This is a genomic window from Bifidobacterium sp. AGR2158 (assembly GCF_000424225.1).
Taxonomy (GTDB): Bacteria; Actinomycetota; Actinomycetes; order Actinomycetales; family Bifidobacteriaceae; genus Bifidobacterium; species Bifidobacterium anseris.
The window spans coordinates 230,686-346,028 of the sequence record NZ_AUJM01000013.1 but is presented as its reverse complement, the minus strand read 5'-3'; the positions used below and the strand labels follow the sequence as shown (position 1 = coordinate 346,028).

Here is a 115,343-nt window from a genome sequence, read left to right as displayed (position 1 = left end):
CGTCGACGGCTTCCTCTATTCGGCGATGTCGAACCGCGTCGTCGACGTGCCGAAATCGCTGCGGCGATTCCCGCTCGTGCTCGTCGACGCGACTGACGCCGAAGGGCGCCTCGCGTCGATCGAGCCTGACGAGACGCGCATCGGCTACGACGCTACGACGCGGCTCATCGAGGCCGGCTGCCGGCGTATTGCCTACATCGGCTGCACCGAGCCGATGGTCGCGCAGGACGGACGGCTCGAAGGCTACCGACAGGCGCTCATCGACCACGGCATCGACGTCGACGAACGGCTGCGCCGCGACGTGCTCAACAACGGGCCCGCGTTGCGCGCCGTCGAGGAACTGTTCGACTCCGAACGGCCCGACGGCTTCTTCTGCTTCAACGACGCGCGCGCCTGGTACGTCTACGAGGCCGCCGCACGCCGTGGGCTGCGCATCGGCGACGATATTTCGGTCGTCGGCGTTGACAACCACCGCGTCTTCGCCGAGACACTTGAGCCGCAGCTGACGACAATCGAGCTGCCGCACTACGAGATGGGATACTGGGCCGCGAACCGCCTCGTCGCGGACATCGAGGGGCGCGCGATCAACGAGGCGGCGTGGCCGCGCACGACGGCCGTCATGCCGCTGCTTGACACGCCGTCGCCGGCGAAGGTGCACTGCACGCTCATCGAGAAGGCGTCGGTGCACGCGGCTCGATGACGGTCGCGGCACGGCGGGCGATGACGGTCGCGGCACGCTGAGCGGCGGCGGCTGCGACACGCCGGGGAGGGCGACGTCGGTGCAGTGTCGATGTCGTTAAAACACGTCAAACGATTGACCTTATGCGCTTCAGTAATTGTGGGTACTTCGTGAAGGATTCGTCAATCGTTTGACGTCAAACGATTGACGAACTATGCTGAAGGGCATCGGGACATCGCGAACGACGTAGTCGACGGGAGGGATGTTCCACACGCCCGCTCCGTACGGGGCGGGTCAGATCCGTCATGCATCCGGCTTTCCCAAGCCCTGACAACGAGGTTCATCATGGCAACATCAACAACCGCGAAGGTGTGGAGGAACCCCTCCTATCTGCAAAGCTCGACCGGCATCTTCCTGTTCTTCTGCTCGTGGGGCATCTGGTGGTCGTTCTTCCAGCGTTGGCTCAACTCGATGGGGCTCAACGGCGCCGAGGTCGGCACGATCTACTCGATCAACTCGCTTGCCACACTCGTGCTCATGTTCTGCTACGGGCTCATCCAGGACAATCTTGGCCTCAAGCGCAGGCTCGTCCTCGTCATCTCGGTCATCGCCGCGCTCGTCGGCCCCTTCGTGCAGTTCGTCTACGCGCCGCTGATGCAGACGAACATGATGGCGGCCGCTTTCGTCGGCTCGATCGTGCTTTCGGCCGGATTCATGGCCGGCTGCTCGCTCATCGAGGCCGTCACCGAACGCTACAGCCGCCGCTTCGGCTTCGAGTATGGCCAGTCGCGCGCCTGGGGCTCCTTCGGCTACGCGATCGTCGCGCTCGTCGCCGGCTTCGTGTTCAACATCAACCCGATGATCAACTTCTGGATCGGCTCCGCATTCGGCCTCGGCATGCTCATCGTGTACCTGACGTGGTACCCGGCCGAGCAGCGCGAGGCGCTCAAGGAGGCCGCCGATCCGGACGCCGCCCCGTCGAACCCGACGCTCAAGGAGATGGCGAAGGTCCTCAAAATGCCAGCACTGTGGGTGCTCATCGTCTTCATGCTGCTGACGAACACGTTCTACACGGTCTTCGACCAGCAGATGTTCCCCACCTACTACGCGTCGCTGTTCCCGAGCGAGGCGACAGGCAACGCCGTCTACGGCACGCTCAACTCGGTGCAGGTGTTCTGCGAGTCGGCGATGATGGGCGTCGTGCCGATCATCATGCGCAAGATCGGCGTGCGCAACGCGCTGCTGCTCGGCTCGACCGTCATGTTCCTGCGCATCGGCCTGTGCGGCATCTTCCACGATCCGGTCGCGATCTCGATCGTCAAGATGTTCCACGCGATCGAAGTGCCGCTGTTCTGCCTGCCGGCCTTCCGCTACTTCACGCTCCACTTCAACCCGAAGCTCTCGGCGACGCTGTACATGGTTGGCTTCCAGATCGCTTCGCAGATCGGCCAGGTCGTCTTCTCGACGCCGCTCGGCATGCTGCACGACCGCATAGGCGACCGCGCGACGTTCCTGACGATCTCCGGCATCGTCCTCGCCGCGACGATCTACGGTTTCTTCGTCATCAAGCGCGACGACGAGCAGGTCGACGGCGACCCGTTCATCCGCGACTCGAAGACCCCGTCGCTGGCCGCCGACGAGTCCGTGCTCAGCGCCGACAGCGAAGACATGTGACGACGCGCGCCTGCATCGCGTATGGCGATGCAGGCCCCTTTCCCCTGATATCAACAACTTGATTTTCGATACGCGGATATTTTCGATACGCAGATAAAGGACCCATCATGACCAACGCAACCTTCACCCCGTCTGCCGCGTCCCCCGCCACGACGCCCGCCGATCCGCTGCTGACGCCGATCGCCGACCACGCCGAGCAGCTCAGGCTCGCCGAAGCCGGCGTCGCCGCGCTCGCCGCGACGCGCAACGACCGCTGGTACCCGAAGTTCCACATCGCCTCGAACGGCGGCTGGATCAACGACCCGAACGGCCTGTGCCGCTACGATGGCCGCTGGCACGTGTTCTACCAGCTGCACCCCTACGGCACGCAGTGGGGTCCGATGCACTGGGGCCACGTCTCCTCGCCGGACATGCTGCACTGGCGGCGCGAGCCGATCGCCTTCGCGCCGAGCCTCGAACAGGAACGCCACGGCGTCTTCTCCGGCTCGGCCGTCATCGGCGACGACGGACGCCCGTGGATCTACTACACCGGCCACCGCTGGGCCAACGGCAAGGACAACACCGGCGGCGACTGGCAGGTGCAGATGCTCGCGCGCCCCGACGACGACGCGATGACGACGTTCACGAAGCAGGGCATGATCATCGACTGCCCGACCGACGAGGTCGACCACCACTTCCGCGACCCGAAGGTGTGGAAGACCGGGGACGTGTGGTACATGACCTTCGGCGTCTCGTCGAAGGAGGGCCGTGGCCAGATGTGGCTCTACACGTCGCCCGACATGGTGCATTGGAGCTTCGAACGCGTGCTGTTCGAGCATCCGGACCCGAATGTCTTCATGCTTGAATGCCCCGATTTCTTCCCGATCCGCGACGCTGACGGCAACGAGAAGTGGGTCATCGGTTTCTCGGCGATGGGCGCGAAGCCCGACGGCTTCATGAACCGCAACGTCAACAACGCCGGCTACATCATCGGCACGTGGCGTCCGGGGGAGGCCTTCCGTCCCGAAACCGAGTTCCGCCTGTGGGACGAGGGGCACAACTTCTACGCGCCGCAGTCCTTCCACGCCGACGGCAGGCAGATCATGCTCGGTTGGATGAGCCCCTTCGTCGCGCCGATCGCGATGGAGGAGGACGGCTGGTGCGGCAACCTCACGCTGCCGCGCGAGATCACGATGGACGCCGACGGCGACCTCGTCACCGCTCCGGTCGAGGAGATGCGCGGCCTGCGCGCCGGCAGCGTCGGCCTTGGCGCGCTCGATCTGGGCGTCAACGAATGCGCGACGGTGCTCGAGGACGACGGCGGCGCCGTCGAGATCGAGATGAGCATCGACCTTGCGCGCACCGACGCAGAACGCGCCGGGCTGCACGTGCACGCGACCGGCGACGGACACTACACGGCGATCGTCTTCGACGCGCAGATCGGCGGCGTCGTCATCGACCGCCAGAACGTCGCCAACGGTGACCGCGGCTACCGCGTCGCGAAATTGTCCGACGCCGAACTCGCCTCCGGCACACTCGACCTGCGCGTCTTCGTCGACCGCGGCTGCGTCGAGGTGTACGTCAACGGCGGCAAGCATGCGATGAGTTCGTACTCGATGCCGTCCGAAGGCGCGCGCGCCGCCGAACTCGTCAGCGAATCCGGCACGACGCATCTGCGCGACCTGACGATGCACACGCTCGCGTCGATCGGTCTTGACTGAATCGAAAATCGACTGTAGCGTCGCCGGATGCATGAATGCGCGGGGCCGGGAACGACACATCGTCGTTCCCGGCCCCGCGCATTGCGCTATGCCCGCGTTCGCTCCGTTCAGTCGTACTGACCGGTCGCGATGATCTCGTCGACGAGCGCCGGCTTCTGCGCCATCTGGCCGCTGAAGCCCGGGCGGATGTCGAGCTTGAGGCTCACGCCGGTGCGGTAGCCCTGCTCGGCGAGCTTCATCGTCGCGTCGCGCACGACGCGCAGCACATCGTCGAGGTCGCCCTCGATGTTCGTGAACATCGCGTTCGTCTCGTTCGGCAGTCCCGAATCACGGATGACGGCGACGGCCTGCGCGACGTATTCGCTCAGTTCGGCGCCGACGCCGCTCGGCGCGATCGCGACGGCGGCGACGGTGTTGATGATCGGCTTGCCGTTTTCGTCGGTCGGCACCTGCTGGCGCTCGGCGTTGCGGTCCGGCGTCGGCGAAGTGGAAGGCTGTGCCGTCTGTGCCATGGATGTCCCTCCTGTTGATTGCAAACTGTTGATTGTGAAGTCGATTCGATTTGATTGATTGCAAAGTCCTTGCAATCAAGATGGCCGGTGCTCAGTGGCGCGCCCAGCCATGGTCCATCGGGCCGGAGCCGGCGCCGAGATCGAGCTGTGCACGCAGCGCGCCGCCCAGGTACGCCTTCGCATGCGCGACGGCGTCGCCGAGCGTGTCGCCGAGCGCGAGCCTCGAGGCGATCGCCGACGACAACGTGCAGCCGGTGCCGTGCGTGTTCGTGTTCGCGATGCGCTCGCCCTCGAACCAGCGCACGTCGCCGCCGGGCCATGCGAGCACGTCGCTCGCGTCGTTCGTACCGTGGCCGCCCTTGACGAGCGCCGCGCAGCCGTAGCGTTCGGCGAGCGTGCGCGCAGCGCGCTCCATCGCGTCGCGGTCGTCGATCGAGTCGCCGATGAGTGTGGACGCCTCCGGGATGTTCGGCGTGATGATTTCGGCGAGCGGGAACAGCTCACGCGTCATCGTGACGACCGATTCGTCGTCGGAGAGCTCAGAGCCGCTCGTCGCGACCATGACCGGGTCGACGACGACGTGCTGTGCGCCGTGCGCGCGCAGTTTCGAGGCGACCGTCTCGATCGCCTCGCGGCCGACGACGACGCCGATCTTGACGGCCGCCGGACGGATGTCGTCGAAGACCGAATCGATCTGTTGGCCGATGAGCGCGGCGTCGACGGACGCGATCGCCTGCACGCCGGTCGTGTTCTGCGCGGTGATGCCGGCGATGACGCATTCGCCGTAGACGTCGTTGGCGAGCATCGTCTTGAGATCGGCGGCGATGCCGGCGCCGCCCGACGAATCGGTCGTCGCAATCGTGAGCACCGCTGGCAGCTCGGTCGGAGTGCCGACCGTCTCCTCGTAGTCGTGGCGCGCGTCGCCGCGTACAGCGGTCCACGCGTCGACGAGACGCTGCGTGGCGACCTCCGGATCGTCAGCCGCGGCGATCGCGGAGACGACAAACCATCCGTCGGCGTAAGTGTCGGCGAGCATCGGCACATCGTCGACGTGCACGCCGCCGCCGACGACGAGCGGGTAGAGGCTCGCGTCGCACAGCGCGTTGATCTGGTCGGCGTCGAGCGTCGCCGCCGACCCGTTGACGCCCGCCTCGGGCTTCGTGGCCGTCGCATGCAGCGGGCCTGCGCCGATGTAGTCGATCGTGCCGGCCGGCAGCGCGTTCGCGGCCTCGACCTGCTCTTTCGTGTTCGCCGACAGGCCGACGATCGCGTCGTTGCCGAGCAGGCGGCGCGCCTCCTCGGGGGAGAGGTCGTCCTGGCCGATGTGGACGCCGTCGACCTTGATGCCGCGGTGACGCGCCTCGATCGCCGCGTCGACACGGTCGTCGATGACGAAGGCGACGCGGTGCTCGAGATGGTGGCCGCGGATCTCCTCGGCGATGTCGGCGGCCATCGACACGATGTCGGCGACATCGGCGTGCTTCGCGCGCAGCTGGACGAAGCTCGCGCCGCCGTCGAGCGCCTTCGAGACGACGTCGAGGAGTGTGCGCCCCTTGCAGTCGTCGGGGCCTACGACGAAGTAGAACCGCAGGTCGAAGGACCTGCGCATGGACGGATACGGGAACACAGCGGTCATCGGTTCGCCTCCAGAATCGTGGACGTCGACACGGTGTCGGCGTCGATTGCCCATAGGGCGTCGAGGAACTCGGACTGGAACGAGCCCGGTCCGTGGGACTCGGTCGCCGCGCGTTCCCCGGCGCGGTCGAACAGCAGGGACGCGGCGAGCGCCGCGACGAGCGGCTCGGCGACGCACAGGTAGGTGGCGGCCACTCCGCCGAGCGCGCAGCCGGCGCCGGTGATCTTTGTCATCATCGCGTCGCCGCCGGGCAGACGGAAGACGCGCTCGCCGTCGGTGACGAGGTCGGTCTCGCCCGAGACGGCGACGGCGCCGAGGCCGTCCTTGTCGTGTGCGCGCAGATGCCTCGCGACGCGCTTGGCGGCGGCGAGCGCGGAGTCGACATCGTCGGTCGATTCGACGCCGGCGGGGCCGTCGGTCACGTCGGAGCCGTCGGACAGGCCCCACAGCGCGTCGAGCGCGATGACCTCGGACGCGTTCGCGCGCACGACCGACGGCGGCACGTCGCGCATCGCCTTGAGGATCGCCGTGCGCGTCGCGCCGAGGCCGGCGGCGACCGGGTCGAGCACCCAGCGGTGGCCGGCGTCGTGCAGCGCGGCCGTGATCTCGCCAAGCGCGTCCTTGTAGAACGGCAGCAGCGTGCCGACGTTGATGTAGGTGGCCCCGCACATCGCCGCGATGTCGATGACGTCGTCGGGCAGATAGCTCATCGCGGCGGTGCCCCCTGAGGCGAGCTGCGCGTTCGCGACGAGGTTGATCGTGACGAAGTTCGTGAAGGACTGCGCGAGCGGCGTGCGTGCGCGCACGTCGAGCACGGATCGGCGGATCGATGCGCGCAGCGCGTCGTCGGCTGCGAGATCGTGATGGTCGGCTGTCGTTGCCTTGCACATATGTTGACTCCCTACGATGGCGTTACCCAAACAGGTTCAAAGGGTCAGGCGTTGCGCCTCTCTCAACTTCCCCGATGGAAGTTCCCCTGCACCTTACGAACGTATCGGCGGCTTGGGACAGGCCGTCGGCGGCGACGGCGTGTCACGATATGACGGTAGGATGCGGACGTTGATGTAAGACCCCAAACCGTTCAAACCAGAAGGTGCATTGTGGCTAATTCCAAACTTGATGAAGTCGTTTCCCTCGCCAAGCGTCGCGGCTTCGTATTCCCGGCAGGCGAAATCTACGGCGGCACGCGTTCGGCGTGGGACTACGGCCCGCTCGGCGTGGCGCTCAAGGACAACATCAAGCGCGAATGGTGGCGCTCGATGGTTGTCACCCGTCCGGACGTCGTCGGCGTCGACACGTCGATCATCCTGCCGTCCGCCGTCTGGGTCGCCTCCGGCCACGTCTCGGTCTTCAACGACCCGCTCATCGAATGCCTCACCTGCCACAAGCGCCACCGCGCAGACAAGCTCGAGGAGTCCTACGCCGAGAAGCACAACGACCAGATGCCGCCGAACGGCCTCAAGGACATCGTGTGCCCCGACTGCGGCACCCGCGGCAATTGGACCGAGCCGCGCGACTTCAACATGATGCTGCGCACCCATCTGGGCCCGGTCGAGGACGACAATTCGCTGCACTATCTGCGTCCGGAGACCGCGCAGGGCATCTTCGTCGACTTCAAGAACGTCATGACGAGCTCGCGTTCGAAGCCGCCGTTCGGCATCGCGAACACCGGCAAGAGCTTCCGCAACGAGATCACGCCGGGCAACTTCATCTTCCGCACGCGCGAGTTCGAGCAGATGGAGATGGAGTTCTTCGTCGAGCCGGGCACCGACGAGGCTTGGCAGCAGTACTGGATCGACGCGCGCACGCAGTGGTACCTCGACCTGGGCGTCAAGCCGGAGAACCTGCGCCACTACGAGCATCCGAAGGAGAAGCTCGCGCACTATTCGAAGCGCACCGTCGACATCGAATACCGCTTCGGCTTCCAGGGTTCCGACTGGGGCGAGCTCGAGGGCATCGCGAACCGCACCGACTTCGATCTCGGCGCACACTCCGAGCACTCCGGCGAGGACCTGAGCTACTTCAACCAGGCGACCGGCGAGAAGTACATCCCGTACGTCATCGAGCCGGCGGCCGGCCTGTCGCGCTCGCTCATGGCCTTCCTCGTCGACGCCTACGACGTCGATGAGGCGCCGAACACGAAGGGCGGCGTCGACAAGCGCACCGTGCTGCGCCTCGACCCGCGCCTGGCCCCGATGAAGGCCGCCGTGCTGCCGCTGAGCAAGAAGCCCGAGCTGCAGAAGATTGCGCAGGACCTCGCATCCGATCTGCGTCTCAACGACTGGATGATCGACTACGACGAGTCTGGTGCGATCGGCCGCCGCTACCGCCGTCAGGACGAGATCGGCACGCCGCTGTGCATCACCGTCGACTTCGACACGCTCGACGATCAGGCCGTGACGATCCGTGAACGCGACACGATGCAGCAGGAGCGCGTCGCGCTCACGCAGGTCGCCGACTACGTGGCCGCGCGCATCAACGACAAGCGCACGCGCGTGCCGATGAAGCCGGTCGAGATGGGCGGCGAGGCATGGCCCGACAGCGTCCACATCGCCCAAGCCGGAGGCTTGTACTGAGTACTCAGCCCGGAGGCTTGTACTACAACGCGCACGGTCGCGGTTGCGGCCGTCCCTCCTCCCGATGCCTGTCGGACCCCGGTCCGGCAGGCATTTTGTCAGGAATCTTTCAGCGCGACGCCCTACAGTGTCCGCTGCCATTCGAGTTATCCACCCATTTATCCGCCGATGTCCGAACAGGGAACCATGACCGCTTCGCAGCAACCATCCATGACGGCCTTCGCGGCCGACGCGCCGACGCTCGACCCGAGCATCGATCCGACGCCCGAACGGCTCGACGATGCCCTCGAACCGTTGCAGTTGGGGTCGATCACGGTGCCGACGCCCGTCATGCTCTCGCCGATGGCCGGCGTGACGAACTGGCCGTTCCGCGTGCTGTGCGAGGAATACGGCCCCGACGGACTGTACGTCGCCGAGATGATCACGGCGCGCGCGCTCGTGGCGCGCAATCCGAAGGCACTGCGGCTGTGCCGCTTCGCGCCGCAGGAACGGCCGCGCTCGCTGCAGCTGTACGGCGTCAACCCATCGATCGTCGAGCAGGCGGCGCGCATCGTCGTCGACGAGCATATGGCCGACCATGTCGACCTCAACTTCGGCTGCCCGGTGCCGAAGGTCACGCGTCGCGGCGGCGGCTCCGCGCTGCCATGGAAGACCGATCTGTTCGCCGACATCGTCCGCCGCGTCGTGCGCGTGTGCGAGCCGGCCGGCATCCCTGTCACTGCGAAGTTCCGCGTCGGCATCGACGACGAGCACGTGACCTTCCATGAGGCGGGCCACATCGCGCAGGAGGAGGGCTGCGCGGCCGTTACGCTGCATGCGCGCACGACGGCCGAATACTACGGCGGCCACTCCGACTGGTCGAGGATCGGCGAACTCGTCGCCGAACTCGACATCCCGGTCTTCGGCAACGGCGACATCTGGGGTGCCGACGACGCCGTGCGCATGGTCAACGAGACCGGCTGCGCGGGCGTCGCGATCGGCCGCGGCTGCCAAGGACGGCCGTGGATCTTCGCCGACATCCGCCACGCCTTCGCCGGCAGCGACGAGCGCGCCGACCCGACGCTCGGCGAAGTCGGCGCGATCATCGTGCGACACGCCGAACTGCTCACCGAGTTCTACAACGGCGACGAGCGCATGGCCGTGCACGACCTGCGCAAGCACGTGGCCTGGTATCTCAAGGGATTCCCGGTCGGCGGCCAGATGCGCCGTGCGTTCATGGAATGCGAGGGGCTCGACGACGTCCGCCGTCTCGTCGCGACGCTCGACCCCGACGCGCGCATCCCGGCGCGCGTCGTCGACAAGCCACGCGGCCGTGTTCGCTTTGCGAAAAAGGTGCATCTTCCCTACGGATGGTTGGATTCCCGGCATACGACGCGCGAGGAGCGTGAGCGTCTGTTCGGCGACGACCCGATGGATGCCGGATATTAGTCGAGTGTCCGGTACGGGAAAACCGAAGGCGGCAATGTGAAAAGAATGCAAAGAAATCATCGTGGCGCAATCGTGCGACGTTCCATGAAGCGTTTCACATGGCGACTTGTGGGGCGTGGAATATCGTGCGGTCTGCGATACAGTAGAGACCAGCATCGTGAGTGACAGGAGAACATCGTGAGCGAGATTGCCCAGAATGACAATTTCAACGACAAAACCAACATCAAAGTCGTCGGCGTGGGCGGAGCCGGCGGCAACGCGGTCAACCGCATGATCGCCGAAGGGCTGCAGAACGTCGAGTTCGTCGCGATCAACACCGACGCAAAGGATCTGCTGCGTTCGGACGCCGACGTCAAGATCTCGCTGTCCGACGCCTCGAGCCGCGGTCTGGGCGCCGGCGCCGATCCTGAGAAGGGCGCGAAGGCGGCGCAGGACCACCAGTCCGACATCGAGGAGGCCGTCAAGGGCGCCGACATGGTCTTCGTCACCGCCGGCGAGGGCGGCGGCACCGGCACCGGCGCGAGCCCGCTCGTCGCGCGCGCCGCGCGCCAGCAGGGCGCACTGACGATCGCCGTCGTCACCCGTCCGTTCTCCTTCGAGGGACCGCAGCGCGCCGCCTCGGCCGCGCTCGGCATCGACAACCTGCGCAAGGAGGTCGACGCCCTCATCGTCATCCCGAACGACCGCCTGCTCGAACTCGCCGACCGTTCGATCGGCATCGTCGACGCGTTCAAGACCGCCGACACGGCGCTGCTCGCCGGCGTGCAGGGCATCACCGACCTCATCACGATGAACTCCTACATCCACGTCGACTTCTCCGACGTGACGTCGATCCTGCGCGATTCGGGCACCGCGATGTTCGGCATCGGCTCCGCGCGGGGCGACGACCGTGCGACGCAGGCCGCCGAGATCGCGATCAGCTCGCCGCTGCTCGAGGAGAGCATCGACGGCGCGAACGGCGTGCTCATCAACATCGCCGCGTCGACCGACCTCAAACTGCAGGAGGCCTACGCCGCGACCGAGCTCGTGCGCCGCTCCGCGCATCCGGAGGCGCAGATCATCTGGGGTCTGGCGCTCGACGATGCCTACGGCGACGAGATCCGCGTCACCGTCATTGCCGCCGGCTTCGATGCGAAGCATGAGACGACCGGTACCACCACGCGGGACTTCACCAACGCCCAGTCCGCCGTGCAGCCCGCGTCCCAGCCCACGCGCCATGTGGAGCCGGTCAAGCCGGCCGACAAGACGGGCACGCTGCCGCGGATGGTGACGTCGCCGGCGCCGAACGCGACGCCGATCTTCCAGACGACGGTCGAGCCGGAGCAGCCGGTCACGCCGGCCGTGCCGCCGACGCCGGTCACGCCGATCTTCGATCCGAGCATCGAGCCGGATCGCTATGCGCCGAATGATCCGGATGATGGCATCGTCATTCCGGATTTCCTGCGCTGATTGAGCCAGAAGAGCCAGAAAGGAAACACTGATGCCCGGGTTTCTCAAGCAGACGATGTCGTATCTCGGCATGACCGACGTCGCCGAGGACGACGACGCCGAATTCGATGAGGAGGAGGACGAGGCCGCATCGTCCTTCGACTCCGACCGCTCGGTGACGCCGATGCCGGCCGCGACCGCGCAGCCGGCATCGGCGCGCAAGCCGGCCGCCCCATTCCAGGGACGCGTCAGCCGCATCACGACGATCCATCCGCATTCGTACGAGGATGCGCAGCTCGTCGGCCGCGCGCTGCGCGATGGCGTGCCGGTCGTGCTCAATCTCACCGGCGTTTCCGAGGCGGTCGCCTACCGCATCGTCGACTTCTCGTCGGGCGTCGTCTTCGGCGTGTCCGGATCGATCGAGCGCGTCACGCCACGCGTGTTCCTGCTCAGCCCCGCGCGCGTCGACATCGTCGCCGAGGACGCCGAGCAGAACACGGCGCACGACCTCTTCGCGCAGTGACCGGCACGACGCATGGCGCGTGCATGGCGCAGGCGAGACGGGAAGGTAGGGGAACGGCATGCTCTCGATGCTGATTGCGACGCTGTTCAGGCTTGTCGACTGGCTCATCGACGCCTACATGCTCGTGCTGTTCGCGCGCATGATCCTCGACTGGATTTTTGTGCTCGCGCGCGGATGGCGGCCGCGGGGATTCGCGGCGACGCTTGTCTCGATCGTCTACGCGCTCACCGAGCCGCCGTTGCGGTGGCTGCGTCGGTACATTAAGCCGATTCCGATGGGACCAGTGTCCTTCGACACGAGCTTCCTCGTGCTGTATTTCGCGCTCATCGTGCTGCGGGTGCTCATCTGACGAGGATCCGCGAGACGGCCGCAGGGCGGGGAAATTAAGCAGAAACGTGATTGTTTGCACGCAACCCGTGCTAGCATCAACAAATAAGTCCAACTAAGCCGGGTGGTAACCCAAAGCGAGGTGCAAGATATATGGCTCTTTTGACGCCTAAGGATATTAGGGAGCACACCTTCCAGACGGTGCGCTTCAAAGAAGGGTACGACGTTGACGAGGTCGACGACTTCCTTGATCAGGTCACCGAGACCGTTGAAGCTTTGGGCAAGCAAGCCGTCGCCGGCAGCCAGTCGACCCAAGCGCTCGGCCCGGACGTTTCCGAACTCAACACGAAGATCTCCGATCTGACAAATCAGGTCCAGCAGCTGCAGAACGAGAACCAGTCGCTGCGCGCCGCGGCCGCCCAGGGCGCCGACGGGCAGGCGCAGGCACAGATCGCTCAGGCCAATCAGGCCGTGCAGGCGGCGCAGGGCAAACTCGCCGAGGCCGAGGACACGAACCGCACGCTCTCTTCGCAGAACGAGCAGCTCAAGGCGCAGGTCGAGCGTCTGAGCGCGCAGATCGACCAGCTCACCGCGCAGGCCGCGCAGAACTCCGAGCAGCCGGATCTGGCCGCGCAGCTCGCCGAGATCACCAAGCAGCGCGACCAGTTCCGCGCCGACAGCGAGAACCTGCGTCGCGAACTGTCCAACGCGCACCAGCAGACGGTCCGTGCGCAGCAGCAGGACGCCCAGATCGCCGAGCTGAGCAAGCAGCTCGAGGAGTCGAAGCAGCGCGAGGAGCAGCTGCGCGACCAGGTCGCCAAGGTCGAGCCGAACACCGAGACCGGCAGCCTGCAGAAGATCAAGAGCGCGGCGGCGGCCGCCAACAGTGAGCCGGAGCGCGCCACGGCGATGCTCACGCTCGCGATGCAGCTGCACGACCAGTACGTCGACAAGGGTAAGGCCACGGCGAAGGAGATCACCGAGCAGAGCCAGCGCAAGTACGAGGAGCTCATCGGCAAGGCCAACGACTACTCGAACCGCACGCGCACCGAGGCCGACGACTACAACAAGCGCGTCCACGAGGAAGCGGACGCTTACAGCAAGCGCACTCGCGACGACGCGGACGCCTACGGCAAGAGCGTGCACGAGCAGGCCGAGGCCTACTCGACGAAGACGCGTACTGAGGCCGACGAATACAGCGCGAAGACGCGTCAGGACGCCGACACCTACATGCAGAACAAGCATGCGGAGGCCGACCAGTACGTCGCCGACAAGACCGCGGAGGCGAACGACTACGCGGAGACGAAGACGAACGAGGCGAACACCTACGCCGACGCGAAGGCGCACGAGGCCGACGAATACGCCCAGAAGAAGCAGGACGAAGGGAACACCTACGCCCAGCAGAAGAAGAGCGAAGCCGACCAGTACGTCGTCGATCGCCATAGCGAGCTCGACGAGTACGAGAAGGAAGTGCAGCAGCGCGCCCAGGCCTACGACGAGAAGACCCGCACGGCGGCCGATGACTACGCGACGCAGGTGCGCACGAACCTCGAGACGCAGTCGAAGGTCATCGAAGGCAACATCCAGGGCCTCAAGCAGTTCGAGACCGAGTATCGCGCACGCCTGACCGAGTTCCTCACCCAGCTGCAGGCGCAGGTCTCCGACACGAACAACTACAACAGCATGGACAAGAACAACTGAGGGACGCAGTGACCCATCAGTTGAACAGCGAGCGAAGACGGCCGCGTATCCGCGTGGCCGTCTTCGCGTGTATCGCCATCATCGCCATCGTCATCGACCAGCTGACGAAGGCCATCGCACAGGAGCTGCTCGCCGACGGCGAATCCGTCGCCGTCATACCCGGACTGCTGCGCTTCACGCTCGTGCACAACCCCGGCGCCTCGCTCGGCATGGGATCGAACATGACGTGGCTCATCGCGCTGTTAGCGATCGTTGCCTGCGTCGTGCTGCTCGTGCTCGGGCTGCGCACGCGGTCGATGGCGTGGACCGTGTTCCTCGCGCTCGCCTTCGCTGGCGCTTTCGGCAATCTCATCGACCGCGTTGCGTACGCGGACGACTTTCTCAACGGCAAGGTCGTCGACTTCCTCGACTACGGATGGTCGGTCGGCAACGTCGCGGACGTCTTTCTGATGGTCGCCGGCGTTGGCATCGTCGTGCTCATCCTGTGCAACGTGCCGTTCGGTGGCCGTCGGATCACGGAGGACACGCACTCCCAGGGAAAGGACGACTCGCAGGGAAAGGACGAAGGGACATGCTGAAGGTCGTGCCGGCGCCGGACACGCTCATCGGACGGCGCTTCGACATCGCCGTCGCGAAGATGCTCGGCATCTCGCGCGCGAAGGCGGCCGATCTGATCGAGACCGATCAGGCGCGCATCGCCGGACGGCAGGGGGAGCACGGCAAGTCGGCGACGCTGCAGGACGGCGACCTCGTCGAGTTTGATCTCGTCGACGAGCAGCGCGCGCCGGAGCCGATCGCCGAGGACATGCCGATCGTCTACGAGGACGAGGACATCGTCGTCGTAGACAAGCCGGTCGGCGTCGCGGCGCACGCGTCGGTCGGCTGGACGGGGCCGACCGTGCTCGGCTCTCTGCTCAAGCGCGGCGTGCGCATCACGGCGCTCGGTGTGCCGGGACGTCAGGGCATCGTCTCGAGGCTCGACGTCGGCACGTCGGGGCTCATGCTCGTCTGCAAGTCCGATCTCGCGTACAAGGAGATGCGACGGCAGTTCTCCGAACACGAGGTCATCAAGACCTACCATGCGCTCGCCCAGGGCAACCTCAAAGAGGACAAGGCGACGATCGAGGCGCCGATCGGGCGCGCGAAAGTCTCCGACTTCCGCTTCTGCGTGACGCCGGGCGGCAAGGAGGCGGTCACCCATTGGGACGTCCTCGAACGCTTCGGCGAGGCGACGCTCGCGAAGATCAATCTTGAAACAGGCCGCACCCATCAGATCCGCGTGCACTTCTCGTCGATCGGCCATCCGCTCGTCGGCGACGCGATGTATGGGGCAAACCCGAAGCTGTCGGCCGAACTCGGCCTCGAACGCCAGTGGCTGCATGCGATGCAGCTCGAGTTCCGCCACCCGCGCACGCATCTGAACACCGTCGTCACCTCGCATTATCCGGCCGATCTCGAGCACGCGCTCGACGTGCTGCGTGCACGTCATGCCGAGCCGGCCGAAGCCTGATCGACGACAGCCCGATGGCCGACGCGCGTGTCGCGGCGCGGCGCACAGAACGCCGTGGAGTGTCGCGGCGAACGGACGGTGAATCCGCTCACAGACCCTTGAATCGCGTCACCGAAGTTCGCTAGATTGGTGGGCATGGCTCAATCCGCGAACTTCGTCCATCTGCACAACCACACGCATTACTCGCTGCTCGACGGCGCCTCGAAGATCCCCGGTCTCGTCGCGCGCGCCAAGGAACTCGGCATGCCGGCCGTCGGCATCACCGACCATGGCAACATGCACGGCGCCTATGAGATGTGGAGCACGGCGGTCAGCCAAGGCGTCAAGCCGATCATCGGCATCGAGGCGTATGTGACGCCGGAGACGGCGCGCGGCGACAAGAGCCGCGTGCATTGGGGCACTGAGGATCAGCGTCGCGACGACGTCTCCGGCGGCGGTTTGATCACCCATCTGACGTTGTGGGCCGAGAACGACGAGGGGCTCGTCAACCTGACGAAGGCGTCGTCGGTCGCCAACCTCGAAGGACGCGTCATGCGCTACCCGCGTATGGACAAGGATGTGCTGGCCACCTACAGCAAGGGCGTGATCTGCGGCTCCGGCTGCCCGTCGGGCATCATTCAGACGCGTCTGCGCCTCGGACAGTTCGACGAGGCGCTGCGCGCCGCCGGCGAGCTGCAGGACATCTACGGGCGCGACAACTTCTTCATCGAGCTGATGGACCACAACATCGAGATCGAACGCAAGGTCACCGAGGACCTGCTCGAGATCGCGCGCCGGCTCGACGCGCCGCTGCTCGCGACGAACGACTCGCATTACGTGCTCGAGCAGGACGCGGCCACGCAGGACGCGATGCTGTGCATCAACTCCGGTTCGAGGCTCGACGACCCGGACCGCTTCAAGTTCGACGGCGAAGGCTACTACCTGCGCACGGCCGAGCAGATGCGCGAACTGTTCCGCGACCTGCCGCAGGCCTGCGACAACACGCTCGAGGTGGCCGAACGCTGCAACGTCATGTTCGACGACCACGAGGACGGCGCGTTCATGCCGAAGTTCCCGTGCCCCGAAGGCTGGGACGAGACCTCGCTGTTCCTCAAGAAGGTCGAGGAGGGTCTCGAACGCCGCTACGACGGCGACGTGCCGGCGCATGTGCTCGCGCAGGCCGACTATGAGTGCGGCGTCATCTGCCAGATGCAGTTCCCGGGTTACTTCCTCGTCGTCGCCGACTACATCCAGTGGGCGAAGGACCATGACATCATGGTCGGCCCGGGTCGCGGCTCGGCCGCAGGCTCAATGGTCGCGTACGCGATGGGCATCACCGAACTCGACCCGCTCGAGCACGGCCTGATCTTCGAACGCTTCCTCAACCCCGAGCGCGTGAGCCTGCCGGATATCGACGTCGACTTCGATCCGGAAGGGCGCCTCAAGGTGATCGAATACTGCGGCGAGAAGTACGGACACGACAAGGTCGCGCAGTGCGTGATCTACGGCACGATCAAGACGAAGCAGGCGATCAAGGATTCGGCGCGCATCATGGGCTACGAGTTCGCGATGGGCGAGAAGGTCACGAAGGCGCTGCCGCCGGCCGCCACCGGCGGCAAGGACATCTCGGTGCACGACATCTTCGACCCGAAGTCGAAGCGCTACGCCGAGGCACGCGAGTACCGCGAGATGTACGAGAAGGACCCGGATGCGAAGGCGATCACCGACAAGGCGATGGGTCTCGAGGGACTGATCCGCCAGACCGGCGTGCACGCATGCGCGACGATCATGGGTTCTGCGCCGATCACCGACACGTCGCCGCTGCTCGAACGCACCGACGGCACGGTGACGACGACCTTCGAGTACCACACCTGCGAAACGCTCGGATTGGTGAAGATGGACTTCCTTGGCCTGTCCAACCTCACGGTGATCAGCGACACGCTCAAGAACATCGCGGCCAACGGCAAGGATGCAATCGACTACACGAAGATCCCGCTCGACGACAAGGAGACCTACGAGCTGCTGTCCCGCGGCGACACGCTCGGCGTGTTCCAGCTCGATTCGGACGGCATGCGCGCGCTGCTCAAGCAGCTCAAGCCGGACAACTTCAACGATATCTCGGCACTGATTGCGCTGTACCGCCCGGGCCCGATGGATATGAACTCGCACACGAACTACGCCAAGCGCAAGAACGGGCTGCAGAAGATCGAGCCGATCCATCCCGAGCTCGCCGAGCCGCTCAAGGAGGTGCTCGACGAGACCTACGGCCTGATCGTCTATCAGGAGCAGGTGCAGTCGGCGGCGCGTATCCTCGCCGGCTACTCACTCGGCAAGGCGGACGTGCTGCGCCGTGCGATGGGCAAGAAGAAGCCCGAGGTGCTCGCCAAGGAGAAGGTGCCGTTCTTCGAGGGCATGAAGGAACACGGATACTCGCAGGAGGCAGCGCAGGCCGTCTGGGACGTGCTCGTGCCGTTCTCCGGTTATGCGTTCAACAAGGCGCATTCGGCCGCCTACGGCCTGATCTCGTACTGGACCGCCTACCTCAAGACGCATTACCCGGTCGAGTTCATGGCCGCGCTGCTGCAGGGCGCCGTGAGCAACAAGGACAAGACGGCGCTGTATCTGGGCGAGGCGCGCCGCATGGGCATCAAGGTGCTGCTGCCGGACATCAACGAATCGGTGTTCGAGTACTCGGCCGTCGGTGACGTCGTGCGCTTCGGCCTCGGCGCGATCAGGAACGTCGGCGAGACGGCCGTCAAGGAGATCATCGCCGAACGCAACGGTCCGCGCGGCCGCTACGTCGACTTCATGGACTACATCCGGCGCGCCCCGCTCACCGCGCTCAACAAGCGCCTCGTCGAATCATTGATCAAGGGGGGCGCCTTCGATTCGGTCAACCCCAACCGCCGCGCGCTGTGCACGATCCACGAGGCCGCGATCGACTCGGTCGTCGACCTCAAGCGCCGTCAGGCCAACGGGCAGTTCGACCTGTTCGCCGACCTCGACGGCGGTGAGGACGACGATCCGGCGCTGCTGGGCGACGCGACCGTCACGATCCCCGACATCGAGGAGTGGGACAAGAAGACGAAGCTGCAGTACGAGCGCGACATGCTCGGCCTGTACGTCTCCGACCATCCGCTCTCGGGCATGCAGAGCATCCTCGCGGCGCTGCGCGAGATGTCGATTGCACATTTGATCGATCGCGCGCCGACGATGCCCGAACGCACGCAGGTCACCGTCGCCGGCCTGATCACGAACGTCGACCGACGCATGTCGAAGAAGGGCAACCCGTGGGCGATCGTGACGATCGAGGACATGGAAAGCTCGATTCAGTGCATGCTCTTCGGCAAGGTCTACGAATCGGCGGCCGCCGAACTCGCCGTCGACACCGTCGTGCAGATGCGCGGCATGGTCGAGGTGCGCGACGAGACCGTCACGCTGCGCGCCACCGAGATGCAGGTGCCCTCGCTCGAGGCGGAGGACGCGCGCCCGGTGCTCATCGCGCTGCCGGCAGGCGCGCTGCAGCGCGACCGCCTCGAACAGCTCGGGGCCGTGCTGTCGAACCATCCGGGCTACTGCGAGGTTAAGCTTGTCGTCTTCGACGAACGCGGCGACGCGCAGGTGCTGACGATGGGCGACCGGTTCCGCGTCACGCGCGACACGAGCCTGTTCGCCGACGTCAAGATCATCTTCGGCCCCGCGGCGCTGATGTCCGCGTGAGTGCGCGGGGCAGCGCGCGGCCGCTTCGGTCTGCGCGCGACCCCGTGGCCGTTGTGCTCTGCGCGCGGCAGCCACATCGTGAGATGTGACGGCGCGCGAATCATGCTCGTGACAGGCCGTTGTTACGATAGTGGCTTATGAGCGAAGAAAACTACATGCGCATCATTGATCTGCGCGGAAAAGAACTCAACCGTGCCCAGATGCTCGAGGCGATGCCGCGTGCCGAGATGGGCACCGACGAAGCCACCGAGCTCGTCCAGCCGATCCTCGACGACGTGAAGGCGCACGGAGCGAAGGCGCTGCGTGCATACGCCGAGAAGTTCGACCACGTCGTGCCGAAGTCGCTGCGCGTGCCGAACGACGTCATGGACGCCGCCGTCGCCGAGCTCGACCCCGAAGTGCGCGCCGCGATCGAGGAATCGATCCGCCGCGCCCGCGCCGTCGCGAAGAACCAGGTCCCCGAGGACTTCCACACCGATCTGGCCGAAGGTGCACGCGTGTCCGAACGCTGGATCCCGGTGCAGCGCGTCGGCCTGTACGTGCCCGGCGGCAAAGCCGTCTATCCGAGCTCGGTCATCATGAACGCCGTGCCGGCGCAGGCCGCCGGCGTCGAATCGCTCGCAATCGCCACGCCGCCGAACCGCAACGATCCGGACGGCTGGCCGAACAAGACGATCCTCGCGACCTGCGCGATGCTCGGCGTCGACGAGGTCTACGCGGTCGGCGGCGCACAGGCGATCGCGATGTTCGCGTACGGCGCGACCGACGTCGACAATCCGACGAGCCCGGTGCTGTGCGAGCCGGTCGACAAGATCACCGGCCCGGGCAACATCTTCGTCGCCACGGCGAAGCGCCTCGTCTCCGGCATCGTCGGCATCGACGCCGTCGCCGGCCCGACCGAGATCGCGATCATCGCCGACAAGGACGCGAACCCCGAATGGGTCGCCGCCGACCTCATCGGCCAGGCCGAGCACGACGAACTCGCCGGCTCCGTGCTCATCACCGACAGCCCCGAGCTCGCCGACGCCGTGCAGGCCTCGTTGCTCAAGCGCGTGCCGCGCACCGAGCACGCCGAACGCGTCACCACGTCGCTGTCGGGACGCCAGTCCGGCATCATCCTGACCGATTCGCTCGAGCAGTCGATCGACGCGGCGAACGCCTACGCCGCCGAACACCTCGAAGTGCAGACCGCCGACCCGGACGCCGTCATCGCGAAGATCCGCAACGCCGGCGCGATCTTCCGCGGCCCGTACTCGCCGGTGCCGCTCGGCGACTACATGTCCGGCTCGAACCACGTGCTGCCGACCTCCGGCACGGCGCGCTTCGCCGCCGGCCTCGGCGTGCACACGTTCATGAAGCCCGTCGAAGTCATCGAATACGACGAGCAGGGCCTCAAGGAGCTCGCCTCGCGCGTCAACGCCTTCGCCGTCTCCGAGGATCTGCCGGCGCACGGCGAAAGCGTGCTCAGCCGCTTCGTCGCCGACCCTTACGACAAGGCGACGCTCAAGGACCAGGAAGAGGAGGCGGGCCTTCGATGAGCGAGGGGACGATCCCAGCGAGCCTGCCGCTGCGCAACGACCTGATCGGCGAGGAGCCCTACGGCGCCCCGCAGCTCGACGTGCCGGTGTGCCTCAATGTCAACGAGAACCCGTATCCGCCGAGCCACGCCGTCGTGCGCAGCATCGAAAAGCGCGTGCGCGAGGCGGCCGCCGGCCTCAACCGCTATCCCGACCGTGAGCACATGGAGCTGCGCCAGGCCTTCGTCGACTATCTGGCGAAGGAATCGCAGGCCGATCTGACGACCGACGAAGTGTGGGGCGCGAACGGTTCGAACGAGATCATGCTGCAGCTGTTCCAGGCCTTCGGTGGCCCGGGACGCAACGCGATCGGCTGCGACCCGACCTATTCGATGTACCCGGAGTACGCGCGCGACACGTTCACGACGTGGAATACGGCGCCGCGCCGCGCCGACTTCACACTCGACGTCGACGCGACGATCGCCGCCATCGACGCGAACGAACCGTCGATGGTCGTGCTGACGAGCCCGAACAACCCGACCGGCACGCCGCTGCCGATGCCCGACCTCGAACGCATCCTCGACCACTGCCAGAACGCGCGCGTCGCGGGCGCCGCCGACGGTGTGCACCCGATCGTCGTCGTCGACGAGGCCTACATCGAGTTCCGCGACCCGGGTACGCCGTCGGCGACGACGCTCGTCGGCACCTACGCGAACCTCGCCGTGAGCCGCACGATGAGCAAGGCCTTCGCCTTCGCCGGCGCGCGTGTCGGTTACATCGCCGCGAGCAAGGGCATCATCGACTGCCTGCGCATCGTGCGCATGCCGTACCATCTGTCCGCCGTCACGCAGGCCGCCGCGCTCGCCGGCTTCGACCACACCGACGAGCAGCTCTCGCAGGTCGGTCATCTGCGTGAGACGCGCGAGGCGACGGCCGCTTGGCTGCGCGAGCAGACCTACGCCGGCAAGCCGCTCGAAGTCGCTCCATCGCAGTCGAACTTCCTGATGTTCGGCGGCCACTTCGACGACCGCGGCGCGATCTTCGACGAAATGCTCGAACGCGGCGTGCTCATCCGCGTCGTTGGCCCCGAAGGATGGCTGCGCGTGTGCATGGGCACCGACGAGGAGATGAAGGTCTTCCGCAAGACGCTCGTCGAATCGATGCGCGCCGTCGAAGCGCGCGCGGCGACACGCTGAACCCAACCAATCAAGCAGACAGCAAGTCAGGAGGAACGCGACGATGGCACGTACCGCGACGATCGTGCGTGAAACGAGCGAATCGAGGGTCGAGCTGAGCCTCAACCTCGACGGCACCGGCAAAACCGAGATCAACACGACGGTGCCGTTCTACAACCACATGATGACGGCGCTCGGCAAGCATTCGCTCATCGATCTGAAGATTGACGCGCATGGCGACACCGACATCGACGCGCATCACACGGTCGAGGACACGGCGATCGTCTTCGGCGAGGCGCTCAAGCAGGCGCTCGGCGACAAGCGCGGCATCCGCCGTTTCGCCGACGCGACGGTGCCGCTCGACGAGGCGCTCGCGAAAGCCGTCGTCGACGTCTCCGGACGCCCGTACTGCGTGTGCACCGGCGAACCCGAGGGCTTCCAGTACGCGATGATCGGCGGCCACTTCACCGGCTCGCTCGTACGTCACGTCATGGAATCGATCGCGTTCCACGCCGATATCTGCCTGCATCTGCAGCTCATCGCCGGCCGCGACCCGCATCACATCGCCGAAGCCGAGTTCAAGGCCTTCGCGCGCGCACTGCGTTTCGCAATCGAGCCAGACCCGCGCGTCGACGGCGTCCCGAGCACGAAGGGCGCGCTGTGATGGCCGCGGACGACGACAAGAAGAACGGCAACGACGATTTCGACGGCAACAACGACTTCGATGACGCCGATTTCGACGCCGCGCATTTCGACGACGCCGATCTCGAGGCCGCACTCGAAGGCTTCGAAAAGGAGTTCGCGAACGCCGACATGAACGCGAGCGCGGACGGCGCTGCGAATGGCGATACGAACGCCGGCGCCGCCGCAAACGGCGACGTTCTCGGCGCCGACTTCGAGGACGAGTTGCAGGGCATCCTCGGCAACAAGGCGAAGGGCGCCGTCCTATGCACACATCTGGCGAGCGCGGAGCTTCTCGCCGGAATCTGCCGCCTCGCCGACATCGACGCGCTGTGCGTCGGTGACCGCTACGGTGCCGTCGCCATTCTGCGCGATCTCGAAGGCAACGCCCCGGAGACGGCCGCCCACGATCTGACGACGGTCATCTCCGGCATGGACGCGCTGCTCGTCGTCAACCGTGCCGACAAGATCGAGGCGTCGATCTACACGGACGGCGAAGCCGTCGAGCAGATTCCGCCGCCCTTCGCGTTCCCGACGCTCGCACCCTTCGTCGAGGACTACATGATCGGCCTCGTCGACGTCGCCGGCATCGAGGCGCAGGCGGAAGAGACGGTGGACACGGCGTCCATCGCGACGAAACAGGACGCCGAAAGGCGCCTGCGCGCCTTTATGCGCACGCATCCGGCGCCGCCCGACGATCAGGCAACGCGCTGAGCGCGGCCGCACCCACAAACCAGAACATCCGAAAGGCGGAAGGCAAACATGAAGACGGTCGTCGTTTTCGATTACGGATTCGGCAACGTGCGCTCGATGGTGCGCGCGCTCGCCGATCAGGGGTTCGACGTGACGCTGACCTCGGACTACCGGCAGGCGCTTGAGGCGGACGGCCTCGTCGTGCCCGGCGTCGGCGCGTTCGGCGCATGCATGGAAGGTCTGCGCAAAGTCAGCGGCGACCGTGTCATCTACGACCGACTGCGCGCCGAACGTCCGGTGCTCGGCGTGTGCGTCGGCGAACAGATCATGTTCGACGAAGGCGACGAGCACAGAGAGGAAAGCGAGGGGCTCGGCCTGATCGGCGGCGCCGTCACGAAACTCGACGCCGACGTCGTGCCGCACATGGGCTGGGACACGCTCGAAGCTCCGGCCGACTCGATCCTGTTCGCCGGCATCGAGCATGAGCGTTTCTACTATGTGCACTCGTACGCGGCGCACGAGGTGCGTCCGGCCGACACGAGCGAATACATGATCGACTTCGGCGACGCCCCCGAACGCGTCGCCTGGTGCGACTACGGGCGCAGCCGCTTCGTCGCCGCCTACGAGCACGGCCCGCTGTTCGCGACGCAGTTCCACCCGGAGAAGTCGGCGCAGGCCGGCGCCAAGCTGCTGCGCAACTGGGCGTCCGTGCTGTGAGCGACGGCGGTTGATCCACCCAGCTCATCGATGCACTCATTCGATCGATCCCACCCATCCGACCAACTGATTTGAAGGAAACGAACCCATGTCATTGACCCTTCTTCCCGCCGTCGACGTGCGTGACGGCAAAGCCGTGCGCCTGCGCCAGGGCGAATCCGGATCCGAAACCGACTACGGTTCGCCGCTCGAGGCCGCCCGCACCTGGGTGGACGCCGGCGCGCAGTGGATCCACCTCGTCGATCTCGACGCCGCATTCGGCACCGGCGACAACCGCGCGCAGCTGCGCGAGATCGTCCACGAACTCGGCGATCGCGTCCACATCGAGATGTCCGGCGGCGTGCGCGACGACGATTCGCTGCGCGCCGCGCTCGACGCCGGCGCCGCGCGCGTCAACATCGGCACGGCCGCGCTCGAGAACCCCGACTGGACGGCACGCGTCATCGCCGAATACGGCGACCGCGTCGCCGTCGGCCTCGACGTGCGCGGCCATACGCTCGCTGCGCGCGGCTGGGTCAAGGAGGGCGGCGACCTCTTCGAGACGATGAAGTTCCTCGACGACGCCGGCTGCTCGCGCTACGTCGTCACCGACGTGACGCGCGACGGCATGATGAGCGGCCCGAACATCGATCTGCTGCGCGAAGTCGGCGAATGCACCGACGCGAAGGTGACCGCCTCGGGCGGCATCGCCAAACTCAACGATCTGCGCGCGATTGCCGCGCTCGCCGACTACGGCGTCGACTCGGCGATCCTCGGCAAGTCGCTCTACGCGGGCGCGTTCACGCTCGAGGAGGCACTCGCCGTCGCCAACGGCGAGTGACACGCAATCCCACGAGCGCGATCACACGCGCGCAATCATCAATGAAGGCGGCGGCCGATCGCGGAATCGATTCCGCAGCCGGCCGCCGCCTTCGTCGTAGTATCCAAGATCGGCGTCGCAGGGGAGCGGCGTCAGTCCTTGGAACAGGGGAGTTCGCCGTCCTTGATCATTCGTTTGAAGACGCGGTAGTCCTCCTCGTTCTGGTCGGCGTAGGCGTCGGCGAAGCTCGCCATCGCGACGTCGAAGGAGTCGGTGCCGCCCAGATAGTTCGCGATCGCGATGCTGTCGCCGCTGCGCGCGTGCGCGTGCGCGAGGCACCACGCGCACATGCGGCCGAGGTCGTTGAGGGAGACGGCGGTCAGATGGTTGATGTCGATCGATCCCTTGCCGTTCCACAGCTGCCGCACATAATAGTCGCGCGGATTGCCGTCGTTGGCGACGAACTTCGTCCAGCCGAGCATGATGTCGGCCGTCGTCTGGATCAGTTTCTGTCCCTGCACGACGCGTTCGCCGTGCGACGGGTACGGGCTGTGGCCGACGAAGCGTTCAAGCACGGAATCGGTGGCCTCCTTCATCTGCAGCATCAGCGGATCGTCGATGTCGCGGCCGGTGAGCACCGACACCCACGCGCGCGTGCCGACCGAACCGACGCCGACGACCTTGCGCGCCGTGTCCTGATAACGATACTGGCTGAGCACATGACGGCGGTCTTCGTACAGCGAATCATGGTAGGACGCGAACAGCTGGTCGAGACGCTGCCGCAGCGCGTGGATGTCGTCGTAGCCTTCGAGTTCGTGGATCGGCACAAGCTCGGGCGGCATCGAACGGAAACGCAGACGGTCGCCGTCGAGATAGGTGAGCTTCGCGGTCGCGCTCGCCGAATCCTTCGACTTCGCCTTCATGACGGCCGCGCGCAGCGTGCGGTTGCGCTTGCCGTGCGCCGATGATTCGAACTGGTCGAGCGTGTTCTCGACGTCGAGATGGTCGTACCACATGTCCAGATAACGCATCTGCGAGAACTGGTTGATGTAGTCGCGATACGTCTTCACGCAGTCGCGCACCGCCTGCTGGCGGTCCTTCGAATAGATGTTGTTCGCGCGTCCGCAGATCTCGACGGAGACGGCGAGACGTTTGATGTCCCATTCCCACGGCCCTGTCGTCGTCTCGTCGAAATCGTTGATGTCGAAGACGAGATGCATCGTCGGCGAATAGAAGATGCCGAAGTTGCCGATATGCGCGTCGCCGACCGCCTGCACGGGGATGCCGGTGACCGGCGTGCGCGCGAGGTCGTTCGCCATGATGAGCGCGGTGCCGCGGTAGAACGTGAACGCCGAATCGCTCATCCGGTAATAGCGCAGCGGGATGAGGCTGCGCAGACGCGTCTTCGACTGTTCCTCGAGCAGGCCGATGACGTCGCGTCGATCCTTGACGACCTTCCATACGGCGTGCGATTCAAGCGGCGCCTTCGCACGCGCCTCGATGCCGGCACGCGCACGCGAGCGCGGCGTCGGCGACTGCCGCCATGTGGTGATGTCGACGACCGGGTCGTCGGGGGTGGATACGACGATGTTTCCGTTCATGTGCGTCATACCCGTAACGATAGCGCAGATGATGGCGCGGATGGCGGCGGATGGGCAGATGGTCGCGGAGATGGTCGCGGCGGCCTTCGTCCGTCATATGGTTGTTAACATCTTCCGTAACATCGGCATGGAACGATGAGCCGCATGGACAAACAGCAAGAGTTCGCGCTCAGGACCGTGGAAGAGCGCGACGTACGTTTCATTCGCCTGTGGTTCACGGACGTGTTGGGAACGCTCAAATCGGTCGCAATCGCGCCTGCGGAGCTGGAGGCGGCGTTCGAGGAGGGCATCGGTTTCGACGGTTCAGCGATCGAAGGCATGACGCGCGTCTCCGAAGACGACATGATCGTCAAGCCCGATCCGAGCACCTTCCAGATCCTTCCATGGCGCGGCGGCCCGCAGGGCACGGCGCGCATGTTCTGCGACATACTCTCGCCGGAGGGTGAACCCTCGCTCGCCGATCCGCGCCACGTGCTCAAGCGCGCGCTGTCGAAGGCGAAGGAGAAGGGCTTCACGTTCTACGTGCACCCGGAGATTGAATTTTACCTGTTCGAAAAGCAGGACGACTGGTCGCTCACGCCGGTGCCGATCGATCAGGGCGGCTACTTCGACCATGTGCCGCGCAGCCCCGGCATGGACTTCCGTCGCGCGACGGTGAACATGCTCGAGCAGATGGGCATCTCGGTCGAGTATTCGCACCATGAGGCCGGCCCGGGTCAGAACGAGATCGATCTGCGCTACGCGGACGCGCTGACGATCGCCGACAACATCATGACCTTCCGCACCGTCGTCAAGGAGATCTCGCTCGAACGCGGCATCCATGCGAGCTTCATGCCCAAGCCGCTCGCCGATGCGCCGGGTTCGGGCATGCATACGCATCTGAGCTTGTTCGAAGGCGACACGAACGCGTTCTACGAGGCGGGTCAGGAGTTCAACATGTCGCTGACGGCACGCCAGTTCGCCGCCGGCATCCTGTATCACGCGGCGGAGATCTGCGCAGTCACCGACCAGTTCGTCAATTCGTACAAGCGTCTATGGGGCGGCAACGAGGCACCGAGCTACATCTGCTGGGGCCACAACAACCGTTCCGCGCTGCTGCGCATCCCGCAGTACAAGCCGGGCAAGGGCAATTCGGCGCGCATCGAGTTCCGTGCCCTCGATCCGGGGGCGAACCCGTATCTGGCGTATTCGGTGCTGCTCGCCGCCGGCCTCGACGGCATCGAGAAGAAGATGCAGCTCGGCGAGCCGACGAGCGACGACGTCTGGGAGCTCACCGACGCCGAACGTCAGGCGATGGGCATCCAGCCGCTGCCCGAATCGCTCGACGAGGCGCTGCGCATCATGGAGAAGTCTGATTTCGTGGCCGATGTCCTCGGCGAGCACGTCTTCGAATACTTCATCCGCAACAAGCGCAAGGAGTGGGAGGAGTACCGCAGTCAGGTGACGCCCTTCGAGCTGCGCAAGTACCTCGCGAAGCTGTGATTGCGCGCTGCCGGCGCGTTTCGCGCGCGGCAGTGTGATTATGGCGGTATACAACGGCAGTCGGTGATTGAGTTTGATCGCCGACTGCCGTTTTTGTATGCGTCTGTAGTTGAGTTCAATCACCGACTGCCATCTGTACGGCTGTACGTGGCAGTTAGTGGTTGAGTTTAATCACCGACTGCCGTTTCGGCGACCGTTGATGGCAGTTAGTGGTTGAGGCTAATCACGGACTGCCGTCTGTGTAGCCGTCCGTGGCAGTCTGTGGTTGATCTCAACCGCCGACTGCCGCCCACGCCATGTCATTGGCGCGGATCGCCGAACCAGTTGGAGTAGATGATTGAGAAATTGCGGTTGCCGTAGGTCGAGCAGGAGTCGCCCTCGCCGGCGCCGGCGGCGAGCGCCGCGTCGTTCGGCTGGTAGGGCGTGTAGATGTATAGCAGAGCCGTCGCCTTGTTCTCAATGTACACGTTCGCGCCACCGCATGCGACGTCCGGATTGAAGCGGACGAAGTTGAGCCGTCCGGCGTGGAAGTCGTAGCGATCCTCATGGCGTACATAGTACTGGTAGCGTTCCGCCGAGCCGAAGACCTGCTTGAAGAACCCGGCGTATTCGGGATCACAGTGGTCGTCGTCGGGGCAGCTCAGGCCCATCGCCGATTTGAACTGGAATTCCTTCGGATTCGTCGCGGTGACGAGCTGCTGCTCCTTCTGCAGCACCGTGAGCAGCACCTTCGGCGAGACGTCGCAGGCCTGCGACGCCGCCGTGATGATCGCGGCCGCCGACTGCGCCCGCTTCGAGCCCGGGTATTCGCGGCAGTAGTCGTTCGCCTCGCGCCGTTCGACCTTGAACCGCCGCGCACGCAGACACGAATCCTTCGTGCATGCGGCCCCCTGCTCGTCGAGGAAGGTCTGCACCTGCGTCTCGTCCATCGCGTCGCCGTCAAAGAACTGGCTGTCCGAGATGATATCGCCGGGATTGAAATCATAGGCTTCGGTGAGTTCGACCTGCCGTGCCTTCGCCTCGGAGAGTTCGACGCGGGCGCTGATGAGGTTGCCGATGGCGACGACGAGCGCGATCACGACGATCGCGGCGAGCGCGCCGAAGGTCGCCATCGTCGCGCGTTCAACCGTCGACCCGCTCTTCCAACGTGCGATGAGCGTCGCGAAGGAGCGCCGCGCATGTGACTGCTGGCGTCGGTCGGCGATACGCGACGCAAAGCCGCTGTGAGACGAGCGTTTCGCTGATGATTTCTTCGTCGACGTTGTCTTCGTCGATGATTTCCGCGCCGATGACTGCCGCGCCGATGATTGCGCCGACGTCCGCCCGGCAGACGAGGATTTCGCCGAGCTCGACTTTGCCGAACTCGACTTTGCTCCCGCCGATTTCCCCGCCGTGCCGCTGCCGCCTTTCGCCGCCGCCGGCTTCGGCTTGCGTGACCCTGCCGGCCGCGTCGAACCCGACGTCGGCTGCGCGGGCTTCGTGCGGCGCGGCTTGCTCGGCCCCTGCCTCGGTGTGCCCTTCGATGCTGCCATCGTTCTTCCTTTCCCGTCCTCTCGCGCCGTTGCCGTCCTCTTTCGTCGCTCAGCGCAACGCCTTCGCGATGCGCTGCACGCTCACCGGCTGGTTCGTGCCGAGTTCCTGCGCCCACAGCGATACGTAGAACTCCTCCAGCAGCCACCGCGCGCGCATCGCCTTCGCCTGAGACTCGTCGCGCGCGGCGCCGGCGGGCATCGCGTCCGCCTTCGCCATCGCGTCGTCGACGAGACGCTTCGCCTCGTCGGCCTGCCACGCCCAGCGCACGTCGCGGTTCTTGTCGGCTTTCGCCTTGTCGAGGCGCATCAGGTCGGCGCGCAGATAGACGCCGATCCTCGGCAGCGAGAGCGGCGGCGTGCGCCCGATGAACCCGGGGTTGACGAGTGTCGCGACGTGTTCGCGGATCGATTGGAGCACCGACAGCATCGGCAGATCCGCCGGCCCGCTCACCGCCTTGTCGACCTTCGCGTACTGTTCGAGGATCGCGACGACGTCCTTGGCGACGGCGTAGACGGTGTCCTCGTAGACTTGTTCGACGCCGGCGACGGCCTGTGCGAGCGCCGCGTCGTCCTTGAGCGCGCCGATGTCCGGCAGCAGCCGTTTGACGGCGGCACGCTGCAGATCCTCGACGAGCTGCTTCGTGTCGTCGTAGGGCGCGGCGGCCAGACGCAGCGCCTCGGCGCCGAGCCAACGCGACGAGATGCGTTCGGCGGGCAGCCGCAGACGGTCGAGCGCGCCGTCCCACAGCATCTGCTCGCGCGACCTGGTCGTCGCGCCGGCGTTGCGCAGCAGGTCCGCCTGCTTGACGATCGCTCCGGCGTCGGCGGCCTGCTGCGCCTGACGTTTGACGACCTGACGCGCCGAGACCTGTGCTTCGGCGGCGAAACGGCGCTGCAGCTCGGCGAGCGACTTGCCGCTCGCGACGACCTTCGGCATGACGCGTTCGCGCCGCCGTCCGTGCTTTGGACGCGGCATCGGCTGTTCGATGACGAAGGTCATGCGCAGATACGGCGGCAGTTTCACGGCGAGGTCGTCGAGGACCTCGGGGTGGATCTGTGCGCCGACGACGCTGATCGCGCTCTTCGTGAACACATGCAGGAAATCGGGCCACTGACCGTCGTCGGGTGCCTCAGCCGGGTGCTCGCGCGTGCCGGAACCGGGCTGTTGAGGATAATGCGCGCCGATCCAGTCGTCGATCTTCGCCGCCGTGTCCGGCGCGGGCACGAACTGCACGCGCAGCGTCTTCGGCAGCGCCTTGATCAGCGCGATAATGAGCTCGTGGCGCAATCCGGGCACGTTCCAGCTGAACTCCTGCGGCGAGATGCGCGACAGCGCCGTCATCGGGATATGGACGCTGACGCCGTCGGCCTCGTCGTTCGTGTCATAGACGTAGCTCAGCCGCAGTTCGATCGCGCGGCCGTCGGAGCCGACGGTGACCCAATGGTCGGGGAAATCGCCCGGATCGTAGGATTCGGCGTCGAGCAGACGCTCGACCTTCGATGGATCGAAGTCGAGCAGATGCGGATGCGTCTCGTGCTCCTTTTTCCACCATGCGCCCAGATCGGCGACGCTCGTCACGTCCTGCGGGATCAGCGCGTTGTAGAAGTCGAAGAGATCCTCGTCGTTGATGCTCTGCGCGAGCTGACGTGTGCGGCTGGCGTCGTCCTGCGCGTCGGCGACGATTTGGCGGTTGCGTTCGACGAAGCCGTCATAGGCGAAGCGCTGCTGGATCTCACCTTCGACGAGACCCTGGCGGATCAGGAAGTCGCGCGCCTCGAGCGGGTTGATGCGCCCCCACTGCACCTGCCGTCCCTGCACGATCGGCAGGCCGTAGAGCAGCACCTTCGCCTCGGCGACGGCGCTGCCGCGCGACGCCGACCAGTGCGGTTGTGCGTAGGTCGTGCGCGTCAGCCCCTTGGCGAGCGGCTCCGCCCACGCCGGGTCGATTTGCGCGCTGTAGCGCGCCCACAGGCGGCTCGTCTCGACGAGTTCGGTGCTCATGACCCACGGCGGCGTCGACTTGGCGACGGCCGAGGCGGGGAACAGTGCGAAATGCGTGCCGCGTGCGCCCTGGTAATCGTTCTTCGCCATCTTCTGGGCGCGCTTGAGCGCACGTGCGCGCGCGGCGCCCTTGAGATTCGCATAATCGGAGGCCTTCGGCTCACGCACGACCTGCATGCCGATCATCGACAGCAAACCGGCGAGCATCGAACGGTGGATGCCTTGCGCGTCCCACGAACAGCACAGCGAGTGCGCGGCCTGCTGGTTGATCGGCAGCGCGCGCACCGCCTCGTCGGGACGCGAGACCGGGATCGGCTCGCCGACCTTGAACTTGAGTTCGCGGCACAGTTCGCGCAGCTGCGTGACGAGGTCGCGCCACTGGCGCATACGCAGATAGTGGAGGAACTCGGTTTTGCACAGGCGGCGCAGCGCGTTGCCGCTGCGTTCGCCGTCGGCGCCGAACGCGCGGTCCCAGATGTTGAGCGCCGTCAGGAAGTCGCTTGTCGGGTCGACGTAGCGGTTGTGGATGCGGTCGGCCTCGTTGCGCGCCTCCTCGGGACGTTCGCGCGGATCCTGCAGGCTGAGGAACGCGACGACGACGATGAGCGCGGCGAGCGTGTTCGGCGTCGTCGAACGGGCCGCCTCGATGAGCATGCGTCCCAGACGCACGTCGATCGGGATGCGCGCCAGCTGGCGTCCGGTGTGCGTCAGACGGATGTCGCCGCGTGTGCGTGAAATCGCCTGCAGCTCGGTCAGCTCGTTGATGCCGTCGGAGACCGACTTCATGTCCGGCGGGTCGATGAAGCCGAAATCGGTGATGTCGCGCGCCGTGTGCGCGACGCCGACCGACAGCATGTGCAGCACGACGGCGCCGAGCGACGTGCGCAGGATCTCCGGTTCGGTGAACCGCGGACGGCTTTCGTAATCTTCGGCGGAATACAGGCGGATCGCAATGCCGTCGGCGATGCGTCCGCAGCGGCCCGAACGCTGGTCGGCGCTCGCCTGCGAGATCGGCTCGATTGGGAGCCTCTGCACCTTCGCGCTCTTCGAATAGCGCGAGATGCGCGCCAGGCCGGGGTCGACGACGTAGCGGATGCCCGGCACCGTCAGCGACGTCTCGGCGACATTCGTCGCGATGACGATGCGCTGATGGGTGTGCGATTCGAAGACGCGATGCTGGTCCTTCGCGCTCAGACGGGCGAACAGCGGCATGATCTCGATCGCGTCGGGGCGGCGCATGTCGGCGCAGCGCGGGCCGAAGGCGTGGCGGATCGCCTGCTCGTAGTCGCGGATGTCGCGCTCGCCAGCGGCGAAGACGAGGATGTCGCGCGGGCCGCGGTCGTGCGCCGACACCGTCACGAGTTCGGCGCAGGCGCGCGCGACGGCGGTCGGCATGTCGGTGTCCGCGTCGCGTTCGCCGCCCGCCGTGTCCGTGCGCACGTCGGGGAATCCGGGCACATGCGCCATCAGCGACGGCGCGCCGCCGAGCGGCTCGTAGCAGATCGTGACCGGATAGGTGCGTCCGGAGACCTCGATGACCGGCACCGGGCGCTTCAACGCGTCCTCGAAATGCTTCTGGAACTTGACCGAATCGATCGTCGCCGACGTGATGATGAGCTTGAGGTCGGGCCGCTCGGGCAGCAGCGCCGTCAGATAGCCGAGCAGGAAGTCGATGTTGAGCGTGCGCTCGTGCGCCTCGTCGATGATGATCGTGTCGTAGCGCGTGAGTTTTGGGTCGCGCTGGATCTGAGCGAGCAGGATGCCGTCGGTGACGACGCGCAGCCGCGTCTTCGGCGACGACTCGTCGGTGAAGCGCACCTGATAGCCGACCTCGTCGCCCAGACGCACGCCCAGTTCGCTCGCGATGCGTTCGGCGACGGTGCGCGCGGCGAGGCGTCTCGGCTGCGTGTGCACGATCTGACGGCCGTGCGAGCCGCGGCCGAGTTCGAGCAGGATCTTCGGCAGCTGCGTCGTCTTGCCCGAGCCGGTCTGGCCGGAGACGATGACGACCTGCGCGTGGGTGACGGCCTCGGCGATCGCGTCGCGCGCGCCGCTGACCGGCAGTTCTTCTGGATACGAGAATTTCATATGATGCTGTGCGTTGTGCTTTCCGTAATTTTTAAGTTTGGTGTGATCGGCGTGGCCGCAACGGCCAGCTGCCCGAAAATGAAACGATCAGTGCAGGCGATGGACTTCGATGACGCGGTAGCCTTTCGAGCTCGCGTACTTGTCGACCTCGTAGGCGTCGGACAGCGCGTCGGCGAGCCAGCGCATCAGTGAATCGGAGCCGAGGTTCTTCTGCACGACGAGATACGCGTAGCCGTCCGGCGCCAGGCGCGGCAGCCACGTCATCAGCAGCGTGTGCAGCTCCTCCTTGCCGATACGGATCGGCGGATTCGACCAGATGAGCTCGAACTCGAGCCCTTCCGGGACGTCGTCGGCGTCGCCGACGTGGATGTTCGTGCAGCCGTTGAGTTCGGCGTTGCGTTCGGTCAGTTCGATTGCGCGTTCGTTGACGTCGATCGCGTAGACCTCGGCCTGCGGCGACTCGAGCGCAAGCGCGAGGCTGATCGCGCCCCATCCGCAGCCGATGTCGAGGAAGTCGCCGCGCTCCGGGGGCTGCGGCGCGTGACGCAGCAGCACCGACGTGCCCAGATCGACGCGATGCGCCGAGAAGACGCCGTTCGACGTCTCGACCCGTGCCTCGTGGCCGCGCAGCGTCACGTGCATCTCATGGCGCACGTCCTTAGAGGAAGGGGAGGCCGAGAAATACTGTTCGTTCGCCTGTGGGGATTCGATGTGCGCCATGGTGCTCCGCCTCGCTCTGCTGTATACTGGCATGTCTGCTTATCCGATGATAATCAGGACTCAGTAAGTTTCCAAGCAAGGACGAGGTAGTATTTGACCACATTGAACACCTTCGACGACGAAGCACAGGCAGCCTTCGCGGAGCCGGGACACCGCGACGTGCTCGCCGACCAGTCCGACGTGCTGCTCGAGGAAGGGCATGCGGACGGCGCCGAAAGCGAAATCTGGCGCGAAAGGGAATCGCGCAACGAACTCAAGCACGTCATCGGCCTCGGCGAACTCGAGGACGTCACCGAAGTCGAGTACCGCAAGGTGCGCCTCGAACGCGTCGTGCTCGTCGGCGTCTGGTCGGCGCGCACCGGTTCGCAGCGCGAGGCTGAGGAATCAATGCGCGAACTCGCCGCGCTCGCGCAGACGGCGGGCGCCGTCGTGTGCGACGCCGTGCTGCAGCAGCGCTCGCGGCCGGATCCGGCGACGTATGTGGGTGCCGGCAAGGCCAAGCAGATCGCCGACATCGTTGCAATCAACGAGGCCGATACGATCATCGTCGACGATGATCTGCCGCCGAGCCAGCGGCGTGCGCTCGAAGACGCGACGAAGGTCAAGGTCGTCGACAGGACGGCCGTCATCCTCGACATCTTCGCGCAGCATGCGACATCGCGCGAAGGCAAGGCGCAGGTCGAGCTCGCGCAGCTGCAGTACATGCTGCCGCGTCTGCGCGGCTGGGGCGCGGCGCTGTCGCGTCAGGCGGGCGGACGCGCCGCCGGCGCCGACGGCGGCATCGGTTCGCGCGGCCCGGGCGAGACGAAGATCGAACTCGACCGCCGAGTCATCCGCACCCGCATCGCGCATCTGCGCCGCCAGATTGCGCAGATGGCGCCGTCGCGCGAGGTCAAGCGCGGCTCGCGGCGCAAGTACGGGCTGCCGACGATCGCCGTCGTCGGCTACACGAACGCCGGCAAATCGTCGCTGACGAACAGGCTCACCGGCTCCGACGAGCTCGTCGAGAACGCGCTGTTCGCGACGCTCGACACGGCCGTGCGCCGTGCGCGCGCGAAGGACGGGCGCCTGTACGCGTACGTCGACACGGTCGGCTTCGTGCGCAGGCTGCCGACGCAGCTCGTCGAGGCCTTCAAGTCGACGCTCGAGGAGATTGCCGACGCCGACCTCGTCGTCCATGTCGTCGATGCGTCGCATCCCGACCCCTTCGGGCAGATCGACGCCGTCAACGAGGTGCTGCGCACGATCGACGGCGTCGAGCGGCTTCCGGTCGTCACCGTGTTCAACAAGACCGACCTCATCGATGACGTGACGCGCGAACGGCTGCACCGGCTCGCGCCGGACGCGTTCCTCGTCTCGTCGGCGAGCGGCGACGGCGTCGACGCGCTGCGCGCGCACGTCGAGGGGATGCTGCCCAAGCCGAACGTGCACGTCGAGGCGCTGCTGCCGTACACGGCCGGCTCGCTGCTGTCGAGGATCCGCGAATACGGCGACGTCGGATCGGTCGAATACCGCGACGACGGCGTCATGCTGCAGGCGGACGTCGACGAGCACCTCGCCGCGCAGGTGATGGAACAGGCCGTCGACGAGGGCTGACGACACGCAATATGCCCCGGCTGCGCACGTTCGCGCGGGCGGGGCGCCCCAACGCGCATGCCGTCCGGCGCGCAAGTCGCTGACAGCGTTGTCGGCACGGGGGGGAAAGGCGGCGGGGGCGCCGATGGCGCCATTTTTCGAAGCGTGAACAAGGGGGCCGTCTGCTACAGTGAGCAGCGAATGAAGTACGCATCCGCCACAAGCGGATCTTCGGTGATTATTGAGAGGTTATCATGGTGGATTCACCCATTAAGCCCACAAAGCTCGCGATTGTCGGCGCCGGCGCCGTCGGCTCCACACTCGCCTTCGCGGCCGCCGAGCGCGGCGTCGCCCGTGAGATCGTCCTTCAGGACATCGCGAAGGAACGCGTCGAGGCCGAGGTGCTCGACATGCAGCACGGTTCGAGCTTCTTCCCGACCGTCTCGATCGACGGATCCGATGACCCGGAGGTCTGCCGCGACGCCGACATGGTCGTCATCACCGCCGGCGCACGCCAGAAGCCGGGCCAGTCGCGCCTCGACCTGGCCGGCGCGACGATCAACATCATGGAGTCGATCATCCCGAACATGGTCAAGGTCGCCCCGAACGCGATCTACATGCTCATCACGAACCCGGTCGACGTCGTCACCCACGTGTCGATGAAGCTCTCGGGCCTGCCGTCGAACCAGATCTTCGGCTCGGGCACGAACCTCGACTCCGCCCGTCTGCGCTTCCTGATCGCGCAGCAGACCGGCGTCAACGTCAAGAACGTCCACGCCTACATCGCCGGCGAGCACGGCGACTCCGAAGTCCCGCTGTGGGCGTCCGCGACGATCGGCGGCGTCCCGATGTGCGACTGGCAGCCGCTGCCGGGCCACGCCCCGCTCGACGCCGCGATGCGCGAGCAGATCCATCAGGAGGTCAAGAACGCCGCCTACAAGATCATCAACGGCAAGGGCGCGACGAACTACGCGATCGCGATGTCCGGCGTCGACATCATCGACGCGATCCTCAAGGATTCGAACCGCATCCTGCCGGTCTCGTCGCTGTTGTCCGACTTCCATGGCATCTCCGACGTGTGCATGTCGGTGCCGACGCTGCTCAACCGCAACGGTGTGAACTCGCGCATCAACACGCCGGTCTCCGAGCACGAGCTTGCCGAGCTCAAGCGCTCCGCCGAGACGCTCAAGGAAACGGCCGCGCAGTTCGGCTTCTGATCCGCGAACAACGGCATTATGGGCCGGGCTTTCGATTGATTGGTTGATCGAAAGCCCGGCCCTCGCCGTTTTGTCCAGGCGGCATGCAGGCGGGATGCAAGGTAGGGTAGAGGTGGCGTGCAGCGGGGAATCGCCGCGCCGACATGCTTCTTGCGCTCTGGGCGATTGCCGCGCCGGGGCGCTCGTCCTAGGATGTGCAGCAGCGGCGGGGAACCAACGCGTTTGAGGACAGGGAGCACGACAGGGAGGCATCATGGCGCACACGCACTCGCATACGGCAGGCAATGGGATGGACCACGCCGGCAGACTGACGACGACGCTCATCCTGACCGGCACGATCTTCGTGGCCGAGGTCGTCGGCGCCGTCATCACCGGCTCGCTCGCATTGCTCGTCGACGCCGGCCATATGATGACCGACGTCTCGGTGCTCGCCGCCTCGACGCTCACCGCTTATCTGATGCGGCGCCGGCCGAACAACGCGCGCACGTGGGGTTGGGCGCGTCTCGAGGTCATCACTGCCGCCGGCGGCGGCCTGCTGCTGCTGTTCGTCGGCCTGTACGCGCTCATCGAGGCCGGGATGCGTCTGTTCGGCGCCGAGTCGGATACGATCCACGACGTGCGGCTGCTGCTGTTCTTCGGTGTCCTCGGTCTGGCCGCGAACGTCGGCTCGATCCTTGTGCTGCGCGCGCAGTCGGGCGACAACATGAACATGCGCGCCGCGTTCCTCGAGGTGTGCAACGATGCGCTCGGTTCGGTCGCCGTCATCGTCTCAGCCGTCGTCATGATGACGACGGGATGGGACGGCTTCGACGCGATCGCCGGCGCGTTCATCGCGCTGCTGATGATTCCGCGCGCCTTCATCCTCGTACGCGACGCGATGCGCGTGCTGCTCGAGGAGACGCCTGAGGGCCTTGATCTGGACAAGGTGCGCGAGCATCTGCAGCAGGTGCCGCATGTGATCGCCGTGCATGATCTGCATGCGAGCGTCGTCGCGACCGGCATGCCGATCCTCACTGCGCATGCCGTCGTCGACCGCGATATGACGATGGAGCAGGCCGGTCAGGTGCTGCGCCGGATGCAGGACTGCCTGCGCGAGCATTTCCCGGTCTCGATCCCGCACACGACCTTCCAGCTCGAACCGGAGGGCTATACGAGCGAAAGCGCGTCGCGCATCCATTCGTGAACGGGCTTGGCTCGGCTAGAGCCTGCGCAGCACGGTGACGACCTTGCCCATGATTTGGGCATGCGTGCCGTCGATCGGCGAATAGTTCGGATTGTGGGGGATGAGCCAGATGTGGCCATGTTCCTGGCGGAAGGTCTTGACAGTCGCCTCGTCGCCGAGCAGCGCGGCGACGATGTCGCCGTTCTCAGCCGTCTGCTGCTCGCGGACGACAACGAAGTCTCCGTCGCAGATCGCGGCGTCGATCATCGAATCGCCGTGCACCTCGAGCATGAACAAGTTGCCGGTGCCGGTGAGCCGCACGGGCAACCTCATGACGTCCTCGACATGCTGTTCGGCCGTGATCGGCACGCCGGCGGCGATCGCGCCGACGAGCGGCACATCCTGCAAGGCGGCGTAGGCGTCTTCCGGCGCCTGCATGCCTTCGCCGAAGGCGACCGGCACGTCCTGCGTCCCGATGATCTCGATCGCGCGCCCCTTGTTCGCATCGCGGCGGATGTAGCCCTTGAGTTCGAGCACCTGCAGCTGATGCTGGACCGACGATGTGCTTCTGAGACCGGCGGCCTGGCCGATCTCGCGCAGCGACGGCGCGAATCCCTGTCGCGAGATCAGATCGCGGATCGCGTCGTACACGCGCCGTTGGCGCTCGGTGAGTGGCTCCTGAGGGCCGGCGACGCCCGGCTGCTCGCGCTGTGGTTCGGTGCTGTGCATGGCATGTCCTTTCGTTGCTAGCCACGATACCGCGAAACGCCGAGGAAATCAAACAGATGTTCGAATCAGGCTTGACGAAATCGAACATCTGTGCGAATATCTGGGTGACGGAATAGAACAGATGTTCGAAAGGTGGCTTGTATGGAGACTCGGGGAATGCCGCGGATGGCGGCCGGTTCGAAGGCGCATGCCGGTCGCGTGGTCATTGACGTGCCGATGTCTGTCGCCGAGTCGCGCACACGGCTGCGCAGCGGGGAACGCGCCGTCGTGGCGCCGATGCGCGGCTGGTTCGTCCGTCATATGCGCCTGCTCGTCATCGTGCTGCTTGCCTGCACGACGTTTCTCGCTTTGTGGGGAAGCGGGGCATGGTCCGGTGATCCGACCCCTGCGGCCACTGGCGCGTCGGCTACATCCGCTGATGTCGTCCACTACACGGTGCGTTCCGGTGACACGTTGTGGTCGATCGCGCGCTGGTGCGGCTATGCGAACGAGCAGGAGGGCGTGGCGAAGCTGATGGCGATGAACGACCTGAGCACCGCCGAACTCAGCCCCGGCCAGCACCTCCTGCTGCCAATAGAGGCGTGACGATAGGCGTCGTATCGCCTCCGTGGCGGCCCTTTCTATGGGTCAGGAGCTTGAAGAGGAGTTGTTGAATGTCGGATTCTTGCGTACCGGAGGATTACCGTAGTATGTCGGATAGTCGAAAGATACGCGGTAGCCTTCCGCGTAGAGAGACCAACTGACGTTTGATCCAACACGCTTGATGCTGGAGACAAGGTTGCCGGGCATGTTGATTGTTCCGGCATCGACTTTTTCATCTTCGGTGGCAACTGAATTCCAGACAATCGATGCGAAGGTGGAGCAATTGTTGTTAATTAGTCCCCCATGTGGTATGCGTGGTGATATTTTGATTCACGATATCAAGATCTTGTTGCCTTAGAGGTCTTTGGATGGAAACGGAATCTCCCCAGTATACGCCGTTGCTTTGCGCGTATCCTTCTGTGTTGTACCAAAGTCCTGTGGGATCTGTATTACCCCATATGCCAACCGTGATGGATTTACCATCGGCGATGGTTAATCCTCCAACCTTCAAAGGGGAACCATTGTAGTTTGTGATAGATATCCATGCGTGACCGGCGTTGCTTAGCGATGAGAATCCACCGTCGCCTAATGCATAAATCCGCATCACTGCCACGCTCATGGCGGCACGTGAAGTTGAGAGCTCTTCGATGGTCTTCTTTTGGCCTTTCGGCAACTCAATCATCGGTAAGGGAGCTGGGTCGGAACTTTCCGGGATGCTTGTGATGTCTTCAGGGAAACTCGTGGGGCATCCAGAGTGTTTGTCGGCGGGGCGGTGTTTGTGTCAGATGCGTTGGCGGTAGCTGGGGCGAATAGGCTCACAGAAAGCGTCAGGATAATGCTTAATATGGCCGATACTCTCTTTTTCATTTCCATAGTCCTTTCAGGAGTTGGAGGATGATGGCGATGATCAGGGCGAATAATGGGTAGAGGGCGACGCGGATCCATACCATGGCCAGACCGGAACTCTGTTCGCTGTGGGTGCTGAAGAAGCGATAGGCCATATAGGTTTCCACGGTGCCGAAGGCAAGAACGCCGAGCGCGGCGATGACTTGCGTGATGGTGAGCAGTGAGCCATACTCCGCATAGAGTTGCTCATGTGAAATGTCAGAATGCAATTGTTCCCCTTCCTTCTGCTTCTTTGCTTTTCCTAATTATATATCAACATATGAGTGTGGATTACGCGTGTTGTGCAATGGAATCTGCGGCAACTACTCATACGGAATTCCGGTGACCTATGCTATGACACGCCGTTGCTGCTCGATGCGGGCCGTCTCAGTGTGCATGGCGGGCCAGAGTCGATGGAGGTGGTGCATGCATGGCGGGCAGAATCCAGATCGGTGTCCGGCGGGCGGGAGTGACGCGCGGCGGCACGCGGTTGCCGCAAAGGGCGCGCTTGCCGCTATTGTTGCAGATATGTATTGTCCTTTCTGCCAGAACCCCGATACCAAGGTGATCGACACGCGCATCAGCGACGACGGCCATTCGATCCGGCGCCGGCGCGAATGCCCCAAATGCGGGCGCCGCTTCAGCACCGTCGAGACGGCGACGCTGCTCGTGCGCAAACGCTCGGGCAACGTCGAGCAGTTCGACCGCAACAAGGTCATCGCCGGCGTGCGCAAGGCATGCCAGGGCCGGCCGATCAACGAGGACGACCTCAAGCAGCTGGGCCAGAAGGTGGAGGAGAGCCTGCGCGCGCAGGGCATCGCCGAAGTGCCGTCCGAGCAGGTCGGCAAGGCAATCCTCAAGCCGCTGCGCGAACTCGATGAGGTCGCCTATCTGCGCTTCGCGAGCGTCTACCAGAACTTCGAGGACCTCAACGACTTCCAGCACGCGATCGACGACCTGCGCGAAGCTGACTGATTCCGCGCCACGACGACGGAAGGCCGCATCCCGGGGGATGCGGCCTTCCGTGTTTATGTTGTGTGCGTTGTGTGCGCCGTGCGCGCGATGTATCAGTGCTCGATGACGCGCATGCGGATCGTACCGGGGATCGCGGCGAGCGCGTCGAGCGCCTGCTCGTCGGGGGCCGTCGCGACGTCGGTGACGACGTAACCAATCTCGCCTTCGGTGCCGAGCGCCTGCGCCGAGATGTTGATGTCCTGTTCGCCGAGCACGCGGTTGACGGCGGCGAGGATGCCCGGAAGATTGTCGTGCAGATGTGCGATGCGCGCTGCGCCCTTGCACGGACCGGTCGTGATCTGCGGCAGGTTGACCGACAGCATCGTCGACGCCTTCGTCCAATAGTCCTCGAGACGCTGCGAGACGAACTGGCCGATCGATTCCTGCGCCTCGAGCGTCGAGCCGCCGATGTGCGGCGTGAGAATCATATTGTCCTCGTCGGCGAGCACCGTGTGGAACTCGTCGCCGCTCTTCTTCGGCTCGACCTGGAATACGTCGATGGCGGCACCAGACAGGTGACCGCAGTCGAGATGGCGCTTGAGCGCGTCGAGGTCGACGACGAATCCGCGCGAGCAGTTGATGAAGATCGCGTCCTGCTTCATGTGCGCGAACTCGTCCTCGCCGAAGAAGCCGACGTTCGACTTCCTGCCGTCCACATGGATCGTGACGGCGTCCGAACGTTCGAGTAGCTCGTCGAGCGTCTCGCAGCGTTCGGCGTTGCCCAGCGCGAGCTTCTCCTCGATGTCATAGAACAGCACGTGCATGCCGAGCGCCTCGGCGAGCACCGACAGCTGCGAGCCGATGTTGCCGTAGCCGATGATGCCGAGCGTCTTGCCGCGCACCTCGTGCGAGCCGGCGGCGGACTTGTCCCACAGGCCGTGCTTCATATGGTGCGTGTGCGCGGGGATGCGGCGCATCAGGCAGATGATGTCGCAGATGACGAGCTCGACGACGGAACGCGTGTTCGAATACGGCGCGTTGAACACGGCGACGCCGGCCTTCGCCGCGGCCACCAGATCGACCTGGTTCGTGCCGATGCAGAAGCATCCGATGGCCGTGAGCGCCGGACGCGCGTCGAGCACGCGCTTCGTGACCGTCGTCTTGGACCGGATGCCGAGCAGGTCGACGCCGTCGAGCGCGTCGATGAGCTCGTCCTCGGACAGGGCGCCCTTCATCGTCTCGACTTCGAAGCCATGGTCGCGCAGCGTCTGCGCGGCGAGCGGATGGATGTTTTCCAGTAACAGTGCTTTCGGCATGGAATCCACCTTAGAGGTTGAGCAGCGTTTCATCATCGTTTGTCCGTAGTATAAGCAGACGCTGCGTCGGACGCGTCAGCGCGACGTACAGGTCGGCGGCCGCGCTCAGCCTCGTCGGAGCCTCCTGGTCGATCGCGCCGGGCTCGACGACGACGACCGCGTCGTATTCGAGGCCCTTGACCGCCTGCGTGCCACAGACGATGACCTCGTCGTCGACGAGATCGGGGCGTGCGGACAGCGCGTCGGCGACGGCGGCGTGCACGGCGTCGGCGACGCGCTCGGGGACGATGACGGCGACGCGTCCGCTGCCGGATTCGTCGACGAACTCGTCGGCGAGCGCGCGCACCCGCCTGCCGACCTCGGCGTAGAGCGCCTCGCGGTCGGGCAGGACAGCGCGTTCGACGGCGTCGGGCACCGAACGGATCGCCTTGACCGTCGAGATGTACAGGCCTTCGCCTTCGGCGAAACCGGCGGCGAGGTCGGAGACCTCGCGCGGATTGCGGTAGTTGATCGTCAGTTCGTTGAGATCCCAGTTCTTCGGGCCGAAGAGCGCGTTCATCGACTTCGCCCAGTCGCGCGTGCCGCCGAGCGCCGAGGTCTGGGCGACGTCGCCGACGATCGTGAACGAACGCGACGGGCAGCGGCGCATCAGCATCCGCCAATCCATCGCCGTGAGCTCCTGCGCCTCGTCGACGACGATGTGTCCGTAGGTCCATTCGCGGTCGGCGGCGGCGCGCGTCGCGACGAGCTCGACGTCGTCGGCGCTCATCTCGTCGGCGAGCATTTTTGAAGAAACGATGCCCGAGCCGATGCCGGCCTGCGCGAGTGTGTCGCGCGCGTACTGCTCCTCCTCGGCGCGCCGGGCGTCGCGTGCGGCGCGCCGGGCGGCCTCGTGCGGGTCGGGGCCGAGCAGTTCGAGCGCCTCGTCGAGCAGCGGGATGTCCGAACGCGTCAGCGGCGCGCCCGGCTCGCGCGTGAGCATGCGCACCTGCTCGTCGGTCAGCCACGGCGCGAACCGCCGGATCTGCGCCGGTTTCGAGAACATCTGGTCGATCATCCAAGCGCCGTTCATCGGCAGCCACGCGAGGTTGAGCGTGACGCGCAGGCGGTCGTTCATGCGCAGCTGCGCGAGGATGTCGCTCATCTCGGCGGCGTCGGGCGTGTAGTCGAGCTGTTCGACGACGCGCGTGCGCATCGTCTCGAGCATCGACGTGACGAAGGTCTCGCGCGCCTTGTTATGCGGCTGGCGCGTGCGGCGCGCGTCGGCGATCGCCTGCTCGATGTCGGCGGCGCGCATCGGCACGCTGATGCCGTTGACGGTGATCGTCGGCAGCTTCGAGGGCACGCGTTCGCGTGCGGCGACGGCGTTGGCGATCATCTGCGCCATGCGGCGCTGCCCTTTGAGCTTGGCGACGTGCGGCTCGTCCTCGCGTTCGGCGATGACGCCGGGGATGAGTTCGCCGATCGTGCGGCTGACGACGCCGGTCTCGCCGAGCGACGGCAGCACCTGGTCGATGTAGTGCAGGAAGTCCTCGCTCGGGCCGACGACGAGCACGCCGGAGCGTTCGAGCCTGCGCCGGTGCGTATAGAGCAGATAGGCGGCGCGGTGCAGCGCGACCGCCGTCTTGCCGGTGCCTGGGCCGCCCTGCACGACGAGCGCGCCGCGCATATCGGCGCGGATGATGCGGTCCTGCTCGGCCTGGATCGTCGCGACGATGTCGGTCATCTTGCCGGTGCGGCGCGAGCCGAGCGAGGCGAGCAGCGCGCCCTCGCCGGTGAGCGTGCCGCGTTCGGAGGCGGCGTTGACGTGCTCGGAGTGCACGTCGAGCACCTCGTCCTCGATGCCAACGACGTCGCGGAAGTGCAGCGTGATGTGGCGGCGCATGACGATGTCGCCGTGATGCGACGGCGTCGCCTCGTAGAACGGACGCGCCGCCTCGGCGCGCCAATCGGTGAGGATCGGCTCGTGCTCGGCGTCCGACAATCCGATGCGTCCGATGTAGCGGCGGCGTCCGGCCGTGTCGTCGAGGCGGCCGAAGACGAGGCGGTCCTCGACGGCGCGCAGCTGCACGAGGCGGTCCTCGTACATCGTCGCGAAGGAGTCGCGCTCGGTGCGCTGCGTCGGCGAGCCGTGCGATCCGGCCGCGCGCACGTCGTCGAGCCGCTTGCGCACCTGCGTGCGCAGATCGTCGAGACGTCCGTAGGCGCGGTCGACGGCTCCTTGTTCCTCTTCCAGCTGCGATGAATACTGTGACATGCTCTTGTGCGTCCCCTCGATGGAAAGTTAAGCCGTACAAGTGTAGCAAACGTGTTCAACAGCGCCGCGCCGACGGCCGTGATGTGCGGATTTCGTGCACGAAACGGGCGCAAGGGTCACGCTCACGGCGTGTTTAGCCGCGCGGTGGGGAGTTTAGGGGAACAGTGGGGTAAAGTGGTGGTCTGAGCAAAGCAAGTGGTCGGAGTCAGGTCGAGAGTGTGCGGAGGTGAGCGATGACGGATCACACCGACGCGCACCCCACGCACGCGACGACCGACGCGCCCGACGACGCGGCCTGCGGGCCGTTCGACGACGCGCCGCTGCTGCTTGGAACCTACACGCCGAAGATCGATGCCAAAGGAAGGGTCGCGTTGCCTGCGAAAATGCGTACGCAGCTGGGGGAGGGCATGGTGCTCGCGAGAGGCCAGGAACGCTGCGTGACGATTCTGCCTCGCCGGGAGTTCCGCCGCATCGCCGCCCGCATCCAGCACACGTCGATGGGCGACCGCGCCGCGCGCCAGTACCTGCGCATCTTCCTGTCCGGCGCCGTCGATACGCAGATCGACCGTCAGGGACGCATCAGCGTGCCGCCGATGCTGCGCGACTACGCTGGCCTGGGCGAGCGCATCGTCGTCATCGGCGTCGGCACGCGCGCCGAGATCTGGAACGCCGACGCGTGGGACGACTATCTCGCGCGGAACGAACAGGGATACGCCGACATCAGCGACGACGTGCTCCCGGACATGGAGTTCTGATGACCGATTTGACCGATTACGCACATATCCACAAGCCGGTGCTGCTGCGCGACTGCGTCGAGCTCGTCTCGCCGGCGCTCGCCGCCCCCGGCTCGCTCGTCGTCGACTGCACGCTCGGTCTGGCCGGGCATGCGATCGCGTTCCTCAAGGCGAACCCCGAGGCCCGGCTCGTCGGCATCGACCGCGACGCCGAGGCGCTCGAGATGGCGGGCGCGCGCATCGCCGCCGAAGGCCTCGCCGACCGGTTCATGCCGGTGCACGCCGCCTTCGACGCCTTCGGCGACGTCCTCGACGAGGCCGGCATCGGCTCCGTGAACGCCGTGTTCATGGATCTGGGACTGTCAAGCCTGCAGATCGACGAACGCGACCGCGGCTTCTCCTATTCCCATGACGCGCCGCTCGACATGCGCATGGACGTGTCGCAGACGCTGACGGCGCGCGACGTGCTCGCCACCTACGACGAGCGCGAGCTCGCCCGCATCTTCAAGGAGTACGGCGAAGAGCGCTTCGCCCGCCAGATCGCGCGCCGCGTCGTCGCTGTGCGCGACAGGAAGCCGCTCGAGACCTCGGCCGAGCTCAATGCGCTCGTCGACGAGACGATCCCGCAGGCGCACCGCGCGAGCGGCAACCCGGCCAAGCGCGTCTTCCAAGCGCTGCGCATCGAGGTCAACGGCGAGCTCGACAAGCTCGCGCGCACGCTGCCGCAGATCGCAAGCCGCCTCGAGGTCGGCGGCCGTCTCGTCGTCGAGTCGTACCATTCGCTCGAGGACCGCACCGTCAAGACCTTCATGAACCAGGGCCTGCACGCCGACGTCCCCGCCGGCATGCCGGTCGTCCCCGACGACATGCAGCCGTTCTTCAAGGCCGTCACGAAGGGCGCCGTCATGGCCGACGCCGAGGAGCGCGAGCGCAACCCGCGCGCCGCCTCGGTGCGCCTGCGCGGCGTCGAGCTGATCCGTCCGATTCCCGAACGCTGGCGGCGCCGCTTCGCCGAACAGGCGCGCGGCGAGACCGATGCGCGCGCGGGACACGGCGCCCATGGTGTCCATGGTGCCGGTGGACGTCATGGGCAGCGTCGCCGGCCAAAGGCAAGGAGCTGACCATGGGATCGTCAATGCGTTCATCGCGTTCGTCGGCGGCGCCGGCCGGACGCCAGGGCCAGGAGCCGGCCGTCGGCCATGTCCAGAAGCGCCCGCAGCTGCACGTCGTCGAGAACCGCCGCGCCTCCTCGTCGAAGGTCGGCCGCGGCATGCAGCGGCTGCTCGACTGGACTCGCACGCGCCGCTCGCCGGCCGTGCACATCGTCGTCGCCGTGCTGTTCCTCGGCACATGCCTGCTCGGCGCGCTGCTGCTGCGCACGCAGATGAGCTCGAACTCCTTCGAGGCCTCCACCGTGCAGCAGCACATCACGATGCTCCAGCAGGACGTCGAGGAGGACCAGACGAAGCTCTCGCAGCTCGAGGCCACATTGCCCGAGCGCGCGCAGAAGATGAAGATGGTGCCCGCGCAGGGCTCGCTGTCGATCGACCTCAACGGCTACACCCCGTCACAGGAAGGCACCCACTAAGCCATGATGCATCCCATCCGTTGGTACAAGGCGCTCGCCAAGCCGATGCGCAGCGCCCTCGTGCTCGGCGTCGTGCTCGCGACGCTCGCCTCGGCGTGCCTCGTGCAGCTCGGCGTGCTCCAGCTCGTCGAAGGCGCGCGCACCGCGCAGGCGGCCACGCGCGCCCGCACCGTGCAGGTCACGCTCGGCGCCAAACGTGGCAGGATCATGGACGCCAACGGCGTCGTGCTCGCCCAGAGCGTCGAACGATACACGATCGTCGGCAACCCCGAGGCCGCGCAGGATTTCACGCCGCTCGACTGCACGCCGCGCACGCAGGACTACTGCCAGCAGCTCGACGGCAAGCCGCTCAAGACGACCGGCGTGGCCGCCGTCGCGCAGCTGCTCGCGCCGCTGCTGGACATGAGCGCCGCCGAGATCGGTGGCAAGCTCGCCGGCACCGGCCAGTACGCGGTGCTCAAGAAGGACGTGACCCCCGAGGTCAAGCGCAAGATCAGCGCGCTGCATCTGGGCGGCATCGTCTACGGCGAGCTCAGCGACGAGCGCGTCTACTCGAACGGGTCGCTGCTCGGCGTCTTCCTCGGCGGCGTCGACGACGAGGGCAAGGGCGTCGCCGGCGTCGAACAGCTCGAGAACAAGGCGCTCACCGGCACCGACGGCTACGAGGTCTACCAACAAGGCAACGGCGGCGAGGAGATCCCCGGCACGATGACCGATTCGAAGCCGGCCGTCAATGGCGCCGACGTGCAGCTGACGATCGACCGCGACGTGCAGTGGCGCGTCGAACAGATCCTCAAGCAGAGCAAGGAGAAGTACAAGGCCGGCTGGGGCATCGCCGTCGTGCAGAACGTGCGCAACGGGCAGATCGTCGCGCTCGCCGACACCGACGAGATCAAGGCGGGCAGCGACGAGGCGAAGCTCAACGTGGCACGCGCCGTCAACGAGACCTTCGAACCCGGCTCGATCGGTAAGGTGTTCACGATGTCCGGCGTCATCCAAGAGGGTCTGCACACGATGGGCGACAAGTTCACCGTGCCCTCGACGCTCACGCTCGACGGACAGAAGTACAAGGACTCCTTCGAACACGGCGACGAGCATTGGACGATGGCGGGCATTCTCGAACAGTCGTCGAACATCGGCACGATCCTCGCCTCCGAGAACCTCAGCGACGACAAGCGCTACGACTATCTGCGCCGCTTCGGCATCGGACAGCCGACCGGGCTGGGGCTGCCGGGCGAATCGCAGGGGTTGCTTGCGCAGGCCTCGCAGTGGGACGGCCGCACGCGCAACACCGTGCTGTTCGGCCAGGGCTACACCGTCAACGCGCTGCAGCTGACGAACGCGGTGAGCGTCATCGCGAACAACGGCGTGCGCAAGCCGCAGTCGATCATCAAGGCCGTCGTCGGTCCCGACGGCAGGACGCGTGAGACCACGACCGGCGATTCGACGCGCGTCATCGACGAGGCGGTCTCCAAGCAGGTGCTCAACGCGATGGAATCGGTCTCTGAACACTACGCGTCGCAGGGCTTCGCCGGCGTCGACGGCTACCGCGTCGCCTCGAAGTCCGGCACCGCCGAGGTAGCCGGCGCCGACGGCAAGCTCTCGTCGCTCATCAGCGACTATTCGGGCATTATCCCGGCCGACGACCCGCGCTTCGTCATCACCGTCATCCTCAAGGATCCGGAGGGCGCGTACGGCGGCCTGACCGCGGGCCCGGTCTTCGCCGAGATCGGCAAGTTCCTGATGCAGAAGTACGAGGTGCCGAACTCGCAGCCGCGCAAGGATGCCATCCCGGTGGAGTGGTGAGCGCGGAACCGAGAAAGCACAAGGAGAGGAAACGATGAGCGCAATCAACGAAACGACGTCCCAGCGGCTGACGCTCGGCATGCTCGTGGACCGCTACGGCTGGGAGCTCGTGCCCGACTTCGCGCGCGACGTGACCGTCACGTCGCTCGCCAACGACGTGGAATCCGTCACGCCGGGCGCGCTGTACATGCCCGGCATGCGCATCGACAAGGGCCGCCTCGCGCTCGCCGTGCGCCGCGGCGCCTACGCCGTCATGCTGCCGACGTCGATGCGCAACGCGATCGACGACCCGCAGGTGCCGGTGCTGTTCGCCGACCCGTCGCCGCGCCGAGTCGGCGAACTCGCCGCCTCGATCGCCGGCAGGCCGTCCGAGTCAATCGCCGTCTTCGCAATCGCCGGTAGCGACGTCGACCGCGTGCGCGAGGACGTCGACGTGCTCGCGCAGTTCCTGCACATGCTCGGCAACCCGGTCGGCACCGTGTGCGACGGCGATTCGCAGTCGCTCGAACGTTTCCTCGACCTGAGCTACCCGGTCGACGTCTTCGCGATGCAGCGCGTCTTCTCGGTGTGCGTCGAGGACGGTGCCGCCGCGATCATCCTCGCGCTCAACAGCCGCACGATCGCCGCCGGCGCGCTCGAATCGGTCGGCATCGATGTGCTCGGCTACGACGACGCCGGCGACCACGTCGACGAGATGATCGCGCATGTGGCTGAACAGTACGGCTGCACGCTCGACGCGAACACGCATCTGGCGCAGCGCGATGCGGAGACTGACGCGATGGCCGAGCAGTCCGACTTCGGCGACGGCGTCCCGACGCGCGCGCTGTCGCTCGCGATCGCGATGACGCTTGCCGCGGGCGTGCGCAAGACGAACATCCGCAACGCGCTGCGCGTGTCCAAGGAGCTGCGCTGAGCGCGGCGAACGAGGGATCGACAAGACTTTCACGAAGGAGACAACGATGATGAGGATGATGCTGGGCCAAGCGGCCCGGGCGGTCGACGGCCGCCTGATCAACGCGGACAACGCGACGGCCGAACGGATCGTGACCAACGTCGTCACCGATTCGAGGAAGGCGCACGACGGCTCGCTGTTCGTCGCGATCGCCGGCGAACACGTCGACGGCCACGATTTCGTCGCGCGCATCGGCGAACAGGGTGCGCTCGGCGCGATCGTCGACCATGAGATCATGGACGCGCCGTGCCCGCAGATCATCGTCAAGGACACCGTCGAGGCGCTCGGGCTGCTCGCCAAGGCCAATCTCGAGCTGCGCCGCGACGAACGCGCGCCGTTCACTATCGTCGGCATCACCGGATCGGTCGGCAAGACGACGACGAAGGACCTGCTCAAGGCGCTGCTGTCCACGCTCGGAGACACGATTGCGCCGGTCGGCTCGTTCAACAACGAGATCGGACTGCCGCTGACGGCGCTCGACGTGAACGAGGACACGCGCTACCTCATCGCCGAGATGGGCGCGAACCATCTGGGCGAGATTGCGCATCTGACGACGATCGCGCCGCCCGACGTCGCCGTCGTGCTCAAGGTCGGCGTCGCGCACCTCGGCGAATTCGGCTCCGTCGAGCATATCGCGCAGGCGAAGAGCGAAATCGTGCGCGGACTGCTCAACGACGGCGTGAGCGTACTCAACGCCGACGACGCGCGCGTCGCCGCGATGAGCGCGATCGCGCCCGGCAAGGTCGTCTGGTTCGGCATCGAACACGCGCAGGCGCACGACGAGGACGGCTACGTGGCCGCCGACGACATCACGCTCGACGATCTGGGACGCCCGGTGTTCACAATCGTCGACGACGGCGGTGTCGAACAGCGCGTCACGCTCGGCATCGGCGGCGCGCATAACGTCATGAACGCGCTCGCCGCGGCATCCGTCGCACGCCTTGAGGGGATGCCGCTCGAACGGATCGCCGACGTGCTCTCGCACGTCACGGCCGTCAGCCCGCACCGCATGGCCGTCTGCGAGGTCACACGCGACGGCGAGCGCTTCACGCTCATCGACGACTCGTTCAACGCGAACCCCGATTCGATGCGCGCCGGCATCGACGGCCTGATCGCATGGCGCGCCCAGGAGGACGCGCAGCCGTTCCGCGTCGCCGTGCTCGGCGCGATGCTCGAGCTCGGCGCCGACGAGACGCGCGCGCACCACGACATCGGCCGCTACGCCGTCGAGGCGGGCGCCGACGCCGTCGTCGCGGTCGGCGCCGACGGCGACGGTCATCTCAACACGTTGGCGCAGGCCATCGCCGACGGCGCACGCGAGGCGCTCGACGCGACCGACGCGCGCCCCGTCGCCGCCGTCACGAACACGGCGGACGCCGACGAGGCCGTGCGCCGCCTCAACGCCGCGCACGCCGACATGGTCGTACTGCTCAAAGGCTCCCACGCCTCCGGCCTGAGCGCGCTCGCGACGCGCTGGACCGGCGGCGCGCGATGAGGCCACGCAACCCACGGCAATCACGCAACCGAATGGAGAACCTCAGGTGATCGCACTCATCATTGGCATCTTGGTCTCGCTGATCGTGACGATGGTCGGCACTCCGCTGCTCATCCGCATCGTGCACAAGCTCAACTACGGGCAGTACATCCGCCAGGACGGCCCGCAGTCGCATCTCGTCAAGCGCGGCACGCCGACGCTCGGCGGCGTCGTCATCGTGCTCGCCGTGTTGCTCGGCTGGGGCGCGAGCGCGCTGTACCGCTACTGCTGCCACGGCGTCGTGCCGTCATGGTCGGCCGTCCTCGCGCTGTTCGCGATGGCGTCGATGGGCCTGCTCGGCTTCATCGACGATTTCGCGAAGGTGCGCAAGAAGCAGAACGAGGGCCTGACCGTCGGCGGCAAGTTCCTCGGGCAGATCGTCTTCGCGACGCTGTTCGCCGTGCTCGCGCTCGTGCTGCCGACGAAATCCGGTTTCCCGAGCGCGCAGGCCGGCATGAGCTTCATCGAGAAGCCCTTCGTCAGCTTCGACTTCGCCGGCCGTGCGCTCGCGATCATCCTCTTCGTCATCTGGGTCAACTTCCTGATGGCCGCGTGGACGAACGCCGTCAACCTGTCCGACGGCCTCGACGGCCTGTGCGCGGGCTCGTCGATGGTCGCGTTCGTCGGCTACGCGATCATCGCGATCTGGGAGAGCTACCATCTGGCCGGCACCGGCCACTCCGGCTTCACCTACGCCGTCTCCGACCCGCTCGATCTGGCGATCATCGCCTGCTGCGCGGCGATGGCGTGCCTGGGCTTCCTGTGGTACAACTGCAATCCGGCGTCGATCTTCATGGGCGATACCGGATCGCTCGCGCTCGGCGGCCTGTTCGCCGCGCTGTCGATCGAGACGCACACCGAGTTCCTCGCGATCATCATCGGCGGCCTGTTCGTCATCGAGGCGATGAGCGACGTCATCCAGGTCGGCTATTTCAAGGCGACCGGCAAGCGCGTGTTCAAGATGGCGCCGATCCACCACCACTTCGAACTCGAAGGGTGGACCGAGAGCAAGGTCGTCGTGCGTTTCTGGATGATCGAGCTCATGTTCGTCATGGTCGGCCTCGTCATCTTCTACGGCGATTGGGTCGCACGCTCGGGCCTGTGGCACGCCTGAGCGGCCCCGCGCGTCCGCACGCCGCCGGCGGACACGCGACACAGACACGACGGCATGCGCATACGCGGACCCGGCACGATCCGAGCCACGGACGGAAGGACAGCAACAATGGAACTCGACCTTGAACATATGACGGTGGTGGTGGCGGGACTCGGCATTTCGGGCCGCAGCATCGTGGACATCCTGCGTCCGCGCGCCAAGGAGGTCATCGGCGTCGACGAGCATAAGGAGGATGCAGACCTGCGTTCCTTCGACGACATCCCTTGGGAGCGCGTCGACCTCGTGTGCACGTCGCCGGTGTTCAATCCGCGCACACCGTTCATCGTGGAGGCGCGCCGCCGCGGCATCCCGGTCATCAGCGAGGTCGAACTCGCGTGGCTCATGCGCGTGGACAGCGCCCGCACCGGACGTCCCGCTGCGTGGATCGGCATCACCGGCACGAACGGCAAGACGAGCACGACCGAGATGACCTCGGCGATGCTCACCGCGTGCGGTCTGACGGCGCCCGCCGTCGGTAACATCGGCAAGGCCGTCTCGCACGCCGCGCTCGACCCGGCCAACGACGTGCTGTGCGTCGAACTGAGCTCGTTCCAGCTGCACTTCACGTATTCGCTTGCGCTCGCCGGCGCCGCGATCACGAACATCGCCGCCGACCATCTCGACTGGCACGGCGGCATCGAGGCGTACGCGCAGGACAAGTCGAAGGTCTTCGACGGCGCGCGCCGCGTCATCGCCTACAACGCGCAGGACGAACGCGTCAGCGAACTGGCGCGCGAGGCGAAGACTGCCGAAGGCTGCGTCGCCGTCGGCTTCACGCTCTCCGAGCCCGTCGCCGGCCAGATCGGCGTCAAGGACGGCTGGATCGTCGACATGGCCGGCGTCACCGGCATGCCGATCGGCGCCGAGCACCGCCTCGCCGCGCTCGCAGACTTCCCGCATCTGATGGAGCCGGACGGCACGCTCTACCCGCATCTGGTCGCCGACGCGCTCACCGCGCTCATCCTCGTGACGGCGATGGACGTCGATATCGACGTCGCGCTCGACGCGCTCAAGCGTTTCAAGCCCGGCGGCCACCGCATCGAGGAGGTCGCCCGTCTGACGCTCGACGACGGCGCGACGGTCCGCTTCGTCGACGATTCGAAGGCGACGAACGCGCATGCGGCGCGCGCCTCGCTGAGCAGCTTCGCGCCCAGCAGCGTCGTGTGGATCGCCGGAGGCTTGGCCAAGGGCGGCCGCTTCGAACAGCTCGTCGCCGACGTGCGCGACCGGCTCAAGGCCGCCGTCGTCATCGGCGTCGACCAGGAGCCGATGCTCGACGCGCTGCGCACGAGCGCGCCCGATCTGCCGGTCACGATCATCGACCCGGCCGACGCCGGCAGCGTCATGGCGCGCGCCGTCACCGCGGCCGCGTCGATGGCGCACGGCGGCGACGTCGTGCTGCTCGCGCCGGCCTGTGCGTCGATGGACCAGTTCCGATCCTACGCGAAGCGCGGCGACGAGTTCGCTGACGAGGCACGGCGGTGGGTGAGCGAGTATGGCCGAGACTGAACGCAAGAAGCGGCGCGAGCCGCGCACGCGCTCGTCGAGCGGCGCGATCGAGGCGCCGCGCCAGCAGTACACGGTGCGCCGGCGCGCGCAGCCCGCGACATCCGACGACGCGCCGCGACGCGCCTCGTCGAATACGTCGAAGGACGAGTCGCTCGATTTCGCGCAGTACCGCGGATGGCGCATGTTCCTCAACCCGCTGTGGTGCTACCACGGCTTCTTTGCGAGCGTGCTCGCGCTGACGCTGTTCGGCCTCGTCATGGTGTTCTCGAGCTCGTCGGTCTCGATGGTCGCCGCCGGCGCCTCGCCGTGGTCGCAGCTCGTCACCCAGGCGTCTTTCGCGGCCATCGGCCTGCTCCTCATGGTCGTCGCCAGGATACTGCCGCTGGGCTTCTACGCGTTGCCGAAGATCATGTACCCGTTGTACGCGTTGTGCGCGGTCCTGCAGCTGATGACGCTGACGCCGCTCGGCATCGAGGTGTACGGCAACCGCGGCTGGATCAAGATCGGTCCGGTCCAGCTGCAACCGGCCGAACTGCTCAAACTCATACTGTGCGTCGTGCTGCCGTTGGCGCTGCGGCGCGTCTACGTCGCCCACCGCAAAAGCGGCGCGAAACCGACGCTGAAGGACTATTGGGTGCCGCTGACGTTGTTCGTCGTCGCTGTCGCCTTCGTCATCGGCGGCAAGGACCTCGGCACCTGCATGATCCTCGTGTTCATCGGCATCATCGCGTTCGCGACGAGCGACTTCCCGAAGAAATGGCTCGGCGCCGGCGGCCTCGTCGCCCTCGCGTTCGTCACGATGTTCGTCGTGACGAGCGGCAACCGCATGAGCCGCATCCTCGCGACCTACCGCGGCTGCGAGGACGGCGCGCAGACCGTGTGCTACCAGTCCACGCACGCGCACTACGCGATCGCCTCCGGCGGCCTGTTCGGCGTCGGTATCGGCAATTCGCGCGAGAAATGGAACTATCTGCCGGCCGCGCACAACGATTTCATCTACGCAATCATCTGCGAGGAGCTCGGCTTCGTCGGCGCCCTGCTCGTGCTGCTGCTGTTCGTCGTCATCGGATGGTGCATGCTCGTCGTGGCCGTGAAGACGCCGAATCGCTTCGCGTCGGCGATCATCATGTGCATGACCGTGTGGATCGTCGGTCAGGCGCTCATCAACATCGCCGTCGTGCTCGGCCTGCTGCCGGTCATGGGTCTGCCGATGCCCTTCGTCTCGGCGGGAGGCACGTCGCTGATCACATGCCTGATAGCGGCCGGCGTGTGCATGAGCGCGATGCGCAGCCAACCGCAGATCCGCGCCGAACGCGCAAAGGCCTGAGCTCGGGCGCGTCGGCTACAGTGAAGGCATGAACGAAGGCATGAACGAAGGCAAGATGGGCACAGGAACACCGCATCGCATCATCCTCGCCGGCGGTGGCACCGCCGGCCACGTCAATCCGCTGCTGGCGGTCGCCGACGCGATCCGGCGCAGGGAACCGGACGCGGACATCATCGCACTCGGCACGGCCGTAGGTCTTGAGGCCGACCTCGTGCCGGCCGCCGGCTACCGTCTCGAAACGATCGAGAAGGTACCGTTCCCGCGCCGTCCCGGCGTGTACATGTTCAAGTTCCCGGCGAAATGGCGTCGCGAGACGGCGAAGGTCAAGCAGCTCATTGATACGCAAGGCACGCAGGTCGTCGTCGGTTTCGGCGGTTACGCGTCGGCGCCGGCCTACGCGGCCGCGCATAAGCTCGGCGTCCCCGTCGTCATCCACGAGCAGAACGCGCGCGCCGGCATGGCGAACAAGCTCGGCGCGCACTGGGCGCGCTTCATCGGCACCGCCTACGACGGCACCGGCCTCAAGCCCGAGCAGGGCGGCGACGTCGAACGCGTCGGCCTGCCGCTGCGTCCGGCAATCGCCGCGCTCGCCGAACAGCTGCGCGACGACCGCGCCGGCGCCCGCGCCCGCAACGCGCGCGAACTCGGCCTCGACCCCGAACGCCCGGTCATCGTCGTCACCGGTGGCTCGCTCGGCGCGGCGAGCCTCAACCGCGCCGTCTCCGGCACCGCCGGCACGCTCGTGCGCCACGCGCAGATCGTCCATCTGACCGGCAAAGGCAAGATCGACGAGGTGCGCGACCGCGTCGTGCAGTCGGCAGGCGCGCAGGTGCTCACCGGACTGGGGGAGGACTCGCAGCCGGGACGCGACTACCACGTCGCGCAGTACCTCGAACGGATCGATAAGGCCTTCGCCTGCGCCGACCTCGTCATCTGCCGCTCGGGCGCGGGCACCGTGAGCGAACTGACGGCGCTCGGCCTGGCCGCCGTCTACGTGCCGCTGCCGATCGGCAACGGCGAGCAGCGTTTCAACGCGCAGCCGGTCGTCGAAGCCGGCGGAGGCCTGCTCGTCGACGACCACGACTTCACGACGACCTGGGTCGAGGAGCACATCCCGGCGCTGCTCGCCGACCCGGCGACGCTGCGCGACTACGGCGAGCGCGCGTGGCACTACGGCATCCGCGACGCCGCCGACCGCATGGCGCGCCAGATCCTCGACATCGCCGACGCGCAGGGCGCCGCATAGCGCCCCGCGCGGCATCAGCAGACAATCACACGCGGCAAGCAATCAAACAACGCGACACAGCACAGCAAGCACAGCAATCAGCACAGTGACAGGAGCGTGTTCCCCAGTGAACGAACAGACACGACAGCCCATCGAACTCGATCCGACGATCGCGCGTTTCGCGCCGAGCGAGCGGGTGGACGACCTCGGAAGGACGCATTTCATCGGCATCGGCGGCGCCGGCATGTCCGTCCTCGCCGAGATGCTGCACCAGCAGGGCGTCGACGTCGACGGATCGGACGCGCAGGCGGGCGCGAAGACGGAACGCCTCGCCGCGCTCGGCATCCCGGTGAGCATCGGCCAGCAGGAGGACAACGTGCGTGACGCGCAGGTCGTCGTCTATTCGAGCGCGATCAAGGCGGACAATCCGGAGATCGTCGCCGCCGCCGCGAACGACGCGCGCATTGTGCACCGCAGCGACATCCTCGCGCTGCTCATGCACGGTCGGCGCGCCGTCACCGTCGCCGGCGCGCACGGCAAGACAACGACGAGCTCGATGCTCGCCCACATCCTGACGCACGGCGGCCCCGGCGCGCTCGCCGACCCCAGCTACGCGATCGGCGGATCGATTCAGGGCCCCGACGGCACCACGCTCGACGGCGGCCACGCCGGCACGGGCGACGTGCTCGTCGCCGAAGCCGACGAATCCGACGGCAGCTTCGCGAAATACGCGCCGCAGATCGCGATCGTCACGAACGCCGAACCCGACCACCTCGACCACTACGGCGACGCCGACGCCTACCACGCCGCCTTCGTCGACCATCTGAGCCATGCGCGCGGCGCAATCGTCGTATGCGCCGACGACGCGAGCGCGCTCGCCGTGCTGCGCCAGCTCGACGAGGCCACGGCCGCGCACGCCGTCGCCTACGGCACGACGCCGCGCGTCGACCTCGGCGAACTGGGTGGCGCACGCTACGTGCACATCGCCGCCGAACGCGAACACGCCGGCGACGGCGCCGAAAGCTTCACACTCGAAATGCCCGCGAGCATCGCCGCGGGACGGGTGGACGCCGGCGACGACGACGGTTCGATCGTGCGCATGCCGGTGACGCTCGCCGTGCCGGGACTGCACAACGCGAGGAACGCGACGGCCGCGATCATCGCCGCGACGCTGCTCGGCATGGACCCGCACGCCGCCGCCGACGCCGTGTCGACCTTCCTCGGCGCCGCACGCCGATTCCAGATCCGCGCGCAGATCGGCGGCGTGACCGTCGTCGACGACTACGCGCACCATCCGACCGAGATCGCCGCGCTGCTCGACGCGGCGCGCCGCCGCTACCCGCAGGCGACGATCCACGTGCTCTTCCAGCCGCATCTGTTCTCGCGCACGAAGTTCTTCGCGAAGGAGTTCGCCGACGCGCTCGCAAAGGCGGACGACGTCATCGTCACCGGCGTGTTCCCGGCGCGCGAACGGCAGCAGGACTTCCCGGACGTGAGCGCGGCGACGATCGCCGACGCGGCCGGCGACGACGCGTCGATCGACGTCGAGGAGCGCATGGAGACGGCGGCGCAGATGATCGCGATGCGCGCGAAGCCCGGCGATGTCGTCTTCACAGTGGGTGCCGGCGACATCACGAAGATGGCGCCCGTCATCGCGCATGTGCTCGAGGCGCACGCCGGCAAGGACGACTGATGGCCGGGCGCAGCGTCAGATCATCGTCGGGCGGCTCGTCTCGTGATGATGCGCGCGACGATGCGCATCGGACGTCGGACGGTATGCACGACGCTCACGGTACGCGCGGGCGGAGCGTGTCGTCGGGCGCGGGCAGCGCGCATAATGCGTCGCAGGGCCGCCGGCGTGGGCGGACCGTCTCGTCGCATCGGGACGGCACGGCAGCCACGCCGCATGTCGGACGGCAGGTGTCCGGTTCGGCGACCGCGGCATCATCGTCGGCATCGTCTGCGCGCACCGGCAATGTGAAACGTTCGGTGAAACCGAAGTCGTCGCCGTCGGCGATGACGGGGGAGCACCGATTCCCGCTCGAGCCGCAGCGCACGCGGCAGCGCGTCGCATCGAACGCCGGCGCGCGTGCCGGCGGTGCGCGCACCGTGACGTCGGGGACGCCGTCGGCTGCGAAAACGGTCGCGCAGTCGAAGGAAAAGTCGACTGTGAAATCGGCTGGATCGACGACAAATTCAGCGAAGGATTCGGCGACGTCATCCTCGAAGCGCGGCGGCACGTCGCTCGTCGCACGCATGCGCGCGCTGCTGCCGCAACGCGGCAGGCAGACGGCGCAGGTGCGTCGCGCGCGCATCGTCGACGAGCCGATCAGCAGAAGCGAACCGGGGTCCTTCGTCGACGCGAACAACATGCACAGCGAGGACATCGTCGCGAAGACGCTCAGACAGACGGCCGGCACCGTCGGCGTGGCGACACGTCCGAAGGTCGTCGATTTCACGAAACGGCAGAAGGAACGCCGTCGCGCGAACCTGCGGCAGACGGTGACGCACGTCGCGGCGGCCGTCGGCGCAATCGCCGTCGTCGCCGCCATCGTCTGGCTGCTGTTCTTCTCGCCGGTGCTGCGGCTCAGCCCGGAGCGGATCACCGTGTCCGGCGCGAATCAATGGGTGAGCGAGCGGCAGATCATGACGATCGCGCGCGGACAGGCGGGCAAGTCGCTGCTGCTCGTCTCCGACGCGGCCGTCGAGGAACAGCTCTCGAGCATCCCCGGCGTCTCCTCGGCGCGGGCGGCGAAACGCTTCCCGAACGGGCTCGACGTGAGCGTCGAGGCGCAGCGGCCGGCGGCGATGCTGCGCGTCAAGGGAGGCGACACGCTCACGGCCGTCGACAACAAGGCGCGCGTGCTCAACGCCGTCGACGCCAAATCAGCGAAAGGCATCCCCGTCATCGACGTGACGTCGGTGGACGACGCCGTCAAGAGCCGCGCGCTGCAGTCGGCCGTCGTCATCCTCGACGCGTTCCCCGAAGGGTGGCGCAAGGACGTCACCGCCGTGAGCGCGCCGACGCAGGATTCGATCACGACGACCTTCGCGAACGGCATCACCGTCGTCTGGGGCGACGCCACCGACCTCAAGCTCAAGATGGCGATCGCCGACAAGATCATGAACGATCCGAAGGTAATCGGCGACAAGAAGCAGATCAACGTCTCCGCGCCGAACCGCCCGATCATCAAGTAGGCGGGCGGCGCGGGGCGTGCGATGCCTCTCGCAACGATGGACTTGCGGAAAAGGTCTCGCCGTGTTATATTAAGAAGTCCGGTTTGACGGGGCTGCGAGGTCCATCGCCGGGGTTTGATAATTCAAAAGGGGCCGATTTGGTTTCGACGGTGATCTGTTCGCTTCGGAGAAGCGTGCCGAGAATGCAGAGTCCGCTCGTGATGTGCTCTGCGATTTAAATTAAGTGCTAAATCTAATCGCACTGAGTTCGCTCTCGCTGCCTGATTTTCAACGTAATCAGATTTAATCCAGCGAGCGTGGCTCCGTCCGCTCTCCCGGGTCTTCGGGGAGAGGTCGGGCGTCGTTAGAGGACTTGCCTACGTCACTGAACCGCAGGGTGACGTAGGGACTTTGACTGTGGCTAGGCTCGCCATCAGTCGTCTGCGACATTGATGGGGGCCGAAAAACCACCCCAGTGGTCAGCAGACTACGCACGTAGAAGTACGAGGGTACGGTCACCGGACCGGGGTTCAATTCCCCGCGGCTCCACCAGCTTCAAACGCCGTCCAGTCATGGGCGGCGTTTTTTCGTTGCGATTCCAACGATTCCATCCTGTCGGGCGCACTGGCGCGCCAGTTACCTCAAATGCGTATTCGAGCGTTTCACGGGCGTTTTTCGGCGTTTTCATAGGACGATTCATAGGACGCCGACGCGCGGGTGTTGAACCCCTGTTCCGCGCGGATCACCGCCGCGCATGGGTGTGCGGTAGGCACCGTGCGCGCGTCGCGCTCGAATGGTCTCAGCATGTGACCATATAGGTGCATGAACCGTCAATCGTTGGGATTGCAACGGTTTTGAGGATTGATGGCATGCATTCGCCCCGGTCGGATGCCAAGACGAAACGTGTAGGTAATGCATGGAACTGACAATGTGCTGTGAACGAAGCCCCCGAAGAGAATAAGGGGACGACGCACAGAGAGAAGGTTCACAGTGAACGCAAAGAAGATCATCGCCGCCGCGGCCGCGGTTACGGCGCTCGCATCGGTCAGCGCATGCGGAGGCGTGAAGGAAGGAACGGCCGACGCCGCCGACGAGAACACTGTACTGGTGGGCACCACCGACAAGGTGACCTCGCTCGATCCCGCCGGCTCGTACGACAACGGCTCGTACGCGGTGCAGATTCAGGTGTTCCCATTCCTGTACGCGCAGGACTACAACACGTCTGAGCTGTCCCCGGACATCGCCGCGGACGACGGCACCTGGAGTGACGACGGCAAGCAGTTCACCGTCAAGATCAAGGAGGGTCTCAAGTTCGCGAACGGCCACACGCTTGACGCGAAGGACGTGAAGTTCTCCTACGACCGCATCAACACGATCAACGATCCGAACGGCCCGAGCTCGCTGCTCGCCAACATCGACTCCATCGAGACGCCCGACGAGACGACCGTCGTCTTCAACTCGAAGGTGCCGTTCGACGTCACGCTCAAGCAGGTCATGAGCTCGCCGGCAGGCCCGATCGTCGACGACGAGGTGTTCTCCGCCGACAAGATCACCGACGCGGACACGATCGTCAACGGCAAGGCCTTCGCTGGCCCGTACCAGATTGACTCGTTCAAGCTCAACGAGGCCGTTAGCTATGCGAAGAACGCGAACTACCAGGGTCTGACGCCGGTGAAGAACTCCGGCGTGCAGGTGAAGTACTTCGCCGACGCCTCGAACCTCAAGATGGCCGTCGAGCAGGGACAGGTCGACGTCGCGTACCGTTCCCTTTCGCCGACCGACATCGAGGATCTCGGCAAGAACAGCAAGGTGAAGGTCGTCAAGGGCCCCGGCGGCGAAGTGCGTATGCTCGCCTTCAACTTCAAGCTGCAGCCCTACGGCGAATCGCAGAAGGATGCCGACGCTGCCAAGGCGAAGGCCGTGCGCCAGGCGGTGGCAAGCCTCATCGACCGCGACGAGCTCTCCGAGAAGGTGTACAAGGGCACGTACACGCCGCTGTACTCGTTCATCCCGGACGGACTCACAGGCCATGAGGACACGCTCAAGTCGTATACGAAGGACGGCAAGCCGGACGCTGCCAAGGCCAAGAAGACGCTCGAGGCCGCAGGCGTGAGCACTCCGGTCGACCTCAAGCTCCAGTACAACGGCGACCATTACGGTTCGAGCTCCGCCGACGAATACGCGGCGATCAAGAGCCAGCTCGAATCCGACGGCCTGTTCAAGGTGGACCTGCAGCAGACCGAATGGACGCAGTACAACAAGGAACGCGTCGTCACCGATGATTCCGACGGCAGCTACCCGGTCTACCAGCTCGGTTGGTTCCCGGACTACTCGGATCCGGATAACTACCTGTCCCCGTTCTTCCGCGACGGCAACTTCGTGAACAACGGCTACGCCAACAAGGAGGTCAACGACGCCATCGTGGCGCAGGCCGGTGAAAAGGACGAAGCCAAGCGCGAGCAGATGCTCAAGGACATCCAGAAGACCGAGACGGATGACCTTTCGACGCTGCCGATGCTGCAAGGCAATCAGGTGGCCGTCACCGGCGACAACATCTCCGGCGTCGTGCTCGACCCGTCGTTCCGTTTCCGCTACGCCTCGGTCGTGAAGAACTGAGCCATCGCGGCATCGTCGATCTGGTGCATCCCCGCGGGGATGCACCAGATCGGCCTTCGCATTCGCCCATCACGGTCCAACAGCTCATCCGCCGTATACATCCCAAGGAGATCCGGTGTCACAGGCAACAGCATCGCCAGCCGATCACGCACCATCGAAGCCGACCGCCGACGCGCACAAGAACAGACTTTCCGCAGGATTCTTCCGTTTCATCCTCGGACGCTTCCTGCTTATCATCCCCACCGTATTCATTCTCGTCACGATCGTGTTCTTCGTCATGCGCGCGACCGGGGACCCGATCTCGGCCGCCATGGGCGGACGTCTCACACCCGAAGAGCTGCAACGCCGCATCCACGAGGCCGGCTACGACCGTCCCCTCCTCGTGCAGTATTTCGATTACCTCGGAGGTCTGCTGCACGGCGACCTCGGCCGCACGCTCACCGACAACCAGCCGGTCATCTCGGTACTGACGCGCTATGGCGCCGCCACACTCGAACTCGCGTTGCTCTCGCTCATCGTCGCGCTGCTCGTCGGCATCGGTTTCGGCCGCATCGCCGCCAGACACCGCGACCGCGCGCAGGACGCCGGCATTCGCCTGTTCGCGATCCTGTGTTATGCGACGCCGGTGTTCTTCCTCGGCCTCGTGCTCAAGCTTGTGTTCTCCGTAGGCCTGGGCATCCTGCCGAGCTCGGGCCGTTCGTCGCTGCAATCGGAGATGCAGTTCTCCCGGCTCGTCTCGCCCACCGGATTGTACATCGTCGACGCGCTGCAGCTCGGCGACATGAAGGTGCTCGTCGACGTCCTGCGGCATGCGGTGCTGCCGGCGCTCGCGCTCGGACTGCTGACGGCGGGCGTTTTCATCCGCCTCGTGCGCACGAACGTCATCTCCACCTTCAACGCCGGCTACATCGACGCGGCGCGCTCACGCGGCGTCAGCGAGAAGCGGCTGATGTCCAAGCACGCGTGGCGTCCAGCGCTCATTCCGATCATCACGGTCATGGGCATGCAGATCGCGCTGCTGCTCGCCGGCGCCGTGCTCACCGAGACGACCTTCGAATGGAAGGGATTGGGCTTCATGCTCTCCAACTATCTCAAGGCGCGTGATTTCGTCGCGGTGCAGGGCATCGTCATCCTGATTGCGATCATCGTCTCCGTCGTCAATTTCATCGTCGACGTGATCAGCGCATTGATCGATCCGAGAGTGAGGTACTGACCATGAGCGAAAGCACGGAACTGAAAGTCGGCGTGCCGGGGGACACGCGTCTGGAGAAGCTCAACGTCGAACCCCCGAAATCCTGGTTCTCGCGGCTGCCGGTCGTGCGCGACCTGAAGATCGCCGTCGGCTGGCAGAAGGGCATGCTCGTCACCGGCCTCGTCCTGACGGCCTTCTTCCTGATCGTGGCCGTGTTCGCGCCGTGGATCGCGCCGTACGGATACGCGCAGATTAAAGGCGCCGACGGCGTCGCGTTCCCGACGCAGGCGCCCCCGTCGAAGGCGCATATCTGGGGCACGACGGTCGGTGGCTTCGACGTGTTCAGCCGTACCGTCTGGGGTGCGCGAACCGCGGTCATCGCCATCGTCGTGGCGGTGCTGCTGTCGATTTTCGCCGGCGTGTTCCTAGGCCTCGTCTCGGGCTATTTCGGCGGCTGGATCGATCGTGTCTTCGTCGTCATCGCCGACGCCGTCTACTCGTTCCCGTCGCTGCTGCTGGCGATCCTGATGGCGATCATGATCTCCGGCGGACAGTCGAGCCTGTGGGGAGGCATCCTCGCATCCGGCATATCGATCACGGTCGTCTACATCCCGCAGTACTTCCGCACGATCCGCGCCGAGGTCATCCGCATCAAGGATTGCGCCTACGTCGAATCGGCGAAGGTCGTCGGCGCCTCCACCTGGCGCATCATGGGCAGGCATCTGCTCAGGAACTCGACGCGCACGCTGCCGGTCATCCTCACATTGAACTCGTCCGAGGCGATCCTCACGCTCGCCGGTCTGGGCTTCCTCGGATTCGGCATCGAGCCGACCGCCGCAGCCGAATGGGGGTACGACCTCAACCGTTCGGTGGCCGACGTCACGTCCGGCATCTGGTGGACGGCCGTGTTCCCGGGTCTGGCGATCGTGCTCATCGTGCTCGGCATCACGCTCATCGGCGAATCGCTCAACGATCTGGCCGATCCGCGCCTACGTGCACGCAAGTCCGCAGGCGAGGTGATCGGCTCGATCGAGGACACGTCGGTGGATTCCCCGAACCCGAGCGAATCGCTCGCCGCCGTGGCCGAGGAACAGGCGTTGGAGGCCGCCGAGACCGATCCGACCGAACGCGGCGGCGACACACAAACCGTCTCCGACGAGTACATGGTGACGCAGGATCCGCAGATCGCCGTGGTCGTGCGAGACGTGCCCGATGAATCCGAGGGAGTGATCAAACGATGAGTGAACATGACGGACGGAACGCGCAGCCCATGCAATCAGCGCAGCCCGTGCAATCAGCGCAGCCCACGCAATCAGTACGGTCAGATGACGCGCTCGTCGACATCAAGGGCCTGAGTGTGTCGTTCATGACCGATGCAGGTCCCATCAAGGCGATCGACGGCGTTGATTTCGTCATCCCACGCAGGACCGTCGTCGGCGTCGTCGGCGAATCGGGATCGGGAAAGTCGGTGACGGCACGCTCGATCATCCGACTGCTGCCCGAGACGGCGACGACTGGAGGCGCGATCTATCTGCGCGCGGGCGCCGATGGCGAAGGCGTCGACGTGCTCACGATGAGCGGCCGCGACCTGCAGCGGATGCGCGGCGACGCCGCGGCGATGGTATTCCAGGAACCCAACTCGGTGCTCAACCCGGTCTACACGATCGGATGGCAGATCGAGGAGGGTCTGCGCGCCCACGGTCTGACCGACAAGAAGCAGCTGCGCGCGAAGTCGATCGAGATCCTCGACAAGGTCGGCATCCCGGACGCCGCGACACGTGTCGACTACTACCCGCACCAGTTCTCCGGCGGCCAGAAGCAGCGCATCGTCATCGCCATGGCGCTCGTGCTCAACCCCGGCCTCATCCTCGCCGACGAGCCGACGACGGCGCTCGACGTGACGGTGCAGGCCGAGATCCTCGACCTGCTGCGCTTGGCGCGCGACGAGTTCGGCGCGTCGGTGCTCATCATCACGCACAACATGGGCGTCGTCGCCGACATCGCCGATCAGGTCGTCGTCATGTACCGCGGCCATGTCGTCGAACAGGGCAGCGTCGACCAGATTTTCTACGACCCGCAAGCCGACTACACGAAACGCCTGCTCGCGGCGGTGCCGCGCATCGGGCAGCGGCTCGTCGTGCGCGACGCGGCCGGCGACGTCATCGAGCGCAAGGTCGATTGGCGCGCCGAGCCGGTCGTCGTGAAGGCCGAGCACATGGATATCACCTATCCGGGGCGTTTCATGCAGCCCGATTTCAAGGCCGTCGACGACGTGAGCTTCGAGATCCACCGCAGCGAGGTGCTCGGCCTCGTGGGCGAATCCGGTTCCGGCAAATCGACGACCGGCCGCGCCATCGCCGGCCTACAGCGTATCTCCGGAGGCTCGCTCGATGTGCTCGGCATGCAGATGAAAGGGTTCAAGGAGCGCAGATTCAAGCCGCTGCGTGAGCAGATCGGCTTCGTCTTCCAAGATCCGGGCAGCTCCTTCGACCCGTTGATGACGATCCTCGAGAACGTGGCCGAACCGCTTATCGTACATGGACGCTACCGGACCGCGGCCCAGGCGAAGCAGTACGTCGGCGAACTGCTTGAGATGGTGCAGCTGCCGCGCACCTACATGAACCGCTTCCCTCATGAGCTCTCCGGCGGCCAGCGCCAACGCGCGTCGCTCGCGCGCGCGATCGCGCTGAAGCCGAGCCTGCTCATCGCCGACGAGCCCACCTCCGCGCTCGACGTGTCGGTGCAGGCGAAGGTGCTTGAGCTGTTCAAGACACTGCAGGCGGAGATCGGCTTCGCATGCCTGTTCATCACCCATGACCTCGCCGTCGTCGACATGCTCGCCGACCGCATCATGGTCATGCACAAGGGACGCATCGTCGAACACGGCGACGCGTCGCAGATCATGCGGCACCCCTCCGACCCGTACACGAAGAAGCTGCTGGCGTCGCTGCCGGTGCCCGATCCGCGTGAACAGGCCGTGCACCGCGAGGAGTTGCGCGAGCTGCTCGCCAAGGAGGCGTGAATCGTGTCGCATGGCGCGGACGGATCCGTCGGATCCGTCCGCGCCATGCGACACGATTCACGCATTCACTTCGCGTTGATACGCTGCCGGTTCGCCATCGCCAGTTCGCCCAGATAGCGGTAGATCGGCGCGATGTCGAACTTGCGCGGGAACTCGAGCGTGATCTCGTCGAGCGTCTCCGCGCCAGTCTTGCGCTGATAGACGTCCTTGAGATAGGTGATGTTGATCTCGCTGTCGTCGGCGATCGCGCCGGCCGTCTCCACCTCGACGTCGACGATCGCGTCGAGATGGATTGTCTTGTACCGCGCCTTCGCGCCGGTCGCGCCCTGCTTGTCGATGAAGATGATGCGCATGTTCGTGAACACGACGGCGTCACGAATCAGCTGATATCCGTTCGTGATCTGCTCGCCGTTGAACAGGAACGGCCCGTACTGCTGCATGAGCTGGTCGTTGCTGACCTGCTGCAGGTTGCCTGCGAATGCGTTGAATAATCCCATGGGTCACCTTAGATGATGGTCGATTGGGCGGTCGACGTTCCGCAACACTACCGGCGCCGCGGAACGTCGACCGCGTCTGTTGGTGGGGAAGGCGCGTCGTCGTCAGATCTGGTAGCCGTTCGTCTCGTAGTACTGCGGCGAATAACCGAAGGTCGCGTAGAGCAGACCGGGCAGTGTGACGGCGGCCGCGCGCTGCACCGCCTCGTCCTTGACGTCGCCGCCTTCGGGACCGACGACGTCCCAGCGGAAGACGCTCACGGCGTTCGCGTAGCGCGGCCGCATGTACGCCTTGAGCCACGGCTTCGAGACGAACATGACGAGATAGGGGACCTCGCTTTCGAGCAGCGCCTGCACGTCCTCGTCAGGCACGTCGTCGCCTTTCTGTGTGAAGACGATCGTGCCGCCGCCGTCATGCGCCTTGAGCGCGATGTTGAGCTTGACGAGATCCCATGCGCGTGCGCCCGCATACGCCAACGACGTCAGGCAATCGTTCTTCTTGAATTCATCGAGCATGTCCGTCAGTCGCGTCATAGTCAGTCCTTCCTTGCCGCCGTTGCGCGCGCCGGGCGCACGTCTGCGCTCAACGATACACCGTTTGCGCGTCGCACCATGTCCTGTCGCGCGACTGCGCACGATATCATCACCGATGTTTCCAAACGATGTGAGCCGGCAAATGGTCGGCGCGTGTCGAAATCGTTTCGTAATCGCGGGGGAGCGCGCCGGAAACCCGACGTTCAGTTGCGCGAAACCCGGCGTTCCTAGCGTGGTTGCTGTCCGCAGCTCACCCATGGCCGTTTTCGGCATGTCGTAGATGGGGTTCGTTGAGTGAAGTCGTTTCGATGCGGGCACGAAGAGAGAGGCAACCATATGCTTGCGCAGGGCAGGTCCCCAATCCCAATGCATTCCAACGATGACGCCCGTCGCGCGCCGATATGGCGACGTGTGACGGCGGGTGTCGGCGCGATGGTGATGTGCGCGTCGCTCGGCGTGGCCGGCGTCCACACCGCGTTCGCCGACACCACCTCCAGCACGGCCGTGGCCACGGCGGCCGACGTCGTGACGAACGGCGTCATCCCCGCCGGCGCGCTGAGCGTCGTCAACTTCCACCCGGTGTGGGGAGACAAGGAGGCGAACAAGGCGAGCATGATCAAGTACATCGACGAGGCGCACGCCGCCGGCGTCAAAATGATCGTGTTCCCGGAGATGGCGCTCACCGGCTACGTTTCGTCGAGCGATCCCGAATCCGCCGCCTACAGGATGGCCGTCTCCCAGGCCGAGACGATCTCCAGCCCGATCACGCGCGAACTCGCCGACAAGGCCGCCGCATACGGCATGTGGGTCATCTTCGGCACGTCCGAACGCATCCCGGGGGACAGCGAGCACGCCTACAATTCGGCATTCGCCGCCTCACCAGACGGCAAGGTCGTCAGCTACCAGAAGATCGCGCCGGTGGAGGGATCGTGGGCGACGCCCGGCACGACGCCGGTGCTGCTGCCCACCGAGTGGGGACTCGCCGGACTGAGCATCTGCTACGACACCTACGCGAATCCGGAGATCGAACGCTACTACGCCGCGCAGGGCGCGGGCATCCTCATCAATCCGACCGCGACTTCCCGCAGCTACCGAGACATCGACGGCGACGGCGTCAAGGACGGCAAGGGCTGGGAGTGGTACTACCGTAACCGTCTCGAATCGATTGCGTCACGCGACGGCCTCGTCATCGCCTCCGCCGATCTAGTCGGCGCCGACGGCTGCCCAGACGCCGACGGCAAGCAGCCCTATGATTTCCCCGGCGGCAGCGTCATCGTGCGCGGCTCCGCCGACTACTCCGCCGGACAGAACGCCGACGGCACGCTCATCGTCGGTGTTGAAGGTGCGCTGACGAACGCGAAGGACCTGCGGGTGAGTTACCCATCGACGACGCGCGTCGCCAACGACTTCCATCCCGACTACTACGCCAAGTGGTACGCCGAACTCGCCGACAAGCAGGAATCGGGAACGTCGCTCAGCAACTACTACGGTTCCGCGGACGGTCCGCGCGTTGCCGTCGCCAACGTCGCCGGCGTGTGGGCGGACAAGCAGGCGAACGTCGACATGATGGTCAAATACGCCGAACAGGCCGCCGCCGACGACGTCGACCTGATCGTGTTCCCCGAGACCGTGCTCACCGGCTATGACAGCACCGACCCGAAGGGCGACGCCGACGCGCACAGCTCGAACGCGGACGTCAACCGCGTGCTCGCGGCGAGTGATGACTACATGCAGGTGTTGCTCGCCGAAAAGGTCAAGGGCACCGACGGCGACGATACGCGCGGCGAATCGGTCAGGACGATGGCGGACACGGCGAAGCGGCTCGGCATGTACATCGTGTTCGGCCTGCCGGAAATGCCCGACGGCGGCCCGATCGTCGATGCCGACGGCGTGAAGAAGGTCTACAATTCGGCCGCCGTCGCCTTCCCGGACGGGCACACCGAATCGTTCCAGAAGATGCACCGCGCAGGTCAGGAGGAGAAGGTCTGGTCGGTGCCAGGGAACACGCCGCTCATCTTCGAGATGCCCGAATTCACCGGCTCCGATGGCACCGCGCTCAAGGCCGGCGTCAACATCTGCCGCGACGGCCACTTCTATCCCGAACTCGGACGCTACTACGCGGCCAGCGGTGCCGAACTGCTCATCCACCCGACCGCGACGACCGGCAACGCATGGTACCGCGAATCGCGCATCGGCAGCTACACCGACCGTGACGGCCTCGCGGCAGTCACCGCGAACCTGTGGGGACAGGACGGATATCCGCTCGACGCGGACGGCAAGCCGATCTACTCGGTCGACGAGAACGGCGAGACGGTCAGCTCCGGCAAGGAGGTCAAGGGCTACAACTACATGGGCGTCGGACGGGACGCGTTCCGCTCGACGAGCCTGATCATCACCGCATGGAACGGCAAGGACGGCACGCCGTTCGACTACGCGACCGGCTCGGCGCTCGACACCTCCGGCACCGGCGGCGGCGCGACGCCCGAAATCACGAAGGACTGGGCGTTCGGCGAGGGCCTCTACGATCTCGACAACCTCGAAACGCGCACGATGAACCTCAGGAGCGCAGGCTTCCGCATCACGAACTTCCAGGCGAGGCTGTATTCGAAGATGTACGACGCGCTCGCGGCGCGCACGATCGACGGATACACGCCGATGTACGCGACCGGCGGCGCACTCGATACGAGCGCGCTCGCCGACCCGATCGCGAAGGCCCGCCAGGTCGTCGACGCGGCCGAGGGAACGAAGCCTTCCTACACCGATGAGTCGGTGGCCTCGCTCGCCGACGCGCTGCTCACGGCGCAGGCGCTCGCGGACAACACAACGTTCAGCGCCGAACAGCAGCCGCTTGTGACCGCAGCGAAGGACGCGCTCAATGCGGCCTACGATGCGCTGACGCCGGTGACCACGGAGCCGGAGCCGAGCGACAAGCCGACGGACGGCACGGGTGACGCGCCCGGCAAGGATACGGACGGTGCGGCGACGCCGGACGCACCTCGGTCCTCCGACAAGCCGGGTGCCCCCGGCGCGGCCGGAACTGATACGGTCGTCGCGGCAGGGGACGACGGCGCGACGCAGGCGCCGCTGTCCGCCACCGGTTCGTCGGTCGTGGCAGTCATGGCGCTCGCGCTCGCCGTCTCCGGCGCCGGTGTGACGCTGCTGGTGATCCGGCGTCGTGCGAACCGATGCTGAAGGCGTTCCTATGACGTAGGGCGCGGACATACGGATGCGCATGACGGCGGGGTCGGTTTTCGGGAACATCATCCCGGACACCGGCCCCGCCGTCGTGCTCGTGCCTGTCGTCGCCGGCCCGTTGAGAAGAGGTTTGGGTCGTATCTGCGATTTTGGGGTGGGGGTCCGCGAAGGGTACCCACTGATCTGTGCGGTTCTTATCGTTTTTGTGTGTAAATCGCACAGATTGGGGCTTTCAGCGAGGGAGTGCGCGAAGACGCCCACCCCAAAATCTCAGATACGGTTCCAGAATGCTTTGTACTCATACGCAATCTGGGTAGCAAAGAGGACGGCAAGACGAAGTCGCCGGTAAGATCAGAACGCTCAGGCAGAAGAGGAGGTGCCGATGAGGGAAGAGAAAACGCCGGAGACATGTTCGCGTTGCGGGGCGTGTTGTGCTCCGGACGCTGAATTCTGCCGTAACTGCGGTGGCAAATTGCGGACGGCTATGGATTCCGTTAGCGTAACGACCGTTGCGAAGGGAGCGATGCCGCCAATTCCCGCAGTTCCGTTGCCGTCGGTGCCACCACCGGCCGGAATGGGGGCGGCGTCGTCACCTTGCTCGCCTTCCGGCGACCATATGAAGGCTTCGGCCCGCAATCCACGCAAACTGCCGCTGACGATCATCGCGATGGTTGCCGTTGTGCTGCTCGTGATCACCGGATTCGTCGTCACCTATAACCTGCATCTGTGGGGAAGCCATGCGGTGCCGTATTTCAGCGCGGATGACGAGAGCCCGTCGGCAGACGATGTGCTCGCTCGATTACAAGGTGATCGTTTCAACGCGAAGAAACGTCAGGAATTCAGCAAGGAGAAGCGGGGCGCGTATCTGAGGCTTGACGGCGTACAAGAAGGCGAGCGGATCGAACGCACTCAGGAAATCACCGTCGTCGAATCGCTCGGACCCGGCGTGCCGGAAGGGACCATCGGCGAAGATGAGGGGACGGCGACAGAGATCCTGTCCGATATGGGCGTGCCGGTCACGAAGTACACGATGGTATCGGACGATCCGGGCAAAGTCGTCGCCACGTTCCCGCAGGACGGACATGCATTGGAAGAGCGGGACGGCACCGCGAAGACGTCTGCGACGAAGACGGATACCGGCGAAGCGGATGGAACGGATACGGGAACAAACGTGGGTGAGGCCGCCCCCGATTCGCCCGATGGCATCAAGTTCGCCGTCGGGGTCAAAGGCGATGGCGTGCCGGTGGAGGTCTATGGCGTGGCGCAGGCCGAAGCCGAGCGTCTGCTCAGATCGCGTGGATTCGAGGTCGGGGTGAAACTAGTGCCCGCCGACCGCGACATGATCGGTAAGGTGGTGCGCACCGAACCGCAGATCGGCAAGGAGTCGGCGGCCTCCCGGGCGACGATGTACATCGGGGCGAACGCGAAGGATCTGCGTGCATCGATGATGATCACCGCCGACGGCGTCGAGGAGAGCGAGCTGTATCACGGCAAGACACCGTCCGATTTGTCCACGCTGATAGGGCAATGGTGCACCGACGCCGGTGATTGCGTCGAACTGGCGCCGACGGATTCCACCAATGAGGGAACGCAGCCGGTGCGCTACCTGCAGATGAAACGGGACGGCGAACACGTCGGCGCAGAACGGCTGGACAACCTCCCCGGGGTGCACTATATGCCCGACTATGATGTGGACAAGCCGGAAGGGGCGTTCAGATACCAGCTCGGCACCGGAAGCACCGGCGTCCTGGACATCTACGACACGAACCAGCTTGCGCTGTGCGGCACGCAGCCAAGGAACGGGGTCGGCTGGTATTGCGACCACGGCACCCCGAAGAGCTGGGAGGAGTCGGACGACGACGGCCGGCAGCACAAGGACAGCGGACTGGTGTATCGCATGAGCGATTATCTGATTGTTGTGCCGGTGGACGCCGACATCGCGAGTGTGAGTCGAAGCGGGTATTTCGTGCAATCCGACGAGAAGACGGGGCAGGCGGATGCCGACCGGCCGTATCTGCTGATTCGCGACCCCCGGCTCTATGATGCCGATGACCGCGAAGTGAGCGCCCTCTCCATGGATGGTGGGATGGCGGTGGTCAATCCGTTCATCCCGACTGAATCCGGCTCTCCGAAGATGAAGTTCGCTCCGGCTCCGAGCGCCGAATCCGCGTATTACCTCGTGCAGCCGTCACCTTTCGATTGGACGGCGATGGGTGAGGGTGAAGCGGTCTGCGATGAGCAGGGCTGCGATGTGGCGACGAAGGCGCCGGTAAAGCAGAAGGCCGCCGACATGACGATCGCGCAGATCCGATCCGCGGTCAAGCGCGGCGATTTCACTCCGATCGCCGGCAGATACTGTCAGAAGAAAACCGGTGACTGCCTGACGTTGGACGATGATGGCACAGTGACCGGTCCGCGCAGCGGCTATGTGAAGCATGACGCGATGTCGACGACGCTCACCATCCAGTCGTCGGTGAGGGCAACGTGGTTCCCGGAAGGCACGGTGAAGGATCATGCGCTGGAATTGAAGGCGCCGGAATCGGACACCTACTGCATGAACGATCGAGCCGGGGAGAACCAAGGCGAGGCCTGTCTGTCCGGCGACTACGCCTACGGTTCCGACATCCGGCAGCCGCTTACTTTGACCTATTACGCGAAGGGCCTTGATCTTTCGCAGCATGACGAATACGATCAGTACGCCTTCTACGGGGTGACGCCGCCGGATCCGGACACGCCGTTCCTGCATCGTCCGGAAGCATTGCGGCCGCCTCCCCCCGCCGACGAAAACGTCTATTACCTCGTCGACTGACGGCCGTCCCGTCCGATTCCCGTGAAGATTCGCCGCGATTGCTTGCCGGAGCGGCGAAACGACTACGCTGGAGTCTATGGGACATGACATGCCGATCGAGGGGACGACGCCGGAACCGACCGATGAGCCGCAATGGGTCATGTGGACGTTGCAGCGGCTGTCCGGCTCGCCGTTCCGCGCGAAGTTCCGGCTGTCGGATGCTGACCTCGCCTATGCGCGCGCGAAGGGTCGTGTGACGATTGACCGTCACGCCCATGAGATGCTGCGTGCGCGCGTCGGCGACGCCCGGCCGATCAAGGACGGCAAACAGACGCCGTGGAAAGGTCATCCGGTGTTCACGGCGCAGCATGCGACGGCCACCTGCTGCCGCGGCTGCATCATGCGTTGGCATCACATTCCCAAGGGGCGCCCGCTCACCGATGCGCAGATCGACCGTCTCGCCGCGCTCGTCATGGCGTGGATCGACCGTGATCTGTGCGACCATCCGATGCAGCCGCAGCTGCCGATCGAGACCGCGGCGTCCGCTGCGACGCCCGTCGAGTCTCCGCGGCCGAAGCCGACGTCGACCGCGACGATGGATCCGCTGTTCTGATCTGTGATCAGCCGGCGCGCCGTGCCGCTGCTACGATGGCGGTTGTGCCCAATGAATCCCTCGAACTCCAGCGCAGTGGGCCTTCGGCCACCGCCGTCGTCCTCGACTATTTCGGTACGCTCGTCGATTGGCGCCCCGAACGCATCGTCTCCTTGTTCTATCCGTCCGGCGTGACCGCGATGTTCTTCGACGTCGCCGACCCGCACGGCTACGACTACTATCGCCGCCGCGCAATCGAAGGTTGGGATGACGAGCGGATCATCGATGACTATTCCCGTGAGCATGGTCCCGCCGTTGGCTGGATCATGCGGCTGCTGCTCGAGAACCGCACGCTGGGCTTCTATGATATGCCCGAAGGCGTTCCGACGGCGCTGCGTGAGCTGCACGCCGCCGGCGTCCGCCTGTACGGATTCGCGAACTGCTCGCGTCGCGCCGTCGACCTCATGCATGCGAAATACCCGTGGCTGAGTCTGCTTGACGGCACGATCGACAGTCGTCTGACGGCCTCCGAAGCCGCCGCGACCTTCGATCTCGACCCCGTTTCCACCGCATTCGTCACGACCGATCCCTTCCGCGCCGCCGCCCTTGGCGCCGCAGGGCTGCATGCGTGTGCGGTGATTGCGCAAATGACGCCATCCGATTGCTTACGGCGCTAGCGCTGGCGCGCGCCGCGCTTCTCAGGCTTCGCTGCCCATGCGCTCCTCGAGGTAGTCACGCAGCAGGCGGGCGTGGTTGACGTCGGGGTCGCGCGCGCCGTAGACGAGCGTGACCTTCGGATGGTCGCGGATGATCTGTTCGAGCTCCTCGACCGCCGGGTTCGCGTCGAGCTCGCGCCGGTAGCTTGCGGCGAACTCAAAGATTCGGTTCGGATCGTGGCTCCACGCCTTGCGCAGCTCGGTGCTCGGCGCGATCTGCTTCATCCACAGGTCGAGATGCTCGCGTTCCTTGGACACGCCGCGCGGCCACAGCCGGTCCACAAGGATCCGGTAGCCGTCGTCTTCGTCCGCCGGCGCATACGCGCGCTTGATCATCAACTTCGTCATATCCGCCAGTCTAGGATCCGCATCCGGCAGCGCAACCGATGTTCGCCCGCCACGCAACGGTTCCGTCCGTGTGTCCGTACCGTCGCCGCCTCCTCGGCCTGCGCACCGCCCTTTCGCTACAATGGGAGGCGGCATGCCCGCGGACGAGCGGGTGCGCGGAACGATGCGAGAAAGGCGGCCGATGGCGGATGTGAGGACCGAGCTCGCGCAGCTGCGGCCGGTGTACGAGACCGGCGTGCTGCGCATGCTGCTGCACAAGTACGCGGACGTCTACATCGCGATGCTGCGCTCATGCTTCGATCCGCTGACCGCCGAAGTGCCGCAGGAACGGCTGCTGTCGCGCATGCGCGAGGCAATCGGCGAACTGGCCGCCGCCGGCGAATACACGCCGCGCGAAGGTGAGGACGACATGATGGCCGCCCGCCGCATCCTCAAGGAACTCAAATCCGAGGACGCCGGCGACTACGCATGGATCGCCGATTCGATGGACCGCCGCCAGCACCGCGTCATGTGCCGCCTCACGCAGCGCGCGCACCGCGCGATTGAGGCGCTCGCGACGCTGCAACGGCGCACCGTCTCGTTGTCGGGCGCGCAGGTCAATTCGATCATCATGGAGATCGAGAACGCGCGCAAACAGCTCACCGTGAACGTCGGTGAACGCATCGAACTGCTGGAGGCCGAGATCGCGCAACGCCAACGGCAGATTGACGAGCTCAAGGCGCACGGCATTGAGGATCGTCCGACACGCGAACAGGTCTCCGACATCATCAACGTCGTCTACAACACGCTGCGCGGCGTGCCGGTGGATCTGCGCGAACTCGTCATCGCCGAGCGCGACAACGGCGACGCTCTGCGCCGGCGCATCGACGACGGCACGATGAGTGGCGACGAGATGCTCACGTTCTACCATGAGCAGTTCGACCGCGTCTACAATCTCAGCGACGAAGGCCGCCGTTTCAACGACGCGTTCCAGGTGATGTACGCGCCGGAGAGCCGCGCCGAACTCAACGAGGCGCTGCAGGACATCTCGAACAGCGAATGGCTGCACGGTGAAGCCGACGATTTGATGAGCGTCGTCAACCGCGAATTCGACGACATCTACCGCGGCATCGACGACGTGCGCCGCCAGATCCGCGTCACCGACGAAAGCATCCGCCTGATCGTGCGACAGCAGACCGACATGCAGTTCCGCACGATGTCACGCGGCCTCGCAAAACTCTTCACCCGGCTCAGCGATGCGGCGCGCACGAAGCCGAAACAACGATTCGACGCCGGCATCGCCGAGGCGTCGCTGCCGACGCTGCGTCGACGCCCGAGGCGGACGCCGGCGCGCGCCGTTGCGCCCGCGCTCGTGCAGGCACCGGCCGCGGCAATCGCCGATCTGGCCGCGATCGTCGCAGCCGGCGGTCCGCGCGTGCGGCACATGGTCGATCTGATCGCCGCGAATCCGGTGCGCCGCGGCGACGACGTGGACATGGCGGCGAGTTTCAATGCGCTGGACGCCGACGAACGTAGGGAAAGCGAAGTCGTTGGCTTCCTCAGTTATTTCGGCGGCAGTCATTTCGGCAGTGATGCTGAGACGGACATGCACGGCGAGGGTGAACGCGTCTGGCGTTGCGTCGGCAGCGACGGGCGCGAACGTCGGTGGCGCACGCGCGCGCTGCTCGTGCCACACGAGGCGCTCGACGACTTCCTCAGACAGACGGACGTCACACCGATGGCGGCCGCGATGCGCGATGATGATTTGCGCGATGATGATTTGCGCGACGACGATGCGCACGACACAACGATGACGATATGACGAATGACGATACGACGAATGACGATACGACGAGCGGCCGGAGATCCGGCCGGGGAAAGCGAGGAACGGTGGCAGAGGCGATGACGAATCCGAACAACGACGCCGGCATGGACGCCGGCGTCGTCTGTGCGACGAGCGGCGGCGATTGGCGTGAGGGCGTCGAGGACGGCGCGGGCGTCGCCGATCTTGCGAACGTGCATGCGTTGTTCGACGGCGACGTCGGCGACATGCCGGCGCCGGCGCGCGAGGCGGCGATCGCACTCAAGCGCAACCGTGCGATCAGCGGCGACCTGTACCGGCAGGCGCGCGACTACATGGACGATGTGCGCCGCTCGCTCAACAACGATATGCTCGTGCCGGTCGTCGACGAATACTACGAGGTCATGTACGCCGAGCCGATCCGCGCAGACGAGTATGCGCTTCGATCGCTCAAGACGCGCGTGACGCTCAGTGCCGAGGAGGCGGTCGTTGTCGCGATGCTGCGCCGCAAGGTGCTCGAATATGAGAACGTGGGCGTCGACGCGGACTCGTGGATTGTCTCGCGCGAGGAGATCGTCCAGTCGCTGAGCGTCGGCGGCGGTCCCTTTGCCGGCCGCAACAGCGAGGAGGCGGTCATCGCGCGCGCCGACCGGCTCATCGGCGCGATGCGCACCTACGGATTCCTTGAGGACGGTGCCGACGACGCGATGTACGTGATCACGAAGCTCGTGCCCGTCGTGCTCAACGCCGACCGCATCAACCGCTGGCTCGGATTGGACGACGAGGACAGCGACGACGTTCGCGCCGATGATCGCGCTGCCGGTCGCGCTGCCGACGTCCACGACGATGTCACGACGCCGAACGACGGGCAAGCGAACGGTGCCGACAACGCGGACGAGGCGCCCGAAGTGGATGACGACGGCAATTTCGGTGACATCCTCGGCATCATCGGCGCATCCGACGATGCGACCGACGATATCGACGATGTGACCGATGATGCCAGCGACGATGACGATGACGATGCCGGCGACGTGATCGATGCCGCCGACGACGATGCAGCGTCCAACGATGCCGACGATGAATCGGCAGCCGCCGCATCCGCGCACGACGACCCGATGACGGAGGAGGTGCTGTTTTGAGCGCGACGACCGATGATCTGTACACGCCGATCGAGCTGCTGCCGCGGCATTGGATGCTCAAGGAACGCCAGCTCGTCAACTGGGGGTCGTATGACGGCCGCCACGTCTTCCGTCCGTCGATGGCCGAGGACGGCACGGTGACGCTGCTGACCGGGCAGAGTGAATCGGGCAAGTCGACGCTTGTCGACGCGCAGGTCTCGTTGCTGTACCCGGCGAACGCCGCGTTCAACAAGGCATCGAACGCCGGCCGTTCCGATCGTTCCGACTACTCGTATCTGCTCGGCCTGCGCGGCATCCGCAACAACAACGGCCACGACGAGCCGCTGTATCTGCGCGGCCGTGACAACGCCGGCGACCCCTACGCCGTCTGGGGCGCGATCGTCGACGAATACGAGGACACGGCGAACAGCGGCTCGCTGTGGATTGCGAAGTTCATGTGGCTGCCGGCGGACGGCACGTCGGAGTCGATGACGAAACTGTACGCCGTCTGTGAACGGCCGCTCGACCCCGTCCTGCTCGACGCGCGGCGCGACGAGAAATTCACGATTCCGATGCTCAGGCAGCTCTATCCGGGCGTCGTCGCCTACAACTCCGCCCGGCAGTTCCACGAGGACGTGTGGAAACGCTTCGGGCTGACCGAGGCCGCGTGCAGGTTGTTGCACCGCATGCAGGCGTCGGACGCGCCGTCGCAGCTCGACGACATTTTCCGCAAGGGCGTGCTTGACGAGCCGCGCGCGATCCGCTCCGGCCGCGACGCCGTCGAGGACTATGAACAGTACGCGCAGAACTTTTCGAGCATGGAACGCAACCGCACGCGCGTGCGCAGCCTTGAGACGATCATCGACGAATACGACCAGTACGAGGCCGCCGACTGTGGCGTGCGCGAGCTGCGCGCGATCGACCCCGAACATGACACGACAGGCGAACTGCGCGCGCAGTGGCTCGACATGCGTCTGACGCAGGACGTCGCCGATGTGCTGCCGCAGTACGAGATCCTCGCCGAACGCAGCGCCGCCGACGTCGACGAGACGCGTGCGCGCGTCGCGCGGCTCGACGACGAGGTCGCCTCGCTCATCCGTCAGCTCAGCGGCTCCGGCGGCGACGAGATCGAAGGGCTCGAACGCAAGCTCGCGCAGGCGAAGCAGGACATGGGCCGCGTCACCGAACGCGCCGAGAAGCTCGCGCCGTATTTCACGAAGGCCGGCGAACAGCTGCCCGCCACACGCGAGCAATGGCAGCGGCTCGCCGATGACTACGCGGCGCGCGAAGACTCCTACGAGAGCCGCCGCGCCACGCTCAGGCAGCGGCAGTACGAGGCCTTCGACGCACACAAGCAGGCGCAGGAACGGCTCGACGAGCTCAACCGCGACTACGCGCGCAAGGAACGTTCGCGCACGCGCATCACGAAGGAGATGGACGAGACGCGTGCGATGATCGCGCGCGCCACCGGACTGACGGCCGCCGAACTGCCGTACGTCGCCGAACTGATGGACGTCGCCGACGATGCCGAGGACTGGCGCGCGGCGATGAACGTCGTCTACGCGTCGATCGCGCCGATCCTGCTCGTCGACCGCCGTTACGAGGACGGCTTCGCAGCGAAGGTCTCGACGATTCCGCGCGAGGCGATGCCGCGGCGCAACTGGCAGTTCGTCGACACCGACATCGACGTTGATATTGACGCTGACGACGCCGCGCCGCGCGAAGGATGGCTTTCTGGCAAGCTCACGTTCAACGACGAGTCGCCGTTCGCCGCATGGGTGCGCCGCCGCGTCGCTGACCCGCGCACCGACGCGCGCTGCGTTGAGGCGATCGACGACCTCGACGAGCACGGACGTCAGGTGCAGCGCGACGGCCAGATCAAGGATGGCCGCCGCGGCAGCCACGGCACGAAGGGCATCGCGGCCGTCATCGGCTTCGTCACTGAACGCTACCTCGACGAGCTGCGTCGTGAGATCGCGCAGGCCGGCGACGCGCTCGCGCACGCCGACGCCCACGTCAAGGAACTCGACGCCGAGGCGCGCGGGATCGAGACGGCCCACGCGCTCGCCGAACGACTGCGCGACTACAGCTGGCAGGACGTCGACGCGAACGGTGTGCAGCTGCGGATCGAGGCGCTGCTGACGAGGATCGATGAACTGCGCGACGACCCGCAGATTGCGCAGATCAGCGCCGCGCTCGACGGTGCCAAGCAGGAGCTCGCGAAGGCGCGCGCCGCCGCATACAGCGCCGAGGACGACCATCGGCGCGCGCAGGCGGCGCTCGCGACGGCACGCCAATGGATCGCCGAACGCGCACAGCTGGGCACGGGCGGTCTGCCGGCCGTCGACGAGGCGTGCGCGACATTGCTCGAACGCTGCTACCTCGCCTATTTCGGCGACGGCACGAAGGAGGCGGGCGAACGCGTCCGCCGCCTGCTCGCCCTCGACGATCAGGCGAGCGGCTCGCACGGCGGACACGCGCGCGCGAACGCGACGTCGGCGCGCCGCTTCATGGAACTCAAGACGTCGGTCACCGACGGCGTGCGTACCAGAATCGGCGAACTCGTCGCGCAGCGCGACGCGCGACGCCGCTCATGCGAGGCGAGCATGCGCGCCTACCTCGACCAGTACGCGTCCAGCGATGCACGCATCGACGCCGACGTTGAGAACGCGCGGTACTTCATGCACGATCTCGAGGAGCTCAAGCCGAACATGATCGGCGACGAGGCGGTGCACGTCGAATACTTCAACTCGCTCAACAAGATCTACCAGGACCTCGCCGAGCTGCAGCAGATGCTCAAGGCCGACACACAGCGCATCCGCGAACAGATCGACAAGATCAACCGGCTGCTCGAACGCTACCCCTTCGGCGCGCGGCGCGGCCGACTGTCGATCGTCGTGCAGGTGCGCAACCCGGACGCCGCGTTCCTCGCCGCGCTCGGCAGGCAGATCGAGCAGATGAGCGCGTTCCGCGAAAACGGCGGCAACGACGTCGAACGCTGCAAGCGGCTGTTCAACGGATGCGCGCCGTTCATCGCACAGCTCAAGGAGAGCTTCGACGAGTTCGCCGGCACCGGACACGGCAACGCGAACCTCGACCCGCGACGACGTTCGCGCTTCTTCGGATCGGTGGCGCACTCGGACGGCCAGATCGAACATATCAACTCGACCGGCGGCGGTTCCGGCGGCTATCTGCAGGAGCTCACGTCTTTCGCGTATGGCGCGGCGCTCATGTATCTGCTCGCCAACGACAATGCGACGCGGCCGTCGTACGCGACCGTCTTCCTCGACGAGGCGCTCATCAAGGCCGACGGCCAGTACACGCGCCGCGCGCTGAGTGTGCTGCCGGGTCTGGGATTCCAGGTGATCGTCTCGGCGCCCGAATCGAAGACGAACGAGATCATGGGATCGGCGTCGAAAACCGTCATCGCGAGGAAGGACCCGGACAGCGGCCGCACGGTGCTCGAAAACACGTGGATCGACGACGATGAGGACGCTGCTGACGATGCCGCTGCTGCTGACGCCGCCGCGCCGCGCGACGGGGAGCGCTGATGGGCGGGGGTACCGCGCATCCGCAGGGCACGGCGACACCCGACGACCTGCGCCGATGGGTCGCGCGGACCGTCGAACGCGAGATGTTCGCCGTCGATGACCCGTGGCCGCGCACGAAGGCCGTGCAGTGGCCGAAGGAGGCGATGCTCGTCTCCGACGTCAACGCCGTGCACGACGCGAACAACGCGCTCAAGGACTTCGCAGCGCGCTACGGCTGCGACGTGACGTTCACGGCACGCCGACTCGGCGCGCGCGTCATGCTCATCGACCACGTCACCGTGCCCGATGAGCAGGCGGCGCTCGCGATCGCCGGCGGTCGGCTGCGCCACGCACGCGAACGGGTGCTCGCACGCGCCGCGCAGATCGAGCAGACGTGCGGCGTGGCGCCTGAGGTCGCGATGCGCGCGGTGCAACGCCTCGGCGACGAGACGGACGTCGACTTCGCGCTGTTCACGGCGGCGGCCGCATGGTTCGGTGCGCATGACAACGTAGTCGCGGCGATGACGGCGCGCGAGGTGCCGCTTGAGGGATTCTCGGCGAAATGGCTCGGGGGCGCGCGCTCGCGGCGGCGGGCGGCGATCTGCACGGTGCTCGGCGTTGACGCGCTGCTGTTGCGCGAACGTCCCGAGGAGCTGCGCTACCGCTACCTCGATCCTGCGGCGGCCGGCGCTCCCGACCGCATCGCCGTGACGCCGCAACGTGAACCGGAACATTCGGTGCGCCGCGCGATCATCGTGGAGAACAAGGACACGTATCAGGCGATGCCGGCCTTCGCCGACGCGCTGTGCGTGTTCGGGTCGGGCTTCGCCGCCGTGCGCGCCGCGCGGCTGCTGCCGTTCCTCGCCGACTGCGACGTCGTGTATTGGGGAGACCTCGACGCGGTCGGTTTCGAGATCCTTGCCGCCGTGCGCGCCTCCGGCGTCGACTGCATGAGCATCCTGATGGATCGGGCGACTTATACGCGCTACATGCGCTTCGGCACGCGGCTCGACGCGCACAGCCGCGCAATCGGCGCGTGTGAGCCATTGGCGGCTTCGGCGATGCGGCTCGACGACGACGAATATGCGCTCTACTGCGCGCTGTGCACGCCCGGGGAGATGGAAGTGCCGCGCATCGAGCAGGAACGCATCCCGATTGCGTGCGCCGTGGAGGCGCTGCGGTCGATCGGCTGGTGAGGGCGGCGCAACATCGGACATATATGGCATCCGGGAATGTGCGAGTCGTGCGCGGAATCAAGACGGCGCGTGTGGGATTCGCAACGCTCCTTTAGGATGGAGAACATGGCAAACGAGAACGAACCCACGCCGATGGACATGACGGGCGGTAACGCCCAGTTGCCGTACGGCGACACAGCGAATGGACAGCTGGGATCGGGCGGCGCCACCAATGCGGCAGGCGCGCCCAGCCAGCCGGAGTATGGCGCCTATGCCGATCCCGGCATGAGCGACGACGAACGCTACCCCTTCGGCAAGCCGGAGCGGCCGGCGGCGGACGCGGCAACACAGTCCGCACAGTCCGCACAGCCGGGGCAGTACCCGCAGGCGCCGTATCCGGGCGTGCAGTATCCGAGCGACCCTTATGGGCAGCAGAACAACCCTTACGCCCAGCAGCAGGGCAATCCCTACGCGCAGCAAGGCGGCTACTACGGGCAGCCGGATCCTTACGGCACGAATCGCCAACGGTATCAGGATTATGAGCGCCGCACCGGCACGCCGGAGGGCAACGGCTACGACGGCATGTGCATCGCCGGTTTCGTGATGTCGCTGATCATTCCGCTGTTCGGCCTCATCTTCTCGATCATCGGACTCGTCAACGTGCAACGCAACGGCAAACGCGGACGCGGATTCGCGATCGCCGGCCTCATCATCAGCGTGCTGTCGTTCCTCATGTCCTTCCTGATGCTGAGCACCGGCATGCTGCAGCACATGGTGACCATGCTGTCGTGATGCGCCGCGCGGCGTGAGATATGCGCTGTGATGTATAGTGGCATCATCCGCGTTCCCGCGGGCGACCGCGGGAAGAAGTACGGGAATTCGGGCGGCGACCGGTGACGGTCGCCGCCCGAATTGCGTCAGATGCCGAGTTCGTCGGTGTCGAAGAGGATTGTGACGGGGCCGTCGTTCGTCAGCGAAACGTTCATATGCGCGCCGAAGCGGCCGGTCTTCACATCGAGTCCCTGCGCGCGCAGCGCGTCGTTGAAGGCGAGCCAGACCTCCTCGGCATGCGCGGGCGCGCCGGCGGCGACGAAACTCGGACGGTTGCCTTTGCGCACGTTGCCGTAGAGCGTGAACTGCGAGATCGACAGGATCGCGCCGTCGACGTCGTGGATCGAACGGTTCATTCTGCCGTCCTCGTCCTCGAAGACGCGCAGATTCGCGATCTTATGGGCGAGCCAGTCGACCTGCCGTGCGCCGTCGGAGTCGGCGACGCCGACGAGCAGCATGTAGCCGACGCCGATGCCGCGCTCGGGGAAGGTCGGATCAAGTTCGCCGCTGGATTCGTCGGTCACGGTCACGGCCGCCCGACTCACTTTCTGGAGTACAACGCGCATGCCTGCACTGTAGCGCGCATGGCGGAACGACGATGGCGCCCCGCGGCAAAATCGCCACGGGGCGCCATCATATGTGCGAGCGCGTCGTTGCGGCTCACTGGCCGAGGATGTCCTTGAGGTAGTCGGGCATCGTCTTCGGGTAGGTCGGCCATGCGCCTTCCTGCGTGCAGACGAACGCGGCCGTGTTGACGGCTGCGCGGTGCGCCAGTCCGAGTGAATCGCCGGAGAGGATGCGGCCGGTGAAGGTGCCGGAGAACGAGTCGCCGGCGCCGACGGTGTCGACGACGGTCACGCGCGGCGTGCTCAGCGTCGAGATCTCGCCGTCGTTCGACATGATCGTCGAGAACGTCGCGCCGCCGGTGAGGATCAGGTAGCGCAGGTCGTACTGATCGATGAACCACTTGCAGGCCTCTTCGTCGGAGGTGTCCTCGATGCCGAACATGCCGCGCAGCAGCAGCAGTTCCTCGTCGTTGATCTTGAAGACGTTCGCGTAGCCGAGCATCTCCTCGATGAGTTCCTTCGAATACATGTCGCCGCGCAGGTTGATGTCGAAGAACTTGAGCGCGCCGTCCTTCGTGTGCTTGAGCAGTTCGATGATCGTGTCGTGCGATTCGGGGGAACGCAGCGCGAGCGTGCCGAAGCACACGGCGTCGGCCTGCTCGACGATGTCGATGAGCTGACGCGTGTAGGAGATGTGGTCCCAGGCGACGTTCTCGACGATCGTGTACTCGGGGATGCCGTTCTTGAGCGCGACCTCGACGGTGCCGGTCGGCCATGCGTTGCGCTGCAGGACGGCGTGGATGCCGGACTTCTCGGCGGCGATTGCGAGCTCGTCGCCGAGGTCGTCCTCGCCGACCGCGCTGATCGAGTACGCTTCGGCGCCGTTCATCATCGCATGGTAGGCGAAGTTGACCGGCGCGCCGCCCGCGCGCTTGCCGGTGGGGAGCATGTCCCACAGGAGCTCACCGAGGGAGACGACGATTGGCTTGGCCATGATGACCCTTCTTTCTTCTGTTGGTTGTTGTGGTTGTTCGATTTGATTGGTGGAAGTGCTGTTCGCCGCCCACGCGAGGCGTCAGTCGCCGCGTCTTCGGCGTGCGATGTCGGCGAAGCGCGACGGCTGTTCGAGGAACGCGGTGATCGCGACGGCCGCCGCGCCGGTGACGGCCGCGTCGGTCGGCAGGTCGGAGAGCGTGACCGACGTCGTGGCGGCCAGCTCGGGCAGCACGCGGTCGTCGACGACGCGCATCGCCGACGCGAGCAGCGGCTCGCCGGCATGCGAGACGATGTCGCCGATGATGATGCGCCGCGGATTGAAGGCGTTGATGATCGTGACGAGGCCATAGCCGACGTAGGTGCCGATATGGCGCACGAGTTCGAGTGCGCGTGCGTCGCCGTCCGCGGCGAGCGCGAACAGCGCCTCACATGCCTCGATATGCGTCATCGTGTCGGAGTCGGCGACGATGCCGCCGTCCTCGTCGAGCGCCTTGTGGATCGCGACGGCCGAGCAGTAGCGTTCGAGGCATCCGTAGTTGCCGCAGTCGCAACGCCTGCCGTTGACGTCGATGCTCACATGGCCGATCTCGGTTGCGGTGCCGCGCGCGCCGTCGATCGTGCGTCCGCGTTCGACGACGCCGAGTCCGACGCCTTCACCGATCAGATAGTAGGCGAGGTCGTCGCGCGCGCCGTCGTCGCCGAACAGCTGCTGCGCGAGTGCGCCGGCGCGCGCGTCCTGCTCGATGAACACCGGCACGGCGAAGGCATCGGCGAATTCGGCGGGGAAGTTGACATCGCGCCACTGCTGCATCGACGAGACGACGGCCGTATGGCCGCAGTCGCGCAGATAGGGGCCGGGCACGGCCATGCCGATCGCGACGACGGTGCTGAAGCGCGCCATGATCTGTCCGATGAGCGTCTTGAGCGACGTGATCGCGTCGCCAATCGACGGATGGTCGGCCGTCATGTCCACCCAGATCCGCTGCGCGTTGCCGGCGAGGTCGAACAGGCCGACCTGGATGAGGCTGCGCGCGAACTTGACGCCGATGAAGTGGAAGCGTTCCGGATCGAGCCGCAGGCCGATCGAGCGGCGGTTGCGCGCGCCTTCGATCTCGCCGGTCTCGCTTATGAGGCCTTCGTCGATGAGCTTCGCCGTGATCTTCGTGATCGCGGCCGGCGTCAGGCCGAGCGATTTCGCGATCTGCGCGCGCGAGGAGACGCCGTTGTTGTACAGGAAACGCATGACGCGCGAACGGTTGTATTCCGACTGGTTGAGTTGTTCGGCCGCCATCACACCTCCCTGTGTCCGTCCGCCGTGTCCGTGGCTGCCGTAGTCGCGGGCTTCTTTTGATTAACTACGTTAAATGTTAACTTCGTTAATTCATGATGGCAAGTCGACACGCCGAAGAAGCGAGAAGAGAGAGGAGGACGTGATGGACGACGAAAGGCCGGCGCTGCGGCTGCATAAGTCATATATGCAGCCGCAGCGCCGGCCTCAGGTGGTAGCTGTTGCGACGGTCAGGGGAGCGGCCCTCCGATCGTCAGCTCGTCATCGTGCTTGCTTTACTCGGACAGATGCTCGGTCGAGTTCGACAGCATCCACGACGGACGGTCGCCTTCGGTGCCCGGCTTGTCCAGACCGATCGAGGAGCGAATCTCCTCTTCCGGGTTGAACAGCAGCGTGACGACTTCGCTCGCGACGGACTTGCGCGACACCTCGGTGCCCTTGAACAGTTCGCCCTTTTCGGTGATCTCGAAGTCGACCTCGTCCTTGTCGGTCAGCCAAGCCGGACGGATGATCGTGTAGTCGAGGTCGCTTGCCTCGATAACGTCGGCGGCCTTGCGGTAGTTGGTCAGGTAGTCGCCGAGGATGCGCGCGTTCCACGCGCCGAACTCGCCGGGGACCTCGCCGTGGATGCCGAGCGACGAAATCCAGATCAGACGCTTGACGCCGGCCTTGTCCATCGCCGCGACGGTCGCCTTCGCCATCGGGATGATGTCGGCGCTGCTGTCACGGCCGCCGGCCAGGTTCGCGTAGACAGCGTCGGCGCCTTCGATCGCCGGAAGCAGGTCGGCTTCGGACTTCGCGTCGCCGGTGACGATCGTCACATGCTCGTTGTCGAGCACGTCGGCGCCGAGTTCGTTGTCGCGGTGGATGAACAGCGTCAGGTCGACGTCGCCATGTTCGAGCAGCATCTGCTCGGCGAGACGTGCGATACGTCCGTTCGCTCCAAGAATCGTAATCTTCATGGGTATCACCTCGTATGGTTAGGGCGCCCGTAGGGACGTCCACGGTGGCGGACGGAGCGTGTCGCGGTCCTCGTCCGCATTGCTGCCGTTCATCTTAGGACGGTTCGGGCGAGGATGCGCCGTGCTTGCTCTCAGCTCATTTTTGCGGAAACTGGGTCGGTCCGCGTGCCGTGTCGAGCTGCGACGCGATGTTGTGCGCGAACGGATGAATCGGGAATGCGGCATGCGTCTCGCCGATCCATCCGTTCGGTGCGGCGGTTCAGCGATGCACCGTCGTGCCGCGGAACGTGAAGCTCGCGCAGGCGTCGCCGTCGTCGCGGCGGCGCAGGAAGTCGCGCGCGGCCTCGATGCGCTTGCGCGAGCTCGGCGTCATCGGCTCGGGCAGTTCGTCGGGGTCGAACCAGCCGACCGACGTCGACTCGTCGTCGCCGATGCACGGCTCGCTGCAGCCGTCGGGATCGACCTCGGCGACGAACAGATGATCGAGGTACTGCGTGCGGTCGCCGTTGGGATAGGTGATGACATGGTCGTCGGCTTCGACACAGGCGAGATCGGTGACGATGACGTCGACGCCGGTCTCCTCCTTCGCTTCGCGCGCGATCGTGTCCGCAGGCTGCTCGCCCGGTTCGATGATGCCGGAGACGAGTGCCCACTTGCCGGTGTCCGCGCGCTGTTCGAGCAGCACGAGGCCGTTGTCATCGACGATGTACGCGCAGGCGCCCATGAGCCACAGCGGTGCGTGTCCGATATGCTCACGCAGCTCGAGGATGAACGTCGGCGTCGTCATCGCGCGTCCTTCGCGCCTTCGGCGGCCATTTGCGCCATCCACGCCTCGACGTCGTCGATCTGCTTGGGGATGCCGGCGGAGATCCATTCGGGGCCGTCCTCGGTCATCAGCACGTCGTCTTCGATGCGGATGCCGATGCCGCGGTACTCCGGCGGGATCATCAGATCGTCCTCGCGGAAGTAGAGTCCCGGCTCGATCGTGAACACCATGCCCGGCGTGATCTTCGCGCCCTGATACGACTCGTAGCGGGCCTGCGCGCAGTCGTGCACGTCGAGGCCGAGATGGTGGGCGACGCCGCAGGCGAGCCAACGGCGATGCTGCTGGCCTTCGGGAGACAGGCTCTCCTCGACGTCCACCGGCAGGATGCCCCAGTCGTGCAGCCGTTCGGCGATGACGCGCATGCAGGCGTGGTGGATGTCCGAATAGGTCGCGCCCGGCTTGGCGGCCTCGAAGCCGGCCTGCTGCGAGTCGAGCACCGCTTGGTACAGCTTCTTCTGGAAGTCGGTGAACTTGCCGTTCGTCGGGAACGTGCGCGTGATGTCGGCCGTGTACAGCGAGTCGACTTCGACGCCGGCGTCGATGAGCAGCAGCTCGCCGGCGTTGACGGTGCCGGTGTTGCGGATCCAGTGCAGGATCGGCGCATGTGCGCCCGAAGCGATGATCGTGTCGTAGCCGACCTCGTTGCCTTCCTCGCGCGAGATCGAGTTGAACGCGCCTTCGAGGATGCGTTCGGAACGCGGCTTGCCGAGCGCATCCGGGAGCTTGCGCAGGATGTTATCGAAGCCGTGCTTCGTCGCGTCGACGGCGCGGCGGATCTCGCGCACCTCGAAGTCGTCCTTCTCCATGCGCGCCTCGGAGGCGAACTCGTGCAGCTTATCGTCGCGCACCGTGTTGTCGGCCTCGTTCGGGAAGCCATGCCCCTCGCGCAGCTCGTTCACTGTCGCCGTGACCTGCGGATCGGTTTCGCGAATCACGCGTAGCTGCACGGCGCCGGCCTCGTCGCCGACGTCCTTGCCGAGCATGTCGGCCAGCTGGGCGATGTCATGCGTCTCGATGCCGGTCATCGCCTCGAGCTCGTTCAGTCCCGCGCGCGGGCCGACCCAGTATTCGCCGTAGTGCGGATCCTTGAAGAAGTCCTGCGTGTAATGGTCGGCGCGCGGCGCGACGAACAGCATCGGCGTGTGCGTGCCGTCGGCGTTCGGGTCGAGCACGAGCACGGCGCCCGCCTCGTAGTCCTGGCCGAGGCCGGTGTAGTAGGAGAACGCCGAATCAGGGCGGAACGCGTAGTCGCAGTCGTTGTTGCGTACCTTCGGCTGGCCGGCGGGGATGACGAGCCGTTCGCCGGGGAAGGCCTCGCTCAGCGCCTGCAGTCGCGCCGGGATGTAGGAGGCGGACTCAAGTCGTTCGATCGTCGGCTCGTTGTCGTCCCAGCCGCTGCTCATGAACTCGACGAAGGCGTCGGAACGCGGACGCAGCGAACGGTTGTTGACGCGGTCGCCCATCGGCTGGTCGTCGCCCGGCGCGGCCGCCTGTTCGCGCGCCTCGTATTCCTTGTCCTGCTCGGTGATCACTTCGCTCATATCGATCCTTTCTGCGAAGTTCGCGGATGTTGTCGTCGTCGCCCAACATCGTAGTCGCCGCAGGAAACCTGTTTCGCCGGGCGGATGAACGGCACCCGGCGCCGCCTGCGCGCGTCGCGTATGGCGTCGAGGCGCGCCGCCGCATAGGTCGATAGTTCGTCCGTGCGGACGGGTTATGCGATGCGCGCTTCGTTCGATCGTGCGTCGCCGGCGAGTCGACGGTCGGCATTGAATGATGATGTGCGATGATGTGCGCATGGCATCGCCTTCATGCGCGTATCTGTTCGCTTGTGCGGGGAGGCATAGGGGGCGTCACGCATATATCGAAAGAAGCGGCGCCGAATACGGTTATGCGGGCGCGCACGCTGCTGCGAGGACGCCGGCGCGCGCCTTGCGGAGAAACACCGGCCGGTCCATGCCTGGGAACGGCAGCCTACGCGCCTACAATGAACCTATGAGTATCTATGACAGCTGTCCGCAACTGTGTGACGACGCCTACCGCATCCGGCTGATCGAACCCGACGACGCCGACGATCTGCTCGCCGTGTACGGCGACAGGCTCGCGCTGCCGTTCTTCAACTCCGACAATTGCCATGGCGCGAACTTCTACTGCCGCGACGTGCACGACGTGCGCGCGAGCATCGCCGCATGGCTCGACGAATACGCGCGGCGCGGCTTCGTGCGCTTCGCCGTCGAATCGTTGGCGACGGGAACCGTGATCGGCACGCTGGAGATGTTCCGTCGCGAAGCCGACGACTATTACGACGGCTGCGGCATCCTGCGCGTCGATCTGGCCGTCGATTACGAACGCGAGGACGTCATCCGCGACCTCCTCGACCTCGTCTCCGCGCCGTTCATGACATTGTTCGGCTGCGCGAGGATTGCGACGAAGGCGCCGCTGTACGCGGTCGAACGCCGCGCCGCGCTTGCCGGCGCCGGCTACACCGCGCGCCGCCAGCCGCTGATCGGCCACGACGGCACGCACTACTACGACTACTGGGTGATGGAACGCGCGTAGGACGCATGTAATCATCGATGATGCGAAAACCGGCTGCATCGGCGTGTCGATGCCGTCGATATCGCCAGCGAGAGGGACAATCAAGGCACGACAAAAATCGAACGATACGGAAAAACGGGGGGATTGCGATGGGGAGATCGATGCGAGTAAGCGTGGCGGCGGCGTTGCTGACGGCGGCCGTCATGACGGCCGGAGGATGCGGGACAAGCGAAGCGCAGCGGAACGACGCCACACCGCCGGCTGCCTCCGCCACAGCGACGCAGGGCGCGGATGAGGAATACCATGTGCTGCCCGAGTATCAGGCCAATCGACTCAAGGACGAACTGCGGGACTTCCCGATGGCGGGCAAGACGATTGAGTTCGCCGGACCCGTGCCGAGCTACACGGAAACGAACGGCGCACGCGCGCCTCAGACGATGCAGAACAGGACCGAGCTGGAGTTCAGCGCAAACAAGTCATACACGCTCGTCGCCATGTGCACGGGCGAAGGTGGCGCGAACGTGGAATGGCAGCTCGGCGTGCAGTTCAACAGACAGCATCTCGAATGCAGGCCGTACAGCGGCACGCAGTACATGAACGCCGGCGTGGCGGACATGGGCGTGACCGGCATCGGCGCCGACTCGAGCACCGTCACGATCACGCCGGACGAGGGGACGAAAGCGGAGTTCGCCTACCGCATCGACGAATCGGATGCGCCGGTGCCGATCGTCGACGACGACGCCACGGCGTAGGACGCGACGCCGCAGTGAGGGAAAACGACGGAAGCGACAGCACGGGGAGAACACGGCACAGTGAGGGAAGGCACGGCACGGTGAGGGATAAGACATCAACGAATAAGACATCAATGGATACGACGGCGGCGGACGAAACGGTGGAACCGACGCCGCCGTGGAAGATCATCACGGTGATGACGGTCATCAGCGCGCTCACGGTGGCCGCGTACTGGCTGTGGCCGAAGCCGCTCGACACGTCGCACACGCAGCTCGAGATCTCCGCATCATCGAAATTCACACGCGCGCAGCTCGACGATCTTGTGCAGGCCGTGTACCGCGAGAACGTGAGCATGAAGAGCTGCAGCGTCGACAAAGTCAAGTACGACGAGAAACAAAGCGAAGAGATCATCGACATGGAAATCGCAGACTACGACGAAGGACACGGCTCGGCGTTGGGCCGCGCCGCGCGCCAACACGGTCGCGACGGCGCGGCGGTCGTGTTCGTCGACATGACCTGCCGCGAACACGTGGACGACGAAGACCATATGGAGGAGTTCATGCTGCTGCCGCAGGCCGACGGCACACAGGCATGGGAACTGCAGGACCGCGGCAACGGCTGAGCGGACGGCGCGCGGCGTGCGCTCGCGCAGGACGGTCGGGCGCGGGCATAGAATGGACGGTTGTATCACAGCTGATGGAGCACAGCTGACGCAAGCAGCGGGAAGGTCGGAACGCATGGCAGACAAGAGCAGTATCCGGGACGTCGAACGTGACATCATGAGTCGTCCGAGCGAGAGGAACACGACGAACCTCGACCTCAAGCGAATGAAGATGATCCTCGACCTGCTCGGCAATCCGCAGGACTCATTCCGCGTTATCCACATCACCGGCACGAACGGTAAAGGGTCGACGGCGCGCATGGCGGAGGCGATCTGCCGCGCGTACGGCATGCGCACAGGCCTGTACACGTCGCCGCACCTCGAACACGTCAACGAACGCATCGCGATCGACGGGCAGCGCCTGTCCGACGACGACTTCGTCGAACTCTGGGACGAAGTCAGGGACTTCGTCGCGCTCGTCGACAAGAAAATGGACGAGGAAGGCTCGCCACGCATGAGCTTCTTCGAGGTGCTCACGACGATGGCGATCTGGAAGTTCGCGGACGCGCCGGTCGACGTCGCGATCGTCGAAGTCGGCATGGGCGGACGGTGGGACGCGACGAACGTGCTCGACGCGGACGCCGCAGTCATCGGGCCGATCGACATGGACCACATGGCATGGCTCGGCAGCACCGTCGAAGAAATCGCCGATGAAAAGGTCGGCATCATCAAGCCGGGCTGCACGGCGATCATCGGCGAACAGCCGCATGCGGACCAGGTCATGCCGATCATCAGGGAAGCGGTCATGGAGAACCATGCGACGCTCATCCGCGATGGCTACGAGGCGGAAGTCGTCGCGCGCATGCCGGCCGTCGGCGGACAGGTCGTCACGCTGCGCACGCCGAACGGCACCTATGCCGACGTGCCGCTCGACAAATTCGGCGAACATCAGGCGCACAACGCGCTCGCGGCACTGTGCGCGGCCGAGGTCGTCATCCCGGTCACCGGCGCGCTCGACGGCGATCTCGTCGCCGAGGCGCTCAGCTCGGTGAAGATTCCGGGACGCATCGAACAAGTGAGGAACTCGCCGACGATCATCATCGACGGCGGCCACAACGTCAACGCCGCCGAAGCGCTACGCGCGGCGATCGAGGAAAACTACGACTTCACGCAGCTCGTCGCCGTCGTCGCGATGATGGAGGATAAGCAGGTCGAGGAGTATCTCGGTGTGCTCGAGCCGATTGTCAGCGAGATCATCGTCACCGAGAACTCGTGGAAGGACCGCGTGATGCCGGCTGACAAGCTCGCCGAGATCGCGCGCGGCGTGTTCGGACCGGAACGCGTCACCTGCATCCCGTCGCTGCCCGATGCGATTCAGGAAGCGGTCAACCGTGTGGACGCCGACGATGAGCTCGGCGTCGGCTACGGGCACGGCGTGCTCATCTGCGGCAGCTTCGTCACTGCGGGCGACGCGCGCATGCTGCTCAAGGAATCGATCCACCCGGATTTGCGCAAGCCGAAGGAGGAACGCGTCCATCAGGTCGCGGTGACGCCGCAGGGCCGGGATGAGGCTGCCGGTGTTGCGGGTGCGGGTGTTGAGATGGACGCCGCTGAGCGCGAGTACGAATCCGATGCGGACACCGACTTCGACGTCTTCGACATGAACAGCATCCTCGGCGTTGACGATGAGGCTGATGAGGGCGGCGAGGAGGCCGACGGCAGCGCCGACGACGGGTCTGCTACCGCCGACTGAGCGCCCGCTGCAGCAGTATGTGGCTGAGTCCAAGCACCGACTGCCGGCGGAGAGGAGATGCAACAGAGGGCGGCGACCGGGGAGTCACCGCCCTCTGTTGCATGGCAGATGAGTCGCCAAGTAAGGGAGAGCCTACTTGGCGGATTGCGGATTGAGCTTTTCGGCCGTAGTCGCCGGCTTTGCGGCGGCGTCAGTGGCCGCCTTCTGCGGCGTCTGCGTCTCCGCCGTCTGCCGCGGCTGCTGCGGCTGCTTCTGCTCCGCCGCCTTCGACGTCTGCGCCGCCTTCTGCGCGGATTCGCGCTGCTGCTCTTTTTCCGCGTTGCCGTGCACCTTCGGCTTCAGCGCGCGGCGTACATCCTGGAGGAGGCGCAGCGACTTGTAGAAGGTCTTCTTGATCGGCACGTCGCGGCCGGCGGCGATCGTCGTCGTCTCCTCGGCGAACTTCGTCTTGAACGCGTTGAGGGACTTGAGCGACGGCGCGAAATCGTTGCCGATACCCATCAGGTCGAGTCTCTCGTAACCCATGCGCCCGAGTTCGCAGGCGACCGTGTACAGCAGCTTGTCCGGCACATGATCGCGCTTGACGGACGTGAGCATCGACGCATAGTAATACACGCCGGTCTTGCCCTGCAATGTGACGATTGTCCAGGCGACGACCTTGCCGTCGATGCGTGCGCCGAACACGCGGCAATGCTCGGGGCCGAGCGCCTTGATCATGTCCGTATAGTCGCTCATCGGCGCCGGCGTGAAGCCGTCGCGCCGTGCCGTCTCCACCATGACCGCGTAGTAGTCGGTGAAGTCCTTCGTCGCGATCTCGGTTTCGTCGGCGCACACCGCTGGCGATTCGCGCAGCGCCTTGCGCACGTCGCGCCTGCCGCGCTTCTTCATGCGCGCGAGGAGCTCCTCGTCGCCGCCGGTGATGTCGAGCACGACCGTCTCGTTGTACGGGACCGTCGAAAGCACCGGGTAGGTGCCCTTGTCCGTCCATGTGTCGATGCGCAGGAACGCGACGTGCTTGTCATGCGTCCTGACGAAGTCGACGAGTTCGGCGATGACCTGCTGTTCGAGCCGCTCGTCGGGCTTGCTTTTCCAGACCGGCCCGTGCATCGAGCGCAGATAGTGGTAGCCGTGCGTTTGCATGTCGATCAGTGAGACGACGGCGACGACGTCGTTGCCGTCGCGGATGATCAGGCATCCCCACGGCGTGCGTCCCTCGACGCCGGCTTGGAAATCCGCCCATACCGACGTCTGCTCGATCGGCAGTTCGATGCCGTTGGCGTCGGCCTCGCGTTCCATCGTCTGAGGGCTGACGCGTTCGATCGTGATCATGATGTCCTTTCGTTCCTTGGCGTCCCTATTCTATGCGTTCGCGCGATTCCATGCGTTTGTGCGATTCCATGCGTTCGTGATTGCACTGCGTCCGTGATTGCGACGCGCCCCGCGCGATGCTGTGCGTCCGGCGCGTTCAGCTGAACAGACGCCTGATAATCGCCGAGTCGCCCTCGTACGGCACATGCTTGTTGTGCATCTTGATCCAGCGTTCGTCGCCCTTGCCGATGAGCAGCAGCACGTCGAAGCCGTCGTGGTCGCGCGCTTCGGCGACGATGTCCTCGACGGCGGTGGGACGGTCGATGATGATCGACGCGTCGACGTCTGGATTCGTCACATCGCCGAGCATCTCCTCGGCGATCGCCATCGGATCCTCCTCGTTCGTGTCCTCGGTCGTGAAGACGAAACGCTGCACGCGGTCCTGCGCGGCTTCGACGATCTCGCGGCGGCGGTCGAGCGCCTTGTCTCCCGCCGACCCGGTCAGCAGCGTGATGCGCGGATGGCGCGCGCCGTATTTGCGTGTCACGAAGTCGAGCAGCGCGTTGACGGATGCGTAGTTGTGCGCGTAGTCGACGATGGCGACCGTGTCCGAATGCGGATCGGTCGATTCCTCCATCCTTCCCGAGATGCGCACGTGCGCCATCGACGCGAGCGCACGCGGATCGTGGATGTCGATGCCGACGATCTGCGCGAGCGCGAGCGCCGCGCAGGCGTTCGCGTAATTGAAGTCGCCTTCGATGGCGAGGCTCAGTTCGCCGAGTGGCTGGCCTTCGGTGAACGCGAAGGTCGTGTGCGTGTCGTCGACCGGCTGCGCGGTGACGTCGGCGACGGCCTCGTCGATTGAGAAGGTCGTGACGGGCACGTGCGCGATCGTCGCGTCCTCGGCGACGAGGTCGGTGTAGTCGCCGGGCACGCCGAGCACGAGCGCGCGCGTGTTGCGTACGATCTGGCGTTTGCAGTACAGGTAGTCCTCGAAGGAGGGGTGTTCGATCGGGCTGATGTGGTCGGGGGAGATGTTGAGGAACGCGGCGGCGTCGAAGGTCAGGCCGTAGACGCGGTTGACTTTGTACGCCTGCGAGGAGACCTCCATGACGAGGTAGCGCATGCCGTTGTCGACCGCTTCGCGCATCATGCGCGCCGCGTCGAGCGATTCGGGCGTCGTCAGGTCGGATTCGACGTAGTGCACGCCGTCTACGCAGTTGTCGACCGACGAGAACAGCGCGCACTTGTTGCCGCTCATCGCGTTGATGATCGCGTGCGTGAAGTACGAGGTCGTCGTCTTGCCTTTCGTGCCGGTGACGCCGATGAGCTTGAGCTCGCGTTCCGGATAGTCGTAGAAGGCCTGGGAGAGCAGGCTGAGCGCCTTCGTCGCGTCGTCGACGATGAGGCCGGGCGCGTGGGTGACGTCGCTGTAGTCGTGTTCGGCGACGTATGCGGCCATGCCGGCCTCGTCGCCGCCGGCGAGGTATTCGGCTTTGAAGTTGCCTTTGCAGCACATGAGTGTGCGCGGCTTGATCTGCTTGGAGTCGTAGGTGATGTGCGCGAAGGGGACGTCGGAGTCGGGGATCGTGGACGCGAAATCGGTCCAGCGGTCCGGTGTGATGATCTCCCGCAGCAGATCGTGCTCGCTCAGCAGTGCGGCTGCGGATTGCAATGTCAACGTCATGGCTCGTGCGCTCCTTGAGGTACCTGGTGATGTCGTCCATGCATTCTACCGCGCGGGTTGCATCGACTCGTCGGCGCACGTGGCCGGGCACGTAACGCCGTGGGCTTGAGCGGAGGGACTTGCGTACAATGGGAGGCGTGAGCGAACAAGAGACGAAAGCCGAGACGATGGAGGCCAAGCGCGCGCGCTTCGAGAAGCTCGCGATGCCCGCCGTCAACGCGCTCTACCGTCAGGCGATGAAATTCACCAACAATCCGGAGGATGCGCAGGATCTCGTCCAGGACACCTTCGAACGCGGCTTCAAGGCCTTCGACTCGTTCAAGCCGGGATCGAACTTCGAGGCGTGGATGACGACGATCGAGCGCAACGCCTTCTTCAACCAGTACGCGAAGGCGAAGCGCCGTCCGCAGCGGGCGAACGATTCGACCGGCGAATACGACGACTGGGACATCTACGCCGCCTCCGAACATGCCTCGCAGGGTCTGCGCTCGGCGGAGCAGGAGTATCTCGAGGCCTTCGCGCCCGAGGAGATCATGGCGGCGCTCAACAAGCTGCCCGAGGAACGTCGGCAAGTGTTCATCGATGCGGCGATCGACGGCAAGTCGTATCAGCAGGTCGCCGACGAGCAGGGCATCAAGATCGGCACCGTCATGAGCCGCCTCAACCGTGCGCGCACGCAGCTGCGCAAGGAGCTCGCCGAATACGCGGCGGCGCGCGGCTACGGCAAGGTCTCGGATGGCGCGAAGCCGACGCGTCGGCGCGGCCGCAAACCGGCCGCGGACGTCGTCGCCGTCGTCAGCGGAAATAAAAGGGCGTCGAAGGCCGTTGAATCTGATAGCGACCACGAACTCGTGGACGATATGACGACGAAGGGCGGTGCGCGATGAACGCGGATGAACGGCCCGGACAGGAACGACTGGGAAACGACGAGATGAACGAAGCGAACAAGGAAGCGGTCGGCGGCGATTGCTTCGATCCGGACACCTGCTGCGATCGCTATGAGCAGATGATGATTCGCGCGATGCGTGCGGTGCTGCGTCCCGAGGAGGCTCCCGAATGCCTCTACGAGAAGCTCAGGATGACGCTGGACGCGTGCTGCGGTCACGCGCATGTGACGCATACGGTCGTCACGCACGCCGTCGTGCACCATCCGGGCGCCGACGGGCAGTGAGACGGCGCTCGAATACGGAAAAAGCCCCTTGGGAACCAAGATTCCCAAGGGGCTTTCGCGTTGTTCAGGCCGAAGTCGGTGAATCAGGCATTTGGCCTTTTGCCGTGGTTCGCAGCCTTTTTACGACGAGCCTTACGCTTACGTCCGCGCATTCCCATGATGGACTCCTTTGGATAGAACAATCAATGCTAGCCTTGATTAGCCTACAGGATTATCGCATGGCGTGCCGACGTGGCGCACTGTTCAGTCGCGCATGCCGATGGACATGCGCGTCGCGCTCACTTGCGCCGGCTCGATGCGGATCAGGTCGATGCCGGTGTTGAACGCGTTCGCGTACGCCGTCTGCGGCTCGACGGCGACGCCGGCGGGGCGGATCTCGGCGGGGAAGCCGGTGCCGGTGCAGATCTGGAACGATGTGATTGTCTCGTCGCCGCTGATTGCGACGCGGCTGCCGTCCGGCCTCGTCAGCGTCGCCGTCGCGATGCCGGCCGCGTCGTGGTGGACGTCGGTGAGCGCGTCGTCGTACGGCTGTTCATCGAGCGCGCGCGGCACGCGGAAGTCGAATTTCGTGCCGTCGACCGATTCAGTGCCCACGGGGATGAGTCGTTCGTTGACCTGCACATGGGTGTCGGCGTCCACTTCGAGCGTGCATTGCGCGTTGTGCGCGTCGATCTCGTCGCCGTAGCCGTCGAAGCCGTTGGCGATCCACGGGTGGATCGCCAACGCCCACGGCGCCGCGTGCCTCGAGCGGTTGTGCGCGCGCACGAGGATGTGCAGACCGTCGTCGTCGAGCGTGTAGGTCGCGGTGACGAACAGGTCGAAGGGGTAGTAGGCGACCGGCGGCATGCGCCATGACAGCGTCGCCTCGCATTCGGTGAGCCGTTCGAGACGCCAGTACTGGTCCTTCGCGAAGCCGTGGATCGCGTTGTCACGGTCGGGTTCGTTGATCGGCAGCTGATAGTCGACGCCGTCGAAGGTGTAGCGGCCGGAGGCGATGCGGTTGGGGAAGGGGATGAGCAGCTGCCCCTGGCAGCACGCGGCGATGTCGTCCGCGCCGAGCGGGACGGTCACGTGCACGCCATCGCAGGTCAGGACGCGCAGCGTCGCGCCGAGTTCGGCGATGACGGCGCGGTAGCGGCCGTGCTCGATCGTGTACTGGTCGCCGGTGCGCGGCGGCAGATCGGAGGTTGGGGACAAAGACGTCGTCAGGGACATGGCATGCTCCATTGGTTGCCAGGTGCGCGGCGGATCCGTGTCCGCCTGCACTCCGGAGGTGGTTAGTTCATCGAGTTATCATAGTCGCCGCCGCCTATGAGTGTGCATATCTGTGGTCGGGGCGCCCATGGTCGGCGTGCATATCGTTTGCTATCGTGGAAAGCCGGTCGCAACAGGGAGGGCGAACATGGCACGACGTATCATTCTGGCGAATCCGCGCGGATTCTGCGCGGGGGTGGACCGCGCGATTCAGACGGTCGACACAATCCTCAAGGCCTCGCACGGGCCGCGTCCCGACGGGCTGCCGCCAGTCTACGTGCGTCGGCAGATCGTGCACAACCGGCATGTCGTCGAACAGCTCGCCGCGCGCGGCGCCGTGTTCGTCGAGGAGCTCGACGAGATCCCAGACGAGGCCGCGGCCGCCGGCATCCCGGTCGTCTTTTCGGCGCACGGCGTATCGCCGGCCGTGCAGCGTGAGGCGGACCGGCGCGCGCTCGCCGTCGTCGATGCGACGTGCCCGCTCGTGGGCAAGGTGCACCGCGAGGTGCTGCGCTTCGTGCGTGAAGGATACGAGATCGTCTATATCGGGCACGACGGCCACGACGAGGCCGTCGGCGTCGTCGGCGAGTCACCGGAGCATGTCCATCTGATCGAGCACGCCGCCGACGTCGACAAGCTTGAGTTCACGCCGGACACGAAGCTCGTGCTGCTCACGCAGACAACGCTCAGCGTCGACGAGACGGCGGACGTCATAGCCGCGCTGCAGCGGCGCTTCCCGTGGATCGAACTGCCGCCGAGCTCGGACATCTGCTATGCGACGTCGAATCGGCAGGAGGCCGTCAAGCTCGTTGCGCAGCAGGCGGACTGCATGGTCGTCGTCGGTTCGGCGAACTCGTCGAACTCGGTGCGGCTGATGGAGGTCGCGAACGAGGCGCTCGGCGCGCGCGGTGAAGCGCATCGCGTCGACGACGCCGCCGAAATGGATCCGGCATGGTTCGATGGCGTCGACACGGTCGGCGTCTCCTCGGGCGCGTCCGTCCCCGACGAACTCGTCGCCGGTGTCGTCGAACGGCTGCGCGGGCTTGGCTTCAGCGAAGTCGACACCGTCGAAACGATCCGCGAGAACATGCACTTCGTGCTGCCGAAGGAGCTGCGCGCGCAGCGGTGAGCGGACGTCTGCGCCGCGTGCGCACGTTGTAGCTTGCGGTGGCACGGTCAGCTCAGTCGGACGGTCAGCTCGGTCGAATGATCAGCTCAGTACGATTTGTTCGTCGTGCCGATCGGTGCGACGGTCGCGCCGAGCACGGCGACGAGGTCGTGCGGGTCGACGCCGAGGCTCAGGCCGCGTTTGCCGCCGGAGACGAGGATGACGTCGAAGTCCATCGCCGAGGCGTCGAGCACGGTCTTGTGCCGCGTCTTCTGCCCGAGTGGGGAGATGCCGCCGACGACGTAGCCGCTTTCGCGCATCGCGACCTTGGGGTCGGCCATCTCCGCCTTCTTCGCGTCGACGGCGTGCGCGAGCTCCTTGAGGCTCATATGCCCGTTGACCGGCACGACGCCGATGACGCGTTCGTCGCCGGTGTCCGCCATCAGCGTCTTGAACACCTGCCGTTCGTCGTAGCCGAGCTTCCTGGCGGCCTCCAACCCGTAGCCGTCGGTGTCGTTGTTGCTGTGTTCATATTCGTGTACCGTGAACGCGATTCCCGCCTGTTCCAGTTGCGCGATCGCCGGCGTCGCGGCCGCCTTCTGCTTCTTTTTGCCCATGCGCACCAGTATAGGAGCGGCGTCGATGCCGATGCGCGTGGCGAAATGCGCGGGTTGACTGCGCTGTCGTCGCCAGCGAAACTCTCGACGTCCATACAAACAGAGGTGGCCCCATCCTTTCGGTTGGGGCCACCTCGATGAGTCATGCGACGTCATTCAACAGAATCATTCATCAGTTGATGGGTCGCGGATGAGCGGGCCGCCGCGGCGACGCCGCCCGTCGCTCACTCGGAGATCTCGGCGAAGTACTCGAGCGTGCGCACCATGTTCGACGTGAAGCCGTACTCGTTGTCGTAGAAGGCAACGGTGCGGGCCATCGTCACGCCGTCGACGGTGTTGACGTCGGTCTGCGTCGGATCGAAGACGCCACCGTGGGTGTCGCCGACGATGTCGCCGGAGACGATCTCGTCATCGTTGTAGCCGTAGTAGGCGCAATCCTCGAACGCGTCCTTGAACGCGGCGTTGATCTCGTCGACGGTCGCGTCCTTGCCGAGGACGGTGAACAGCTCGGTGATCGAGCCATCCGGGACCTGCACGCGCTGGGCGTGGCCCTGCAGCTTGCCGTTGACCTCCGGGACGACCTTGCCGATCGCCTTCGCGGCGCCGGTCGAATGCGGGATCGTGTTGATCGCGGCGGCGCGCAGTGCACGGCCGCTCTTGTTGCCGCGCGGGCCGTCGAGGATCATCTGGGTGCCGGTGTAGGCGTGGATCGTCGTCATGAAGCCGGCCTTGATGCCCCACTTGTCGTTGAGCAGCTTGACCATCGCGGCCATCGAGTTGGTCGTGCAGGAGCCTGCGGAGACGATGTTGTCGTCCTTCTTGAGGATGTCGTGGTTGACGCCGAAGACGACGGTCGGGGTGGTCTCGTCCTTCGCCGGGGCGGAGATGAGGACCTTCTTGGCGCCGGCGTCCAGGTGGGCCTGGGACTTCTCGGCGGAGGTGTAGAAGCCGGTGCACTCGAGCACGAACTCGACGCCGTCGTTGGCGACCCACTTGAGGTCGCGCGCGTCGCGCTCAGCGTAGACCGGGTATTCCTTGCCATCGACGACGATGGCGGTGTCGGTGGCCTTGACGTCGACCGGGGTGCCGTCGACGTGCTTGAAGACGCCGTGGGTGCTGTCGTACTTGAGCAGGTAGGCGAGAGCAGCCGGCGAGGTCAGATCGTTGATCGCGGTGACCTCGATGTCGGCGGCTTCGCCGCCCTTCTCCTGCAGCTCGAAGATGCGGCGGAACGCGAGGCGGCCGATGCGGCCGAAGCCGTTGATACCAATCTTAACTGTCATGTAGTTTCTCCCTTGGGGAACAGCCGGCGGCCAATGAACGCCCGCCGGCGTGGTTAACCAACGTGCCCCATTCTAGTGGCGTTGCTTGACCAAGGCGGCCGCCCTGCGCGTCGAAAACCGTTGGAATTGGTTGCGAACGGTTGCATTGAACGGTCCTCAGCCCACGCCGTCGGCAATCATGCGCTGTGAGCGCAACTATCCGCGATCCGCGAGCGCCGCGCTCACATGGGTGGAAGGCGCGCCAAGCGTCTCGGCCGCCGCAGGCGCACCTACGAGCGTGGGCAACGGTGCGGCGGCGTCGAACACGACGGTCAGCAGTCCCTTGCGCACACGCACCTCGGCGACGAGCCCGTCCACGAATTCGTTGCTCAGGCCGTTGACCTGCAGGTTCGTCATCGTCGCGTCATGCAGTTCGTACGCGAGCCCGCGCTCGTCGACGCCGCGCGCCTCGTCGCTGTGCGCGAACACGGAGATGTACTGCGTGCCGTGCACGGGGTGCGCGGGGAACGTGAGCGCCGCGTCGCATATGGCGGTCACGATCTGCCCGGCACCGTGCAGGAACGCGATGCCGCCGTGCGCGGCGATGAACGCGAGCTGTTGAATGTTGGAGATCGTGTGGTCGACGCGCCCGCCCAATCCGCCGTAGATGTGGAACGCGCGGCCGCCGTGCGCCCATCCGATCTTCAGCGCGCTCAGCAGGTCGGGGTCGTCCTTCTGCGGCGGCAGCGCCACGGTCTCGGCGCCGATCGCGCTGCGCGCGCTGTGGACCGAGTCGAGGTCGCCGACCACGGCGTCCACCTGCACGCCGAGCTCGCGCGCGTGGTCGTAGCCGCCGTCCGCGGCGACGACGAATGTGCCGGGTGGCACGTCAATCGGCTCGTGGTAGTACTCGCCGGCCGCGAATACCACGCAGGTGGGCAGGGGTGTGCGCGCCGTCCGTACCGGTGCCATGGCCGCTCCTTGGGTTGTGTGTTGGCTTGCGCAGTGCATGTTGTGTACTGTATAAGCCACCGTACCGTATGTATATGTACTTGCCGCGCCGCGCAATGAACGCGCGCCGGGCGCGCAGTGGGAGGAGTCGCAGGGAAGTGAGCGGTGCCGAGGGCGTGAAGCGGCCGATCCTCGCGTCGAAGGTGTTTCTGTATGTCACCGAGTTCGTCTCGGGCATGGCCGTCATGGCGGCCGAACTCGGCGCCCAGCGCCTGCTCGCGCCGTATTTCTCGAGTTCGCAGATCGTGTGGACGATCATCATCGGCACGATCATGATAGCGCTCGCGTTGGGCGCGGTGTTCGGCGGCAGGTGGGCGGACCGCGACCCCGACCCGGACCGCATGTACATGCGCGTGCTCGTGGCGGCCGTGTGGATCGCGCTGATCCCGCTTGTGGGCAAATATATTGTGATGCTCGTCTCCGGCGCGCTCATCGTGACCGTGTCCACGAACTTCCTGACGATCGCCGCGTTCGTCTGCTGCATGGTCATCTTCGTGCCGCCGCTGTTCCTGCTGGGTACGGTGACGCCGGCGCTCAACAAATTCGCGACCGATTCGCTCGAAGACAACGCGTCGGTCGTGGGGCGGCTATCCGCCTGCAACACGGTCGGTTCGATCCTCGGCACATTCCTACCCACCTTCGTCACCATCCCGGCCGTCGGCACGTTCGCCACATTCCTCGTGTTCTCCGGGCTGCTGCTGGCGCTGCCCGTCACCTACTTCCTGTCCGCACAGGTGCACCGCGTGGCGTGCGCGGTCAGTGTGGTCGTGTTCGCGGCGTCCGCGGTGTGCTCGCCGCTCACCGGCTTCGCGTTCTGGATGGACAAGCGCACGCTCGCGTATGAGGGTGAATCGATGTACAACTACCTGCAGGTGCAGGATATGCCCGACCGTACGATCCTCTCCACGAACGTGCTCTTCGGTGTGCAGTCGGTGACGATGAAGAGCGACGAACCCACCGGCATGTATTACGACGTCGCGCTCGCCGCGCCCGCGATCGCCGAGCATGCCGACTCCGCGCTGATCCTGGGCATGGGCACTGGCACATATGCGCGCGCCTTGCGCAAGTATTCGCCGGGGACGACGGTGACGGGCGTCGAGATCGACAGCAAGATCACCCAGCTGGCGAACACGTATTTCGACGAGCCGGCTGACATCGGCGTGGCCACCTACGACGGGCGCGCATGGCTTGCGGCGAGCCACGAGCGGTTCGACGTGATCATGGTCGACGCGTATCAGGACATCACAATCCCGTTCCAGATGAGCTCGAAGGAGTTCTTCGCGCTCGTGCATGAGCATCTCAACGATGGCGGCGTCATGGTCGTCAACATGAACATGATCAGCGACGGCGAAGGGTCGATCAACGAGGCGCTCACCGACACGATCGCGAGCGTGTTCGGCGAGTCGAACCTCGTGACGGCGGATGTGCCGCATACCACGAACCGCGAGCTGTTCGCGCTCAAGCGCGGCTCGGCGTCGTCGCCGTCCATCCGCCAGCGGATCGCGGCGATGCGCGCGGGGAACACGGCCCTCGACCGCGCGGTCGATCAGGTCGATCCGGTGTTCGAACCGGTGCATGTGGGGCGGCGGCCAGTGGTGCTCACCGACGACAAAGCGCCCGTGGAAGTGCTCGGCATGCGCGCGATCGACGGCATCATCGCCGAACAGGCAGGCCCATACCGGCAGATCCTGCGCGACGAGGGTATCGGGGGACTGCTGCGCGAAGTGCGCTGACACGCGGATGGCTGTTGTCGGGGGCTGTGCTATACTCAACAAGGCTTGAGAAATCAAGAAAGTGGGAAACCCACCTGGAAGTCCGTCATGACTTCGGGTCATAGGCACGGCCTGCGCGCGGCGATTCGCGGCGTGGGCGTTGCACGCGCACGGCGGACGGCATGTCCGCGCGGTGCTGCGCAGCAGGGAACGGCTCGTCGATTGCTCGACGATGTGTTCCATGGTGCCCATGAATCAGGATGATGACGGAGCGGATGGCGCGACCACTGCAGGAAACCATAGGATTGGAGTCATCATTAGCGACGAACCACGCATTAACGACGAGATTCGCGTCTCACAGGTGCGCCTTATCGGACCGAACGGCGAGCAGGTGGGAGTCATCGCGACTTCCGTCGCACTGAACCTGGCCAAGGAAGCGAACCTCGATCTCGTCGAGGTGGCACCCAACGCGAAGCCTCCGGTTGCCAAGCTGATCGACTACGGCAAGTTCAAGTACAACGAGAAGATCAAGCAGCGCGAAGCGCGTCGCAACCAGAGCACCGCGGAAATCAAGGAGATCCGTTTCCGCCTCAAGATCGACGAGCACGACTTTGAGGTCAAGAAGGGCCATGTCGAGCGCTTCCTCAACGGCGGCGACAAGGTCAAGGTCACGATCATGCTGCGCGGACGCGAACAATCGCGCCCCATCGGCGGCGTCGAGCTGCTGCAGCGCCTTGCCGACGAGGTCGCGGAATCGGGAACGATCGAATCCGCGCCGAAGCAGGAGGGCCGCAACATCATCATGACCCTCGCCCCGAAGGGCAAGAAGGTGCACACGCAGTCCGAGCAGCGCCGTCGCGGTGCGGAATCCCGCGCCGAACGTCAGGCGCGTCAGGCCGCACGCCTCGCCGCCAAGCAGGAGGCCAAGGCCCAGGAGGCGAAGGAAGCACAAGCCGTCGTCGCCGAAGCAACCGAGACTTCAGCAACGAAGTAACAACAAGGAGGGCAGCAATGCCGAAGATGAAGACAAAGACCGCGGCCGCCAAGCGCGTTCGTGTGACGGGTTCCGGTAAGCTCATGCACGCTGGCTGCGGCATGCGCCACAACCTCGAGCACAAGTCCGCTCACAAGCGCCGCGAACTGAAGCGCGACTCCGTTCTGCCGACGTCGCAGGCCAAGAAGATGAAGGGCCTGCTGGGCTGAGACCGGCAAGTCGAGATCGTTTCAAGAAAGAAAGCTGAGGAACAACAATGGCACGTGTCAAGCGCGCAGTGAACGCCCACAAGAAGCGTCGTACAGTTCTCGAAAGGGCCTCGGGCTACCGTGGCCAGCGTTCCCGCCTGTACCGCAAGGCGAAGGAACAGCTGCTGCACTCCTTCAACTACAACTACCGTGACCGCAAGGCGCGCAAGGGCGACTTCCGCAAGCTGTGGATCCAGCGCATCAACATCGCCGTGCGTAACGAGGGCATCACCTACAACCGCTTCATCCAGGGCCTGCGCCTCGCCGGCATCGAGCTCGACCGCCGTGCGCTCGCCGACCTCGCCGTGAACGATCCGGATACGTTTAAGACGATCGTCGAGCAGGCGAAGGCCGCGCTGCCCGAGGACGTCAACGCTCCGGTCGCCGCCTGAGCCGACGGACGAGTGACGTTCCGTCCGCCCGATGGCGGATCGGGGCATCGCCCACAGAGATGACACACCGATATATCGGTGGTGAAGAGCCGAACCCAGCCCTGTGCCGGGGTCGGCTCTTCGTATCGGTGGTAGTCAGTGGTAGTCGATGGTAGTCAAGTGGTTGAAGCCAATCACATACTGCCGTGTTGGATGCTGTAGATGGCAGTCGGTGGTTGAGGTCAATCATGGACTGCCGTTGCGGGCGCTGTAGATGGTGGTCGGTGGTTGAAGTCAATCATGGACCGCCGCGTCTGCTACGGACTGCCGTGGTAGACGCGGCGGTGGCAGATGTAGTAGTAGATATATGTAGATATATATGGTATCGGCGGATAGATGACGACCGGGCGTACGCGGATCGGAGGGCGAAGGAGGATGGGGATGGCGAATGGGCTGCGGATGGCGGAATCGAAGTTCCTTGCGACGATCGACGTCGAACGCGGACTCGCGAAAGCCACCGTCGAAGCCTATGAACGCGATCTCGACCGCTATCTGCTGTGGCTTGACAGGCACGGCGTCGACGACGCGCGCGCGATCACGTCGCTGCACGTCGAGGCGTTCATGCAGTCGCTCGCTATCGACGGGCAAAGCTCGGCGACCCGCGCGCGGCATTTGGCGAGCGTGCACATGTTCCACCGGTTCATGCTCGGCGAGCATCTCGTCGACGACGACATCTCGCAGCAGGTGAAGGCGCCGAAGGCCGGGTCGGCGCTGCCGGACGTCCTCGACGTCGACGAGGTCACCGCACTGCTCAAGGCGGCGCGCCCTGCAAGCACGGACGACGCGGCCGGACTGCGCGACGACGCGCTGCTCGAGTTCATGTACGCGACCGGCTGCCGCGTCAGCGAAGCCGTCGGCACGAATCTCGACGATTTCGACTTCGACGAGCAGGTCGTGCGCCTGACCGGCAAAGGCGACAAGCAGCGGCTCGTGCCCTTCGGCGACTATGCGCGCGACGCGCTGACCGACTACTTGAAGTACGGCCGCACGCCGTTGCAGGAACGCGCGAAGAGTGCGCCGGAACTGCGCGCGACCTTCCTCAATCTGCGCGGGCGTCGCCTGTCGCGGCAGTCGGTGTGGGAGATCATCCGCCGCGCAGGCGAACGTGCACATATCACGCGTCCGTTGCACCCGCACACGCTGCGGCATTCGTTCGCGACACACCTCATCCAGGGCGGCGCGGATGTGCGTACCGTGCAGGAGCTGCTCGGGCACGCGTCGGTCAAGACGACGCAGATCTACACGCATATCAGCCCCGAAGCGCTCATCGAAACGTATATCACCGCTCATCCACGCGCCAAATAGCCGATTGCGGTGCGTACGAAGCGGTACACTGAACATTTAGTAAAGACAGGACGTCACCGATGCGCCGGCGGCGTCGGCACATGCATGACCTGATAAAGTGAGCGGTATGCCTACGGATTTGCTTGGACGAGAATACGAGACCTTCCCGGTACCCGAGCCGTTGCAGCAGCACGGTCCGGCGCGGGTCATCGCCATGTGCAACCAGAAGGGCGGCGTAGGCAAGACGACGAGCTCGATCAACATCGCCGGCGCGCTCGCACAGTACGGCAGGCGCGTGCTCATCGTCGACTTCGACCCGCAAGGCGCGGCGACGGTGGGGCTCGGCATCAACGCGAACGTGCTCGACAACACGATCTACACGGCGTTGTTCGACCCGAAGGTCGACGTGCACGACATCATCCAGCCGACGAAGTTCGCCGGACTCGACATCATCCCGGCGAACATCGACCTGTCGGCCGCAGAAGTGCAGCTCGTGACCGAAGTGGGACGCGAGCAGATCCTCGCGAGCGTGCTGCGTCCGGTCATCAAGGAGTACGACGCGATCATCATCGACTGCCAGCCGTCGCTCGGTCTGCTCACCGTCAACGCGCTGACGGCGGCGGACGGCGTCATCATCCCGGTGGCTGCCGAGTTTTTCGCGTTGCGCGGCGTGGCGCTGCTCATGCAGTCGATCGAGAAGGTGCAGGCGCGCATCAACCCCGGGCTCGAGGTCTTCGGCGTGCTCGTGACGATGTACACGCATACGCTGCACTGCGACGAGGTCGTGCAGCGCATCTACGAGGCCTTCGGCGACAAGGTGTTCCATTCGGTCATCTCACGCTCGATCAAGCTGCCCGACGCGAACGTCGCGGCAGCGCCGATCACCTATTACGCGCACAACCACAAGACGGCGCGCGAATACCGGGAGGTCGCGCGCGAGCTCATCGCGAAGGGGATCATCGCGTAAGCGGCTGCGGTCGCGGCGGCCTCGGCGGCTGTTACCTCGGCGACATGCAGGCCCCGTGCCCACGAGACGATCGTGGGCGCGGGGCCTGCGTTCGTGTATGGGGAGTGCAGGGGAGCACCGATCATCGTGGACCACTATATGGTCAGCACTTATAGTCATGTTGACTATAAGTGCTATGCTGACGATGACACAACGCGGATGGCGATTCGTTCGCCGCGTAGATGGAAACCGCACATGCGAATCGCATATGGCAGACCGCGTGCGGCAACGACGGTGGAGGAGCGTGGACGATGGGCATCGGCAATGTCAGCGAACGCCGCGACGAGGCGCCCCAGGTGGGCGTCACCTCGGTCATCCTCGCCCTCGGCCCGGCCGACGACGGCGAACGCCGCCGGCTGTGGCTGCCGCTCGTGCGCCGCGTGCGCGAGCCGTTTCGCGGCGCGTGGGCGCTGCCGGGCGGCCCGCTCAAGGCGGGTCGTTCGCTCGAACGTTCCGCCTACGAGACGCTCGCCTCGACAACCGACCTGCATCCGGGCTACCTCGAGCAGCTGTACACCTTCGGCGACCCCGAGCGTTCGCGCGGGGGAGTGCCGATGGTCTCGATCTGCTACTGGGCGCTCGTTGGGCAGGTGGATGTCGCTTCGCTCGAGCCGCGGCACAACGTGGCGTGGTTCGCCGAGGACGCGCTTCCCGAACTCGCCTTCGACCATCGCCGCATCGTCGACTATGCGATCTGGCGGCTGCGGCATCGTCTCGACATGCCCAAGGTCGTGCGCGAGCTCGTCGGCGAGACCTTCACGCTGCGCGAACTGCACGCCGTGAGCGAGGCAATTGAAGGACATCCGGTCGATCTGGCCAACTTCCGCCGACGCACGCTCGCATCGGGGATGCTCGAGGAAACCGGCGAACGTCGCCGCGTCGGCCGTCAGCGTCCGGCCGCGCTCTACCGTTTCCGTGCCGACGCCGATGCGCCGGCGGATGACGCGCTGCCGCAGGGCTTCGATGCCGGCGAACTGTCGAGGATCGTCGATGCATCGCCGACGGCAGACGATGCCGGCGCGCGCGACCATCTGGGCGCGCTCGCGGCGCTGACGACCGCCGCGCGGCCGTGAGCGCGGGCGTGTGCCAGACGACAGCCGCCGAACCACCGCAGCCGTCACATCAATCATCGAATGAACCATTCGAACCACCACAATCACAATCACAATCACAATCAACGCAGCCCATGGGAGGTACCAATGACCGCTGCAGAACGACCAATCGGCGTGTCCTCGCGCGGCGCGAACACGCAGCCGCCGCGTGAACGCGTCGCGAACGAAAGCGAACCGCTCACGCGCAACGAACGTCTCGACAGGCTTCCGTTCAACCGCGCACACCGCAAGCTGCTCGTCGCCTCCGGCATCGGCTGGGCGTTCGACGCGATGGATGTCGGCCTCGTCTCCTTCGTCGTCGCCGCAATCGCCGCCGACCCCCACTTCAACCTCGACGCTGTGCAGAAGTCGTGGGTGCTGTCGATCGGCTTCATCGGCATGGCGATCGGCGCCGCGCTCGGCGGCTGGTTCGCCGACCGTTGGGGACGCAAGACCGTGTTCACGGCGACGATGATCGTCTTCGGCGTCGCCAACGGCGCGATGGCGTTCTCGTGGACGCTCGCGATGCTGCTCGCCGCGCGCTTCGTCATCGGCCTCGGCCTCGGCGCAGAACTGCCGGTCGCCTCGACGCTCGTCTCCGAGTTCTCGCCGGCAAAACAGCGCGGCCGCATCACCGTGCTGCTCGAATCGTTCTGGGCCGTCGGCTGGATCATCGCGGCCGCAATCGGCTACTTCGTCATCCCGAACACCGGCGATTGGGGCTGGCGTTGGGCGCTGCTCATCGGCGCGCTGCCGCTGCTCTACGCGATCGTCGCACGCCGCCAGTTGCCCGAGTCGGTCCGTTTCCTTGAGGCGCAGGGCCGCGACGAGGACGCCGAGCGTTCGGTGCGCTACTTCGAATCGGCGAGTGGCGTCGAGCCGGTTGCGAGCCGCAAGGCCGTCAAACTGCCGAAGATCCGCACGCGCGAGCTGTTCGGCCGCAAGTACCTCGGCGTGACGGTGGCGATCTGGGCCACGTGGTTCTTCGTCAACTTCTCGTATTACGGCGCGTTCACATGGATGCCGAGCCTGCTCGCCGACCAGTTCGGCTCGCTGACGAAGTCCTTCGGCTACACGTTGGCGATTTCGCTCGCGCAGCTGCCGGGCTACTTCCTCGCCGCGTGGCTCGTCGAACGCTGGGGCAGGCGTCGCACGCTGAGCGTGTTCCTCGCCGTCTCCGCGCTTGCCGCGTTCCTGTTCTCGCGTTCGGCGAACGTGACGCAGGTGCTCGCCTTCGGTATGCTGCTGTCGGCGTCGAATCTCGGCGCGTGGGGCGTGCTCTACGCGGTCACGCCGGAGATCTACCCGACGCGTCTGCGCGGCGCGGCCTCGGGCGCCGCGGCCGCCTGCGGCCGTGTGGCGGCGATCATCGCGCCGCTGCTTGTGCCGTGGTTCCTGTCGATGGCCGGCGGTGACAAGTCGGTCGCCTTCGTCGTCTTCGCCGTCGCCTTCGTGCTGGCCTGCGTCGCCGCGCTCTTCCTGCCGGAGAAGACCGGCGCGACACTCGACGACTGATCAGCGCATATGCCGGGGTCCCCGACGTCCCGAGCCATCCACATCTTTGGGCGGCCGATGGGATGTCGGGGACCCTTGTGCGTCCGCGGTGGGTGCCGAGTGCGCCATATGCGTCCATGACGGCGCCGTGTCAGCATCGTCGCGTACCATGTTGATGGTTTGTGTACGAATGGTGAACTTGATCAGGGTTCGGCACGGTTACGCAGGAAATCAATGGTTTTTAGGAGAAAACATTCATGGCGGTTCGCGGCGATATTCGTAATGTGGCAATTGTGGCTCACGTCGACCACGGCAAGACCACGCTCGTCAACGCAATGCTTCAGCAGTCCCATGTATTCAACGAACGCGAGGAAGTTCCCGATCGTGTGATGGATTCCAACGACCTCGAGCGTGAGAAGGGCATCACGATCCTCGCGAAGAACACGGCCGTGCAGTACACCGGCCCGCTCGCCGAGAAGTACGGCCATCCCGAAGGCATCACGATCAACGTCATCGACACCCCGGGCCACGCCGACTTCGGCGGCGAGGTCGAACGCGGCATCTCGATGGTCGACGGTGTCGTACTGCTCGTCGACGCCTCCGAAGGCCCGCTGCCTCAGACCCGTTTCGTGCTGCGCAAGGCGCTCGAGGCGAAGCTGCCGGTCATCCTGTGCGTCAACAAGGTCGACCGTCCCGACGCGCGCATCGACGAGGTCGTCGGCGAAGCCTCCGATCTGCTGCTCGGCCTCGCGCAGGACGTCATCGAGGAAGGCGTCGACCTCGACCTCGACTCGCTGCTCGACCTGCCGGTCATCTACTGCGCCGCGAAGGCTGGCTATGCGTCGACCGACGAGCCGGCGAACGGCCAGCTGCCGAACAACGACAACCTCGAGCCGCTCTTCGAATCGATCATCAAGAACATCCCGGCTCCGGAATACGATCCGGACGCACCGCTGCAGGCCCACGTCGCGAACATCGATTCCTCCGACTTCCTCGGCCGTCTCGGTCTCGTGCGCATCTACAACGGCAACCTCGAGAAGGGCAAGACCTACGGCTTGTCGCGCGTCGACGGCTCGATCGAGAACTTCCGCGTCTCCGAGCTGCTGCGCACGCAGGGCCTCGACCGTCTGCCAGTCGAGTCGGCGGGCCCCGGCGACATCGTCGCCGTCGCTGGCGTCAACGACATCATGATCGGCGAGACGATCGTCGACCCGAACGATCCGCGCCCGCTGCCGCTCATCCACGTCGACGACCCGGCGATCTCGATGACCTTCGGCACGAACGATTCGCCACTTGCCGGCACCGAAGGCAAGGACCACAAGCTGACGGCCCGCATGATCAAGGACCGCCTCGACCGCGAGCTCATCGGCAACGTCTCGATCAAGGTGCTGCCGACCGATCGCCCGGACGCGTGGGAGGTGCAGGGCCGCGGCGAACTCGCGCTCGCCGTCCTCGCCGAGCAGATGCGCCGCGAAGGCTACGAGCTGACCGTTGGCCGTCCGCAGGTCGTCACGAAGACGATCGACGGACAGCTGTGCGAGCCGATGGAGTCGACGACGATCGACGTTCCGGAGGAGTACATGGGCACCGTCACGCAGTTGATGGCCGACCGCAAGGGCCGCATGGAATCGATGTCCAACCACGGCTCCGGCTGGATCCGCCTGCAGTTCACGGTGCCGTCGCGTGGCCTGATCGGCTTCCGCACGGCGCTGCTGAGCGCGACGCGCGGCACCGGTATCTCGTCGTCGCTTTCGGCAGGCTATGCGCCGTGGGCCGGCCAGATCGTCACCCGCCAGAACGGCTCGATGGTCTCCGACCGTCAGGGCGTCGCCACGCCGTACGCGATGCAGCGCCTTCAGGCGCGCGGCAACTTCTTTGTCGAGCCGCAGTCGCCGGTCTACGAAGGCCAGGTCGTCGGCGTCAACAACAAGCCCGACGAGCTCGACGTCAACATCACGCTCGCCAAGCACATGACGAACATGCGTTCGGCGACCGCCGACGTCCTCGAGACGCTGACGCCGCCGATCAAGATGAGCCTCGAGGAGTCGCTCGACTTCGCGAACGAGGACGAGTGCGTCGAGGTCACGCCGGAGTCGATCCGCATCCGCAAGATCATCCTCAACCGCGAGGATTGGTACAAGTGGCGCGCCAAGCAGCGTCGCGCGAACAACAACGCGCAGAACGCGAAGTGATTCGTCGCTGACGACACAGTCGACTCAACGCAGCCGGGTCCGCACATCGAGCGCGGGCTCGGCTGCGTTTTCATTGGCTGCAGTGCATCGGCCGCCGCCTGCCCCTCGTCTTCGCGCGGTCCGCCTACACTGGGTGGCTATGAGCAGCTCCGACTCCAATCCGACGGCCATGCATGCCATGGTGCCGGATTCCACAATCCCGAATGCCGCCGTGCGCCGCCCCGCGCCCCACCGTTCCGATGTGCCGTGGAGCCACCGGTGCAACGTCTTCGTGCGCTGCCTCATCACGCTGCTGAGCGCCATTGCTGCCGGTGCGCTCGGCACGCTCGCGCACCGCATGGGCGCGTCGTCGAACATCCCCTACGGTCTCGTGCTCGCGTTCATCCTCATCGGCGCCTCCGCATGGTGCGCGCGCTCGCGCGGCGGCGTCCTCGGCTTGGCGCTGCATCTGAGCGTCTCCTATCTGACCGTCTGGTGGCTTGCGATGCCCGGCCCCGGCGGCGACCTGATGCTGCCGATCGGCTTCCATTCGACGACGATGCCATGGTGGTCGCAGCATGTGGGCTACATCTGGCTCTACGGTTCGCTCATTGTTCAGGTGCTGCTGCTCGTCTGCCCGGCGCGCTGGTTCCGCATCGGCGGAAAGGATGAGTGATGGGCACGCGGCGGCTGTACTATCTCGGTCCGGAAGGCACCTTCACGCATCAGGCGGCGCTTGAGGCGGCACGACTGCTCGGCGGCGACGTCACGCCCGAACCGCTTGCCGACGTCGCCTCGATCGTGCGCGCCGTCGGTGAGGGGAGCGGCTGGGGCGTCATCGCTTGGGAGAACAACGTCGAAGGCTACGTCGTGCCGAATCTCGACATGCTCATCGACGCCGCCGACGTCGCCGGTTTTGCGCGCGTCGGCGTCGACGTGACTTTCTGCGCATTCGTCACGCAAGCCACCTACGACGAGGCGATGCGCTCGCGCGCCGATGGCGAATCCGAACTCGACGCCGTGTGCCGCATGTGCACGAGCGCGTCGGCGCATCCGCACGGATTGGCGCAATGCCGCCGTTTTACGCAGTCGCATCGGTTGCGCGAAGTGCCGGCGGCGTCGAACGCGGCCGCCTGTCGCGACCTCATCGACGGCCGCATCGCCTTCGGTCCCGAGATCTGCGGACGGCTGTACGGACTGCGCCGCGTCGCGCGCCATG

92 protein-coding genes, 1 other RNA gene, 5 pseudogenes and 1 riboswitch (2 of these 99 only partly in view) are annotated in these 115,343 nt (G+C 65.6%); of the genes and pseudogenes, 68 read left to right on the top strand and 30 right to left on the bottom strand.

Features of this window, described 5'->3' with window-relative positions:
• The 3 genes from G606_RS0106140 to G606_RS0106130 form a co-directional block, all read left to right on the top strand.
• A protein-coding gene (locus tag G606_RS0106140; protein ID WP_026645220.1) for a LacI family DNA-binding transcriptional regulator crosses the window boundary here: on the top strand, nucleotides 1-700 show its 3' portion. The gene continues 350 nt to the left of window position 1, outside the view; only the last 700 of its 1,050 coding nucleotides appear in the window; its start codon lies beyond the left edge, outside the window; it ends in the stop codon at nucleotides 698-700.
• 324 nt (nucleotides 701-1,024) lie between these two features.
• A complete protein-coding gene (locus tag G606_RS0106135; RefSeq protein WP_034523779.1) occupies nucleotides 1,025-2,353 on the top strand; it encodes an MFS transporter in 1,329 nt (442 codons plus the stop codon).
• Nucleotides 2,354-2,460: 107 nt separating this feature from the next.
• Nucleotides 2,461-4,053, top strand: a complete 1,593-nt coding sequence (locus G606_RS0106130) for a glycoside hydrolase family 32 protein (RefSeq protein ID WP_051198619.1) — start codon at nucleotides 2,461-2,463, stop codon at nucleotides 4,051-4,053.
• Between the two features lie 107 nt (nucleotides 4,054-4,160).
• Here the strand turns inward: G606_RS0106130 and G606_RS0106125 are convergent, their stop codons facing one another.
• From G606_RS0106125 to G606_RS0106115, 4 genes and pseudogenes are all read right to left on the bottom strand, one after another.
• Complete coding sequence (locus G606_RS0106125; protein ID WP_026645217.1) at nucleotides 4,161-4,565, bottom strand: thiamine-binding protein; 405 nt, start codon at nucleotides 4,563-4,565, stop codon at nucleotides 4,161-4,163.
• A 91-nt stretch (nucleotides 4,566-4,656) separates the two neighbouring features.
• Nucleotides 4,657-5,442 (bottom strand): bifunctional hydroxymethylpyrimidine kinase/phosphomethylpyrimidine kinase, encoded by a 786-nt coding sequence (gene thiD / locus G606_RS11540; protein ID WP_423734401.1) that lies wholly within the window; start codon nucleotides 5,440-5,442, stop codon nucleotides 4,657-4,659.
• Nucleotides 5,443-5,613: 171 nt separating this feature from the next.
• A pseudogene (locus tag G606_RS11535) lies at nucleotides 5,614-6,174 on the bottom strand (thiamine phosphate synthase); the annotation flags it as partial.
• A 23-nt stretch (nucleotides 6,175-6,197) separates the two neighbouring features.
• Complete coding sequence (locus tag G606_RS0106115) at nucleotides 6,198-7,091, bottom strand: hydroxyethylthiazole kinase (protein WP_026645215.1); 894 nt, start codon at nucleotides 7,089-7,091, stop codon at nucleotides 6,198-6,200.
• Nucleotides 7,082-7,189, bottom strand: a riboswitch (TPP riboswitch). It overlaps the preceding gene by 10 nt.
• Nucleotides 7,190-7,301: 112 nt before the next feature.
• Between G606_RS0106115 and G606_RS0106110 the strand changes: the two genes are divergently transcribed.
• The 15 genes from G606_RS0106110 to priA all read left to right on the top strand — a co-directional run bounded on the left by G606_RS0106110 (nucleotide 7,302) and on the right by priA (nucleotide 24,996).
• A complete protein-coding gene (locus G606_RS0106110) occupies nucleotides 7,302-8,777 on the top strand; it encodes a glycine--tRNA ligase (protein ID WP_026645214.1) in 1,476 nt (491 codons plus the stop codon).
• A gap of 186 nt (nucleotides 8,778-8,963) precedes the next feature.
• The gene (gene dusB / locus G606_RS0106105) at nucleotides 8,964-10,205 is read left to right on the top strand and encodes a tRNA dihydrouridine synthase DusB (RefSeq protein ID WP_081664079.1); all 1,242 of its coding nucleotides are present in this window, start codon (nucleotides 8,964-8,966) and stop codon (nucleotides 10,203-10,205) included.
• A 177-nt stretch (nucleotides 10,206-10,382) separates the two neighbouring features.
• A complete protein-coding gene (ftsZ, locus tag G606_RS0106100) occupies nucleotides 10,383-11,654 on the top strand; it encodes a cell division protein FtsZ (RefSeq protein WP_026645212.1) in 1,272 nt (423 codons plus the stop codon).
• Between the two features lie 31 nt (nucleotides 11,655-11,685).
• Nucleotides 11,686-12,156, top strand: a complete 471-nt coding sequence (locus G606_RS0106095; RefSeq protein ID WP_026645211.1) for a cell division protein SepF — start codon at nucleotides 11,686-11,688, stop codon at nucleotides 12,154-12,156.
• A 58-nt stretch (nucleotides 12,157-12,214) separates the two neighbouring features.
• Nucleotides 12,215-12,505, top strand: a complete 291-nt coding sequence (locus tag G606_RS0106090) for a YggT family protein (RefSeq protein WP_026645210.1) — start codon at nucleotides 12,215-12,217, stop codon at nucleotides 12,503-12,505.
• A 131-nt stretch (nucleotides 12,506-12,636) separates the two neighbouring features.
• Nucleotides 12,637-14,184, top strand: coding sequence for a DivIVA domain-containing protein (locus G606_RS0106085; RefSeq protein WP_026645209.1), 1,548 nt, complete (start codon nucleotides 12,637-12,639; stop codon nucleotides 14,182-14,184).
• Between the two features lie 20 nt (nucleotides 14,185-14,204).
• On the top strand, nucleotides 14,205-14,762 hold the full coding sequence (locus G606_RS0106080; protein ID WP_026645208.1) for a signal peptidase II: 558 nt from the start codon (nucleotides 14,205-14,207) through the stop codon (nucleotides 14,760-14,762).
• On the top strand, nucleotides 14,756-15,694 hold the full coding sequence (locus G606_RS0106075) for an RluA family pseudouridine synthase (protein WP_026645207.1): 939 nt from the start codon (nucleotides 14,756-14,758) through the stop codon (nucleotides 15,692-15,694). The genes G606_RS0106080 and G606_RS0106075 overlap by 7 nt, the downstream gene beginning before the upstream one ends.
• Nucleotides 15,695-15,829: 135 nt before the next feature.
• Nucleotides 15,830-19,393 (top strand): DNA polymerase III subunit alpha, encoded by a 3,564-nt coding sequence (gene dnaE / locus G606_RS0106070; RefSeq protein WP_026645206.1) that lies wholly within the window; start codon nucleotides 15,830-15,832, stop codon nucleotides 19,391-19,393.
• Between the two features lie 137 nt (nucleotides 19,394-19,530).
• Complete coding sequence (hisD, locus tag G606_RS0106065; RefSeq protein WP_034523775.1) at nucleotides 19,531-20,931, top strand: histidinol dehydrogenase; 1,401 nt, start codon at nucleotides 19,531-19,533, stop codon at nucleotides 20,929-20,931.
• Nucleotides 20,928-22,106, top strand: a complete 1,179-nt coding sequence (locus tag G606_RS0106060; protein ID WP_026645204.1) for a histidinol-phosphate transaminase — start codon at nucleotides 20,928-20,930, stop codon at nucleotides 22,104-22,106. Before hisD ends, G606_RS0106060 begins: the two co-directional genes overlap by 4 nt.
• Nucleotides 22,107-22,149: 43 nt before the next feature.
• The gene (gene hisB / locus G606_RS0106055) at nucleotides 22,150-22,749 is read left to right on the top strand and encodes an imidazoleglycerol-phosphate dehydratase HisB (protein WP_026645203.1); all 600 of its coding nucleotides are present in this window, start codon (nucleotides 22,150-22,152) and stop codon (nucleotides 22,747-22,749) included.
• A complete protein-coding gene (locus G606_RS10125; RefSeq protein ID WP_051198617.1) occupies nucleotides 22,749-23,480 on the top strand; it encodes a hypothetical protein in 732 nt (243 codons plus the stop codon). The genes hisB and G606_RS10125 overlap by 1 nt, the downstream gene beginning before the upstream one ends.
• A 48-nt stretch (nucleotides 23,481-23,528) precedes the next feature.
• The gene (gene hisH, locus G606_RS0106045; protein WP_026645202.1) at nucleotides 23,529-24,176 is read left to right on the top strand and encodes an imidazole glycerol phosphate synthase subunit HisH; all 648 of its coding nucleotides are present in this window, start codon (nucleotides 23,529-23,531) and stop codon (nucleotides 24,174-24,176) included.
• An 88-nt stretch (nucleotides 24,177-24,264) separates the two neighbouring features.
• A complete protein-coding gene (gene priA, locus G606_RS0106040) occupies nucleotides 24,265-24,996 on the top strand; it encodes a bifunctional 1-(5-phosphoribosyl)-5-((5-phosphoribosylamino)methylideneamino)imidazole-4-carboxamide isomerase/phosphoribosylanthranilate isomerase PriA (protein WP_026645201.1) in 732 nt (243 codons plus the stop codon).
• A gap of 131 nt (nucleotides 24,997-25,127) precedes the next feature.
• Here priA and G606_RS0106035 read toward each other — a convergent pair whose 3' ends face one another.
• Nucleotides 25,128-26,585 (bottom strand): DUF2252 domain-containing protein, encoded by a 1,458-nt coding sequence (locus tag G606_RS0106035; protein WP_442852243.1) that lies wholly within the window; start codon nucleotides 26,583-26,585, stop codon nucleotides 25,128-25,130.
• Between the two features lie 135 nt (nucleotides 26,586-26,720).
• On the opposite strand from G606_RS0106035, the gene glnA reads away from it, so the two are divergent.
• The gene (gene glnA, locus G606_RS0106025; RefSeq protein WP_026645199.1) at nucleotides 26,721-28,058 is read left to right on the top strand and encodes a type I glutamate--ammonia ligase; all 1,338 of its coding nucleotides are present in this window, start codon (nucleotides 26,721-26,723) and stop codon (nucleotides 28,056-28,058) included.
• A 299-nt stretch (nucleotides 28,059-28,357) separates the two neighbouring features.
• Here the strand turns inward: glnA and G606_RS0106020 are convergent, their stop codons facing one another.
• From G606_RS0106020 to G606_RS0106010, 3 genes are all read right to left on the bottom strand, one after another.
• Complete coding sequence (locus tag G606_RS0106020) at nucleotides 28,358-29,263, bottom strand: hemagglutinin (protein WP_423734402.1); 906 nt, start codon at nucleotides 29,261-29,263, stop codon at nucleotides 28,358-28,360.
• A gap of 376 nt (nucleotides 29,264-29,639) precedes the next feature.
• Entirely contained in the window at nucleotides 29,640-33,680 is a 4,041-nt protein-coding gene (gene hrpA, locus G606_RS0106015; RefSeq protein WP_026645197.1) for an ATP-dependent RNA helicase HrpA, read from the bottom strand.
• 87 nt (nucleotides 33,681-33,767) lie between these two features.
• On the bottom strand, nucleotides 33,768-34,400 hold the full coding sequence (locus G606_RS0106010) for a class I SAM-dependent methyltransferase (RefSeq protein WP_026645196.1): 633 nt from the start codon (nucleotides 34,398-34,400) through the stop codon (nucleotides 33,768-33,770).
• Nucleotides 34,401-34,502: 102 nt separating this feature from the next.
• Between G606_RS0106010 and hflX the strand changes: the two genes are divergently transcribed.
• The 3 genes from hflX to G606_RS0105995 all read left to right on the top strand — a co-directional run bounded on the left by hflX (nucleotide 34,503) and on the right by G606_RS0105995 (nucleotide 38,375).
• Nucleotides 34,503-35,996 (top strand): GTPase HflX, encoded by a 1,494-nt coding sequence (hflX, locus tag G606_RS10120; protein ID WP_051198615.1) that lies wholly within the window; start codon nucleotides 34,503-34,505, stop codon nucleotides 35,994-35,996.
• A 233-nt stretch (nucleotides 35,997-36,229) separates the two neighbouring features.
• Nucleotides 36,230-37,192 (top strand): L-lactate dehydrogenase, encoded by a 963-nt coding sequence (locus tag G606_RS0106000; RefSeq protein ID WP_026645195.1) that lies wholly within the window; start codon nucleotides 36,230-36,232, stop codon nucleotides 37,190-37,192.
• A gap of 253 nt (nucleotides 37,193-37,445) precedes the next feature.
• Complete coding sequence (locus tag G606_RS0105995; protein WP_026645194.1) at nucleotides 37,446-38,375, top strand: cation diffusion facilitator family transporter; 930 nt, start codon at nucleotides 37,446-37,448, stop codon at nucleotides 38,373-38,375.
• 15 nt (nucleotides 38,376-38,390) lie between these two features.
• Here G606_RS0105995 and lexA read toward each other — a convergent pair.
• A pseudogene (lexA, locus tag G606_RS0105990) lies at nucleotides 38,391-39,032 on the bottom strand (transcriptional repressor LexA); the annotation flags it as partial.
• Nucleotides 39,033-39,224: 192 nt separating this feature from the next.
• Here lexA and G606_RS10725 point away from each other — a divergent pair.
• Complete coding sequence (locus tag G606_RS10725) at nucleotides 39,225-39,668, top strand: LysM peptidoglycan-binding domain-containing protein (RefSeq protein WP_081664076.1); 444 nt, start codon at nucleotides 39,225-39,227, stop codon at nucleotides 39,666-39,668.
• 286 nt (nucleotides 39,669-39,954) lie between these two features.
• On the opposite strand, the gene G606_RS11195 is transcribed toward G606_RS10725, so the two are convergent.
• Together G606_RS11195 and G606_RS0105980 are read right to left on the bottom strand one after the other, a co-directional pair.
• Nucleotides 39,955-40,347: a hypothetical protein gene (locus G606_RS11195; RefSeq protein WP_133120862.1), complete on the bottom strand. Its 393-nt coding sequence runs from the start codon at nucleotides 40,345-40,347 to the stop codon at nucleotides 39,955-39,957.
• Between the two features lie 181 nt (nucleotides 40,348-40,528).
• Nucleotides 40,529-40,780, bottom strand: a complete 252-nt coding sequence (locus G606_RS0105980; RefSeq protein WP_026645192.1) for a hypothetical protein — start codon at nucleotides 40,778-40,780, stop codon at nucleotides 40,529-40,531.
• A gap of 298 nt (nucleotides 40,781-41,078) precedes the next feature.
• Here G606_RS0105980 and nrdR point away from each other — a divergent pair, with 298 nt between their 5' ends.
• Nucleotides 41,079-41,525 (top strand): transcriptional regulator NrdR, encoded by a 447-nt coding sequence (gene nrdR / locus G606_RS0105975; protein ID WP_026645191.1) that lies wholly within the window; start codon nucleotides 41,079-41,081, stop codon nucleotides 41,523-41,525.
• A gap of 92 nt (nucleotides 41,526-41,617) precedes the next feature.
• Here nrdR and serA read toward each other — a convergent pair whose 3' ends face one another.
• Nucleotides 41,618-42,820 carry a phosphoglycerate dehydrogenase gene (gene serA / locus G606_RS0105970; protein WP_026645190.1) on the bottom strand — a complete coding sequence of 401 codons (1,203 nt, stop codon included), beginning with the start codon at nucleotides 42,818-42,820 and terminating at the stop codon, nucleotides 41,618-41,620.
• A gap of 10 nt (nucleotides 42,821-42,830) precedes the next feature.
• Nucleotides 42,831-45,077, bottom strand: coding sequence for a HelD family protein (locus tag G606_RS0105965; RefSeq protein ID WP_026645189.1), 2,247 nt, complete (start codon nucleotides 45,075-45,077; stop codon nucleotides 42,831-42,833).
• Between the two features lie 233 nt (nucleotides 45,078-45,310).
• Here G606_RS0105965 and mraZ point away from each other — a divergent pair, with 233 nt between their 5' ends.
• From mraZ to G606_RS0105870, 17 genes are all read left to right on the top strand, one after another.
• Entirely contained in the window at nucleotides 45,311-45,832 is a 522-nt protein-coding gene (gene mraZ / locus G606_RS0105960) for a division/cell wall cluster transcriptional repressor MraZ (RefSeq protein WP_026645188.1), read from the top strand.
• Nucleotides 45,833-45,840: 8 nt separating this feature from the next.
• Nucleotides 45,841-46,932 (top strand): 16S rRNA (cytosine(1402)-N(4))-methyltransferase RsmH, encoded by a 1,092-nt coding sequence (gene rsmH / locus G606_RS0105955; protein WP_026645187.1) that lies wholly within the window; start codon nucleotides 45,841-45,843, stop codon nucleotides 46,930-46,932.
• A gap of 2 nt (nucleotides 46,933-46,934) precedes the next feature.
• Nucleotides 46,935-47,399 carry a hypothetical protein gene (locus tag G606_RS0105950; protein ID WP_026645186.1) on the top strand — a complete coding sequence of 155 codons (465 nt, stop codon included), beginning with the start codon at nucleotides 46,935-46,937 and terminating at the stop codon, nucleotides 47,397-47,399.
• 6 nt (nucleotides 47,400-47,405) lie between these two features.
• The gene (locus tag G606_RS0105945) at nucleotides 47,406-49,205 is read left to right on the top strand and encodes a peptidoglycan D,D-transpeptidase FtsI family protein (RefSeq protein ID WP_026645185.1); all 1,800 of its coding nucleotides are present in this window, start codon (nucleotides 47,406-47,408) and stop codon (nucleotides 49,203-49,205) included.
• Nucleotides 49,206-49,239: 34 nt separating this feature from the next.
• Entirely contained in the window at nucleotides 49,240-50,118 is an 879-nt protein-coding gene (locus G606_RS0105940) for a hypothetical protein (RefSeq protein WP_026645184.1), read from the top strand.
• A gap of 46 nt (nucleotides 50,119-50,164) precedes the next feature.
• On the top strand, nucleotides 50,165-51,652 hold the full coding sequence (locus G606_RS0105935) for a UDP-N-acetylmuramoyl-tripeptide--D-alanyl-D-alanine ligase (protein ID WP_026645183.1): 1,488 nt from the start codon (nucleotides 50,165-50,167) through the stop codon (nucleotides 51,650-51,652).
• A gap of 46 nt (nucleotides 51,653-51,698) precedes the next feature.
• Nucleotides 51,699-52,805 carry a phospho-N-acetylmuramoyl-pentapeptide-transferase gene (gene mraY / locus G606_RS0105930; RefSeq protein WP_026645182.1) on the top strand — a complete coding sequence of 369 codons (1,107 nt, stop codon included), beginning with the start codon at nucleotides 51,699-51,701 and terminating at the stop codon, nucleotides 52,803-52,805.
• 108 nt (nucleotides 52,806-52,913) lie between these two features.
• A complete protein-coding gene (gene murD, locus G606_RS0105925; RefSeq protein WP_026645181.1) occupies nucleotides 52,914-54,353 on the top strand; it encodes a UDP-N-acetylmuramoyl-L-alanine--D-glutamate ligase in 1,440 nt (479 codons plus the stop codon).
• Entirely contained in the window at nucleotides 54,340-55,680 is a 1,341-nt protein-coding gene (locus tag G606_RS0105920; RefSeq protein WP_081664075.1) for a peptidoglycan glycosyltransferase FtsW, read from the top strand. Before murD ends, G606_RS0105920 begins: the two co-directional genes overlap by 14 nt.
• Before the next feature lie 55 nt (nucleotides 55,681-55,735).
• Nucleotides 55,736-56,926, top strand: coding sequence for a UDP-N-acetylglucosamine--N-acetylmuramyl-(pentapeptide) pyrophosphoryl-undecaprenol N-acetylglucosamine transferase (locus G606_RS0105915; protein WP_026645179.1), 1,191 nt, complete (start codon nucleotides 55,736-55,738; stop codon nucleotides 56,924-56,926).
• A 106-nt stretch (nucleotides 56,927-57,032) separates the two neighbouring features.
• Complete coding sequence (murC, locus tag G606_RS0105910) at nucleotides 57,033-58,598, top strand: UDP-N-acetylmuramate--L-alanine ligase (protein ID WP_026645178.1); 1,566 nt, start codon at nucleotides 57,033-57,035, stop codon at nucleotides 58,596-58,598.
• 296 nt (nucleotides 58,599-58,894) lie between these two features.
• Entirely contained in the window at nucleotides 58,895-60,103 is a 1,209-nt protein-coding gene (locus G606_RS0105900; protein WP_231371435.1) for a cell division protein FtsQ/DivIB, read from the top strand.
• 128 nt (nucleotides 60,104-60,231) lie between these two features.
• Nucleotides 60,232-60,634, top strand: a transfer-messenger RNA (tmRNA) gene (ssrA, locus tag G606_RS10970).
• A gap of 438 nt (nucleotides 60,635-61,072) precedes the next feature.
• On the top strand, nucleotides 61,073-62,698 hold the full coding sequence (locus tag G606_RS0105890; protein WP_026645175.1) for an ABC transporter substrate-binding protein: 1,626 nt from the start codon (nucleotides 61,073-61,075) through the stop codon (nucleotides 62,696-62,698).
• A 115-nt stretch (nucleotides 62,699-62,813) separates the two neighbouring features.
• Entirely contained in the window at nucleotides 62,814-63,911 is a 1,098-nt protein-coding gene (locus G606_RS0105880; RefSeq protein WP_026645174.1) for an ABC transporter permease, read from the top strand.
• A 2-nt stretch (nucleotides 63,912-63,913) separates the two neighbouring features.
• Complete coding sequence (locus G606_RS0105875; protein ID WP_026645173.1) at nucleotides 63,914-65,131, top strand: ABC transporter permease; 1,218 nt, start codon at nucleotides 63,914-63,916, stop codon at nucleotides 65,129-65,131.
• A gap of 125 nt (nucleotides 65,132-65,256) precedes the next feature.
• Entirely contained in the window at nucleotides 65,257-66,912 is a 1,656-nt protein-coding gene (locus tag G606_RS0105870) for a dipeptide ABC transporter ATP-binding protein (protein WP_051198649.1), read from the top strand.
• 65 nt (nucleotides 66,913-66,977) lie between these two features.
• Here the strand turns inward: G606_RS0105870 and G606_RS0105865 are convergent, their stop codons facing one another.
• Nucleotides 66,978-67,409, bottom strand: coding sequence for a PH domain-containing protein (locus G606_RS0105865; protein WP_026645171.1), 432 nt, complete (start codon nucleotides 67,407-67,409; stop codon nucleotides 66,978-66,980).
• A 102-nt stretch (nucleotides 67,410-67,511) separates the two neighbouring features.
• A complete protein-coding gene (locus tag G606_RS0105860) occupies nucleotides 67,512-67,940 on the bottom strand; it encodes a hypothetical protein (RefSeq protein WP_026645170.1) in 429 nt (142 codons plus the stop codon).
• A 366-nt stretch (nucleotides 67,941-68,306) separates the two neighbouring features.
• Here G606_RS0105860 and G606_RS0105855 point away from each other — a divergent pair, with 366 nt between their 5' ends.
• The 4 genes and pseudogenes from G606_RS0105855 to G606_RS10105 all read left to right on the top strand — a co-directional run bounded on the left by G606_RS0105855 (nucleotide 68,307) and on the right by G606_RS10105 (nucleotide 75,192).
• Entirely contained in the window at nucleotides 68,307-71,132 is a 2,826-nt protein-coding gene (locus tag G606_RS0105855) for a carbon-nitrogen hydrolase family protein (RefSeq protein WP_051198611.1), read from the top strand.
• A 379-nt stretch (nucleotides 71,133-71,511) separates the two neighbouring features.
• Nucleotides 71,512-73,944: a hypothetical protein gene (locus tag G606_RS0105850; protein WP_196800006.1), complete on the top strand. Its 2,433-nt coding sequence runs from the start codon at nucleotides 71,512-71,514 to the stop codon at nucleotides 73,942-73,944.
• A 76-nt stretch (nucleotides 73,945-74,020) separates the two neighbouring features.
• Nucleotides 74,021-74,431: pseudogene (locus G606_RS10110) on the top strand (DUF4186 domain-containing protein); the annotation flags it as partial.
• A 149-nt stretch (nucleotides 74,432-74,580) separates the two neighbouring features.
• Nucleotides 74,581-75,192 carry an HAD family hydrolase gene (locus G606_RS10105; protein ID WP_051198604.1) on the top strand — a complete coding sequence of 204 codons (612 nt, stop codon included), beginning with the start codon at nucleotides 74,581-74,583 and terminating at the stop codon, nucleotides 75,190-75,192.
• A gap of 21 nt (nucleotides 75,193-75,213) precedes the next feature.
• Here G606_RS10105 and G606_RS0105835 read toward each other — a convergent pair whose 3' ends face one another.
• Nucleotides 75,214-75,579, bottom strand: coding sequence for a DUF488 domain-containing protein (locus G606_RS0105835; RefSeq protein ID WP_026645167.1), 366 nt, complete (start codon nucleotides 75,577-75,579; stop codon nucleotides 75,214-75,216).
• 181 nt (nucleotides 75,580-75,760) lie between these two features.
• On the opposite strand from G606_RS0105835, the gene G606_RS10100 reads away from it, so the two are divergent.
• The 5 genes and pseudogenes from G606_RS10100 (at nucleotide 75,761) to G606_RS10720 (ending at nucleotide 83,974) form a co-directional block, all read left to right on the top strand.
• The gene (locus G606_RS10100) at nucleotides 75,761-77,380 is read left to right on the top strand and encodes a DUF3375 family protein (protein ID WP_081664072.1); all 1,620 of its coding nucleotides are present in this window, start codon (nucleotides 75,761-75,763) and stop codon (nucleotides 77,378-77,380) included.
• A 107-nt stretch (nucleotides 77,381-77,487) separates the two neighbouring features.
• Nucleotides 77,488-78,142: pseudogene (locus G606_RS10095) on the top strand (DUF4194 domain-containing protein); the annotation flags it as partial.
• Between the two features lie 352 nt (nucleotides 78,143-78,494).
• Nucleotides 78,495-82,028: an ATP-binding protein gene (locus G606_RS0105820; RefSeq protein ID WP_034523770.1), complete on the top strand. Its 3,534-nt coding sequence runs from the start codon at nucleotides 78,495-78,497 to the stop codon at nucleotides 82,026-82,028.
• Nucleotides 82,028-83,203 carry a DUF3322 and DUF2220 domain-containing protein gene (locus G606_RS10090; RefSeq protein ID WP_231371434.1) on the top strand — a complete coding sequence of 392 codons (1,176 nt, stop codon included), beginning with the start codon at nucleotides 82,028-82,030 and terminating at the stop codon, nucleotides 83,201-83,203. The genes G606_RS0105820 and G606_RS10090 overlap by 1 nt, the downstream gene beginning before the upstream one ends.
• Before the next feature lie 105 nt (nucleotides 83,204-83,308).
• Entirely contained in the window at nucleotides 83,309-83,974 is a 666-nt protein-coding gene (locus G606_RS10720; protein WP_196800005.1) for a DUF4190 domain-containing protein, read from the top strand.
• Nucleotides 83,975-84,099: 125 nt separating this feature from the next.
• Here G606_RS10720 and dtd read toward each other — a convergent pair whose 3' ends face one another.
• The 6 genes from dtd to G606_RS0105780 form a co-directional block, all read right to left on the bottom strand.
• Nucleotides 84,100-84,579: a D-aminoacyl-tRNA deacylase gene (dtd, locus tag G606_RS0105805; RefSeq protein ID WP_026645164.1), complete on the bottom strand. Its 480-nt coding sequence runs from the start codon at nucleotides 84,577-84,579 to the stop codon at nucleotides 84,100-84,102.
• A 94-nt stretch (nucleotides 84,580-84,673) separates the two neighbouring features.
• The gene (locus G606_RS0105800) at nucleotides 84,674-85,573 is read right to left on the bottom strand and encodes a carbohydrate kinase family protein (RefSeq protein WP_026645163.1); all 900 of its coding nucleotides are present in this window, start codon (nucleotides 85,571-85,573) and stop codon (nucleotides 84,674-84,676) included.
• Between the two features lie 81 nt (nucleotides 85,574-85,654).
• Nucleotides 85,655-86,866: an ROK family transcriptional regulator gene (locus G606_RS0105795; RefSeq protein WP_026645162.1), complete on the bottom strand. Its 1,212-nt coding sequence runs from the start codon at nucleotides 86,864-86,866 to the stop codon at nucleotides 85,655-85,657.
• A gap of 272 nt (nucleotides 86,867-87,138) precedes the next feature.
• A complete protein-coding gene (locus G606_RS0105790; RefSeq protein WP_034523768.1) occupies nucleotides 87,139-87,825 on the bottom strand; it encodes an NAD(P)H-binding protein in 687 nt (228 codons plus the stop codon).
• A gap of 259 nt (nucleotides 87,826-88,084) precedes the next feature.
• The gene (locus G606_RS0105785; protein ID WP_026645160.1) at nucleotides 88,085-88,612 is read right to left on the bottom strand and encodes an NUDIX hydrolase; all 528 of its coding nucleotides are present in this window, start codon (nucleotides 88,610-88,612) and stop codon (nucleotides 88,085-88,087) included.
• Nucleotides 88,609-90,192, bottom strand: coding sequence for an aminopeptidase P family protein (locus G606_RS0105780; protein WP_026645159.1), 1,584 nt, complete (start codon nucleotides 90,190-90,192; stop codon nucleotides 88,609-88,611). Before G606_RS0105780 ends, G606_RS0105785 begins: the two co-directional genes overlap by 4 nt.
• A gap of 454 nt (nucleotides 90,193-90,646) precedes the next feature.
• Between G606_RS0105780 and G606_RS0105770 the strand changes: the two genes are divergently transcribed.
• The 4 genes from G606_RS0105770 to G606_RS0105755 all read left to right on the top strand — a co-directional run bounded on the left by G606_RS0105770 (nucleotide 90,647) and on the right by G606_RS0105755 (nucleotide 94,275).
• Entirely contained in the window at nucleotides 90,647-91,210 is a 564-nt protein-coding gene (locus G606_RS0105770) for a GNAT family N-acetyltransferase (protein ID WP_026645158.1), read from the top strand.
• Nucleotides 91,211-91,350: 140 nt separating this feature from the next.
• Nucleotides 91,351-91,941 carry a hypothetical protein gene (locus G606_RS0105765; RefSeq protein WP_133120864.1) on the top strand — a complete coding sequence of 197 codons (591 nt, stop codon included), beginning with the start codon at nucleotides 91,351-91,353 and terminating at the stop codon, nucleotides 91,939-91,941.
• 113 nt (nucleotides 91,942-92,054) lie between these two features.
• A complete protein-coding gene (locus G606_RS0105760; protein ID WP_026645156.1) occupies nucleotides 92,055-92,543 on the top strand; it encodes a hypothetical protein in 489 nt (162 codons plus the stop codon).
• A gap of 115 nt (nucleotides 92,544-92,658) precedes the next feature.
• Entirely contained in the window at nucleotides 92,659-94,275 is a 1,617-nt protein-coding gene (locus G606_RS0105755) for a bifunctional folylpolyglutamate synthase/dihydrofolate synthase (protein ID WP_051198602.1), read from the top strand.
• A 336-nt stretch (nucleotides 94,276-94,611) separates the two neighbouring features.
• Here G606_RS0105755 and G606_RS10085 read toward each other — a convergent pair.
• Nucleotides 94,612-95,604, bottom strand: a pseudogene (locus G606_RS10085) (lipid II:glycine glycyltransferase FemX); the annotation flags it as partial.
• Nucleotides 95,605-95,740: 136 nt separating this feature from the next.
• Nucleotides 95,741-97,270 (bottom strand): UDP-N-acetylmuramoyl-L-alanyl-D-glutamate--2,6-diaminopimelate ligase, encoded by a 1,530-nt coding sequence (locus G606_RS0105745; RefSeq protein WP_026645154.1) that lies wholly within the window; start codon nucleotides 97,268-97,270, stop codon nucleotides 95,741-95,743.
• A 167-nt stretch (nucleotides 97,271-97,437) separates the two neighbouring features.
• On the opposite strand from G606_RS0105745, the gene G606_RS0105740 reads away from it, so the two are divergent.
• Both G606_RS0105740 and G606_RS0105735 read left to right on the top strand, forming a co-directional pair.
• Nucleotides 97,438-98,157 (top strand): sigma-70 family RNA polymerase sigma factor, encoded by a 720-nt coding sequence (locus G606_RS0105740; RefSeq protein WP_081664094.1) that lies wholly within the window; start codon nucleotides 97,438-97,440, stop codon nucleotides 98,155-98,157.
• Between the two features lie 44 nt (nucleotides 98,158-98,201).
• On the top strand, nucleotides 98,202-98,441 hold the full coding sequence (locus G606_RS0105735) for a hypothetical protein (protein WP_243390016.1): 240 nt from the start codon (nucleotides 98,202-98,204) through the stop codon (nucleotides 98,439-98,441).
• An 83-nt stretch (nucleotides 98,442-98,524) separates the two neighbouring features.
• Here G606_RS0105735 and G606_RS11530 read toward each other — a convergent pair whose 3' ends face one another.
• Together G606_RS11530 and G606_RS0105730 are read right to left on the bottom strand one after the other, a co-directional pair.
• The gene (locus G606_RS11530) at nucleotides 98,525-98,599 is read right to left on the bottom strand and encodes a 50S ribosomal protein bL37 (RefSeq protein ID WP_369803150.1); all 75 of its coding nucleotides are present in this window, start codon (nucleotides 98,597-98,599) and stop codon (nucleotides 98,525-98,527) included.
• A gap of 85 nt (nucleotides 98,600-98,684) precedes the next feature.
• On the bottom strand, nucleotides 98,685-99,656 hold the full coding sequence (locus tag G606_RS0105730; protein ID WP_026645151.1) for an aldose 1-epimerase family protein: 972 nt from the start codon (nucleotides 99,654-99,656) through the stop codon (nucleotides 98,685-98,687).
• 187 nt (nucleotides 99,657-99,843) lie between these two features.
• Here G606_RS0105730 and G606_RS0105725 point away from each other — a divergent pair, with 187 nt between their 5' ends.
• Nucleotides 99,844-100,824, top strand: a complete 981-nt coding sequence (locus tag G606_RS0105725) for a 4-hydroxy-3-methylbut-2-enyl diphosphate reductase (RefSeq protein ID WP_026645150.1) — start codon at nucleotides 99,844-99,846, stop codon at nucleotides 100,822-100,824.
• 86 nt (nucleotides 100,825-100,910) lie between these two features.
• Here G606_RS0105725 and ybaK read toward each other — a convergent pair whose 3' ends face one another.
• The 3 genes from ybaK to G606_RS0105710 all read right to left on the bottom strand — a co-directional run bounded on the left by ybaK (nucleotide 100,911) and on the right by G606_RS0105710 (nucleotide 103,654).
• Nucleotides 100,911-101,420: a Cys-tRNA(Pro) deacylase gene (ybaK, locus tag G606_RS0105720; RefSeq protein WP_026645149.1), complete on the bottom strand. Its 510-nt coding sequence runs from the start codon at nucleotides 101,418-101,420 to the stop codon at nucleotides 100,911-100,913.
• 224 nt (nucleotides 101,421-101,644) lie between these two features.
• A complete protein-coding gene (gap, locus tag G606_RS0105715) occupies nucleotides 101,645-102,703 on the bottom strand; it encodes a type I glyceraldehyde-3-phosphate dehydrogenase (RefSeq protein ID WP_026645148.1) in 1,059 nt (352 codons plus the stop codon).
• Between the two features lie 195 nt (nucleotides 102,704-102,898).
• Nucleotides 102,899-103,654, bottom strand: coding sequence for a thiamine diphosphokinase (locus G606_RS0105710; RefSeq protein WP_051198599.1), 756 nt, complete (start codon nucleotides 103,652-103,654; stop codon nucleotides 102,899-102,901).
• Between the two features lie 137 nt (nucleotides 103,655-103,791).
• On the opposite strand from G606_RS0105710, the gene G606_RS0105705 reads away from it, so the two are divergent.
• The 8 genes from G606_RS0105705 to G606_RS0105670 all read left to right on the top strand — a co-directional run bounded on the left by G606_RS0105705 (nucleotide 103,792) and on the right by G606_RS0105670 (nucleotide 111,974).
• Nucleotides 103,792-105,426, top strand: coding sequence for a spermidine synthase (locus G606_RS0105705; protein WP_231371433.1), 1,635 nt, complete (start codon nucleotides 103,792-103,794; stop codon nucleotides 105,424-105,426).
• 229 nt (nucleotides 105,427-105,655) lie between these two features.
• Nucleotides 105,656-106,399 (top strand): translation initiation factor IF-3, encoded by a 744-nt coding sequence (infC, locus tag G606_RS0105700; RefSeq protein WP_051198597.1) that lies wholly within the window; start codon nucleotides 105,656-105,658, stop codon nucleotides 106,397-106,399.
• Between the two features lie 17 nt (nucleotides 106,400-106,416).
• On the top strand, nucleotides 106,417-106,608 hold the full coding sequence (rpmI, locus tag G606_RS0105695; RefSeq protein WP_026645144.1) for a 50S ribosomal protein L35: 192 nt from the start codon (nucleotides 106,417-106,419) through the stop codon (nucleotides 106,606-106,608).
• Between the two features lie 47 nt (nucleotides 106,609-106,655).
• Nucleotides 106,656-107,039: a 50S ribosomal protein L20 gene (gene rplT, locus G606_RS0105690; RefSeq protein ID WP_026645143.1), complete on the top strand. Its 384-nt coding sequence runs from the start codon at nucleotides 106,656-106,658 to the stop codon at nucleotides 107,037-107,039.
• Between the two features lie 420 nt (nucleotides 107,040-107,459).
• Nucleotides 107,460-108,383: a site-specific tyrosine recombinase XerD gene (gene xerD, locus G606_RS0105685; protein ID WP_026645142.1), complete on the top strand. Its 924-nt coding sequence runs from the start codon at nucleotides 107,460-107,462 to the stop codon at nucleotides 108,381-108,383.
• Between the two features lie 106 nt (nucleotides 108,384-108,489).
• Complete coding sequence (locus G606_RS0105680) at nucleotides 108,490-109,329, top strand: ParA family protein (protein ID WP_026645141.1); 840 nt, start codon at nucleotides 108,490-108,492, stop codon at nucleotides 109,327-109,329.
• A 290-nt stretch (nucleotides 109,330-109,619) separates the two neighbouring features.
• Nucleotides 109,620-110,441: an NUDIX hydrolase gene (locus G606_RS0105675; RefSeq protein ID WP_026645140.1), complete on the top strand. Its 822-nt coding sequence runs from the start codon at nucleotides 109,620-109,622 to the stop codon at nucleotides 110,439-110,441.
• Between the two features lie 126 nt (nucleotides 110,442-110,567).
• Nucleotides 110,568-111,974, top strand: a complete 1,407-nt coding sequence (locus G606_RS0105670; RefSeq protein ID WP_026645139.1) for an MFS transporter — start codon at nucleotides 110,568-110,570, stop codon at nucleotides 111,972-111,974.
• A 182-nt stretch (nucleotides 111,975-112,156) separates the two neighbouring features.
• Here the strand turns inward: G606_RS0105670 and G606_RS11425 are convergent, their stop codons facing one another.
• Nucleotides 112,157-112,306, bottom strand: coding sequence for a hypothetical protein (locus G606_RS11425; protein ID WP_231371443.1), 150 nt, complete (start codon nucleotides 112,304-112,306; stop codon nucleotides 112,157-112,159).
• Here G606_RS11425 and typA point away from each other — a divergent pair.
• The 3 genes from typA to G606_RS0105655 all read left to right on the top strand — a co-directional run.
• A complete protein-coding gene (typA, locus tag G606_RS0105665; protein ID WP_231371441.1) occupies nucleotides 112,247-114,145 on the top strand; it encodes a translational GTPase TypA in 1,899 nt (632 codons plus the stop codon). The genes G606_RS11425 and typA overlap by 60 nt on opposite strands.
• A 139-nt stretch (nucleotides 114,146-114,284) precedes the next feature.
• A complete protein-coding gene (locus G606_RS0105660) occupies nucleotides 114,285-114,800 on the top strand; it encodes an alcohol dehydrogenase (RefSeq protein ID WP_231371432.1) in 516 nt (171 codons plus the stop codon).
• Nucleotides 114,800-115,343: the 5' portion of a prephenate dehydratase gene (locus G606_RS0105655; RefSeq protein ID WP_026645136.1), read on the top strand. Its footprint extends 500 nt past the window's final position; 544 of the gene's 1,044 nt are visible here — the first part of the coding sequence; its start codon is at nucleotides 114,800-114,802; its stop codon lies beyond the right edge, outside the window. Before G606_RS0105660 ends, G606_RS0105655 begins: the two co-directional genes overlap by 1 nt.

Bases quoted from the DNA above. Each gene is read 5' to 3' on its own strand.
- G606_RS0106135 (WP_034523779.1), top strand. From the start codon at position 1,025: ATGGCAACATCAACAACCGCGAAGGTGTGGAGGAACCCCTCCTATCTG.
- G606_RS0106130 (WP_051198619.1), top strand. From the start codon at position 2,461: ATGACCAACGCAACCTTCACCCCGTCTGCCGCGTCCCCCGCCACGACG.
- G606_RS0106125 (WP_026645217.1), bottom strand. From the start codon at position 4,565: ATGGCACAGACGGCACAGCCTTCCACTTCGCCGACGCCGGACCGCAAC.
- G606_RS0106115 (WP_026645215.1), bottom strand. From the start codon at position 7,091: ATGTGCAAGGCAACGACAGCCGACCATCACGATCTCGCAGCCGACGAC.
- dusB (WP_081664079.1), top strand. From the start codon at position 8,964: ATGACCGCTTCGCAGCAACCATCCATGACGGCCTTCGCGGCCGACGCG.
- G606_RS0106095 (WP_026645211.1), top strand. From the start codon at position 11,686: ATGCCCGGGTTTCTCAAGCAGACGATGTCGTATCTCGGCATGACCGAC.
- G606_RS0106090 (WP_026645210.1), top strand. From the start codon at position 12,215: ATGCTCTCGATGCTGATTGCGACGCTGTTCAGGCTTGTCGACTGGCTC.
- G606_RS0106085 (WP_026645209.1), top strand. From the start codon at position 12,637: ATGGCTCTTTTGACGCCTAAGGATATTAGGGAGCACACCTTCCAGACG.
- G606_RS0106075 (WP_026645207.1), top strand. From the start codon at position 14,756: ATGCTGAAGGTCGTGCCGGCGCCGGACACGCTCATCGGACGGCGCTTC.
- dnaE (WP_026645206.1), top strand. From the start codon at position 15,830: ATGGCTCAATCCGCGAACTTCGTCCATCTGCACAACCACACGCATTAC.
- hisD (WP_034523775.1), top strand. From the start codon at position 19,531: ATGAGCGAAGAAAACTACATGCGCATCATTGATCTGCGCGGAAAAGAA.
- G606_RS0106060 (WP_026645204.1), top strand. From the start codon at position 20,928: ATGAGCGAGGGGACGATCCCAGCGAGCCTGCCGCTGCGCAACGACCTG.
- hisB (WP_026645203.1), top strand. From the start codon at position 22,150: ATGGCACGTACCGCGACGATCGTGCGTGAAACGAGCGAATCGAGGGTC.
- G606_RS10125 (WP_051198617.1), top strand. From the start codon at position 22,749: ATGGCCGCGGACGACGACAAGAAGAACGGCAACGACGATTTCGACGGC.
- hisH (WP_026645202.1), top strand. From the start codon at position 23,529: ATGAAGACGGTCGTCGTTTTCGATTACGGATTCGGCAACGTGCGCTCG.
- priA (WP_026645201.1), top strand. From the start codon at position 24,265: ATGTCATTGACCCTTCTTCCCGCCGTCGACGTGCGTGACGGCAAAGCC.
- G606_RS0106035 (WP_442852243.1), bottom strand. From the start codon at position 26,585: ATGACGCACATGAACGGAAACATCGTCGTATCCACCCCCGACGACCCG.
- glnA (WP_026645199.1), top strand. From the start codon at position 26,721: ATGGACAAACAGCAAGAGTTCGCGCTCAGGACCGTGGAAGAGCGCGAC.
- hrpA (WP_026645197.1), bottom strand. From the start codon at position 33,680: ATGAAATTCTCGTATCCAGAAGAACTGCCGGTCAGCGGCGCGCGCGAC.
- G606_RS0106010 (WP_026645196.1), bottom strand. From the start codon at position 34,400: ATGGCGCACATCGAATCCCCACAGGCGAACGAACAGTATTTCTCGGCC.
- G606_RS0106000 (WP_026645195.1), top strand. From the start codon at position 36,230: ATGGTGGATTCACCCATTAAGCCCACAAAGCTCGCGATTGTCGGCGCC.
- G606_RS0105995 (WP_026645194.1), top strand. From the start codon at position 37,446: ATGGCGCACACGCACTCGCATACGGCAGGCAATGGGATGGACCACGCC.
- G606_RS10725 (WP_081664076.1), top strand. From the start codon at position 39,225: ATGGAGACTCGGGGAATGCCGCGGATGGCGGCCGGTTCGAAGGCGCAT.
- G606_RS11195 (WP_133120862.1), bottom strand. From the start codon at position 40,347: ATGATTGAGTTGCCGAAAGGCCAAAAGAAGACCATCGAAGAGCTCTCA.
- nrdR (WP_026645191.1), top strand. From the start codon at position 41,079: ATGTATTGTCCTTTCTGCCAGAACCCCGATACCAAGGTGATCGACACG.
- serA (WP_026645190.1), bottom strand. From the start codon at position 42,820: ATGCCGAAAGCACTGTTACTGGAAAACATCCATCCGCTCGCCGCGCAG.
- G606_RS0105965 (WP_026645189.1), bottom strand. From the start codon at position 45,077: ATGTCACAGTATTCATCGCAGCTGGAAGAGGAACAAGGAGCCGTCGAC.
- mraZ (WP_026645188.1), top strand. From the start codon at position 45,311: ATGACGGATCACACCGACGCGCACCCCACGCACGCGACGACCGACGCG.
- G606_RS0105950 (WP_026645186.1), top strand. From the start codon at position 46,935: ATGGGATCGTCAATGCGTTCATCGCGTTCGTCGGCGGCGCCGGCCGGA.
- G606_RS0105945 (WP_026645185.1), top strand. From the start codon at position 47,406: ATGCATCCCATCCGTTGGTACAAGGCGCTCGCCAAGCCGATGCGCAGC.
- G606_RS0105940 (WP_026645184.1), top strand. From the start codon at position 49,240: ATGAGCGCAATCAACGAAACGACGTCCCAGCGGCTGACGCTCGGCATG.
- G606_RS0105935 (WP_026645183.1), top strand. From the start codon at position 50,165: ATGATGAGGATGATGCTGGGCCAAGCGGCCCGGGCGGTCGACGGCCGC.
- murD (WP_026645181.1), top strand. From the start codon at position 52,914: ATGGAACTCGACCTTGAACATATGACGGTGGTGGTGGCGGGACTCGGC.
- G606_RS0105920 (WP_081664075.1), top strand. From the start codon at position 54,340: ATGGCCGAGACTGAACGCAAGAAGCGGCGCGAGCCGCGCACGCGCTCG.
- G606_RS0105915 (WP_026645179.1), top strand. From the start codon at position 55,736: ATGGGCACAGGAACACCGCATCGCATCATCCTCGCCGGCGGTGGCACC.
- G606_RS0105875 (WP_026645173.1), top strand. From the start codon at position 63,914: ATGAGCGAAAGCACGGAACTGAAAGTCGGCGTGCCGGGGGACACGCGT.
- G606_RS0105870 (WP_051198649.1), top strand. From the start codon at position 65,257: ATGACCGATGCAGGTCCCATCAAGGCGATCGACGGCGTTGATTTCGTC.
- G606_RS0105865 (WP_026645171.1), bottom strand. From the start codon at position 67,409: ATGGGATTATTCAACGCATTCGCAGGCAACCTGCAGCAGGTCAGCAAC.
- G606_RS0105860 (WP_026645170.1), bottom strand. From the start codon at position 67,940: ATGACGCGACTGACGGACATGCTCGATGAATTCAAGAAGAACGATTGC.
- G606_RS0105855 (WP_051198611.1), top strand. From the start codon at position 68,307: ATGCATTCCAACGATGACGCCCGTCGCGCGCCGATATGGCGACGTGTG.
- G606_RS0105835 (WP_026645167.1), bottom strand. From the start codon at position 75,579: ATGACGAAGTTGATGATCAAGCGCGCGTATGCGCCGGCGGACGAAGAC.
- G606_RS10100 (WP_081664072.1), top strand. From the start codon at position 75,761: ATGGCGGATGTGAGGACCGAGCTCGCGCAGCTGCGGCCGGTGTACGAG.
- G606_RS10090 (WP_231371434.1), top strand. From the start codon at position 82,028: ATGGGCGGGGGTACCGCGCATCCGCAGGGCACGGCGACACCCGACGAC.
- G606_RS10720 (WP_196800005.1), top strand. From the start codon at position 83,309: ATGGCAAACGAGAACGAACCCACGCCGATGGACATGACGGGCGGTAAC.
- dtd (WP_026645164.1), bottom strand. From the start codon at position 84,579: ATGCGCGTTGTACTCCAGAAAGTGAGTCGGGCGGCCGTGACCGTGACC.
- G606_RS0105800 (WP_026645163.1), bottom strand. From the start codon at position 85,573: ATGGCCAAGCCAATCGTCGTCTCCCTCGGTGAGCTCCTGTGGGACATG.
- G606_RS0105795 (WP_026645162.1), bottom strand. From the start codon at position 86,866: ATGGCGGCCGAACAACTCAACCAGTCGGAATACAACCGTTCGCGCGTC.
- G606_RS0105790 (WP_034523768.1), bottom strand. From the start codon at position 87,825: ATGAAGATTACGATTCTTGGAGCGAACGGACGTATCGCACGTCTCGCC.
- G606_RS0105785 (WP_026645160.1), bottom strand. From the start codon at position 88,612: ATGACGACGCCGACGTTCATCCTCGAGCTGCGTGAGCATATCGGACAC.
- G606_RS0105780 (WP_026645159.1), bottom strand. From the start codon at position 90,192: ATGAGCGAAGTGATCACCGAGCAGGACAAGGAATACGAGGCGCGCGAA.
- G606_RS0105770 (WP_026645158.1), top strand. From the start codon at position 90,647: ATGAGTATCTATGACAGCTGTCCGCAACTGTGTGACGACGCCTACCGC.
- G606_RS0105765 (WP_133120864.1), top strand. From the start codon at position 91,351: ATGCGAGTAAGCGTGGCGGCGGCGTTGCTGACGGCGGCCGTCATGACG.
- G606_RS0105760 (WP_026645156.1), top strand. From the start codon at position 92,055: ATGGATACGACGGCGGCGGACGAAACGGTGGAACCGACGCCGCCGTGG.
- G606_RS0105755 (WP_051198602.1), top strand. From the start codon at position 92,659: ATGGCAGACAAGAGCAGTATCCGGGACGTCGAACGTGACATCATGAGT.
- G606_RS0105745 (WP_026645154.1), bottom strand. From the start codon at position 97,270: ATGACGTTGACATTGCAATCCGCAGCCGCACTGCTGAGCGAGCACGAT.
- G606_RS0105740 (WP_081664094.1), top strand. From the start codon at position 97,438: ATGGAGGCCAAGCGCGCGCGCTTCGAGAAGCTCGCGATGCCCGCCGTC.
- G606_RS0105735 (WP_243390016.1), top strand. From the start codon at position 98,202: ATGAACGAAGCGAACAAGGAAGCGGTCGGCGGCGATTGCTTCGATCCG.
- G606_RS0105730 (WP_026645151.1), bottom strand. From the start codon at position 99,656: ATGTCCCTGACGACGTCTTTGTCCCCAACCTCCGATCTGCCGCCGCGC.
- G606_RS0105725 (WP_026645150.1), top strand. From the start codon at position 99,844: ATGGCACGACGTATCATTCTGGCGAATCCGCGCGGATTCTGCGCGGGG.
- ybaK (WP_026645149.1), bottom strand. From the start codon at position 101,420: ATGGGCAAAAAGAAGCAGAAGGCGGCCGCGACGCCGGCGATCGCGCAA.
- gap (WP_026645148.1), bottom strand. From the start codon at position 102,703: ATGACAGTTAAGATTGGTATCAACGGCTTCGGCCGCATCGGCCGCCTC.
- G606_RS0105710 (WP_051198599.1), bottom strand. From the start codon at position 103,654: ATGGCACCGGTACGGACGGCGCGCACACCCCTGCCCACCTGCGTGGTA.
- infC (WP_051198597.1), top strand. From the start codon at position 105,656: ATGAATCAGGATGATGACGGAGCGGATGGCGCGACCACTGCAGGAAAC.
- rpmI (WP_026645144.1), top strand. From the start codon at position 106,417: ATGCCGAAGATGAAGACAAAGACCGCGGCCGCCAAGCGCGTTCGTGTG.
- rplT (WP_026645143.1), top strand. From the start codon at position 106,656: ATGGCACGTGTCAAGCGCGCAGTGAACGCCCACAAGAAGCGTCGTACA.
- xerD (WP_026645142.1), top strand. From the start codon at position 107,460: ATGGCGAATGGGCTGCGGATGGCGGAATCGAAGTTCCTTGCGACGATC.
- G606_RS0105680 (WP_026645141.1), top strand. From the start codon at position 108,490: ATGCCTACGGATTTGCTTGGACGAGAATACGAGACCTTCCCGGTACCC.
- G606_RS0105675 (WP_026645140.1), top strand. From the start codon at position 109,620: ATGGGCATCGGCAATGTCAGCGAACGCCGCGACGAGGCGCCCCAGGTG.
- G606_RS0105670 (WP_026645139.1), top strand. From the start codon at position 110,568: ATGACCGCTGCAGAACGACCAATCGGCGTGTCCTCGCGCGGCGCGAAC.
- G606_RS11425 (WP_231371443.1), bottom strand. From the start codon at position 112,306: ATGGGACTGCTGAAGCATTGCGTTGACGAGCGTGGTCTTGCCGTGGTC.
- G606_RS0105660 (WP_231371432.1), top strand. From the start codon at position 114,285: ATGAGCAGCTCCGACTCCAATCCGACGGCCATGCATGCCATGGTGCCG.